Source organism: Burkholderia sp. PU8-34 (assembly GCF_053427725.1).
The window spans coordinates 56,779-150,223 of sequence record NZ_JBSAXC010000017.1 but is presented as its reverse complement, the minus strand read 5'-3'; the positions used below and the strand labels follow the sequence as shown (position 1 = coordinate 150,223).

Sequence of the window (93,445 nt, the reverse complement as noted above, 5' to 3'; positions counted from 1 at the left end):
GTTCCTCGGTTTGACGAAAGATCGGGGTCGGCGCCGGCCAGGCCGCCATTCGCCCGGCCGATTCGTTCACGCGTCGACGGCGCGAACGGCGGCCGGCGCTCAACCGAACAGCTTGTTTGCCGTCTTCGCGATCAATTCGCGCTGATAGCGTGCGCCGGCGAGTTCGATGACGCTCAGCTCGCGCTCGGCGTCGCAGCGCGCAACGCGACCCGGCCCGAACGCGCATCCAGACTGAAGGCGCCTGCGCCGAAGTAGGCGATCTGCAGAAGGCCGCCTGCCATCATTACGTTCTTCAGGAAGTGAATCATCTGGTTCTGGTCGGCGAAGTCGTGATGGAAGAACACGGCCGTGACCACACAGAACCCCGCCATCACCGACGCCACGCCCCGTGCGCGGTAGCCCGACATCAGCAGCAGGCCGCCGCCCGCCTCGATCAGCACCGACACGACGAACGCGAGCGGCGGCACCGGCAAGCCCACGGCCGAGATATGGGCAACCGTCGCGCCGTATGCACCCAGCTTGCTCAGTCCGCTCATGACGAACGGCGCGCCGATCAGAATGCGACCCAACAACGGAAGAAACCTGTAGCGATGCATGACAATCTCCTGAATGAAACAACTCGGGTGGACAAGAGAACATGCATTCAGCCGGCGTCCACCATCACCAGCTCGGAATCTTCAAAAGCGACGATCTCGGCCCCCGCCACGTCCGTGATCGCGACACCGTCCCGCGGCCCCATGCGTTCACCGTTCACTTCGATGCTTCCCGAAGCCACGACGAGGTAGGCGCGGCGCGCGGGCCCGAGCGTCTGGCGAATGCGCTCGCCCGCCTTCGGCGCGGCACACAGCAGCCGCGCATCGGCGCGGATCGGCAGCGCTTGCGCGTCGTCGGCGAAGCCGCTGGCGAGCACGACGAAGCCCCCGGATCGCTCGCCTTCCGGAAAAGGCTTCGTTTCCCACCTCGGTGCTTCGCCGCTCGTACGCGGCAGCAGCCAGATCTGGTAGACCTTGAGCGGCGTGTCGCCCACATTGAACTCGGCGTGACGGATGCCCGTGCCGGCGCTCATGACCTGCACTTCGCCCGCGCGGATCGTGCCTTCGGATCCCAGCGTGTCCCGATGTCCGAGCACGCCCTGGCGCACGTACGTGACGATCTCCATGTCGCGGTGCCCGTGCATCGGGAAGCCGCTGCCGACCGCAATCTCGTCGTCGTTCCAGACGATCAGCGGGCCCAGCGCGCCGTGCTCGGGATTGCCGTCGGCACTGACCACGAAGTGGTATTTGGCACGCAGCCAGCCGATGTCCGCTTCGTCCAGTGATTCCCAACGCCGATGAGTCAGCATGTGCGCATCCTTTTGGTGCTGCCCGCGAAGCGGGCCGTTGCCAGGCCGGCGCCCGATCGGGATCGGCCAGCAGCCACGCGTTGACAACATGCTAGATTCGCAACAATCGACTGCATAGATCCGCAATCACAAAGTAACATTGCCGTTGGCAGAACGATTGCGTTCGACGGAACCACGCAGATGAACCCGATCACCGATCTCAACGACCTTCGTCTCTTCGCGGAAGTGGTCGAGCATGGAAGCTTCACGGCAGCCGCGCGGAGCCTCGGCGTGCAGACGTCGAAGCTCAGCCGGCGCATTCGCGCGCTGGAAGAGGAGCTTGGGGTCCGCCTGCTCAACCGCACGAGCCGAAGCCTGTCGCTGACGGAAACCGGGCGGCGGTTCCACGAACATTGCGTCGCGGTCGTCGCGGAATCGAAGGCCGCCAAGGACATCGTCGACCAGACGCGGTCCCAGCCGCAGGGCACCGTGCGAATCAGTTGCCCCGTCGCTTTGCTGAGCTCCGGCGTGTCCGCGATCATTTCGCGATACCTCGCGGCCAATCCTCAGGTCCATGTGGTGGTCGACGCGACCAACCGCCGCGTGGATGTGGTCGAGGAAGGCCTGGACTTTGCGATCCGGGTCAGGCTTCCGCCGCTGGAAAGCACCGATCTCGCGGTCCGGAACCTCGGCTTGTCGGTCCAGGTTCTGGTCGCAAGCCCGGAATTGGCGGCGCGCCATCCGGCCCCCACGTCGATCGAATCCCTGAAGGCATGGCCCACGCTGTCGATGGCCAGCGACAGCGGGAAGTTCGTCTGGCACCTGATCGACGCCGGCGAGCCGGTCACGCCCTGGGTGCATCAGCCGCGCCTGGCGACGGACGACCTGGCCAGCCTCCGGGATGCGGCGCTACGCGGGATCGGCGTGGCGAAGCTGCCCCGGGAACTGGTGGCCGACGACATTCAGGCAGGCCGGCTGCTGCACCTGCTGCCCGGTGTGTCGGCAACGCCAGGGCTCGTGCACGCGATCTTCCCGTCACGCCGGGGCATGGTTCCCGCCGTCCGTCACCTGCTCGATGCGCTCGCCGCGGGCTTCGAAGCGCTGAACGGCGCGTAGCGACACGCGGCCGATCCGGGCGTCGTCAGCCCGCCCATGTGTGCGGCTTCTGCATGCGCACCGGGATTTCGCGAACAGGTTCCGGCCGCGGTCACGATCCGATTCCGATGCGCTCCCGACGGTGTGCCCGACGCACGCTGCCCCGCTCATTGTTATACGCGGCAGAACACTGAGTTGGACGCCGCAGCATTTATGGCGCTTCGCCCCCAGCCTACACTGCTTCGCACGACCGGCACAAAGTCGCGTCATCCGAAACGTGGAGTAACGATCATGAAGCCCCTGGTCCGCGCGATTGCCGTAGCCCTGACTGTCTCTGCTCCCCTCGCTGCCCAGGCGCAATCGGCTCAGCCGTTGACGCGCGCGCAGGTCCATGACGAAGTGGTCGCACTCAAGAAGGCGGGCTTCCAGCCGAGCGACTGGTTCTATCCCGCGAGCATTCTCGCGGCCGAAGCGAAGGTGGCCCAACAGAAAGACGCATCGCAAGGCGACGGATCCGGCTATGGCGGCGCACGCGGCGCCACGTCGGAATCGGGGCAGTAACCCCGCATTTTCCTGGGTCGATCCCGACAGCATCTTCATTCGCGAAGGGTCGCTGCGGACTTCCGCCGGCGTGACGCGCCGGCATCGATCTCGCGCTTGCGCTCGTCGACGAGGATTTCGGCACCGCCGTGTCGCTCGACGTCGCACGCGACCTGGTGGTCTACCTGTCGTCCGGCGCCGTCAGCGCGGTGCGATACTCGCCTTCGCGTAGGATTCGCGCTCGATGTCGAGCATTTCCGCACAAAGCTGCAAATGGGTTCCCGAACGCGCCTTGCAGTGCGCATTCAGTACGGCCAGCACCTGCTCGGCCAGATCGCGCTTGACGTCGACGGAGCGGCCGCTCAGCAGCGCCAGCTTCGCGTGCACGAACGCGCGCGGCGCCGACGACGTGCCGACGACGAATTCGTCGAAACGAAGCGCGCGGCTCTTGATGTCGAGTTCGTCGAAATGGCCGGAAACCACGAGCGCTTCGTTGAGCGCGGTCAGCGTCGCCGTTGCATCGAACCCGTCGAGGTTGCCGGAATATTCAAGCGTCAGATGTGGCATGGTGTCGGAAGCGTAGTCAAAGTCGGAGGGATGCCGATCCGATTGCGCCGGACCGGCTCGATGAACAGCGCGAATGGTAACGCCCGCTGCGAGTCGGCGCACGCCGCGTTGATTCGAGCATTTCGGTGTCGATTATCGAAATGAGAAAATTCGATGGATTTGATGAGACGAATCGAAGCATTTCTCCATTCATTTCCATTCGAAAGAATGTGAAAATCGATATACGGGCACACCCCGTGTCCGGTATTTTCTGTGCCATTCTTAAGCCACCCTTGGTGGCTTCTTTTTTGGCCGATCGCTGAACGATCCACCGGCCGTCGCGCACGCCGTACCCGTGATCGTCAGCCGCAAGTGTCCGGCGACGGCGCCAGCGGCACCGCATGGCGCGCAAAGTGGCCATGCAGGCGCGACAGGTCGTGCGCGGCCGTCGCGCGCTTCCCGTGTCCCGTCCTGATCTCGCGCGCCGTCACCCCGAAGCGCTGACGCATCGCGTGCACGAACCGGTCGCTGCTCGGAAAGCCGTGGCGCAGCGCGATCTCCTTGATCGACAGCCCTTTCGACCGGGGATCGACGAGCGTCCGATACGCAAGGTCGAGACGTCGCTCGCGGATGAAACGGGCGACACCGCCGTCCGCCTCGAATACGCGGTACAGATGCGCGCGCGAGATGCGGAAGTGCGCGATCAGCGAGTCGGGGCCGAGATCGCGATCCGTCAGATGATGGGCAATGTACTGCACGATCCGCCTGCGCAGCGCGGCGCCCTGCGTCACGACATGCTTGCCGGCCGCGTGCGGCGCGTCCAGCAGCCCGGCGGCGAGCAGCGTGACCATCGCGTCCTGCACTGCGATGGCTTGCGTCGGCGACACCTGCGCTGCCACCCGGTGCAGGCCCACGAGAAAGTCGGCAAGCAGGGGCGTGATCCCGTTGTTCGCTTTAAGCACCGCGCCGTGCAGGTTCCGTCCGCCGGCCGCTCGCTCGGGCTCGTCGCGCGGCACGACGACCGCGACGGTTGCGCCCGCGTCCACCCGGCTGCTCATCGGCTGGCCGAGATCGATGACGTAGATGTCGCCCGCGTCCGCCCGTGCATCGACGCCGTTGAAATTGCCGGCGTGCACACCCGATTGCACGAGCTGAACGACGTATTGATCGAGACCGCTGTGCTCGATCGTCCGGCCATCGCGCCGGTATTGCTGCGCATTGAAAGACGCACGCCACAGCAGCATGTCGCCGAGCATCCGCGACACGAGCGTGCCGGCCAAGCGCGCGTCACTGTGCTCCGCGACCGGCGTCGTCTCGGCGATGAGCCGGGTGACCTCGCGCCAGTATGCGTCCCGCAACGCGGGCTCGATCCGCTCGGTCGAAAGAAAGATTTCCCCGGAAGCCATGGTCTCCTCGCATTGATCCTTGCGAATGTCGTTGTGGTGGATCGCGACGGACGATATGGCACGCTCGTCGGGCAGAGATCCACGGTCGGGCGCAGCAAGTGCGGCACCGCGTGCCGTTGCCGGCGGATGAGACGGGACCGGCGGCTCCCGCGACCGCGGTGCGGAGGATTGCAGCGGTTGTCGATGTGCAGGACCCGCGACCTGCCGCGGAATCGTGCTGCCGCCCCGGAGTTGAACGGCCTTCATGCAACGTGTGCGGATGCTGCGCGCCCAGGAGGACACGCAGCATCCGCGCGCCACGCACTCAGTGAAAGTGCGTCGTCACCAGCCGGCCGGCATCAGAACTGATAGCCTGCGCCGACGACCGCGCCGAAGTCCGAACGGCTGTTGCCCGTGACGGACGCCTTGACGACCCACTTGTCGTTTTGCGTCACGTACGAGTAACCCGCCGCGAAGCCTTGCTGACCGTGGTAGTTCGACGTGGCTGCCGACACCATCGAGCGCCCCGGTGCAGTCGGTTGCGGAAGACCGGCAACCGCCATCGCCGACGCGACGCCACCGAACATGTCCTTCTTCACGGTGTTCAGGTCGTTGTACATCTGACCGACGCGCTGATCGGTGTAGCCGCGCGATGCTGCCGACGCGGCCGCGACGTTGTCGTTCAACTGCTGCACGTTCACCGCATCGGTCGGCGCCGTACCTGCCGCGACGTTCGTGACCTGACGTTCGCTGCCCTTCGCGCCGACCGAGAACGAATTGTCACGATCCGCGACCGAGCCTTGACCGACCGCCACCGCATTCTTGCCGGTTGCGGTTGCCGTCGTCCCGAACGACCCTGCGTCCGCACGTGCGATCCAGGTCGTATTCGCATCGGTCGCCGCCGCCTTGATGTTCTGGTTGGTCCTGACGTCCTTGAGCGCGTTGTCGAGCTGACCGACGTTCACTGCGTCGTTGTTGTTGACGCCCGCCGCGACGCCCGTCAGCACGCGATCCGCGCCCGAGTTACCGGCGAAGTTGACCGACGTGCCGCCGGTTCCTGCACCGACCGTGATCTGGCCGTTCGGGTCCTGCTGCTGAACCAGGCCGGCCTTGCCGTTCGTCACGTTGGTCACGTTCTCCTGCAGGTTCGTGATGTCGGTCGTGTTCTTCGCGACCTGTTGATTGGTCGCGTAGAGTTGCGAGCCGTTCACCGCGTCCGTGCTGGTCGCGTTGAGCGTACCGGCCTGCACGTTCGTGATCTTCGTGCCACCCGCACCGCCGCCGAGCGTGATGATGCTCTTCGAGCTGTCGTCGTACGTGACAGCCATCGCACCGATCTGGTTGATGCTCGACTGCACGCTCTTCAACTGCTTCACGTTCACCGCATCGGTATCGTCCACGCCGGCCGCGACGTTCTTCAGCACGACAGGCGACGCAGCGTTGCCGCCGACGAGCGAGACGGAATTCAGCCGGTTGCCGCTTGCGTCCACGTCGTATTTCACGACGTTTTTCACGGCCTCTCCGGTCTGGCTCGACACGTTCGTGATCTGCTGTTCGAGGTCGGTTTTTACGCCGAACAGCTGGCCGCCGTTCACCGCGTCCTTGCTGCCAGCCGCGATGCTGCCGTCCGCCACGTTGGTGATGGTCGTCGCCACGCCGCCGCGTGCCGCGTTGTAGGCGCCAATGGCCGGATCGAATTGCAGCGCGTCTTTCTGCAGCCCCCAAATCGCCGTCGTGTTGTTGGTGATGTTCGTTTCCGCGTTGCCGATGCGCGTTTCGTGGTTTTCGATCGTCGTCGTGTTGCCCGCCACGCGGCCGTCGAGATTGCCGAGCGCGTCACCGACGTTGTGGTACGTGTCGCCGTCAACGTTGTACGTCGGTGCATTGATCGAGCCGTTCGAGTTCGCCGATGCACCTCCGCCGAGCGCAGCCGCGACGCCGTCGGTTGCATACCGCAGTTGCGAGCCGTTCACCGCGTCGGTGCTGCCGGCGTACACGCCGCCTTCCGCGACGTTCGTCACGCGCACCGGAATGCCGCCGTTGCCGGCGCCGAGCGACACCTGACGCTTGCTCGCGTCGTCGTACTTCACCGCGAGCGAATCGAGTGCGCCGACACCGGTCTGCACCGCCGCGTTCAGCTGATCGACGTTGACCGCGTCGGTGCCTTTCTCACCTTGCGCGACATTGCCGATCCGCTGCGGTGCACCGCTGCCGTGGCTCGCGTCATACGTGCCGAGCGTCGCATTCCATTGCAGCGCGTCCTGCTTGAGCGTCGAAATGGAGGTGGTGTTCGTCGTCACGCGCTGATCGATCGACGTGATCGTGTCGCCTTGGGTGGTGATCTGCTGTTGCAGATTGCCGGTTGACTTGGTCAGCTGGCCGACGTTGACGGCGTCGTTGTTCGCGACGCCATCCGCGACATTCGACAGCTTCACCGGGCCCGCTGCACCGCCCGCGAGCGTCACCGAATTCTGGCGATTGCCGTTCGCGTCCGTGTCGTACACGACTGCGTTCTTCGTCGCACCCCCGATCTGTGTGTTGATCTGATCCTGCACGTTCTTCAGCTGTGCGCCGTTGATCGCGTCCGTGCTCGTCGCCGAAACGTCGCCGGCCGCGACATTCGTGATCTTCTGTGCCGAACCGCTGCCGTGCGACGCATCATATGCGCCGGCCGATGCAGACCATTGCAGCGCATCCTGCTTCAGCGCGTCGATGTTCGTCGTATTCTGCGTGACCTGGCCACCGATCTGCGTGATCGATTCGCCCTGCGTCGCAACGGTCTGGTTGGTTGCGTACAGTTGCGAGCCGTTCACCGCATCCGTGCTCGTCGCCGACAGCTCCGCCGCCTTCACGTTCGTCACCTTCGTGCCGCTCGGGCCTGCGAGCGTCACGGTCTCGAACCCTTCCGCGCCGTCGTATTTCACGTTGCGCTTGTCCGCCGCCTGCAGATTCGATACGTCCGTCTGCGTGCCCGCCAGGCTCGTGCTCAGGTTCGTCACGTTCTGGTTCGTCGTGCCCAGCGACGTGCTCAGGTTCGTCACATCACCTTGCAGGTTAGTGATGTTCGTCACGGCCGACGACAGCGACGTCTGGATCGGCGAGATCGCACCGTTCAGCTGGCCGACGTTGACGGCGTCGTTGTTCGCGACGCCATCCGCGACATTCGACAGCTTCACCGGCGCATGGTCCGCTCCGCCGAGCGTGACGCTCGTGTGATCGTCCGTGTCGTACTGCACGGCGTTCTTCGTGGCTGCGCCAATCTGGTTGTTGATCGTCGTGCTGAGCGTGCTGATCTGCGTATTGATGTTGTTCGTCACGCTCGTGCTGAGCGACGACAGCCCGCCGTTCAGTTGGCCGACGTTCACCGCGTCCGTGTCAGCCACACCCGCCTTGACGTTCCCGATCGTCGTGCCGCCGTTGCCGTCGAGCGAAATCGCGGTGTGCGTGCCGTCCGTGTATTTCACGTTCAGCTGGTCGGCCGCTTGCAGGTTCGTGATGTTGGTCGCGGCCGTCGACAGCGAATTATTGATGTTCGTGATCTGCCCGCCGACCGTCGTGCTCAGGTTCGTCACGCGGGAATCGACGTTGCTGATGCTCGTCGTCAGGCCGTCGTTGACCGACTTCAACTGCGAAATGTTGACGGCATCCGTCGCGTCCACACCCGCCGCGACGTTCTTCAGTTGACGCTCCTTGCCGATCGCCCCGAACGAAACGGCGCCGCCGACCGGCGCGGCCGTGCCGCCGAACACCGGGGTGCTCGTGTTGTTCGCCGCGCCGACGCTGCCCGAACCGATCGCGATCTGGTTGTCGCCGTTCGTTTGAGCGCCTGCGCCGATCGCGACGGATTGCGTGCCGCCCGCGCGCGTCTGCGTGACTGCGTCGTACGATGCGCCGTTCGACACGCCGTCGCTCGTCGTCGGATTCGCACCGCCGATCGCGACGGAGCGATCGCCCTGCGCGAGTGCCGAATGACCGAGCGCGATCGAGCTCTTCCCGTGCGCGTCGGCGACGTTGCCGAGCGCCATCGAATAGTCGCCGACCGCGGCCGACTGACGCCCGATCGCGAGTGCCGTGTTACCTTGCGCGAGTGCGACCGTACCGATTGCCGTTGCCGAATTTGCGAGCGCCTGCGCACCTACGCCGATCGCGGTCGCACCACCGCCGCCGCTGCTGGTGTCCTTGCTGTTCGCGTTGGCCCGATCGCCGATCGCGATACCACCGCTGCCGGCTTGCGCGTTATTGCCGGCGACATATTTCGCCGTGCTCACCGCGACATACTGGCCGCTCTTCGTTGCAACGCAAAGCGGGTTCGTGCCGTCGATGCACTGCCCATTGAGCGCGTTGTCCGGATTGCCGCGGTCGACGAAATTGCTCTGCGCATGAACGCCCGCTGCACCCATGATGCCGATGCCAGCGAACATCGCCGTCACGAGCATCGAAATCTGCTTCTTCTCCATACAGTGCTTCCCCTTTTTCACGTTGCGTTGCATTGATCTACAATCAGTACTGCGAATTTTTGTGAACTCTTGAAAATCACGGCAACGCTTGCTGATCGATTGGCACCGGAAAATTCGCCCGAATTCAGGGCGCAACGGGGCATCCGCGTCGATGCGGACGATCGCTCACTCTCGGTTTGATTGCCGTGTTATCGGTACCGCTCGCGCGGCCTTACGGATTCACGTTCGAGGGTGTCGCCAGGCGAATGACGGATCGCTGGCGACGCCGGTGGCACACGTGGCTATTTCCCCGGACTATTGGGACGCTTGAGGTTGTTCGCACGCTGGATTGATTCGAGATCCGGCGCGACTGCAGTTGCGTCGACGACCTGCGCCATCCCGATGACTTTCGGTCGAGCGCCGAATACGGACAGGATTTTCCGCGGCATTTTGATGCTTTCCCTTAGCAAATTGGTCTCTGTTCTCGCGTGCGCGGCCTGCGGGCTTTCTGGTGTTCGAAAGCGTCCCGCTTGATTAAAGCCGGCCCTGCTTTATCGGCGATTCGATCCCGGAATAATATCGGCCCCGGATCGTCGCCATCATTCGATGCGACTGACAGCTGTCAATCATTTCCGGAATCCGTACTACTCCTGGATTAACCCGAAATCGATTCACCCTTCGCTTTCAAATTGCAAGGCGATTATATCCATCAATTTTGAGATGGGAAATTCAAAAACCGTAAAACAACCGCCAATTATTTGTCAAACAAGGTCAATTTTTAAATAACTTATATTATTTTTTTGAAAAACCTTTTATTAAACAAATAATCACAAGGAGACGCAATCTGCGTCCATTCGTCTTGTCTCATTTGATGCTTCGAAATGTCTCATTTCGCGATTCTGGCGCGATCATGATTTGGCGGATCCGACCAAGTCGCGAGCGATGGCGTTCCGCGTCAGGACACTGTGCGCCGCATGCAATCGGTTCGATTCCGTTTGGTTCGCAATCTGATTTCGATCGTCGGGTCCTGCCGGCGACGCGCGCAATGGCGACTGGAACATTCGTCGCGCGGCTGCGTTCGAATGCACCTGTTTCTGCAAGCGCACGGGTATGCCGGTACACAGCACGCGTTGTGCTGCGTCGTCATTCGAGACCGCCGACGGAGACGGTCGCCTCTTGAAGCAGGGTGTTACCGGGCGACACCCTCGCTGGCGACGCCCGCGGCCGCGCGCCTGAGTCGCGCCATGTGGGACGCAGCGACGTACTCGCCGTCGCGCAGTGCGAAATCGGGCGACTCGCCCTCGATCCGGAAGCCGTGCTTCTCGTACAGCGAGATCGCCGCGCGGTTGTCTGAAAACACGGTAAGCTCGATCCGCGTGATGCCGAGCCAGTTCTCCGCCAGATCGATCGCCGCGGCGAGCAGCCGGTTGCCGATGCCGCGCCCGTGATGCGATGCCTTTACCATCATGCCGAACCCCGCGACGTGGCGCCGCCGCGGGTTCCGTTCCGGGTCGAGCCCGAGATGGCCGACTACCTCGCCGTCGATCTCCGCGACGAGGCTGAATCCCCGTTCCCGCACGCCTTCGATGCGTTGCGCCCATTTTTCGAACGACGGGAACGGCTGCTGCAACGTGTTCGTATAAACCGCGGGGTGCGCGGCGATCTGGCGGATCGCGTCGATATCTTTCGTCTCGCTGTGTCGAATCGTGATGTCGGCCATGATGGTCTCGGGTAGAGGCCGCACGCGCTCGTCCGCGATCGGACGTTGCTTGCCGTGCCGGTGAATACCCTGAGCTTAGCGGATTTCACCTATTCGTCATATGATCGCCATTCGTCCGAAGGGTCGCTGGTACCCCCCTCTTTTCGCACCGCACGAAAATGCTCCGTGTTCGGCGCGTGTTCGCGTTAAACTCCGACAAGCTGTTTTCGCAAAAACGGTATTTCCGCCATGACGGCGCCAACGATACGAGGATAGGTTCGATGCGCACTACCGGCTCATCCGGGGCAATGACCCTGCTCACCGAACATGACCCGACCGACGGTCGCGAACTGCGCTCGTTGCGGCTCGAGGCAACCCGCGACGGCAAGAGCGTGCTGCTGATCGAGATCGACGAACGCAAGCCCGGCATTCATCGCGAGGTCCGCTACGAAATCACGCCTGCCGAGCTGATCGCGGCGATCCGTTCGCACGGCGCCGAGCTGCCCGGCGAGAACCACGGCGCCGCGTCGCTCGCACGCAACTCCTCGTGACCCCCACGACCGGTGAGCCGCGCCCGATTCGCGGGCTCACCGAATCAATCGTTTCACGCATCCGCTCCCGTTTTACGCCCCCTTTCCCTCCGCTGTCTTGAAAATGGCCGATAATCGGCCCATCTACGTACTTTCCGTGCGCCTCCCTCTTTTCGGCAGCCGCCATGCTCCGTGACCTCGTCGCCCAATACGGGCCGCTACTCGTGTTCGCCAACGTGCTCGCCGCGGCGATCGGCCTGCCCGTTCCGGCGATGCCGACGCTCGTGCTGTTCGGCGCGATGGCCGCGCTGAATCCGGGGATGATCGGTTCGCAGCTCGTGACGGTGGTGGCGCTGTCGGTGCTCGGCGCGCTGATCGGCGACACCGTGTGGTACATCGCCGGACGCCGCTACGGCGGCACGACGCTGAAGACGATCTGCCGGCTGTCGCTGTCGCGCGACAGCTGCGTGAAGAAAACCGAGCGCTTCTTCGGCCGCTACGGCGTGCGCGTGCTCGCGGTCGCGCGGTTCATCCCGGGGCTGTCGCTCGTGTCCGTGCCGATGGCCGGCGCGCTCGGCACGCGCTACCGCACGTTCGCCGGCTACGACGCGCTCGGCGCGGCACTGTGGACGATCGTCGGGCTGGCCGCCGGGCTCGTGTTCTACCGGCAGATCGACTGGCTGTTCGCCGGCGCGAGCCGGCTCGGCCGCGCGGTGCTGCTGGTGATCGTCGCGCTGCTGGCCATCTACGCGGCCGTGCGCTGGATGCGTCGCCGCGCGCTGATCCGCCAGCTCGCGAACGCACGGATCGGCGTCGACGAGCTCGAAGCGCTGCTGCGCGACCCGACCGCGCCCGTCGTCCTCGACGTGCGCTCCGCCGAACACCGCAAGCTCGATCCGTTCGCGATTCCCGGCGCGCAGTTCGCCGACGAGCGCCAGATCGGCGACATCGTCTCGCGCTACCCGCTCACGCAGAAGTTCGTCGTCTACTGCTCGTGCCCGAACGAGGTGTCGGCCGCACTGATGGCCAAGCGCCTGCTCGATGCGGGCTTCACCGACGCACTCGCGCTGCGCGGCGGCCTCGATGCATGGCGCGACACCGGCCGCGAACTGACGTCGCTCGCAGACGACGCGCGTGCCGCGAACGATGATTCCGTCTCCGGCCTGCACAAGCCGGCTTAGGGTCTTCCTGTATGTAAACGCAAACAGCGGGCCCGCATCCCTGCGTTGCCCGCTGTGCGACACGCGCGCCGCCGTCGCGGCGCGCGTTCCCTTCCGTTTCCTGCCGCGCGCCGATCAGAACGCCTTGATCGGCACGTTCACGACGAGACGATATTCGCGGTTCGTCGCATCCGAGGAGTGCGCGGAGCCGTTGTGCCACATCGCGATGAACGTAACCTTCGTATCCTTCAGCTTGCCGCTCTGGAACGTGTACGACGGGATGAAGCCGAACTCGTGGTGACGGCCCTGCACCGGCGCGCCATTGCTCCAGTAGATGCTCGACTTCGACGGATCGGCCGCCGCGCCCGCGCTCGCGTCCGCGCCCCAGCCCGTCACGCCCCACAGCATCGCCTTGAAGCCCGGCAGGCCCGCTTCCTTGCCGTAGAACGTATAGCGCAGCTGCAGCGACTTTTCGTGCGGCGCGTTGTAGTCGACGTCCATCGAGTTGACGAGGAAGATGCCGTTCGTCTCGGTCAGGTAGTCGAAGAACTGGTCGCCGAGGATCTGCTGGTAGCCGAGCAGCAGTTCATGCGGGCCGTGCTGCGCGGACACCGCCAGGCTGTACGCGTTGTTGTCGATCTTGCCCTGGCGCGCGTCACCCGTGTCGTGCGTCGAATAGACGTTCGCGAAACCCGTCCACTTGACCGACTTCGTGTCGCCGATGCTCTGCTTCACCGACGCGTAGTACTGGTGCCACACGTCGTCCGCCTGGTTCGCGTACAGCGCGAGCTCGCCGTTCGGCGAATAGTCCCACGTGCCGCCGACGTAGGTCAGGCGGTCGATGCGCGTGCCGCCATACTGCGACGTCAGGTTGGTCAGGTTCGTGTGGCCGCGCGCGTCGGTCTTCGTGAAGCTGCCCGCCTCGAGCATCACGTTCTTGAACTCGTTGCTGACGATCGTCGCGCCGAGGAACGTCGGCGGCAGCGCACGGTTGTCGTGCTGCTCCATGAACGGGTTGTCGACGGCCTGCAGACCGTACTTGACCACCGTGTTCGAGATGCGCGCCTTCACGTCGTAGATGCCCGGGTACGCCCACGCGAGCTGATCGCCGCCGCCGCCGCCCTTCGCGATGTGCACCATGCTGCCCGCGCCCTTGCCGCCGTCGAGCTTCAGCGCCGCATATAGCGATGCGTCGAAGCCGATGCCGATCAGGCCGGTCGTATAGCCCGACTCGAAGTTCGCCATCGCGCCCTGCACCCACGCGTGGCGATGCGGCCCGCCCTTGCTGTCGAGCACGTCCGCGTAGTTGCGGAACAGGAAGTTCAGGTGGCTGTCGGCAATGAAGCCCTTCGACTGCGATTGCGCCGACGGTTCGTCGGGCGGCGTGACAGCCTGGTTGGCTTCCGCGTTGATGATTGCGTTCGGCGTCGATGCCTGTGCAACCGTCGTGCCCGCGGCGGGCGCCGGGGCCGCCTGCGCGACCACCAGCGGCGCCGATGCCGGCACCGCGTCATCGGCGCGAGCCGCGCCCGTCAGCGACACGCCGGCCAGGGCCGGCAGTCCCCACGCGAGCAGCATCTTCGCTGCCGTCGCGATTGTCTTCTCTTTTGTCATCGTGAATCTCTTATTGTGTTGATGTCGTTCGCCGGTCGCGATCCGCTTCCGGCTCCACCCCGGCCGCCCGGTTAAGGACGTGCCTGTACCCGCGGCGCGAAGGTCGTTCGCGCCGCACTTACCCTGTTGACCTGCCTGGTTATGCCTGTTGCGTCACGCCGTGCCCGCGCGGATGCAGGCGACGCGCGCCGCCGAGCCGCGCCGCACTTCGGGCAGCGGCACGTCGGCCGCGCACGCGTCGATCGCGTCCGGGCAGCGCGTGCGGAACGCGCAGCCCGACGGCGGATTCAGCGGCGACGGCATCTCGCCCGCCAGCAGCATCGGCCGCCGCGCGCGTTCGCGCGCGGGCTCCGGCGTCGGCGCCGCATCGAGCAGCGCCCGCGTGTACGGGTGCTGCGGCACGCCGTACACGTCTTGCCGCGCGCCGAACTCCATCACGCGGCCGAGATACATCACCAGCACGCGCTGGCTGATCGCCTTCACCACCGCGAGATCGTGCGCGACGAACAGATAGGACAACGACAGTTCGCGCTGCAGATCGCGCAGCAGGTTGACGATCTGCGCCTGGATCGACACGTCGAGCGCCGATACCGGTTCGTCGCAGATCACGAGCTTCGGCTCGCCGATCAGCGCACGCGCGATGCCGACACGCTGGCACTGTCCGCCGGAGAACTCGTGCGGATAGCGCAGCAGGTGATGCGAGTTCAGCCCGACCCGTTCGAGCATCGCGATCACGCGGCGGCGCACCTCGGTGCGGCCGAGGCCCGGCTGGTGCGTGACGAGCGGTTCGGCGACGATGTGCTCGATCGTCATCCGCGGATCGAGCGACGCGAGCGGATCCTGGAAGATCATCTGCACTTCGCGGCGCATCGCAGTGCCGCCCAGATGGTTCGGCGCAACAGTCTCGCCGCGCCAGCGCACGGTGCCGGCCGTCATCGGCACGAGGCCGATCAACGCGCGCGCGAGCGTCGACTTGCCGCAGCCCGATTCGCCGACGAGCCCGACGGTTTCGCCGCGCTTCACGTCGAACGACACGCCGTCCACTGCACGCAGCGTGCCCTTCGGCGACCACGGATAGCCGCCGAGCGGCACGCGGAAATGCACTTTCAGGTCCTGCACGGACAGCAGTGCGTCCGCCGATCCGCCCTGCCCTTGATCGATGACGCTCATCGCAGTCCTCCCGTCAGTTCCGCCACCGGCCGGTGGCACGCACGCACCGCGCCGGCCGCGCTGTACGCTTCGAGCGCAGGACGCGTGTCGGCGCAGTGGTCCTTTGCATACGCGCAGCGCTTCGCGAACGCGCAGCCGGCCGGCGCCGTGCCCGGCATCGGCGGGTTGCCCGGAATCGCGACGAGCGGCGCGTCGTCGGCGTCGGTCAGGCGCGGCAGCGCATTCAGCAGGCCGATCGTGTACGGATGCGACGGCGCCGCGAAGATCGATTCGGCCGGCGCGTATTCGACGGTGCGGCCCGAGTACATCACCATCACGTCGTCCGCGAGGCCGGCGACGACGCCCATGTCGTGCGTGATCAGCACGATCGCGGTGCCGCGCTCGCGGTTCAGTTCGCGCAGCAGGTCGATGATCTGCGCCTGCACGGTCACGTCGAGCGCGGTGGTCGGCTCGTCGGCGATCAGGATTTCCGGTTCGGACAACAGCGCCATCGCGATCATTACGCGCTGCCGCATGCCGCCGGAGAACTCGTGCGGATACATGCGGATGCGGCGTGCCGCGTCCGGAATGCGCACCGACTCCAGCGCCTCGATCGCGCGCTGCTTCGCTTCCTTGCGCGACAGCTTGCGATGCAGCTGCAGCGTTTCGGTCATTTGCCGCTCGATCGTCAGGAACGGATTGAGCGACGTCATCGGGTCCTGGAAGATCATCGCGATCCGGTCGCCGCGCACCTTGTTCAGCGCGCGCGTGTCCATCGCGAGCAGGTTCTCGCCGCGATAGCGCGCGGCGCCGCTCGTCGTGCCGTTGCCGGCGAGCAGGCCGAGCAGCGCCATCACGGTCTGGCTCTTGCCCGAGCCCGATTCACCGACGATGCCGAGCGTCTTGCCCGCTTCGAGGGTGAACGACACGCCGCTGACGGCGTCGATCGGCGGCGCGTCCTTGCGCGTGAAGCGGACGCCGAGGTTGTCGACTTCGAGTAGTGCGGCCATTTCAACGATCCTTCGGGTCGAGCGCATCCCGCAGGCCGTCGCCGACGAAATTCACGCAGTAGAGCGTCACGCACAGCATGACGGCCGGGCACAGCAGCAGCCACGGCATCGATTCCAGTTTCTGCGCGCCGTCCTGGATCAGCACGCCCCAGCTCGTCATCGGCTCCTGCACGCCGAGGCCGAGGAACGACAGCACCGATTCGGTGAGCACGATGCCCGGCACCGAGACGGTCGCGTACACGACAACCACGCCGAGCAGGTTCGGCACGATGTGGCGCAGCACGATCGACGCCGGCGACACGCCGATCGCGCGCGCCGCGTCGACGAACTCGCGATTGCGCAGCGACAGCGTCTGGCCGCGCACGACACGCGCCATGTCGATCCACGAGAACGCGCTGATCGTCAGCACGACGAGCATGAACGAGCGGCCGAACAGCGTCATCATCAGGATGGCGATCAGCAGGTACGGAATCGCGTACATCATGTCGACGACGCGCATCATCACCGCGTCGGTGCGGCCGCCCGCGAAGCCCGCGGTCGCGCCCCACGCGACGCCGAACAGGCCCGATACGAGCGTGCCGAGCAGGCCGACCTCGATCGACACGCGCCCGCCGATCAGCGTGCGCACGAGCAGGTCGCGGCCGAGCTCGTCGGTGCCGAACCAGTGCTGGTTCGCCCAGGTCGGCGCCAGGCTGATCGCCGCCCAGTCGCTCGCGGCCGGATCGGCCGCAAGCAGCCACGGGCCGACGAAGCACGCGAGCGTGATCAGCGCGAGCAGCACAAGGCTGAACACGGCGGCGCGGTTGTGAAGAAAGCGGGCGAGCGCCAGCGCGAGCGGCGAGCGCGAGCGCGGCGGTGTGTCGGCCTGCACGGGCAGGCTGACGACAGGAGTAGTCGGAGTCATCGCAGCGCCTCGCTCAATAACGGATGCGCGGGTCGAGCCATGCGTACGCGAGGTCGACCAGCAGGTTGAACAGCACCGCGCAGACGGTCGTCAGCACGACGAGGCCGAGCACCAGCGTGTAGTCACGGTTGATCGCGCCGTTCACGACGAGCTGCCCGAGCCCCGGCAGCGCGAACACCGATTCGGTGACGACGGCCGCCGTGATCGACGAGATGCAGACCGTGCCGAACAGCGACACGACCGGCATCAGCGCGGGCTTCAGTGCGTGGCGCAGCACGATCGTCGCGCCGGGCAGGCCCTTCGCGCGCGCGGTGCGGATGTAGTTGCTCGACAGCGTCTCGATCATCGAGCCGCGCATCACGCGCGCGAGCAGCGACATGTTGATGAACGTCAGCAGCACGATCGGCAGCAGCCGGTATTCCCAGCCGCCGTCGCCCCAGCCGCCCGCAGGCAGCCAGCCGTTGCCGGCCGACGTCTTCAGCAGGATCGCGAAGATCCACACGAGCACCGGGCCGAGCACGAACGGCGGCACGACGTTGCCGACGTTGCCGATCAGCATCACGACACGGTCGATGAAGCTGTCGCGGCGCACTGCCGCGACGGTGCCGAGCAGCACGCCGAAGCCGATCGAGATCGGGATCGACACGCCGCCCACGCCGAGACTTACCGGCAGCGCCTTCCTCACGAGGTCGTTCACGGACCAGTCGACGTAGCGGAACGACGGACCGAGGTCGCCGTGCAGCAGTGCGTCGAGATACAGCAGGTACTGCTTCCACAGCGGCTGGTCGAGGTGGTACTTCGCGTTCAGGTTCGCGAGCGTCGCGGCGGACAGCTGCTTTTCCGTATCGAACGGACCGCCGGGCGTGAAGTGCAGCAGCAGGTAGCAGACGGTGACGACCGCGAGGATCGTCGGCACCGCCCACAACGTGCGTCTCAGTGCGTAGGCCAGCATGATCGCTCCGCTCAGTGCTTGATCACGTACATGTCCTGCGACGCACGCATGTCGATCACGTTCTTCAGCGAATAGCCGCCGACGTACGGCTTCACGAGGCGGTCGGCCGAGTACTGGAACAGCGGGACCATCGGCGTGTCGTCCATCGCGAGGTCGTGCGCCTGCGTGAGCAGTGACGCGCGCGCCTTGTCGTCGAGCTTCTGGTTGCCTTCGTCGACGAGCGTGTCGGCCTTCTGGTTGCAGTACCCGACCGTGTTCTGCGCGCTGCCGCAGCGCAGCAGGTCGAAGAACGTCATCGCGTCGTTGTAGTCGGCGAACCAGCCGTCGCGCGCGATCTGCACCTTGCCGTCATGCCGCTCCTTCATCAGCACCTTGAACTCGACGTTCTCGAGCTTCGTGTTGACGCCGAGCTTCGTGCGCCATTCGGACGCCGTGAACAGCGCGACCTTCTTGTGCAGGTCGTTGGTGTTGTACGTCAGCGTGAACGACAGCGGCTTCGCATCCGAGTAGCCGGCCTGCTTCAGCAGGTTCTTCGCGTAGTCGACGCGCTTGGCCATCGGCCACGACGCCCATTCCGGCGTGTACGACTGCACGCCCTTCGTGCCGTTCGGCATCAGCCCGTACATCGGCTTCTCGCCGGCCTGCGTGAGCTTCGACGTCAGCACTTCGCGATCGAGCACCATCGACAGCGCCTGGCGCACGCGCTTGTCCTTCAGCTGCGGATCGTTGTTGTTCAGGTAGTAGTAGTAGGTCGCGAGCTGCAGGCCCGGACGCAGCTCGCCGCCGAACTGCTTGCTGACCTGCTGGAAGATCCCGGACGGAATCGAGTAGCTGTAGTCGATCTGGCCGGCCTGGTACATGCGCATCGCGGTCTCGTCGCTCTCGATCGGCAGGTACGTGACCTTGTTGATCACGACCTTCGGCGCGTTCCAGTACTTCGCGTCCTTCGTGATCACGATGCGGTTGTTCGGCTGCCAGTCGACGAGCTGGTACGGGCCGTTGCTGACGATGTTCCCCGGGCGCGTCCATGCGTCGCCGAGCTTCGTCACCGTGTCCTTGTTCACCGGCGCGAGCGGCACCATCGCGGTCAGCTCGGGGAAGAACGCGACCGGCACGTCGGTCGTCACCTCGAGCGTGTACGGGTCGATCGCGCGCACGCCGAGCGTCGACGGCGCGGCCTTGCCGGCGATGATGTCCCTCGAATTCTTCACGAACTCGACGAGGATCGTGTACTTCGAGCCCGTCTTCGGATCGACGAGGCGCTGCCACGAATAGACGAAATCGGCCGCGGTGACCGGCTGGCCGTTGCTCCACTTCGCGTCGTGGCGCAGCTTGAAGACCCACGTCGTCGGCGTCTTGCGCTCCCACGACTGCGCGACGCCCGGCACGACCTGGCCGGCCGCATCGATGCGCGCGAGCCCTTCGAACAGGTCGAGGCCGATCGTGTTGCCGGTCCACGACTCGATGTGAGCGGGATCGAGCGACTCGACTTCGGCGGGCACCTGACGCGTCAGGTCCTGTTGCGCGGCGAGCGCGACGTTCGACGGAACGGTAACGGCGTGCGCGGCGGACGTCGTCAGGGCGAGCGCGGCCAGCACGGCCGACATGGCATGCGAGGTTTTCATCGTGGCAGTCTTTTGAAGGTTTATTCGGTGCGCGGATGGCGGCGGATGCCGCAAATTACGCGTGGAACGCTGACGGGTGCAGCGATTGAGGAGGCTCGTGAATTTCGTATGTCATCTTAGTATTCCTTACGTTCCTTTCGACAGATACCCCATCGCCGGAACGAAGGAATACCTGTGCGTTAGAACAGCCTCGGCGTACCCACCCAGACCACCACCGACTCGATCTTCGCGGTGTTGGCCCAGCTGTGCGGGACCGTCGACTGATAGTGCGCGCTGTCACCGGCATGCAGGACGAACGTCTTGCCCTCCAGCGTCAACGACACTTCTCCTTCCATCACATACAGGAACTCCTCTCCCGCATGTGTCGTCACCTCCGACCGCTTCTGTCCCGGCGGCATCCGCACGAGGATCGCCTCGAGCTGACGCCCTTCCGACACGTTCGTCATCCGCGCGAACAGGTTGGCCGAATCGGCGAACCCGAAGAAGCGCAGCTGATCGCCGCGGCACACCGAACGCTCCTCGCTCGGCGTGTCGACGAAGTACTGCACCGTCACACCGAGTGCGTGCGCGATGCCCGCAAGCGACGTCAGCGACGGCGATGCGAGCCCGCGCTCGACTTGTGACAGAAACGGCTTCGAAATACCCGCGACCGTTGCCGTTTCATCCAGCGTGCGCTTCAGTCGTTGGCGCAACGCGCGAATCTTGCTGCCCAGTGCGGCGGCAGCGTCGGCAGACCGCGTGTTTTCAGTGGGAGGAACCATAGCAGGCCGAAAAGTGGTCGTCAAAAAATGTTTGATGGAAAATAACTAAGTTAGATCGATATAGCTTAGTCTTCGGGTTCTTGCACGTCTGCGGTGTTGTGCGCGATCCGCAAAACACCTTCCGGCCCCGGCCGGGAAACGCGCTATCTTGCCAGACTCGCCGCCTCCACAGGCAAGCTGCAAGCGGCTCTCCGGGAATCCTCGGAGGCGCCGGAGTCAAGCTTACAAAGACATGATGAGACGAATGTTCCTGAAAGCTCCCGCCATATCGGGAATTACCCGGTGTGGCGCGGACCTGACGCGCTGCGTCAGCAAACGTTACAAGTCGCGCGCCGGCCGAGGCCTCGCGCCGCCCGTCACGGGAGGCGTCTGACGCCGGCACAGGCCAGCCAGCCCGACCTTGCCGCCGCCTTCGCGCAGCCCACCCGGCCGACGCGCGCAGGTACCCAGATTGACCCCCGGCAGCGCGCGATCCGCGCCGCCCGCTTGAACCCAGCTTGACCGAGATTGATGATGCATTCTTCTTCACCTGTTTCCCAAACCCGATCGTTTACGACGGTCTTCCTCATCGAGATGTGGGAGCGCTTCGGCTACTACGGCATGGCAGCGCTGCTCGTCCTCTTCATGGTCGACAAGCTCGGCTTCACCGATAGCCATGCGAACCTGACCTGGGGCGCGTTCACCGCGCTCGTCTATGCGTCGCCGTCGATCGGCGGCTGGATCGGCGACAAGGTGCTCGGCGCGCGCCGCACGATGATCATCGGCGCCGCCGTGCTATGCGCCGGCTACCTGATGCTCGCGATGCCGAACGAGCAGCTCGGCTACCTGTATGCATCGCTCGGCGTGGTCGTGGTCGGCAACGGCCTGTTCAAGGCGAACGCCGCGAACCTCGTGCGAAGGATCTACGAAGGCGACGACGCGCGCATCGACAGCGCGTTTACGATCTATTACATGGCGGTCAACATCGGCTCGACCGTGTCGATGCTCGCGACGCCGTGGATCAAGGATCACTGGGGCTGGCACACCGCGTTCGCCGTCTGCTGCGCGGGCATGCTGCTCGGCATCCTCAACTTCGTGCTGATGCACCGCACGCTCGCGCACATCGGCTCGCAGCCGGATGACCAGCCGATCCAGTGGCGCCGTCTCGGCGCGGTGGTCGCGGGTGGCGTCGCACTCGCGTTCGTGACGATGTACGTGCTCGAGCACAAGCAGCTCGCGGTCGCGAGCGTGTGGACGGCGGCGGCGGCGATCCTCGCGATCTTCGCCTACATGATCGTGAAGTCGGAGCGCTCGGAGCGCGCGGGCCTGATCGCAGCGCTCGTGCTGATCGGCCAGGTGATCCTGTTCTTCATCTTCTACGTGCAGATGTCGACGTCGCTGACGCTGTTCGCGCTGCGCAACGTCGACCCGCGCTTCATCCTGTTCGGCACGACGATGTTCTCGTGGAGCGCCGCGCAGTTCCAGGCGCTGAACCCGATTTCGATCATGCTGCTGAGCCCCGTGCTCGTGATGATCTACAACGCGTTCTCGAAGCGCGGCCACAACATCCCGGTCGCAGTGAAGTACGCGCTCGGCTTCGGCGCGGTCGCCGCCGGCTACCTTGTGTTCACGATCAGCGGCCGCTACGCGGTCGACGGACGCGTGTCGTCGTGGTTCATGGTGTGGGGCTACGCGCTGTACTCGCTCGGCGAGCTGCTGGTGAGCGGCCTCGGCCTCGCGATGATCGCCCGCTACGTGCCGGCGCGCATGAGCGGCTTCATGATGGGCGCGTACTTCGTCGCGACGGGCGTGTCGCAGTATCTCGGCAGCGTGGTCGCGAACTTCGCGCAGATGCCGTCGCACGACCTGCCCGCCACCGAATCGCTGCCGCTCTACCTGTCGCTGTTCGAGAAGCTCGGCTGGCTCGCGGCGCTCGGCATGGTGATCGCGCTGCTGCTGCTGCCGCTGATGAACCGCCTGTCGCGCCAGCACCAGCGCTGCGTGGAAGAGCGCCGCGAAGAAGCGGCGCCGGCGCCGGCCATCGCCGCGGCTCAGTGAAATCCCTTGGCGCGCTGCGTGCGCGCCACATTCTCCTGCCGATCGCGCGCCCCCGTCCTACACTGCTCTCAGGGAGCGCTTCCGACGAGACGCGCGGCAGGCAGGAGAAAGTCATGAAAAGCAAAACGACGCGGATCTTGCGGATGCTGTCGGATATCCGGCGTGCGCAGCGCTGCACCGCGCTGCGTGCCGCGAAGGCCGCCGCCGAGGCGGATGCGGTGCTCGCCGAACGGAACGACGACGCAACGGCCGACGAGCGCAGCGAAGCGGACACCGACGACGCAACGCCCGCGCCCCGCTCCCGTATCGGCTCACCTCACTAAGGCCTGTTCACGCTGATAACGGGCTTGCGAAGCGTGCGCCAGGCAAGCGCGACGTCACCTGCGCCGCTCACGCGGCCGCCCTGCGCCACCGCGCCCACCACACTCCCGAACTCGCAAGCGCCATCGTCAGGCCGAGCGCGCATGCATCGGCGGCCACTCCGTAGCCGACGGCGTGCGGCAGGCAAGCGCCGTGCAAAAGCGGATGCAGCAGCGAATCGAGGATCAGCGAGATCGCAGCCCCCGCGACGAAGCACGGCAACCCGCGCTGCCCGACCGCGACGACCGGGCGCACGGCCTGCGCGATCCGCGCGATCCAGCCGTAGCGCACGCAATCCGCCATCAGCCATGCAATCGCCGCGAAGCTGACGACGCGCGCGAATGCGAGATCGCGCTTGAGCAAGCCTTCGGGCAGCGGCAAGCCCGAGAACAGCTTGTAGCTCGCGCAGGCCAGCACGATCGCACATGCGACGCCCGTCGCCGCGGCGCGCCAGCGGCCGAGCGCGACGCGCCGGTAGACGGGCTGGCAGCGCGCGAGCACGCCGGCCACGAACATCAGCTGCCATGCGAACGGGTTGAAGTTCCAGTGGAACGTATCGGTATCCAGCAGTTCCGGGCCGAGCCAGCCGGCGGCGAGCCACGACGCGACGCTCAGCGCGACGAGCAGCCACGGCTGGCGGCGCGCGCACGGCACGATCGCCGGCGCCGCCAGCGCGAACAGCACGTACATCGGCAGCACCGACGCGAGATACGGCTGGCGCTGGAACGTCAGCAGTTCGGCGAGCCCCGTGAGCGGCGACGCGAGCATCACGCTGACGTCGTCGAGCGCGAGGTTCGGCGCATCGATTCCGTAATGGTCGAGCACCGCGGACACGACGAGCATCAGCGTCGACGTCGCGAGAAACGCGCGATAGATCTGCATCGCGCGGCGCATGAACCGCCGCTGCGCGGCGCGCGCGCCGTGCCGCTCGGCGATCGCGCCATACGCGCTCGCGGTCGCGAAGCCGCCGAGGAACACGAACACCTCGGCCGCGTCGCACAGCGCGAACGCGTGCAGCGTCACGCGCGACAGCAGGCTGGCGCCGATGTGATCGACGACGATCATCAGCAGCACGATCCCGCGAAAGAAATCGACTTCGATCAGGCGGCCGCTGCGCGGCGGATGAATCGCGGCGGAGAGCGTGCTCACGGACATGATCGCGCCTGCGAAACGACGGTGCGGCAAGCGCCGGGGACCTTCAGGAAGGGAAGGCGCGCGAGGTCAGCGGCGATACACGTATGCCTGTATCGCGCCGACCCGGCTGGCCAGACACGGAGATGACCGTTCATCGGAAAGCTGCATACGAGAGAAAGACGGTCAGGTCAGTCTAATGGCCGGTCAGGACATACCCTAAGTAACAAAATGCAACCGAATCTTCTGTTCGGTTACATGGGTGCGAACCGCCATGCATCGCGCAAGCGAAGCTGGCGGCGCGGTCAGCGCACGGTCAGTTGGTGGTCAGTATTCGGTCTGTGTGGTCGGTGCGGTCGGTGCGGTCGGTGCACGAATGCCGCGCGATCGATGCGCCATTGGTGTGCGATCGCCGTGCTACCGGTGCGGCGCGTCTCCGACGTGCCGGCCGGCGCGTCACGCGCGGCGCACGGGCAGGCGGCGCATCAGCATCGCGCTGTGCCACGCGGTCAGCGCGACCGCGACCCAGATCGGCCCGTAGGTCGCGAGCTTCGCGACCGTCAGCGTCTCGCCGAGCAGCAGCAGCGACACCGCGATGAGCAGCACCGGCTCGACGTAGCCGAGGATGCCGAACAGCGCCATCGGCAGCATCCGGCTCGCCTTCAGGTAGCTCGCGAGCGCGAGCGTGCTGAGCGCGCCGAGCCCCGGCAGCAGCGCCGCCCACAGGACGGGATGGCTCGCGACGGGCGTCGCGCTCGATGCGACCATCGCGGCCGCGACCGGGCACAGCAGCGCCACCTCGAGTGCGAACGCGGCCAGCGAATCCGCGTTGATCCGGCGGCGCAGCACGAAATACGGCGGATAACCGAGCGCGACGACGAGCGTCGGCCACGCGAACGCGCGCGTCGCCCACACTTCGTGCGCGACGCCGAGCGCCGCGCAGGCAACCGCTGCCCATTGCAGCGGATCGAGCCGCTCGTGATAGTAGAAGCGGCCGACGAGCACCATCGTCAGCGGCAGCAGGAAGTAGCCGAGCGACACTTCGAGCATCCGCCCGTGCAGCGGCGCCCACAGGAACAGCCACAGCTGCAGGCCGAGCAGCGCGGCGCTCGCGGGCAGCGCGATCAGCAGACGCCAGTCGCGCACGGCACGGCCGGCGAGCGCGACGAGCGCCGGCCAGCGGCCGCGCAGCGCGATCAGCGCGAGCGCGCCCGGCGCGGTCCACAGCACCCGCCACGCGAAAATGTCGAGCCCCGTGAGCGGCTGCAGCAGCTTCGCGTACGCGGACATCAGCGCGAACAGCATCGATGCCGTCACCGACAGCGCGATGCCGCGCCCAGCCTCCGGATACCCCGTCATCGCGCGCTCACTGTTGCTGGAAGCGTTCGTAGCGCTTGTCGGAATGCCGTTCCTCGAAGGTCACCTCAGTCACGCGCGCGGCCGGCGGCCCGTGCCGCAGCCATGCGAGCATCCGGTCGATCTGCGGCCCGGGGCCCTGGATCATCGCTTCGACGGTACCGTCGTCGAGGTTCGCGACCCAGCCGCGCAGCTTCAGCGCGTGCGCCTCGCGAACCGTCGCGTGGCGGAAGCCGACGCCCTGCACGACGCCGCGCACCCGCACGTAGTAAGTCTCGATCCGTTCGTCCAGTTCGTCGCGGCTCATCGTCGTCGCCCTCCAGTTGCGCTCAAGCCCGGCATTGTAGTCGCGTCGGCTGCACCACGTCAGTGCCGGCCCGGCGGCGGCGGGCGCCGCGCGCCTGGGCCTGGCGGCCGCCCGAGCCGTCGCCGCGCGCGCCGACCACGTACAATCTCGCTCGACGCACAACCGCCGCGCCGCGCGCGGCCATGAGGACTTGCATGACTGATACATCCCGCGATCTCGTTCTGGTCACCGGCGCGTCCGGTTTCGTCGGCTCGGCCGTCGCGCGCATCGCGCAGCAGAAGGGTTACGCGGTGCGCGTGCTCGTGCGCCCGACCAGCCCGCGCACGAACGTCGCGGACCTCGACGCCGAGATCGTTACCGGCGACATGCGCGACGAGGCGTCGATGCGCACCGCGCTGCGCGGCGTGCGCTACCTGCTGCACGTCGCGGCCGACTACCGGCTGTGGGCACCCGACCCACTCGAGATCGAGCGCGCGAACCTCGAAGGCGCGGTCGCGACGATGCGTGCGGCGCGCGCCGAAGGCGTCGAGCGGATCGTGTACACCAGCAGCGTCGCGACGCTGAAGGTCACGAGCGCCGGCAACGCCGCCGACGAGAATGCGCCGCTCACGCCCGAGCAGGCGATCGGCGTCTACAAGCGCAGCAAGGTTCTCGCGGAGCGCGCGGTCGAGCGGATGATCGCCGAAGAAGGGCTGCCCGCGGTGATCGTCAACCCGTCGACGCCGATCGGCCCGCGCGACGTGAAGCCGACGCCGACCGGCCGCATCATCGTCGAGGCCGCGCTCGGCAAGATGCCCGCGTTCGTCGACACGGGGCTGAACCTCGTGCACGTCGACGACGTCGCGAACGGCCACTTCCTCGCGCTCGAGCATGGCCGCATCGGCGAGCGCTACATCCTCGGCGGCGAGAACCTGCCGCTGCAGCAGATGCTGGCCGACATCGCGCAGATGACGGGCCGCAAGGCGCCGACGCTCGCGCTGCCGCGCTGGCCGCTCTACCCGATCGCGGTCGGCGCGGAGGCGGTCGCGAAGTTCACGAAGAAAGAGCCGTTCGTCACCGTGGATGCGCTGCGGATGTCGAAGAACAAGATGTATTTCACGTCCGCGAAGGCCGAGCGCGAACTCGGCTACCGTGCACGGCCATACCGCGACGGGCTGCGCGACGCGCTCGACTGGTTCCGCTCGGCCGGCTACCTGAAGTGATCCGGTGTGCGCGGGGCTTCGCGCTCCGCGCATGTCGCCTGCGCGTTTCGCCCGTGCAATTCGCCCGTGCAATTCGCCGGTGCATTTCGCCGGTGCATTTCGCCGGTGCATTTCGCCGGTGCATTTCGCCGGTGCATTTCGCCGGTGCATTTCGCCCGGGCAATTCGCCTGCGCATCTCGCCTGGACGTCGCACCGGCGCAACGCGCGCGTGCCATGCAGCGTGTTGCGTGACGCGTCGCGTGCGCCGCACCTGGCACGTCAATTCCCCCGCTTCTCAAGCCCGACACCAAGCCCAGCGCCCGCAAAAACACGCGCGCCGGCGCCTGTGCCTGCACTTTGTTACACGTCGCGCGCGGACCGGCATCGGCGCAACGGGTAAAATCGCGGGTCTTACGTAGAGATCTCACGCATGAACCTGAACGATCAGATCGATGCGCTCGTTGCCGGCGTCGATCAGCTCCTCCACGATCACCGCGCCGCCCAGCAGGCGGCACGCAGCGCGGACGCCTTCGCGCGCGCAGCCGCCGCTGAAGCCGAAGCGGCCGCCCAACGTCACGCCGCGGCCGAAACCGAAGCGCAGGCTGCCGCACAGCGCCATGCGCAAGCCGCCGCCGACGCCGAAGCCGCGCTGCAGCGCCACACCGAGGCGGCAGCCGAAGCGCAAGCCGCCGCACAGCGCCATGCCGACGCAACCGCTCAGGCCGACGCCGCCGTGCAACGCCACACGGAAGCGACCGTGCTGACCGAAGCGCTCGCGCAACGCCACGCGGACGCCGAAGCCGCATCGCAGCGCCATGCGGCCGCGATCGCCGAAGCCGAGGCCGCCGCACAACGTCACGACGCCGCAGCGACCGAAGCGGAAGCCGCTGCGCAGCGCCATGCTGCCGCCACCGCGGAAGCCGAGGCCGCCGCGCAACGTCACGCGGCGGCTGTCGCCGAAGCCGAAGCCGCTTCGCAGCGCCACGCCGAAGCGATCGCGCAGGCCGAAGCCGCCGCGCAGCGCCACGCCGACGCGACCGCGCAGGCCGAAGCCATCACGCAGCGTCACGCCGAAGCGATCGCAGAAGCGGAAGCCGCCGCGCACCGCCATGCCGATGCGACCGCGCAAGCCGAAGCCATCACGCAGCGCCACACCGAAGCGATCGCGCAAGCGGAAGCCGCCGCGCAGCGCCATGCAGAAGCCACCGCTCAGGCCGAAGCCGTCGTGCAGCGCCACACCGAGGCGATCGCAGAAGCGGAAGCCGCCGCGCAGCGCCACGAAAAGGCCATCGCCGACGCCGAAGCGCTGGTCGAAGCCGTCGTCAAGGAAGCCGTGGCGGCGAAAGCGATGGATACGGCGGACACGGCCGAGGACGTCGAAGCAGTAGTGGCGCCGCACGTGGCGGAAGCAGCGGAAGCGGTTGCGGCGGAAGCAGCGGAAGCAGCGGTTGCGGCGGTTGCGGCGGAAGCGGTAGGGGAAGCGACTGCCGCAGATGCGTCTGCGCGCGACGCAGCCGAAGCCCGAACCGAAGCGGAAGCCGAAACCGCAGTTGCGACGGAACCCGCCCCCGCCGACGCCGCAGTCGCTGCCGTGGCCGACACGTCCGTCGCGCCTGCGGACAAATCGACGCTGCATGTCGCGCGCCCGTCCCAGAACGAACTGACGCTGACCATCAACGGCGAATCGATCACGCTGCATCCGGAGCAACTGAGCCAGCTGATCGAGGAGCTCGCGCACGTGCGCGCATCGATGCAGCCGGAGCAACCGTCGGGCATCCCGGCAGGCTGGCGCTTCGTGTCGACGAAGAATCCGATGATGGCGGTGCAGAAGCAGTCGAACGGCGACCGCCTGCTGGTCGCGCGCCACACCGGCTACGGCTGGGTGCCGTTCACGTTCTCGCCGGATGTGGTCGTGCAGATGTACATGATGCTTACCCAGCGGTAAGCGGACGCCGCCGGCCGCAGGAGGGCCTCAGAAGCCCCGTTGGCGCGGGCGGCGTTGTGAAGGGCGGCCATGCGGCCGCCCTTTTTCGCATCGGGCCTGCCCGCGCCGCGGACCGGCTGCGGACAAGCCCAGCGCGCTCAGCGCTCCACCGGCGCCTGCACGCGCGCCTTCCACTGGCCGCCCTTGCCGCGCCAGTAGCGCCACGCGGACGCGAAGGTCGCGCCGACGTAGAACGCCGCGACGAGCGGCAGCGCAGGCGCCCACCACGGCGAGCGCCGGTAGTAGCGCAGCATTGGCGCATACGCGGTGCACATCGACGCCCACGCGAGCCACGCCGGCCACGCGCGCGCGCCGTACGCGAGCGCCGCGACGGGCGGCAGCAGGTAGATGATCGCCATCCCGAGCAACGTGCCGGCCAGCAGCCATGGCGAATAGTGGAGCTGCGTGAACGCGGTGCGCGCGATCATGTTCCAGATGTCGCGCCAGCTGTCGTACGGGCGCAGCGACACGCTGCGGTCAGCGAGATCGAGGCGGATCGGATGGCGGCCGCTGCCGCGGTGCTTGATCTGCGCGGCGAGGCTGCAGTCGTCGATCAGCGCGCCGCGGATCGACTCGATGCCGCCCGCTTCCTCGAGCGCCGTGCGCTTCACGAGCATGCAGCCGCCGGCGGCGCCCGCCGTCTTGTTGCGCGGATCGTTGATCCACGAGAACGGGTAGAGCTTCGCGAAGAAGAACACGAACGCCGGGATCAGCGCCTTTTCCCAGAACGAATCGCAGCGCAGCCGCACCATCAGCGACACGAGATCGCGATGCTCGGCCTGCGCGCGCGTGACGAGCTGGGCGACGGCGTCGGACGGATGGCCGATGTCGGCATCCGTCAGCAGCAGGTAGTCGGCCGGCAGGCCGAGCGTGCCCACCGCGGCGATCCCTTGCGACTGCGCCCAGACCTTGCCCGACCAGCCGGCCGGCAGCGGTTTCGCAGCGAGCACCGTCAGCCGGTCCGCGCGATTGATCGCGAGCGCCGCCGCGCGGGCCGCGTTGGCGGTGCCGTCGTCGCTGTGGTCGTCGACAATGATCAGATGAAAGTCGCCCGGATAGTCCTGCTCGAGCAGCGACGTCGCCGCGCGGGCGATCACGTCGGCTTCGTTGCGGGCCGGCACGACCGCGACGACGGCCGGCCAGCCGGCCTCGGCGGCGGCGCCGCGCGCGTCGGGCGGCAACGGCCGCGCCGGCTGCGCGCGCCAGAACCCGCCGCGCGCGACGAGCAGGACGATCCAGATCAACAGCGACAGGCAGGACAGCAGGAACACGATCGGCAGCATCATCGGCGTGCCTCCCGCCGTGCGCCGGCCGCCGCGCCGGCTGACGCCGCAATCGGGGTCGGGTTTGAAACACCGGCAAGGGCGCCGGCGGCCGGCCGCGGGCGCGGCACGGCGGGGCAATACGCGTAGGAAGCGACGGTCATCGACAGGCCTTCAAATGTGCTCGACGTCGGGCCCCCGGGGGGGAAGCCCGCGAAACCGCGTAGTTTACTGGGTTCCGGGCGCGCGGGCGCCGACGCGAGCCGTCCCGAGATTGCAACGAGAAGAAACACCACCGAAGCAAGGACGGGCCGATAGAGTTAAAATGCGCGATTAATTCGGGGTGCCGGTTCGTTCCTGCATTCATAACATTAGTCGGGACGATCGAAGCAGCTGGCTTGCCGGCGCTCTCGAACCCCGCGTCTGTCGTCGGAGTTCGCTTGCCTATGCGAGTCATCCTTGCCCAGCCCCGCGGTTTTTGTGCGGGGGTTGTCCGCGCGATCGAGATCGTCGATCGCGCGCTGCAACAGCACGGTGCGCCGGTTTATGTGCGCCATGAAATCGTCCATAACCGGCACGTCGTCGAAAATCTGCGTAATAAAGGGGCACGATTCGTTGAGGAACTCGACGAGGTGCCGCACGGCGCTGTCGCGATCTTCAGCGCGCACGGTGTCGCCCAGACGGTCGAACACGATGCGGAAGCACGCGGGCTCGACGTGCTCGACGCGACCTGCCCGCTCGTCACGAAAGTGCACGTGCAAGGCCGCCAGTACGTCGCGGCGGGCCGCCGGCTGATCCTGATCGGCCATGCGGGCCATCCGGAAGTCGAAGGCACGATCGGCCAGATTCCGGGCGAGGTGGTGCTCGTCCAGAGCGAGGCCGAGGTCGACACGCTGACGCTGCCGGTCGACACGCCGGTCGCGTACGTCACTCAGACGACGCTGTCGGTCGACGACACGCGCGGCATCATCGAGGCACTGCAACGCCGCTTCACCGACATCGTCGGGCCGGACACGCGCGACATCTGCTACGCGACGCAGAACCGCCAGGCGGCGGTGCGCGAGCTGAGCGCGCAGGTCGACGTGCTGCTCGTGGTCGGTGCGACCAACAGCTCGAACTCGAACCGCCTGCGCGAGATCGGCACCGAAAGCGGCGTGCCGAGCTATCTCGTCGCCGACGGCTCCGAAGTGAAGGCCGAATGGTTCGCGAACGCGCAGACGGTGGGGCTCACCGCCGGCGCGTCGGCACCCGAAGAGATGGTCGAGGATGTGATCGGCGCGCTGCGCGCGCTGGGGCCCGTCGAGGTCACGACGATGGCGGGCCGTGAAGAAAAAGTCGAATTCAAGCTGCCGGCGAAGCTCACGCAAGCTATCGCCCGCGAAGTTTAAGGAGGACATCTCTTGTCTATTCCGCTGCTCCAGCAAGTCCGCGTCGGCGCATACATCATGCGCCAACACCTGTCCGGCAACAAACGGTATCCGCTCGCGCTGATGCTCGAGCCGCTGTTCCGCTGCAACCTCGCATGCAACGGCTGCGGCAAGATCGATTATCCGGATCCGATCCTGAACCAGCGCCTGTCGGTCGAAGAGTGCCTGCAGGCCGTCGACGAGTGCGGCGCGCCCATCGTGTCGATCGCCGGCGGCGAGCCGCTGCTCCACAAGGAGATGCCGGAAATCGTCAAGGGCATCATGAAGCGCAAGAAGTTCGTGTACCTGTGCACGAACGCGCTGCTGATGGAAAAGAAGATGGACGACTACCAGCCGAACCCGTACTTCGTCTGGTCGGTCCACCTCGACGGCGACAAGGACATGCACGATCATTCCGTGTCGCAGGAAGGCGTGTACGACAAGGCGGTCGCGGCGATCAAGGAAGCGAAGCGCCGCGGCTTCCGCGTGAACATCAACTGCACGCTGTTCAACGATGCGATCCCTGAACGCGTCGCGAAGTTCTTCGATACGCTGAAGCCGATCGGCGTCGACGGCATCACCGTGTCGCCGGGCTATGCGTACGAGCGCGCGCCGGACCAGCAGCACTTCCTGAACCGCGACAAGACGAAGAACCTGTTCCGCGAAATCCTGAAGCGCGGCGAAGGCGGCAAGCGCTGGTCGTTCAGCCAGTCGTCGCTGTTCCTCGACTTCCTGGCCGGCAACCAGACCTACAAGTGCACGCCGTGGGGCAACCCGGCGCGTACGGTGTTCGGCTGGCAGAAGCCGTGCTATCTGGTCGGCGAAGGTTACGTGAAGACCTTCAAGGAACTGATGGAAGACACGAACTGGGACAACTACGGCGTCGGCAACTACGAGAAGTGCGCGGACTGCATGGTCCACTGCGGCTTCGAGGCGACCGCCGTGCTGGACACGATCGCGCATCCGCTGAAGGCGTTCGCCGTGAGCCGGAAGGGTATCAAGACCGACGGCGCATTCGCGCCGGACATTCCGATCGACAAGCAGCGTCCGGCCGAGTACGTGTTCTCGCGCCACGTAGAGATCAAGCTCGAGGAAATCCAGCGCGCCGGCAAGGGCAAGCTGCAGAAGCCGGCTAAGCCGGCAGCGGCGGCGTAAGCAGGCGCGCGATGCGCACGGCGGTCAGCGCCGCGCGCATCGACCCCGGCCAATCGGCCGCACGAAAGGGTGCAACGGAATCGTTCCGTCGCACCCTTTTCTTTTTCCGAGCTTTTCCGGACGCCATGCCATGACGCGTGACGGCCGAATGCATCGAGCACGCGCTCCGCTTCGAGACAAGCTCGATGCTCGCGTGGTGCGATCGAACTCAGAAAACGTGCAATCGACGGCTGATTCGCATCGTCGGATCACGCTGAACGATGTCGCAAATGTCGTCACGTTCTGACGCGCGACAAGCGATACCTGTTCGCACACGATTGGCGGCACGACGTGCCCGACACGGACGCGCGATAATGGCGCATCGGCCGCCACGCACGGCGGCTGCACGTCCTCATCCATCCATTCGAGCAAGTCCATGTCTGTCATCGACACCCCCCCCATCGACAACTGGCACGCGCACGTCTACTTCGACGCCGCGAGCCGCGACGCGGCCTGGGCCTTTCGTCAGATCGTCGACGAACGGTTCGGCGCGATCGTCGAACTCGGCCGTTTTCACGAGCGCCTGGTCGGGCCGCATCCGGCGTGGTCGTATCAGATCGCGTTCGACGCGGCACGCTTTGCCGAGATCGTGCCGTGGCTCGTGCTGAACCACGGCGCGCTCGACATCTTCCTGCATCCGAATACCGGCGACGACCTGCGCGACCATCGCGATTCGGCGGTGTGGATCGGGAAGTCGCATACGTTGAACCTGGCGGCGCTGGCCGGATAACACTCGCCGCATCGCGCGGCTGACACTGCGCCATTCGAAGCGCACAGCCGGACGCTCGTGGTCACCGATGCGGTCGGCCGCGCCGCGACATCCACGTTTCCGTTTGCGGTGAAACTTCCGCAGGCATCACGTCGCTATAGTGGATTTTCATTCCCGGTCACAGCACAGGCACGCCCGATGAAAATCCAGTCAGACGCCAACATCCACCACATCTACGAGCAATGGCACGCCACCGTCGTCGCGCGCGACCTCGACGGGCTGATGTCTCTGTACGCGGACCACGCCGTGCTCGAAACGCCGCTGGTCGTCGTCACGATGCCCGACCACGGCAGCGGCGTGCTCCGCGGCAAACCGGCCATCCGCGACTTTTTCGACGCGGGACTGCGGAAGCTGCCGAACAGCCTCGGGCGCTGGTACCGGACGGGCATCTTCTTCTCGAACGGCCGGCAACTGACGTGGGAGTATCCGCGCGAAACGCCGGATGGCGACCAGGTCGATCTCGTCGAGGTCATGGACATCGACGATGGAATGATCGTCCATCATCGGGTCTATTGGGGATGGGTCGGTTTCCAGTCGCTGCTGGCTGCTGCGCGGAAGCAGGACCCGCGATGACGGGCGCCGGATCGAACCGCGCGCTCGACGGCCGTGTCGCCGGGCGGCAGTGGATCGTGAACGCGTGCACATTGACGGTCGCGAGCCTGCTGACGACCGGCGGCACGCATCACGCATCACGGGCAAGCATCACGTGTCGCACGACGCCTGTCACGCGACATACAGCGCCACGCTGACGAACTGACACAGGCTGCCCGCCAGAACGAACAGGTGCCAGATGCCATGCCCGTGACGGATGCGCTCGTCGTTGATGAAGAAGTAAATGCCGGCGCTGTAGATGACGCCCCCCGCCACGAGCCACGCGGTTCCGACGGGCGGCAACGCATGAATCAACGGACGGACGGCAACGAGCGCCAGCCAGCCCATCAGCACATACAGCACCATCGAAACGATGCGTGTGCGCCGCCCGAGGGTGAGTTCCTGCACGATGCCGAACGCGGCAAGCCCCCAGCTCACGCCGAACAGCGACCAGCCCCAGGGCCCGCGCAGCGTGACGAGTGTGAATGGCGTATAGCTGCCGGCAATCAGCAGGTAGATCGCCGAATGGTCGCATTTCTGCAGAATCGCTTTCAGACGCGGTTTGCGCACGCTGTGGTAAAGCGTCGAGATCGCATAGAGCACGCAGAGCATCGCGCCGTAAACGCTGAAACTCACCACCTTGTAAGCGTCGCCCGCGAGCGCGCCCATCGTCACCAGTGTTGCCAGCCCCGCCACCGACAGCACCGCGCCGACGAGATGGGTAATGCTGTTGAAACGCTCACCGACATGCACGACGCCATCCTCCTGCGCGGGTTCTTCGGGGGAAATAACTCATATGATACTCAGCATGGAACGATGCCGGGTTGAGGGCAGATCAAGCTCGACGCCGTGACGACGAAGCGACGCGCGAGCCCCACCCGCCGGAAAAAGAAAAAGCGCCGTGACGCACGTCACGACGCTCTTTCGTTCATCGCCGAACCGCCTTGCCGGTTCAGCTCAGCAGCACTTCCCTGCTCCCGACCCGTACCTTGCATTCTGACGTTCGCGGAAAAACTCCTCGTACGTCATCGGTTCGCGGTCCGGATGCGTGGCGCGCATGTGCGCGACGTAGGTATCGTAGTCGGGCAGGCCGACCATCAGCCGCAACGCCTGCCCGAGGTAGCGTCCTGCGCTGCGCAGGTCGCTGCCGAGATCGCTGAACATCGCGGCCTCCCGTCAGCGTCCGCTGCCGAGCGCCTGCGCTGCCGGCAACGCTTCGTACGGCGTCTCGCGCACGGTCGGCTTCGACTCGCGGCGCGCGCGCAGGATCGCGAGCACGCCGTACACGGCGATGCTCACCACGACCAGGATGAACAGCCCGGCGAGCGCTGCGTCGATGTAGTCGTTGACGATGATCCGCTTCATCTGCGCGATCGACTTCGCCGGCGCGAGCACCTTGCCTTCGTCCACCGCGGCCTGCAGCTTCGCGGCATGCGCGAGGAAGCTCACCTTCGGGTTCGCGTCGAACACCTTCTGCCAGCCGGCCGTCAGCGTGCAGATCAGCAGCCACACGGTCGGCACGAGCGTGACCCACGCATAGCGCTCGCGCTTCATCTTGAACAGCACGACCGTGCCGAGCACCAGCGCGATCGCCGCGAGCATCTGGTTCGAGATGCCGAACAGCGGCCACAGCGTATTGATGCCGCCGAGCGGATCGACCACGCCCTGATACAGGAAGTAGCCCCACGCCGCGACGCACAGCGCCGTCGCGATCAGGTTGGCCGGCAGCGACTCGGTGCGCTTCAACGCCGGGTGGAACGTGCCGAGCAGGTCCTGCAGCATGAAGCGGCCCGCGCGCGTGCCCGCGTCGACGGCCGTCAGGATGAACAGCGCTTCGAACAGGATCGCGAAGTGATACCAGAACGCCATCATCGCTTCGCCGCCGATCACCTGGTGCAGGATGTGCGCCATGCCGACCGCCAGCGTCGGCGCGCCGCCCGCGCGCGCGATGATCGTCGTCTCGCCGACGGCCTTCGCGGTTTGCGTGAGCATGTCCGGCGTCAGCACGAAGCCCCATTGCGTGACGGTGTTCGCGACCGCTTCCGGCGTCGAGCCGAGCACGGCGGCCGGCGCATTCATCGCGAAGTAGATGCCCGGCTCGATCACGCACGCGGCGACGAGCGCCATGATCGCGACGAACGATTCCATCAGCATTGCGCCATAACCGATGAAGCGCGCGTTGGTTTCGTTGTCGAGCAGCTTCGGCGTCGTGCCCGACGAGATCAGCGCGTGGAAGCCCGACACCGCGCCGCACGCGATCGTGATGAACAGGAACGGGAACAGGTTGCCCGACCACACGGGACCCGTGCCGTCGACGAACTTCGTCAGCGCCGGCATCTTCAGTTCCGGCGCGACGATCAGGATGCCGATCGCGAGACCGGCGATCGTGCCGATCTTCAGGAACGTCGACAGGTAGTCGCGCGGCGCGAGCAGCAGCCACACCGGCAGCACCGATGCGACGAAGCCGTAGCCGATCAGGATCCACGTGAGCTGCGTGCCGTTGAACGTGAACCATGCGGCGAGCGTCGGCGACGCGCTGACGTTCTGCCCGAACGCGATCGCCGCCATCAGCCCGACGAAGCCGATGATCGACACTTCGCCGATGCGGCCCGGACGGATGTAGCGCGTGTAGACGCCCATGAACAGCGCGATCGGAATCGTCGCGGCGACGGTGAACGTGCCCCACGGCGAGTTGGTCAGCGCTTTCACGACGATCAGCGCGAGCACCGCGAGGATGATCACCATGATCAGGAACGCGCCGAACAGCGCGATCACGCCGGGCACCGTGCCAAGCTCCATCTTGACGAGATCGCCGAGCGAGCGGCCGTCGCGGCGCGTCGAGATGAACAGCACGATGAAGTCCTGCACCGCGCCGGCAAACACGACGCCGGCCAGGATCCACAGCATGCCGGGCGTGTAGCCCATCTGCGCGGCGAGCACCGGGCCGACGAGCGGCCCGGCGCCGGCGATCGCGGCGAAGTGGTGGCCGAACAGCACGTACTTGTTGGTCGGCACGTAGTCGAGGCCGTCGTTGTGCCGGACGGCCGGCGTCATCCGCAGCCCGTCGAGCTGCATGACCTTGCTGGCGATGAAGCGGCTGTAGAAGCGATACGCGATCAGATACACGCAGACTGCGGCGATCACGATCCAGAGGGCGCTGACGCGCTCGCCGTGCGCGAGTGCGATGGTGCCGAACGCGAACGCGCCCAATAGCGCGACCGCAATCCAGATCAGGGTGCTGGAAGCCCGATTCATGTTGTCTCCTGTCTACCGGGTGGGCGCGTCAGCGCTTGCTCCGGTCCCATACTGAGAGGTTTCGTTATCGACATCGCGCGCGGCTGGGCCGCCGCGCGCCCGTAGCGGCATTGCGCCGGGCACCGGCGTGCAACGGCCGGTGTGGTGGGTTCGTAGTATTCCGTGACCAGGGTCAGGCTTACAAGCGCATAACTACGTACGCGGGGCTACGTAGAACTACGTACGCTGTTCGCTGTTCGCTGTGCGCCGGTGGCCGGCGGTGGGCGGTGGGCGGTGGGCGGTGGGCGGTGGGCGGTGGGTGGTGGGTGGTGGGCGGTGGGCGGTGGGCGGTGGGCGGTGGGCGGTGGGCGGTGGGCGGTGGGCGGTGGGCGGTGGGCGGTGGGCGGTGGGCGGTGGGCGGTGGGCGGTGGGCGGCGGTCGGCGGTCGGCGGTCGATCGGGCGCCATCCGGCCAGCGTTTTGCGGGAATAGAACCTAGAATTGAGCAAGGCGCAGGCTTCCTGGTGCGGAACCTGCCCGTTCCCCCCTGTCCATCGACACCCGCGGCCATGAACCCTCACGTTGCGTGCTTCGTCCGCCCCGCGCTGGGCGCGCTTTGCGTCGGTGCGCTGGCGATGCTGTCCTCGTGCGGCGGCGACGCCTGCTTCGGCTTCGACAACTGCTTCAACAACAACAACAACGGGATGCAGTCCGTCACCGTGTCCGGCACGACGGCGACCGGCCGGGCACTCGCGAGCGCGACCGTCACCGCGAACTGCGCGCAAGGCCGGGGCTCGGCGCTGTCGGACGGCGGCGGGAACTACAGCATGACGTTCGACGCGACGCTCCCGTGCGTCCTCACCGTGACGTCCAGTGGCACGACGCTGCATTCGCTCGCGTACGCAGGCGGCACCTTCAATACAACGCCCGAAACCGAGCTGATAATCGTCTATCTCGCCGCGCAACTCGGCACGACGACCGCCGACCTGATCACCAATCTGCCCGGCGTTTCGCATTTCCAGCAGGTGCTGGAAAACCAGAGCGACGTACAGGGCGCGCAAGCGGCCGTCGTCACGACGCTCCAGCAGCACTATGCGGTGACGCTGACGGTGCCGGCGTTCCTGACGACGCCGTTCGTCGTCGGGCAACAGGGCGTCGACAGCGATCTCGGCGCGCTCGCGAAGGCAGGCGCGATCGACACGAACGGCATGCCCGATCCGGCCGCGGTGTCGCTGGTGTCGCAGGCTGGCGCGGCACACCCGCTGTGAGCCGGTGAGCTGCGCAAGACCTGACCGTCGGCGCGTTCGATCGCCGGCACGCGTCGATGCCGATCGTGCGATTTCATCCGATCCGTTCGATGGCCGGCAACGGGATCATTCAACGCGGCACGCATCCCGTGCGTGCAATGTTGCACTGCGATCGCCCCACCGCGCGCACATGCGCGACGTTCGGCATTCGATCGGGACCGCACGCAGGATGCCGGCGCCGTCATCGGAGACGGCTCTATACGCCCGGTGCATTGCGCACCGGGCCGTGCGCATCACGCGCGGGTCAATGCTTTTCGTCGGTCTGCTTAGGCTTCGGCGGCGACGGCACCTTCGCGTACTGGAACGCCGGCGTTGCCTTCAGCGCGTCCTTCGTCGCGCCCGGCAGGTAGATGTTGCCGTTGCGCACGTCGAGCGACGCGATCGGCACCGCGACGTCATGGGCGGCGACGCCCAGGAAGCCGCCGGCCGACACGATCGCCGCCGAGATCGAGCCGTCCGGCGCGACGATCAGGTCGCGGATCGTGCCGACCTTCTGGTTCTGGTCGTTGTACACGGCCTTGCCGAGCACGCTCTTCTTCACGCTCCAGCCTTCGAGCAGCGCCTGCGATTGTTCGACGGTGACGCTGAGCGGCTGGGCGCCCGCGATCTGTGCATGCGCGCTGATGCTCGATACGAGAACGGCGGCTGCGACGATTGTCTTGGTGAAAGCCATGCTGATTGCACTCCGGTTGGGTTGTTGTTGGTGCCGGGAGCGAAGCGGCGCAGGTGCGGTGGCGAATCGGTGAGCACCCCGCGCTTCGTCGATGCAGCGGCGGCCGGCCGCGCCGCCGCTGTGTGTGCGCGTGACGGGCCCGGATGGACACGTCGGTCCGCGCAACACGGGTGTCATGGTAGCGCCAGTCGAGAAGGGCTGCCATCAGGCTGCATGGCGCGGTGGCGTGCCGAACCGAATGAAGATCAACGTCGGCGTCGATATGCCTTGCGACTTCGCGCGAGCCGCCTCACGCGTTCCGCGAATAAACCCGCCGATGCCTGACCGCCTCGGCCAGCACATCGAGCACCGGCTCCGTTTGCGTCCAGCTCAGGCATGCATCGGTAATCGACACGCCATACTTCAACGGCACACCGGGCTTCAGATCCTGCCGCCCCGCCTCGAGATTGCTCTCGACCATCACGCCGACGACCCGGTGCTCGCCCTGCGACAACTGCTGCGCGAGATCCTGCGCAACATCGATCTGGCGCTCATGCGACTTGTTCGAGTTCGCATGCGAGCAATCGACCATCACCTGTTCGCGCAACCCGGCCTTGCGCAACACCGCGCAGCTCGCCTCGACGTGCTCCGCGTCGTAATTCGGGCCGTTCTTGCCGCCGCGCAGGATCACGTGCGCGTCGTCGTTGCCGCGCGTCTCGAAGATCGCGGCCATCCCCATCTTCGTCATTCCCATGAATGCATGGCTCGCGCGCGCCGCAACGATCGCGTCCGATGCGACTTGCACGCCGCCGTCGGTGCCATTCTTGAACCCGATCGGGCAGCTCAGCCCCGACGCGAGCTGCCGGTGGCTCTGGCTCTCGGTCGTGCGCGCGCCGATCGCGCCCCACGCGATCAGGTCCGCGATGTATTGCGGGCTCAACAGGTCGAGAAACTCGGTCGCGGCGGGCAGCCCGAGCGCATTGACGTCGAGCAGCAACTGCCGCGCTGCGCGCAGGCCTTCGTTAATGCGGAAGCTGCCGTCGAGCCGCGGATCGTTGATGTAGCCCTTCCACCCGACCGTCGTGCGCGGCTTCTCGAAGTAGACGCGCATCGTGATCAGCAGGTCGTCCTTCAGCGCATCGGCGGCAACCTTCAGCCGGTGCGCATAGTCGATCGCCTGGTCGTGATCGTGGATCGAGCACGGGCCGACGACGATCAGCAGGCGGTCGTCGCGGCCGTGCAGGATGTCGCCGATCGCGCGGCGGGTGTTCTCGACGAGCGTCTGCGTCGCGGCCGGCACCGGCAGCTCGTCCTGCAGCAGCGCCGGCGAAATCAGCGGCCGGACGGCGCCGATGCGGACGTCGTCGATGCGCGTGGTGTCCTGCGTCGCGTCGGCAACGCCTACCTCGCGATCGTGTGAAGGATTGTCGAGGTTCTGCATGATGATCTCCGGGGGACTTCGGGTATGGGGTTACGCTGGATTATGGCACTCGCCCGTCGCGACTTCGCTCAGGACGACTCCCCCGACGATTCGACGTCGATCCCGAGTTCGGTAGCCATCCTCTGAACGAGCGCGTTGAGCCGCGCAACCTCGTCCGCGAGGCGCTTCTGCTCGGCCTTCAGCGCTTCGAATTCCGACGGCGGCACGGAATCCGCGCCGCCCTCGTCCTGCCCCGCGAAGTCGCTGGCGCTCACTTCGCCGCACATCAGGTGCATCCAGCGATTCTCTCGCGCGCCCGGCGCGCGCGACAGCCGGACGACGAGCGGCGGCTCGCGCGTCGCGAGCTCCTCCAGGAACGCCTCGACCGACGAGATGTCCGCGAAGCCGTGCAGGCGTGCGGTGTTCAAACGCAGCTCGGCGGCCGTTTGCGGGCCGCGCAGCAGCAGGATCGTCAGCAGCGCGATCGCCTGGCTCGGCACGCCGAGCACGCGGTTCATGTTGTGCTCGAAGCGCGGCACGCGGCTGCTGCTGCCTTCCATCACGATGCTCAGGTGCTTCAACGAATCGAGCGCAGTCGTCACCTCGGCTTCGGTGACGTTCATCACCGGCGAGCGTGCGGTTTTCTGGTTGCAGCCCGAGGTCAGTGCGTTCAGCGACAGCGGGTACGTATCGGGCACCGTGTGCTGTTTCTCGACCAGCACGCCGAGGATGCGCGCCTCGAGCGGCGTCAGTTCACGGAGGGGGCGTGGCGTAGGCGTGGCAGGCGTGGTGTTCATGAGTCGGGTGGTGTCGCGGCGTGCAGCAGGTGAAGGGGATGCGGATCGCGACCCGCCGGCGCTGCCGGGCGGGTCGATCGATATGATAGCCGGTGCCGCAACCGAGGAGATCGGGACACGTCGACGCACGGTCGTGCGCGAAACGGTATTCCCCTGAGCGATTCGATATCGACGTCCGGGTCTTGCCGCCGGGTCTTGCCGCCGGGTCTCGCCGCCGGGTCTCGCCGCTGGGTCTTGCCGCCGGGTCTTGCCGCCGGGTCTCGCCACATATCGCACACGATACTCCGACGACCCGCGCGTTCGCAGACGAACCGGCGACATCCGACCGGCAAGCGGCAGCGCACGCGTGTCCGCGACCGCTCGGCACCCACCCGGATCGGGCCGGTGAAGGCATTTGCGCAACGCGACCGCCGGCGCTACGATACCGCTTCATTCGCGCTGTTGCGGCGCGTCGCGGCAACCGCTTCCAGCAAGCCGGCTGCTGCGATCGATCCTCCCCGACGCCCCCGCGCGTCGCCAGGCGAACCGGGAGCGACGACCACCCGGCGTCGCCCTCGCGCAGCCCGACACGCATCCACATCGTCGTTCAACGCCCGTCCGTTTTCCCGTCGCCATGGTCAACACGCCTTCCTCTTCCCTGAACGTCCGCGCAATCGTTACCGGCCATACGCGCGGCCTCGGCGCCGCGCTCGCCGAGCTGCTGCTGCAGCGAGGCGTCGCCGTGCTCGGCATGTCACGCAGCCGTCATCCGTCGCTCGGCGCGCAGGGCGGCGAGCGCTTCGCCGAAGTCGAACTCGATCTGTCGGACCCCGCGCGCGTCGAAGCGTGGCTGGCCGGCGACGCGCTGCGCAATTTCGTCGACGGCGCATCGACCGTGCTGCTGTTCAACAACGCCGGCACCGTCGAGCCGATCGGTCCGCTCGACATGCAGGACCCGGCAGCGATCGCGCGTGCCGTCAGCCTGAACGTCGCGACGCCGCTGATGCTGTCGGCCGCGCTTGCGAAGGCCGCGCCCGATGCTGACGACCGCCGCATCCTGCACGTGTCGAGCGGCGCGGCGCGCAACGCGTACGCAGGCTGGAGCATCTACTGCGCGACCAAGGCCGCGCTCGACCATCACGCGCGCGCGGTCGCGCTGGATGCGATGCGCGGGCTGCGCATCTGCAGCGTCGCGCCGGGTGTCGTCGATACGGGCATGCAGGCGACGATCCGTTCGACCAGCACTGACAATTTCCCATCGCGCGAGAAGTTCGACCAGCTGAAGGCGAGCGGCGCGCTGGCGACGCCGGAGGCAGCCGCGCGACAGCTGATCGACTACGCGCTCTCAGATGCGTTCGGAACAGTGCCGACCGCGGACGTGCGGGAACTGCCTGCGGGTTGAACCGGGATAAAATCTCCCGATCACATTCCCCCGAAGGATCTCCCGATGGTCAAGAAGACCACCGCGCCATTCCAGCAGATCAAGACGCGCGTTCGCCAGAAAATCGAATCCGGCGACTGGCACCCGGGGGACCGCATTCCGTCCGAACTCGATCTCGCCGCGCAGTTCGGCGTCGCGCGTATGACGGTGAACCGCGCGCTGCGCGAACTGACCGACGAAGGCGCGCTGAAGCGCATCGCGGGCGTCGGCACGTTCGTCGCCGAGGACAAGCCGCAATCGAACCTGCTGATGATCGCGCACATCCGCGACGAGATTCGCGCGCGCGGCCACGAATACCGCTGCCGCGTGCTCAGCCGGTCGCGCGAGCCCGCGTCGTTCGACGTCGCGGCCGCGTTCGGCCTGCCGGTCAACACGCCGGTCTTTCACGTGATTTGCGTGCACGAGGAAAACGGCCGGCCGATCCAGCTCGAGGATCGCTACGTGAATCCCGAGGCCGCGCCCGGCTTCATCGACCAGGACTTCCAGACCGAGCCGCCGTCGGAATACCTGTACAACAATGTGTCGCACTACGAACTGGAGATCGAGCACGTCGTCGACGCATCTCTGCCGTCGAGCGAACAGGCGAGGCTGCTCGACATGCGCGCCGACGAGCCGTGCCTGACGCTCACGCGCCGCACCTGGACGAACGGCCTGCCCGTCACGTTCGTGCACTTCCTGCATCCGGGCAACCGTTACCGGCTCGGTTCGCGGTTCAAGCCGGGCGCCGGACACCGGCAGGCGTGACCCACTTCCGCGCGCCGTCGAATCGGTTCATACCGATCCGCACGTAAACCACGACGACGGCGCCTGTTCCGCACCGGAACAGGCGCCGCGACACGCACGCGGCGTGCCGTACGTTCAGATCGCCGCGACCTGCCCTGCGTCCTTCGACCACACGACCGGGAACAGCGGATGCGCGAGCGGCGCGCCGTCCGGCAGTTCGTCGGCGAGGCCGGGGAAGTCCGGCGACGTCTTCCAGCGCCGCGGCGCATGGCGGATATCGTCGCCGACGAAGCGGATCGAGAACGCGCGCCGGCGGTTCTGCGTGCCACCCGACGCATGCAGCGTCAGCATCTGGAAGCACACCATGTCGCCCGGCTCCAGCGCCCAGTGCCGGATCGGAAACGCGGCGCGGTCCGCTTCGATGTCCGGCAGGTCGGCGAGGCTGCCTTCCGGAAACCACTTCGCTTCCTTGTCCATGAACGTGCGCGGCATCAGCCACGGGCCGCGATGCGAGCCGGCGATGAATTCGAGCGTCGATTCGAGCGGCACCGGATCGACCGGAATCCACATGCTGACGTTGTCGTTGCCTTCGATGTTGTAGTACGGCTGGTCCTGGTGCCACGGCGTGCGCTGCCGCGTGCCGGGCTCCTTGACGAGCAGGTGGTCGTGATGGAGCCGCACCGTGTCGACGCCCATCAGCGCGGCCGCGACGGACGGCGCGGGCGAACGCACGATGAAGTCGCGGTATGCGTCGTTGTGCTGCCAGTTGCAGAAATCCTCGAAGAACCAGCCCGGATCGTCAGGCCGGCTCGCAACCTTCGAACGGGTGCTCGGGGTCGCGAGGTTCGCGTCGATGCCGGCCTTCAGCGCCGCGATCTCGTCCGGCGAGAAGATTCCCTTGATACATACCGCGCCTTCCGCGCGAAACGCGTCGATCAGCTCGGGCGTGACGGCCTTCGCGACGCGGTCTCGGATACTCATGGTCATGGCTTGCCTGTCGATGGGTTGAATCATGGAATCGTGGGATCACGTCATCACGGCTTCGCGCCGTAGATGTCGAAATCGAAATACTTCGCGGCGATCTTCTGATACGTGCCGTTCGCGCGGATCGCGGCGATCGCCGTGTTCAGGCGGTTCTTCATGTCGGCGTCGCCCTTGCGCAGCCCCATCGCGACGCCGTAGCCGGTGATGCGCACGTCCGTCACGTCGGGGCCCGCGAACGCGAAGCCCTTGCCGCGCGGCGTCTTGAGGAACGAATAGCCGGCCTGCGTCTTGTCCTGGAACGTCGCGTCGAGGCGGCCGTTGACGAGATCCTGGTACACCTGGTCCTGGTTCTGATACGACACGATCGTCACGCCCTTCGGCGCCCACTCGGCCTTCGCATACGCCTCCTGCGTCGTGCCCTGGTCGATGCCGATGCGCTTGCCCGCGAGCGACGCCACGGTCGGCAGCAGCTTCGAGCCGGCCGGCGCGACGAGCGCGCCCGGCGACGCGTACAGCTTGTTCGAGAAGTCGATCTGCTTGAGTCGCTCATCCGTTGCCGTCATCGCGGACATGATCACGTCGAACTTGCGCGCGCGCAGCGCCGGAATCATCCCGTCGAAGCCCTGCTCGACCCACACGCATTTCGCACGCAGCTGCTCGCAGATCGCATTGCGCAGGTCGATGTCGAAGCCGGCGAGCGAGCCGTCCGGCTGCTTCGCCTCGAACGGAGGGTACGTAGGGTCGATGCCCCAGCGGATCGTCGTCGTGTCCTGGGCGAACGAAACAAGCGGCGCGAACGCCAGCGCGGTGACGAGAAGCTTTGCAGTCCGGTTCATGGCATGTCCTTCAGGGTCTCGACGCGGCGGGCGGCCGCCCTGGCGTCCGGTGGGGAGCGCCGCGCGGAAGGCCCGCGCGGCACGCGAACAGCTTGTTTTTCGATGAAGCCGGGATGCAGTCTAGACCGCTCAATTTTTGAGCGCAAGCGGTGGGGGGAACGGGGTGAGCCGAGCGGGGTATTCGTACTGGAGAGCAGTGGGCGAATAACTGGCATCTCGCCATTTCGCGTGGAATTTCCCGAGATATCCGACAAATTCTCGGTGTTTACCCCGCGCGATGCGTGCACGCGACAACGCGCGTTTCTCCCGATACTCATTGCGGATGGATGTCTATACAGGTCAAACGCGAAGCAGTCTGCATCGCGGCCTGGCTCTGATTTTGATGGGCATCCTAGACAGCAATTGACCCAAAACCGCTCCGAGCATATTGCAGCGGCGTCTTGCCATTCATATCCGCGAGGTTCACATCCGCACGCGCAGACGAGCAATTGCACGACCCACACGCAGCATCCTCCCCGGCGAAACAACAATTGCCCGCCACGTCGGCGCATGTTAAAAGTCGCGGAACGTATCGGAAATTGAAATGCTCGAAACCGCAGAAGTGGAAAAATGAATAGACCCCTGTTCGACCTCGACCTGCTGCGGGCGATCGTGATGGTCGCCGATTGCGGCAGTTTCACGACGGCGTCCGCGCGGCTGCATTCGACGCAATCGACCGTCAGCCAGAAAGTGCGGCGCCTGGAGGAAATCGCGGGCCACCGGCTGCTCGATCGCGGCACGCGCGACGTGCGGCCGACCGACGCGGGCGTGACGGTGCTCAGCTATGCGCGACGGATGCTAGCGCTCAACGACGAGATGCTCGAGGCGCTGTCGGGCGCGACCGTTGCGGTAACGATCCGCCTCGGCGTGCCCGACGATTTCGCGGCGGGCCGCACGACGCACGCGCTCGCGGCGTTCAAGCGCGAGCATCCGCAGGTGAAGCTCGAGGTGACGTGCGGGCTGAGCCGCGACATCAGCGCCGCGTACGATCACGGCGATCTCGATCTCGTGCTGATCAAGCAGCGTCGCGACAGCCGCGAGGCAGTCGTGCGCTGGCCGGAGAAATTGAAATGGATCGACAGCGCGAAGCATCCGACGATCGATCTCGACCCGGTGCCGATCGTCGCGTTTCCGCCGCGCGGGCTGTATCGCGACGACATGATCAAGGCGATCGAGGAACGCGGCCGCCGCTGGCGGATCAGCTTTACGACGTCGAGCCTGAGCGGCATCCAGGCCGCGGTCGCCGACGGGCTCGGCATCAGCGTGCTGCCCGCGCGCGTGGTCACGGCCGAGCACGTCGTGCTGACGGCGAAGCAAGGGTTCGCGCCGATCGAGAACATGGACATCGCGATCCTGCACCGGCCGACCGCCGACCCGATGGTCAAGGCGCTGACGAAAGCGCTCGCTACGATGCTGGAGCGCGAGCGGCGGTAATCCGGGGCGTCGGCCCAAGCTGCGCGTATGCGGGATCACCGCGCGTATCAGGCTCACCGGGCAGGGGCCGGTACGCCGCAACGCATGCACGCCGGACAACCGCCCGCGTTGCGCACATGAGAATGCGAGCAATCGGGTGAGCAAGCGCGCTTCGAAGCAGCCCGCCCGCGTTCAGGCCAGCACGCCGCCGCGCGCGACGATCTTCCCCGACGACACCACGAGCTTGCGCACCGGCCGCGCGACGACCGCCTCGGCGGGCGTCAGCGCATCGACGAGCACGAGGTCCGCGCGGCTGCCCGGTTGCAGCCCGTAATCCGCGAACCCGCAGCCGCGCGCGCCGCTGTGCGTCACGCAGTCGAGCGCGAGTTCGAGCGCGTCGTCGCGGCGGAAGTCGTTGCGCATGCCGATCAGCATCGCGCGCTCGAGCATGTCGGGCGAACCGTACGGCGACCACGTATCGCGGATCCCGTCGTTGCCGCCGACAACCGTCACGCCCGCCGCGCGGCATGCGGCGAGCGGCGGCACCGCGACCGACGCCGGCGCGGTCGTGACGAGCGCGACGCCGAGTTCGGCCATCCGCGCGAGCAGCGCGTCGCGCGCGCGCTCGCCGATGTCGCCGAGGCAGAACCCGTGGCTGATCGTCACCTTCCCCTGCATCCCGAGCGCGGCCGTGCGCTGCAGGATCAGGTCGAGCGAGAACGCGCCCATCGTCGACGGTTCGTGCAGATGGATGTCGAGCCCGCGCCCGAAGCGGTCGGCGATCCCGAACAGCACGTCGACCGCCTCGGCCGGATCGCCTTCGATCGCGCACGGGTCGAGCCCGCCGAGCAGGTCGGCGCCCGCGCGCAGCGCGTCGGCGAGCAATGCGTCGGTGCCGGGCCGCTTGAGCACGCCCGATTGCGGAAACGCGACGATCTGGATCTCCATCTGCCCGCGCAACGTCTCGCGCGTGGCGAGCACGCCATGCAGATGGCGCAGCCCCGCGTCGGTGTCGATGTCGACGTGCGTGCGCAGCCGCGTCGTGCCGGCCGCGAGGAACGCGCGAGCGAGCGCGAGCGACTGCGCGCCGGCGTCATGGCCGTTCGCCGCGCGCCAGCGCCGCTCGTTCTCGATGCGGTCGACGAGGCGCGGGCCGACTTCGTTGCGGTACCACGGCATTCCCCAGTGCGTCTTGTCGAGGTGCGTGTGGCCTTCGACGAGACCGGGCAGCACGAGTGCGCCCGCGCCATCCTCTACCGCGCAGCCGGCCGGCAAGACGGTGTCGTCGAGCGCCGGGCCGACCCGCGCGATGCGCTCGCCGTCGATCAGGATGTCGAGCGCGTCGCCGGCGCCCGTGCGGAGGTTGCGGATCAGCAGGCTGGTCATGCGCGTATCCATTTGTCTGAACGATGGGTCCGAATGACAGGGCCGACACACGGCAGCGGCCGGCCCCGTTGCATCATCGCGCGAAACGCAGCGCCGGTGCGAGCGGCGCGCCCGCGTCGCTTACGCCGCGCCGCACGACCCAGCGTTCCGCCGGCACGCCCGCGACCGCCGCCGCCGCGTTCGGCGCGCGCACCGCGACGAAGGTCGCGTCGCAGCCGACCGCGAGCCCGTAGTTGTCCTTGCCAATCACGCGCGCGCCGGCATGCGTCGCCATGTCGAGCGCGATCGCGAGTTCGTCGTCGGTATAGAAGCCCGAGCGATAGCCGACCAGCATCGCGCGCTGCAGCATGTCGCCGTTGCCGTACGGCCACCACGCGTCGCGGATGTTGTCGTTGCCGGTGAACACGTGCACGCCGGCCGCGCGAAGTTGCCGCACCGGCGGAAACGCGCAGTCGCCCGGCGCGTTCGTCATGATCGCGACACCTGCTTCGGCGAGCGCCGCCGCCGTGCGTTCGATGTCGCCGGACGGCACTTCGCCGAGCGCATACGCATGGCTCACCGCGACGCGTCCGCCGAGCCCCGCCGCACGCGTACGCGCCGCGATCCGCAGCAGTTGCGCGATGCCGGTCTGTGCCGGCTCGTGCAGGTGGATGTCGAGCTTCGCGCCGCGCTTCTCGGCGATGCCGAACAGGATGTCGAGCTGCCCGTCCGCGTCACCGTCGAGCGTCATCGGGTCGATCCCGCCGACCACGTCCGCGCCTTCGCGCACGGCCGCGTCGAGGATCGCCGCGGTGCCCGGGCACGACACGACGCCGGCCTGCGGGAATGCGACCAGCTCGATGTCGACGATCCCGCGCCACTGCTCGCGCGCGGCCATCACCGCGTGCAGGTTCGCGAGGCCGGTCGTCGCGTCGACGTCGACGTGGCTGCGCATCGCGACGGTGCCGAACGCGGCCGCCTGCGCGATCAGCGCGTTCGCGCGCTCGACCATCGGCGGCGCGGCCGCGAGCAGCCGCTTCTCGACCGCGAGGCGATCGCGCAGCGTCGCGACGGGTTCGTGCGGCACCCAGCGATCGCCGACGAAGCTCTTGTCGAGATGGATGTGGCCGTCGACGAAGCCGGGCAGCACGACGCGTCCGTCGAGGTCGATCGTCTCGACGCCGGGCGCGGGCGCGCAATCGGCGCCAATCGCGACGAAGCGTCCGTCGCTGACGGCGAGGTTGACGGGTTGGCCATTCGGTGCGACGGCGTTGATGAAGAGGCGATCGGTCATGTCTGGGAATGTGAGGCGGTCGCAGCGCCACGCCGATGCGGACAGGAGGAGTAACGCAGGCGGCGCCGGGCGACCGTAAGTGAGGAATCCGGTCACGATATCGGACCCCGGTGGGCGGCACCAATTAAATGTCGCGATGCCGCGCATTCGATTTTGCGATGCGCGGCTGACACGTGGAGCCGCCCCCCGAAGATCCCCGTCGATCCCTGTCCCGCCGGCCGTGCAGCCCCCGATTTACGCGGCAACAGACTTTACACGTTGTTACCGGGCCGCTCCGGACGCGCGTTCGGCCATTCCTTATACTCACGCCCAGTTCGCCACCCATCCGTTGATCCCCTCGGCGAACACGTTGCCGATGCAGGAAACACCATGATGCGCATGCCCTCCACGAAGACCGTCCTGTTCGCCTCGCTCGTCGCCGTGGCGGCGCTCCCGCTGACCGCCTGCGTCGCGCCGGGCTATGCCCCGTACGGCGCACAGGGCTATCCGCAGCAGCAGTACGCGACGCCGGCCTATTCGCAGCCCGCGCAGCCTGCCTATGCGCAACCGGGTTACGTGCAGCAGCAGCCGGCGTACCAACAGCCTGCGTACCCGAACCAGGCGCCGTCGCCGTATGACTCGCAGTACGGCAACCAGCAGCAGTACGCCAGCCCGTACGGCACGCAATACGGCACGATCACGAACATCCAGCCGGTCAGCAGCTCCGTCGGCCCGTCGGGTGTCGCCGGCACCGTGGTCGGCGCGCTGATCGGCGGCGTGCTCGGCAACCAGGTCGGCCGCGGTCACGGCCGCGACGCGGCAACCGTGATCGGCGCGCTCGGCGGCGCGGTCGCGGGCAACCAGATCGGCCAGCAGATGGGCGCGTCGCAACCGCCGAGCAGCTACCGGATCGACGTGCAGGTCAGTGACGGCTCGATGCGCACGTTCAACGTGCCGGCGCCCGGCGACCTGCGGCCCGGCGATCGCGTGCAGATCAACGGCAGCCAGTTGTCGCGGTATTGATTGCCGTTCGTTGATTTCGCGCTGTTGATCGGCGCGACGTCACGCGCAGCGCCTGCCCAGCGGTACTGCGACGCATGATGCGGGTTGGGTGTGGCGGGCGACGCCGGGCCGCCCGATTACCCCGTTTCCCCACACCCTCCCTTCCCCTCCTACATCACACGCGCTCGGCCTCGAGCGCGATCCGCGTCGACTGCGCCGCCGCCTGCAGGCCGCGCGAGCGCAGGTAGATCGCCGACATCACGACGATCTGCGCGGCGCCGACCACCAGCGAGCCGCGCGTCGACGGGTCGACGCCCAGCATCACGAACACGAACGCGACGAACACCAGGCAGACCCACGACGTGACGCCCGCGCACGGCATGCGGAAATTCGACGTGATGCCGCGCGCGGCCATCACGCGCCGAAACCGCATGTGGGTCAGGATGATCATCGCCCAGATCACGACCACGTCGAACGACAGCAGCGACATCAGCCAGCCGAACACGCGCTCGGGAATCACGTAATTCATGAATACGCCGACCGACATGCACAGCACGGTCGCGCCCACTGCGCGCCGCGGCGAGCCGCCCGCGCTCAGCGCCGTGACCGACGCGGGCGCGAGGCCGTTTTCCGCGAGGCTCACGAGCATGCGCGCGCCGCTGAACACGACGCAGTTGAAGCTCGACAGCGCGGCCGTCACGACGACGAAGTTGACGACACCCGCCGCCTGCCGGAGCCCGAGCGACTCGAACGTCGTCACGAACGGGCTGCCATGCGTGCCGAGCTCGTTCCACGGATACAGCGCCATGATGATGAACAGCGCGCCGACATAGAAGATCAGGATCCGCCACAGCACCGAATTGATCGCGCGCGGAATCACCTTCTGCGGCTCGCGCGCCTCGCCCGCGGTAATGCCGATCATCTCGACGCCCGCGAACGAATACGCGACAATCGGCAGCGCGCTCACGAGCCCGAGCACGCCATGCGGGAACACGCCGCCGTGGCGCCACAGGTTCGACAGCCCGACCGGCACGCCGTGATGGCCGAGCCCCGTGAACACGATCAGCGCACCGCCCGCGATCATCAGCAGGATCGTCGCGACCTTGACGAGCGCGAACCAGAACTCCAGCTCGCCATACACCTTCACGTTGAACAGGTTGAAGCCGGCAATCGCGGCGATCGACGATACGACCCAGATCCACTGCGGCACTTCCGGAAGCCAGAACCCCATGTAGATGCCGACCGCGGTGGACTCCGCGACGCCGACGCCGACCATGAGCAGCCAGTAGGTCCAGCCGACCACGTAGCCGGCGAACGGCCCGAGGTATTCAAATGCGTATGCGCCGAACGAGCCGGCCACCGGCCGGTGCACGGCCATCTCGCCGAGCGCGCGCATGATCAGGAAGATCATCGCGCCGCCGATCAGGTACGCGACGAGCGCGCCGGGCCCGGTCGCCTTGATCGCGGACGCCGAGCCGAGGAACAGGCCGACGCCGATGGCCATGCCGAGGGCCATGAACGAGATCTGGCGCGAACTGAGGTCGCGCCGCATCGTGTGTTGTTGCATGTTGTCTCCAGTCATTGATCGTCACGGTCCGCCGGATGGGTCGGCCGCTGGACGGGCAGCCGGGATTGTGTCCGCGGCTCGCCCTGCTGCATTGCACGGCGCCAGGTTCAGCGGCCGTGCAAAAAACGCTCGACCCGGAACGGCGTCGGGTCGACGAACGTGGGCGTGCCCGTCATCAGGTCGGCGATCAGCCGGCCTGTCACGGGCCCGAGCGTGAAGCCGTGATGCGCATGGCCGAACGCGAACCACAGATCCTTGTGACGCGGGGCCGCGCCGATGACGGGCAGCATGTCCGGCGTGCACGGACGGCGGCCGAGCCACGGCGCGCCGTCGACGCGCGCGCCGAGTGGAAATAACGCGCGCGCCACCGGTTCGACGGCCGCGAGCTGCGTCGGCGTCGGCGGCGTGTCGCGGTAGCCGAGCTCGACGCCCGTCGTCAGGCGGATGCCGCGCGTCATCGGCGTGATCAGGAAGCCGCTGTCGGCGTCGAGCACCGGCTGGTTCAGCCGCGCGCCCGGCTGCGCCGCGTAGTGCATGTGATAGCCGCGCTTGACCGCGAGCGGCAGCCGGTAGCCGAGCCGCTCGCACAGCAGGTCCGACCAGGGCCCGAGCGCGACGACCGCCGCGTGCGCGTCGAGCGGGCCGTGCGCGGTATCGACGCGCCAGCCGTTTCCGGCCGTGAGCGTCAGCGCGTCGCCCGTCACGATGCGGCCGCCGAGCCGCTCGAAATGGCGCGCATACGCGGTGACGAGTCCGTTCGGATCACTGATCGAATTGGAGCCCGTGTAGCGCACCGCGCCGATCAGTGCGCGGCTCAGGAACGGCTCCGCGTCGCGCAGCGCGGCCGCGTCGAGCGTGTCGAACGTCACGCCGTATTCGGCACGCCAGCGCTCGGCATTGCGGGTTTCGGCGTCGCGCGTCGCGGCGCTGCGGAACACCTTCAGCCAGCCGCCTTCGCGCAGCAGCGCACGCGCGCCCGCCGCGTCGATCAGCGCGCGGTGCTCGGTCACGCAATGCTCGATGAGCGGTGCGTACGCGCGCGCGATCTCCGCGTGGCGCGCCGGATGCGAGTAGCGCCAGTAGCGGTACAGGAACGGCATGAGCTTCGGCAGCGCCGCGACGTGATAGCGGACGTCGGGCGAGCGGTTGCATGCGTACTTGAGCAGCGCGCCGAAGCCGCGCGGAAACGCGTACGGGTACACGCCTTCGCGCTGGATCAACCCGGCGTTGCCGAACGAGGTTTCGTTGCCGGGCGCCTTGCGGTCGACGAGCGCGACCGACAGGCCGCGCTGTTGCAGGTGAACGGCCACGGACACGCCGATCATGCCGCCGCCCAGGACGAGCGTATCGAACTTCATCAGGAGTCTCCTCGCCACGCGTGGCGCCGGTGTCAGGCGAGCGCGGTCACGACCTGGCTCATGCGCGTGCCGGTCTGCAGAAGCTTGATTTCACTCGACATGGATTGCACCTTCGTTAGGCTGGTGGAATGACCGGGAAAGGGTGTCGTCGTGCGGTCGGCTTGCCGCGGATTTCGTGCGGCCCGATGCTAGAGTTGCGATGACGCCCCACCGTCGGCGATTTCAACGAAAATTATCATATATGAGAAATTTCATTCTCGTATACGATAAAACCCGTATTCACGCGCGTGCGCATCGCGCCGAGTTTTCGCATGCCCAAATCCACCGCCCCCGTTGCACCGCCCTCCGACGCCGCGCCGCCGCAGCTCGACCACCAGACGGTCGGCGCGCGGCTGCGCGACGCGCGAAAGTCGCGCGGCCTGACGCTCGCGCAGCTTTCCGAGCGCTCCGGCATCGCGGTGTCGACGATCTCGAAGGCCGAGCGCGGCGACATCGCACTCACCTACGACAAGTTCGCGGCCCTCACGCACGCGCTCGCGCTCGACTTCGACACGATATTCGGCCGCCCGGCGCCCGCCGGCGCGATGACGCCGTCGTTCACGCCGGCTGGCCAGCAGATGGTGTACGACACGCCGAACTATGCGTACGGGATGCTCGCGAACGACCTGACCGGCAAGCGGATGGTGCCCGTGCGCGGACGCATTCATGCGCGCAGGCTGTCCGACTTTGCCGACTTCATCCGGCACAGCGGCGAGGAGTTCGTGTTCGTGTTGAGCGGCGAGCTGGAGCTGCGCTTCGAGAACGGCCAGGCGTTCCGGCTCGCGACCGGCGACAGCCTGTATTTCGACAGCTCGGTCGGGCACGTGTACCTGAGCCTCGGGGATACCGACGCGGAGGTGCTCGTGTGTTGTGTCGATGGCGACGTCCGGCGGCTGCGCGATACGATCTGACGCGCGCGGGCGGCGATCCGCGGCGCTTGGCCGGCGCCCGGGACGAGCCTGCATTGCCGGCGCCGGGAAGCACATCGCGTCTTTCGGCTCGAAGGTGCCGGACTGCAGACGGCGCTGCGCCACGCGTCGCGGCTCTGGCTTCAACCGATGCCTGTGCGGCAGGGTCGGGGCGACACTTGCATCGGCGTCGTCACCCCGCAGCGGTTTCAAATGCGGCAGCAGGCGCGGCCGATTCCGATTAGCATCGACATGCCGTACCGCGCAGCACGCGCAGCAAATTCCGACGTCCCGCCAAACCAACGATAAAGCACCCGATGATCACGATCCGCCTGCTCGATGCCGCCGACGCGGCGCTGTACCAGCCCCTGCGACTCCTTGCGGTCGACACGTCGCCGACCTCGTTCCTGCCGACACGCGACGAAGACGCCAGCCTGCCGATCGAAGAATGGGCCGCACGCCTGCGCCCCACGCACACGCAGGCCGTGTTCGGCGCCTTCGACGGCGACACGCTCGTCGGCATCACGGGCGTGCGCCGCGATGCGCGCGCGAAGGTCGCGCACAAGGCGACGATCTGGGGCGTGTTCGTCGATCCCGCGTATCGCGGGCGCGGCATCGCGCAGTCGTTGCTCGACAGGGCGACCGCACATGCCGCAGACGCGTGGCAATGCCGCCAGCTGATGCTGTGCGTGAACGAGGTCAACGGCACGGCGGAACGGCTGTATGCGTCGCAAGGCTTCGTCCGGTTCGGGACGGAACCGCGCTCGCTGTTTGTGGATGGCCGCTTCTACGATGAACACCACATGGTCAAGACGCTGGCGTAATGCGGTGAAGGGGGCCGGCGGGCGCACCTTCATGCGTCGCCAACCGACCTGAGCCCGTCTGCGATGTCACTGCGAGCTGCACCGATCGACAGCCGCGATCGCTCATCGACAACCACACCACGCGTCCGCGTGCACCGCCACACGCACACGGACGCATCCCGCCAAGTCACCTCATCCCCGCTGATCCGTGATCGTCGTGTTGATCGCCTGCCCGGCGATCACGACGTTCGACAGCACCATCCCGCTCACGTTGAACGCATAGACCGGCCCCGGCGACGTCACCGTCGGCGTATCTGACGCCACGGGCGTGCCGAAGTCGCAGTGGCTGATCGTCACGCCCGAGATCGGCTGGACCGCCGGCGCAGGCGGCGTGCCGTTGTAGTCGAACGCGACCGGCCCCTGCGCGACGATCGCCTGGAAGCACGACGCGGTCACGCCGTTCAGCGTCACGTTGCTCGCCTTCACGTCCGCAATCGTCACGTTCTGCACGACCGGCGGGCGCGTGCGCACCGCATCGTTCGCCGGCTGATAGTCGCAGTCGAACGTGACGATGCCGCCTTGCGCGGCCGACGGATTGCCGGCCGACGCGGTCACGACGCCGAGCGGCACGCTCGCGTTGATCGGGCCGCCCGCGAGCCGCGCGCTACCGTAGCCGCCGCCCTTCAGGTTCACGCCGTTCCGCAGCGTCACGCCTTTCACGTGGAAATCCTTCACGTAGCCGCCGCGGTTCATGTTGGTCTTCACGCGGATCGCGATGTTGAGCGGGTTGGTCTGCCAGTTCGCATTCAGCATCTGCAAGTTCGTCGCGTAGATCTGCTCGACGCCGCCGCCCATCTCGCTGCCGAGCGTGATGCCGCCGTGCCCGCTGTTCATCGTGCAGTTGCGGATCAGGTGCCGCTTTGCGGGGCCGTACCCGGTGTCGCGATCCTTGCCCGACTTGATCGCGATGCAGTCGTCGCCGGTGTTGAACGTGCAGTCCTCGCACAGCACGTCGACGCATGCGTCCGGATCGAAGCCGTCGTTGTTCGGGCCGATGCTGTTCATCGTCACGCCACGGATCACGACGTTGCGGCACGCGGCCGGATGGTGCTGCCAGAACGGCGTGTTCTGCGTCTGGTAGTGCTCCATCAGAACGTCCGTGCAGCCGATGAATTCGACCATGCACGGCCGCAGGTAGTGGCCGACACCGAAGATGCGCCGCTCGACCGGCACGCCGGCCTCGGACAGCGCGGGCAGGTAGTTCTGGTCCTGCTGCCACGGCGTGACGGGCGACGTGAGCAGCGCGTAGAGCGCGTCGGAGATCGCCGGTGCGACGATCCGCAGGTCGACGTTGTTCGGGTTCGGAAATGCCTGGCTCGGCACCGACGCGCTCGCGCCGTACGCGCCCGACGATCCCTTGCAGGTCCACCAGCAGACGCTGCCGTCGGCGCTGCCGGAAAACGGCGTCATCGCCTGGCCGTTCAGCACCGACGTCGGGCCTTCGCCGGTCAGCGCGATGTTCACCGCGTTGTGCGCGTAGACGGGCGCGCCGTAGTTCAGGCAATCGTTCGCCTGCCAGCGGCTGTAGTACAGGCGGCCGTTCGCGCCGCAGTCGACGGGGCCATCCTTCGCGTAGTCGGCCGGGTTCGGGCTGAAGTAGATCGTGCAGTTCGCGCCCAGGTGGAAGTTGACGTTGCTCTGTAGCACGATCGGCCCCGCGCAATACCAGTTGCCCGCCGGCACGACCACGCGCCCGCCGCCGTCGCGGCGGCACGCATCGATCGCCGCGAGAAACGCCGGGCGCGAATCGAATGCGCCGGACGCGGGCGTCAGTTCCGAGCCGGGGCTCGCCGGCGATTTCGCGATGTTCGTGTACGGCGAGGTTTGCGGAACTGTCGCACAGGTGCGCGCGCCGTAGTTCGTCACGTTGAAGTCGCGTACGCGGAACCCGAGCCGCGACACGTGCGCGAGCGACGCGGCGATGCGCGCCGCCGCACCGTGCTCGCCCCAGATCAGATCGACCGCCGACGCATTCGGCATGTTGCCTCCGGCAAAGGCCCGAGTGGCCGCGAGCGGTCCGCCGAGCACCGCGCCGCCGGCGAGTGCGCCGGTCCAGCCGGTGAATGCGCGGTGCGAAACGCGCTTCGACGACGGAAATCGAGCAGACGAAGACGAACGACGGCTGGTTGCGGCCATGGGCACTCCTCCAGTGTATTGGGCGATCGATGCGTCGGGTGGCGGATCGTTATTCATATGTCGTCGTACTACGCCGCGCAATCTAGACACTACGACCGCTCATCATGCGCCTGTCGTTTAACCTGTTTTTAAGGATTTTTATCGAAACACGTGAATGCACACTTACACAACAACCGTTCCTCGTAATATCAGTTATCGTATGTTTATGCGCAAAAACTTTGTCGGCAACGCAAACTCGGCGCGATTCATCCAGACGATGCTGCGCGACGACCCAATCGGGCGGGAAATCCCGCCGCGATCCGACGATGCGCTGCCGCGATTCGCACCGGCTGCCCCGCCCGCTTCGGTAAATCCTCCTCTGTTCACGCGCCGTCGCTTCGCGCTATCGTTTCCGTCACCTTCACAGCCCAGGAGTCCCACTTGTCTTCCCGCCACGGAGTCGACCTCACCCGCGCCCGCGCGCTGTTCGACCGCGAGCGCCGCGCGTTCACCGAAGCGATGCCGAAATCCCGCGCCTTGTCCGCGGAAGCGGCCGAGCATCTGCTCTTCGGCGTCCCGTTGCACTGGATGCAGGACTGGTCGACTCCGTTCTCGCTGTACGTGAAGGAAGCGCGCGGCGCGACCTTCACCGACGTCGACGGCCATCGCTACGTCGATTTCTGTCTCGGCGACACGGGCGCGATGTTCGGCCATGCGCCCGAGCCCGTCGCCCGCGCGCTCGCGGAACAGGCGACGCGCGGCTACACGACGATGCTGCCGAGCGAGGACGCAGTGTGGGTGTCGCGCGAACTCGCGCGCCGCTTCAAGCTCCCCTACTGGCAATTCGCGCTGAGCGCGAGCGACGCGAACCGCTTCGTGCTCCGCTGGGCGCGCGCCGCCACCGGCCGCAACACGATCGTCGTGTTCAACGGCTGCTATCACGGCACCGTCGACGACGTGTTCGTCGATCTCGTCGACGGCCGCCCCGTGCAGCGCGACAGCCTGCTCGGGCAGGCGTATGACCTGCTCGCGAACACGCGCGTCGTCGAATTCAACGATCTCGCGGCGCTCGAAGCGGCGCTGAAGGACGGCGACGTCGCGTGCGTGCTCGCGGAACCCGCGATGACGAACATCGGGATGGTGCTGCCCGATCCGGATTTCTGGCGCGAAGCGCGCGCGCTGACGCGCCGCTACGGCACGTTGCTCGTGATCGACGAGACGCACACGATCAGCAGCGGCCCGGGCGGCTATGCAGTCGCGCACGGGCTCGAGCCCGACGTGCTGGTGGTCGGCAAGCCGATCGCCGGCGGCGTGCCGTGCGCGGTCTACGGTTTCAGCGCGGAATTCGCGGAACGCGCGAAGCAGGCGAAGCTGAATGCGCCGCCCGGACACTCGGGCATCGGCACGACGCTCACCGCGAACATGCTTGCGATGCATGCAATGCGCGCAACGCTCGCCGACGTGATGACCGACGCCGCGTATGCGCACATGTTCGCGCTGGCCGCGCGGCTCGCGTCAGGTCTCGAACAGGCGATCGCGAAACACAGGTTGCCGTGGTGCGTGACGCGCATCGGCGCGCGCACCGAGTTTCAGTTCGCGCCGACGCCGCCGCGCAACGGCACGATCGCCGGCCAGCAGCTCGACAGCGAGCTCGAGCACATCGTGCACCTGTACCTGCTGAACCGCGGCGTGCTGATCACGCCATTCCACAACATGATGCTCGTGTGTCCGGACACGACCGACGCCGACGTCGACCGGCTGGTCGCGCAGTTCGATGCGTGTCTCGGGGAGCTGGCCTGATGTCGATGCGGTAAGGCCCGAGGAAAAGCGTCGCGCGGATCGAACGCTGCCGACGCGGCAAAGAAGTGACGACGAAGCGACGAGGTGCGGGCCTTCGTGTCCGCCCGGCGCCGCTTCGTCGCCGCTTCGTCGTTGCTTCGTCGTTGCTTCGTCGTCACTACGTCGCTCACTTCGGCACGTCCGTCGGGTCGACCTGCGTACCCGGAACGCCTTCGGTCCGCGCGCTCAACGCCAATTCGCGCTGCACGTCCGCGCGTCGTTCGCCGGATGGTTGAGCACGCGCGCCGTTGTCGAGCGCGGGAACGATATAGCCGTTCACCATCCGCCGGAACAGCTTCACGTTCTCCGCATCGCGCAGCCCGCCGTCGACGGGCAACACGCTCGTCATCACGATCACCGTGTTCCGCTTCGGCAGCACCGTGATGAACTGCCCCTTGAAGCCCATCGCGTCGTACTCCGGCTCATCCTGCACGATGTTGTTCACCCACCAGTAGTACCCGAAGTACGGCGACACCGCAGGCGTCGTCATCTGCTCGATCCAGCGTTGCGGCACGACCTGGCGCCCTTGCCAGCGGCCATGGTCCAGCACAAGCATGCCGATCTTCGCCATGTCGATCGCGCGCAGCCGCAGGCCCCAGCCGGCCGACACGAGGCCCGCACGGTCCGCGCGCTCCCACGCCGCGCGCTTCATGTCCAGCGGTTCGAACAGATGCGTCCGCGCGAACCGCTCGACAGGCTCGCCGGCGGCGGCGCTCAGCATCGCCGACGCGAGAATCGGGTTCACGTCGGTGTACTCGAACACGGTGCCTGGCGCGGCCTTCGGGGTGGCCGACGTGGCCAGCTTCAGGCGGTCCGGCGCCGTGTAATAGATCGGATCGTCCTTCGGCCGAAAGTCGTAATGCAATCCGCTCGACATCGACAGCACGTGCTTCAGCTCGATCCCGCGCTTGTCCGCGAGATCGGCGCGGAGGTCCGGACGCCACGCGGCGAGCGTGGCCGCGACCGGATCGTCGAGATGCGCGGCGCCGCGCTCGACCAGGATGCCCGCGACGAGCGACGTCACGGCCTTCGTCACCGAGTACAGCTCGTAGGTCGCGTCGCGCGACGCATTCGCGCCGTAACGCTCGAAGATCAGCTTGCCGTCCTTCACGACGAGCAGGCTGTACACGTCGAGCTTCTGCTCGCGGATCCATTGAGACAGCCGCACGAGATCGCGCGAATCGACGCCAACGTCTTCCGGCGCGGCGGCTTCGATGCCGGTCTCGTGAAGCGGCGGACGCACGTCGGCCTGCTGAGCCGCCGATAGCGCGGGAGCAAGCGCACTTCCGCCGATCATCAGCGATGCGAGACGAACGCGACGAACGAGACGCGCGAGCAATCGGCGCGGTGCCGACGATTCGGCAACGCGCGCGCGGCGACGGCCGAGCAATCGGGTAGTCATGGTCGCGGTTCTCATCAGATCCCGGGCGCGTCGTTGAAGGCGGCAGCGGTGCCGGGAATCCCTTGCGTCTGCCGGCTGCGCGCCAGCTCGTCGCGCAGCGCCTGGGTTGCCTCCGCGCGCTCGACGGGCGGCTGCGCCGGCGTCAGAGCGGGCAGGATGTACGCGTTGACCATGCGGCGATACAGGTTCAGATAGGTCGCATCCCGCAGCCCGCCGTCGGTCGGCAACAGGCTCGTCATTACGACGACCGCGTGCTGCTCGGGCAGCACCGTGATGAACTGCCCCTTGAAACCCATCGCGCCGAATTCCGGCTGGCCTTGCTCGACGACGTGCCGGATCCAGCAGTAGTAGCCGTAATCGGCCGCGGCCGGCGACGGCGTCGTCATCTGCCGGATCCATGCTTCGGGCACGATCTGCCGGCCTTTCCAGCGCCCGTTGTCGAGCAGCAGCATGCCGATCTTCGCCATGTCGACGGCCCGCAGGCGCAGCCCCCAGCCGCCCGCTACCGCGCCGGTCTGGTCGGCGCCGGTCCAGCGGTAATGCGACATGCCGAGCGGCTCGAACAGCGTGTCGCGCGCGAACGCGTCTTCGGGCGCGCGCGCGGCGGCCGACACGGCCGCGCCCACCAGCACGGGGTTCACGTCGATGTAGTCGAAATGCGCGCCGGGCGTCGTCGCCGCGCGGCTCGACACGGCGACGCGCAGGCGATCGGGCGCGCCGTAGTACAGCGGATCCGTCCCCTCGCGGGTCTGGTAGCTGAGCCCGCTCGACATCGACATCAGGTGACGCAGCGCAATGTCCTGCTTGTCCGCGAGGTCGCTCGCGAGATCAGGCCGCGCCGCTGCGATCAGCGGCGCAACCTTCGTCGACGGACCGAGCTTGCCTTCGCCGTCCAGGATCCCGACGAGCAGCGCCGTGACCGTCTTCGTCACCGAATACAGCTCGTAGTTGTTGTCGCGTGACAGCCCGGCGCCGTAGCGCTCGAACACGATCTTGCCGTCCTTCACGACGACGAGGCTGCGCACGTCCATCCGGTCGTGGCGCAGCCATTCCGACAGCCGCACGAGCGGCGCCGAATCGACGCCGACCGATTCGGGCACGACCGTCGGCAGGTCTTGCGGCGCGGCGCCGGCCGCGTGCGCCGCGCCGGCAGAACCGGCGGAACCCGCGACAACGGCAGCCGCCGCCGCGATCCGCCGCACAACGTGAGAAACGCTCATCCTTGCTCCTGATAGTCCGAGTGACGCCCCAGCGCGGCGCCGCGCATCAATCCAGGCACGGCTTGCCTGCCGGCAGGAACTGCCCGCGCCCCGGTTCGGCCGCGAGCAGCCGCCCGTCCTCGACGAGCAGCTCGCCGCGCGACAGGCAATGCCGCGGCCACCCCCTCACCTCGATCCCTTCATAAGGCGTGTAGTCGACCGCATGATGCAGCGACGCATTCGCGATCCGCACGCGCTTGTCCGGATCCCAGACGACGATGTCCGCATCGGCGCCGACCGCGATCGTCCCTTTCCGCGGATACAGCCCATACAGCTTCGCGGGCCGCAGCGACGTCAGTTCGACGAACTGATGCAGCGACAGCCGCCCTTCGCGCACGCCGTTGAACAGCAGCGGCAGGCGTGTTTCGAGCCCCGGAATCCCGTTCGGGATGTGATCGAACGTGGCCCGGTGCCCGCCCGGATGCTTGCCGCACGGATCGTCGTAATTGAACGGCGCGTGATCGGACGAGAACACCGAGAACACGCGCTGCTGCAGCGCCTTCCACACGGCCTGCTGGTTCGCCGGATCGCGCGGCGGCGGGCTGCATACGCACTTCGCGCCTTCGTAGTCGCCGTGGCCGAGATCGGCGGCGGTCAGGTACAGGTACTGCGGGCACGTTTCCGCGAGGATCGGCAGCCCGCGCGACTGCCCCCAGCGGATCTGCTCGATCGCCTCCGCACCCGACACGTGCACGATCAGGATCGGCACGTCGACGAGCTCCGCGAACGCGATCGCGCGATGCGTCGCTTCGCGCTCGACCACGGCCGGCCGCGCGTGCGCATGGAAATGCGGCGCGACGTGGCCGTCGCCGAGCAGCCGCTCGGTGAGCCAGCCGATGCAGTCCGAGTTCTCCGCATGCACCATCACGAGCGCGCCGTGCGCGCGCGCGACGCTCAGCACGTCGAGCATCTGGCGGTCGTTCAGCTTCAGGTCGTCGTAGGTCATGTAGACCTTGAACGACGTGTAGCCATTCGCGATCAGCCGCGGCAGCTCGTCCGCGAGCACCTGCGGCGTCGGATCGGCGACGATCAGGTGGAAGCCGTAGTCGACCACCGCGCGCCCTTCGGCACGCCGATGGTAATCGTCGACGGCCGCCTGCAGCGACTGCCCCTTCGCCTGCGCGGCGAACGGGATCACGGTCGTCGTGCCGCCGCAGACGGCCGAGCGCGTGCCGGAGAGGAAGTCGTCGGCCATCCGCAGCCCGTCGGGCATCGGCTGGTCGAGGTGGCAGTGCGCGTCGACGCCGCCCGGCATCACGAGCATCCCCGCCGCGTCGAGCTCGCGCGGCGCACGCGGCAACCCGTGCCCGAGCACGGCCACGCGCCCCGCGCGGATGCCGATGTCGCACGAGAACCGGTCCGCCGCCGTCACGACGTCCGCGTGACGGATCACGAAATCGAGGTCGTTCGACATGGCGCGCGCCTCAGACCACGTCGCTGAAGAGACGCCCCCAGCCCTTCACCTGCCGCGTGTCGTAGTCGGCGAGCTGCAGCGACTTCCACACGACGGTCGAGATCGTGTCGTAGATCGGAATGCCCGTTTCCTCCTCGAGCGCCGGCACCAGATGCGCGGCGTTCAGGTTCGTGCAGAAGATCGAGATCGCGCGTGGGCCGGCCTTCGCGACTTCGCGCACCATCCCGCCGATCTGGTCGCCCGTCACTTCGGAGAACGAGAAATTGACCTTCAGGTTCAGGTGGCGCTCGGCGATGCAGTTCAGCCCCGAGCGGCGATAGTTGTCGACGATCTTCGTCTGCACGTCGTCGAGATACGGCGTGACGAGGCCGAACTCGTGCGCGTCCGTCTTCTTCAGGATCTCGTTCAGCGCGAGCACCGACGTCGTCGCCGGAATGCCGGTCGCCTCGGTGATCCGGCGGCACAGCCGCTCGTCGGCCTCGAAGCCGAGCCAGCCCGACGACGTGCCGTTCCACGCGATCACGTCGACCTTCGCGTCGGCGAGCAGCTTCGCTGCCTCGATGATCTTGTGGTCGTCGAACTGGCCGAGCGCCTGGTCGGACAGCGAGATCTCGGTGACCGGGAAGCGCGCGAAGTGCGCGGATACGCCCGGCAGGCCGGCGACCATCGCGCTCGTCAGCGGTTCGAGCGACGTGTTCGAGGACGGGGTCAGCATGCCGAGAAGGGTGCGCTTTTTCATGGGTAGTCTCTCTTGCGGTAAAGGGGTCGGTCAGACGTCAGACGGGAAGCTTGTTTTCGTAGTCGATCGCGCTCGAGCACAGCAGCAGGCCGACGCCCGCAGCCGCGAAGAACATCAGCGCGAGGAAATAGGAGCCGGTGAACTGCACGATCGCGCCGACGATGATCGGCACGGTGATGCCGCCGATGTTGCCGCCGAGGTTCATGAAGCCGCCGAGGAAGCCGATCTTGTCGCGGGTGCCGAGCGACGACGGGATGCACCAGTACAGGCCGCACCAGCGCAGGAAGAACAGCGTCGACGACAGCAGCGCGACGACGACGGCCGCATCCTTCACGTACGCGACCGAGAAGATCGACACGGTGGCGATCACCGCGGCGATGCCGAACAGCGTGCGCATCACGACGTTCGGACGACCGCCCGCGGCCTTCCACTTGTCGGCGATCCAGCCGCCGAGCAGTTCGCCGACGAAGCCGCTGAAGAAGATGATGAAGCTCGAGCCGCCCATCGCCTTGATGTCGAAGCCGTGCACCTTGTGCAGGTAGTTCGGCATCCACGTGAGCAGGCCGTAGAACACGCTGTTGAAGCACATCCAGCCGAAGAACATGCACCACACCGAGCGGTACTTGAAGAAGTCGCTCGAGCGGCCCGACGCGCCCGGCGGCTCGGCCGCGAGATCGCGCGCATGCGACGCCTCGATGTATTCGGCTTCCTGCTCGTTGACGCCTGAATGCTCGCGCGGCGAGTTGCGGATGTAGGACCACGCGAGCACGCCCGCCAGCACGGTGCCGATGCCGGCCACCGCGAACGCGAGCCGCCACGAGCCGAGCAGCGCGATCAGGCCGGCGATCAGCACCGCGCCCAGCGCGGCCCCGAGCGGCGCGCCGCCGTCGAGCAGCGTTGCGCCGCGGCCGCGTTCGGTCTGCGTCATCCAGATCGCGTTGAGCTTGCCGCCGGCCGGATAGATCGGCGCTTCCGACGCGCCGAGGCCGAGCCGCGTGAGCAACAGGCCCGGCGCGCTCGTGCACAGCGCGGCGAGCGCCTGGAAGAAGCCCCAGAACACGGTCGCCGTCGCGATCACGATGCGCGGCTTGAAGCGGTCGGCCAGCATCCCGCCGGGGATCTGCATCACCGCATAGGTCCAGAAGAACGAGCTGAGGATCAGGCCCTCCATCGCCGGACCGATGTCGAATTCCTTCGAAATGAACGGCATTGCGACCGACAACGACGCGCGATCGACGTAGTTGATCGCAATGAGACTCAGCATGACGACGAATATCTTCCAGCGGACGGCGGATTTGCCGACCGCCAGGGTCGCAACACCGGAGGTTGAAGACATGGACGGACTCCACTGATGAACGAGGATGGTCAGGACGTCGCGCAACGTTGAACCGAGTATAGGATTAGAAATTTATAATTACACATGGTGTAAACGCTTGGTTTTATTGAATTTGTGTTTTCTATGTCGCTGTGCAGGGTAAGCCCCAGTATCGTGATAAGCTTGCACCCATCATGAGCCAGCCTCCCCGGAATCCCCTACTCCTGCGCACCCGCGGCATGGCCGCGGAGATCGCCGCGCGCCTGCGCGTGATGATCGACGAGGGCGAGCTGCCGCCCGGCGCGCGGATCGACGAAAAGGAACTGAGCCTCGCGTTCGATGTGTCGAAGACACCGCTGCGCGAGGCGCTGAAGGTGCTCGTCGCCGAAGGCGCGGTCACGCACCGCCAGTACATCGGCTATCGCGTCGCGCCGATCGATCTCGACGATCTCGCCGCAACCTTCGAGCTGCTGCATGGTCTCGAGGCGATGGCGGGCGAATTGCTGCAGCGTCGGATCGGCGCGGCGGCGCTCGCCGCGCTGCAGGCGAAGCATCGGCGCATGATCGAATGCCACGAGGCCGGCAAGCGCGTCGAGTATTTCCGGCTGAACCAGCAGATCCACCAGATGATCGTCGATGCGGCCGGCAATCCGGTGCTGTCGGGCATCTATGCGTCGCTGATGTCGAAGGTCCATCGCGCGCGCGGCGCAGCGAACACGGACACGCTGCGCTGGGCCGAGTCGCTCGGCGAGCACGACGCGATCATGCAGGCGCTCGCCGATCCCGCGCATGCGGAATTGCCGCAGATCCTGCGCGCCCATTCGGAAAACACCGCGCGTGAAGTGCTCGCCATTCTCGAGCGCACGCGCGGCACGAGTGCGCCGGACGAGCGGCAGTCGGCCGAGGTGTGACGCGGATCTTCGAACAGTGTCCGCAGGTGCAGCAGTGCTATTACGTGACGGGGGAATGGGACTTCGTGCTGATCCTGACGGTGCGGGACATGGATCAGTACAACGCGCTCACGCGGCAGTTGTTCTTCGCGACCAACAACGTGAAGCGGTTCAAGACACTGGTGAGCATGAGCCGGGTGAATGTCGGGCTGGGGGTGCCGGTCGAACCCGGTGCATGAGTGCGGCAAAGAAACAGCCGGCGCGTGACCGCATGCGCCGGCCGTTTCCCATCGACGGCTACGTCAGCGGCAACTGAAACTCGCTGCCGAATTCACGTCGCCCGACCCGTTGTAGCGCGCGACCTGCGGATACGGACACAGCGGGCGTGTGCGGCCCGCCCCCCACGACGCGGGCACCTCGGCATTCGGCACCGCGTTCGTCGCGTCGCGCGCGGCGGCCACGATCGCGGCGGGCGCCTGCCCCTGCTCGACCCACGCGACGAGCGGCGTCAGCATGTCGAACTGGTCGGCCGTCGGCCCGCCCGCACAGTGGTTCATCCCGGGCACCGGGTAGAAGCGCGCGAAGTCCGACGCGTCGCCGCCGTTCGCCTGCGCTACACGCGCGTACCAGTCGCGCGTGTCGTTGAACGAGAACACCGCGTCGCCCGTGCCGTGATAGACAAGCAGCTTCGCACCGCGCGCCTTCAGCGCGGACAGGTTCGTCTCGTCGGGCGGCGTCATGAACGACCACGCGGATTGCGTGTACATGCCGCTGGTCGCGAAGATCGCCGGCGCGTCGTTGTCCATGTCGAAGCCGAGCGCGAAACCGGGCAGGTTCGCGAGTGTCGCCGCCCCTTTCGGCGGAGTTGTGAACGCGAATGCCATCGCGGCCGGATCGAGCGTAACCGACGCCGACTGCTTCCACCCGGCCCAGTCGCGGCCGGCCATGCCGGGATCGTACGGAAAGCTCGCATAGAGCGCCGCGCCCGCGCTGTTGCGTGCACCCGCGAACACGTTTTCGAGCGCGGTCTTCTGCGCGGTCGTCAGGCATGTGCCGGTGCGGGTGCCGTTCGCGCAGGTCGGGATATCGGCATCGACGCTGAAGTGTGCCTGGCACGCGGCGACGTCCTGCACCATCCCGTCGGCCACGCCGTCGAGCGCATCGCATTTGTCGAGGATCTTCGCGGCGACGAACTGACGCTCCGCATCGGTGAACCCGCTGCGGATATCCGGCAGCCCGTTCGAGCCCGTCGCCGACGCGATCTTCGCGAACTGCTGCGCACTGTACATTTCGCCGATCGCCGCCTTCGGCAAGTGAAAGCCCGGATCGCCCGCGATGATGCCGTCGTAGTCGGCTGCGTTGCGCGCGGCCGTGACCATCGCGTGCCGGCCGCCGTTCGAGCAGCCGCCGAAATAGCTGCGATCGGGCGCCTTGCCATAGGCGAGCCGGATCACCTGCTTCGCCATCGGCGTTAGCGCGTCGACCGCCGCGTAGCCGTAATCGAGGCGCGCCTGCGGATCGAAGCCGAACAGCGGGTTCTGCGCGGCACTGTGCCCCGAATCCGAGCTGATCACCGCGAAGCCCTGGTTCAGCGCATCGGTTAGCGGCCCGCCGCCGCCGATCTCGCCGGTCGCCGTCACGACGTTGCCGTCGAAGCCGCCGTTCGCCTGGTAGAAGAAGCGGCCGTTCCACGCCTTCGGCAAGCGCATCTCGAAGCCGATCGCGTAGGTGTTGCCGTCCACCGCGCTCACGCGCTCGTTCATCTTCCCTGCGATCACGCAGTGCTCGGCGATCGGCTTGCCGGCCACCGTCAGCGCGCCGGCGGCCGCGGTCTTCACCGATGTAAACGACGTGTTCGCATACGCAAGCTTCGCGGCGAGTGTGTCGCAGGTCTGCGTCATCGCGGCCGGCATCGCGGCGCTCAGGTGCGTCGGCGCCGAGCTGACCGAATCGTCGCCGCCGCAGCCGGCGAGCATTGCCGCTGACAGCGGCGCAATGCAGAGGAATACGGATTTTCTGTTCACGATGTCTCCCGTTCGTCAGGCTGCCGGATCAGAACATGTGCTTGACGCCGACCATCGCGCCGAGCTGCCCCATTCCTTCGCCGGGCGTCGTGCCGGCACCGCCGCCGCTGACCGCGTAGCGCGCGTGTGCGCTGTTCCACAGATACGAACTCTGCGCGTAGACCGACGTGCGCTTCGACAGCAGGTAGGTCGCGCGCAGCGTCGCCATCGTCGCGCGCGTGTCGTGCGCGCTGTTGACGATCCGGTAGCCTTCGCCGTCGACGATGAAATCCGGCTTGACCGAGTACGACGCGCCGACGAAGAACAGATCCGAATGCGCGCCGGCCGCGGCCGGCGAACCGGTCGACACGCGCCGCCCGATCCATCCCGCGCCGAGCCGCGCGCCCGCCGCCTGCGCATACGCGCTCACATGCACGCGCGCGTCCTTGCCCGCGCTGCTCGTGAACGCGACCGGCGCAATGCCGTCGAAGAAATTCGCGGCCGCGCCCGTGCCGCCGCGCTGCTCCTCGTACGACGCGGCCGCGCCGAAATACGCGCTGTCGTACTTGAGCATCGCCGACCAGTTGCGGCATTCGACCGCGTGGCCCGGCACCTGCCCCGCGCACGTGCCCTGTCCCGGCGAATTGCCGGTGCCCGCACTGTCGCGGCCGAACGAATAGGCGGCGCCGAGCGTCACGCCGCGATACGTGCCGATGTAGGTCACCGCGTTGTCGGCGCGACCGTTCGGCACGTACGCATCGAACGAACCGAGCCCGTAGATATCCGGGCCGATGATGTCCGCGCCCTGCAGGGCGAGGTAGGTCATCGTGTACTGGCGGCCGAACGCGAGCGTGCCGAAGCCGCCCTTCAGCCCGACGAACGCCTGCCGGCCGAACAGCCGCCCGCCCTGGCCGAGATCGCCGCCGCGCACGTTGAAGCCGCTTTCGAGCGTGAACACAGCCTGGTAGCCGCCGCCGAGGTCCTCCGCGCCGCGCAGCCCCCAGCGCGACGGCATCTCGCCCGTCACGCCGGGCATCCGCACCACGTGGTCGCCGGCGGCGTTCGCGTGCGACACGAATTCAACGCCGGTGTCGATGATGCCGTACAGCGTCACGCTGGACTGCGCGTGCGCGCCGGTCGCGGCCAGCGTACATGCACCGGCCGCCAGCAATGCTTTGGTGTACTTCATGGTAAGTGTCTCCAGACCTGTGTCGATATCGCGCTCTGCCGGCGCTCGTGGTTGAAAGCAAAGAAACTCAGTCGTGTGCCTGCGGCCGCCGGATCAGCACCAGCGCCGCGACGGCCGCGACGAGCGTGACGGGGATGCTCGCGCCGATCACCACCGGCGCGCTGCGCCCGGCAGCCAGCAGCGTCGCGGCCGCTAGCGGGCCGACCACGGAGCCGAGCCGGCCAACGGCGACCGCAGAGCCGACGCCGGTACCGCGCATCGCGGTCGGGTAATACATCGCGGCGAGCGCATACAGCACCGACTGGCCGCCGACGACGAACATCCCGGCCGCGAATGCCGCGACGGACAGCCAGACGAGCCCCGGCGCGACCGCCAGCGCAGCAAGCGACAGCACGATCCCCGCATACATCCCGACGACGACCCGCGACGGCCGCATCCGGTCCATCGACGTGCCGATGCCGAGTACGCCGAGGCCGCTGCCGATGTTGAAGAAGATCTGCACGATCCCGGCCTGGCTGCGCGCGAGCCCCTTCGCCGCCATCAGCGACGGCAGCCAGTTCAGCAGGAAATACAGCACGATCAGCGTGCAGAAATAGCTGAGCCAGAGCGCGAGCGTGGTGCCCGTGCGCGCCCCGCCGAACAACGTGTGCGCGACACCTGGACGCGCGGAACCCGACGCGCTGACGTCGAGGAACGCACGCGATTCCGGCAGCAGCGCGAGCAACAGCGGAGCGAGCAGCAGCGGCCCGACGCCGCCGACGTAGAAGATGTGCCGCCATTCGGTGTCGCCGGCAAGCAGCACGCCGATCAGCGACGCGATCATGCCGCCGAACGGAATACCGCAGTACATCACGGCCACCGCGCTGCTGCGCGAGCGCGCGTCGACGGCTTCGGAAGACAGCGCGATCAGGTTCGGCATCGCACCGCCGAGACCGAGGCCGGTCAGCGCGCGCACGACGACCAGCATCGCGAAGCTCGACACCTGTGCGGTGGCGATCGACAGCAGCCCGAACAGGCAGACCGACGCGATCAGCACGCGCTTGCGGCCGATCCGATCGGCGAGCCAGCCGCCGAGCATCGCGCCCGGCAGCAGGCCGAACGTGCCCGCGCTGAACGCGAGCCCCATCTGCGATACGGTCAGCCCGAATTCATGGGCCATGCGCGGCGCGGCAACGCCGACCGACTGCAGGTCGAGCCCCTCGAGCAGCGCGATCGCGAAACACAAGCCGAGCGTCGTCGCGACGGCCGGCCTCTCGGCAACGTAGGTGTCCATTTCGTCTCCTAACCCGCGCGGCATGCCGACACGCATGTGCGCTGTATTTTTCATGATCGGATCACACATCAACTTATCAGGAAACCTGATTCAATGTCCGAAATAAAGTCCGCGTGGCTCGCTGGCCGCGTGGACCATCATTCCATCGAAGGACGGGACGATTTAATAACAGGTAACCTGATATTTCAAGTGCGACGAGCGCCGGTGTTAACCCGCAACGGACACGGGAACCGGCGCAACCGGGTCAGGCAGTAGCGGAGAGAAAGGCGCGAGTCAGTCGCGCAGGTTGCGCACGAACAGCTCCAGCGTGCGCTGGACCTGCGCGACGTCGTCGGCCGTCAGGCCGTCGCCGAGCATCCGGCGTTCGAGCGGCCGCAGCACGCGTTCGCATTCGCGCAGGAGCGCCGAGCCTTCGTCGGTCAGCCGCAGCAGGATCACGCGGCCGTGATTCGGATCGGCTTCGCGCGTGACGAAGCCGCGGCCCGCCATCGCGACCATCACCTCGTTCGCCGACTGCGGCGTGATGAACGACCGCACCGCAAGCTGCGCATTGGACTGCGCGCCGCGCGCCTCGAGCACCGACAGCGCCGTGTACTGCGCAAGCGTCACGCCGAGCGGCACGAGCGCATCGCTCATCTGGCGGCGCAGCAGCCGCTCGAGATTGCCGATCAGGTAGGTCAGCCGCTGCTGAGGGCGCGTGCGGGGCTTGTCTTCGGTGGCGCGGGCCGCGCGTTTCGCGCCGGCCGGCTTGACGGGTGTCGAACTCATGAAGGTGTCGGAATGAATGTCGCGGGCCATCTTACCTCACGCGCGGCGGGCTTCGTGACCGCAGGCGAACTGTATACAACCAAGCCTTCCAGATCCGGCAACAGTAGTCGTTTACCCGGCAATTCCGGCAATTTCTCTTGATCCTTGCGCATCGATGTATACAATAAAACTCAGGTACCCTGATATTAACGATCGCACCGCGCACGCGGCACGAGAGCTCACCCGACATCTCATGGCCCACATCGACGCACCATCACCTGACACGCACGCCGCCGCGTCCCGGTCGCAGACCGTCCGCACGCTGCTCGGCCTGCGCGAACTCATCGTCGGCGGCGAGCTGGGCCCCGGCGAGCGGATCTCCGAGCTGTGGGTCGTCGAGCGGCTCGGCGTATCACGCACACCGGTTCGCGCAGCGCTGATCCGGCTGCAGGAAGAAGGACTGATCGAACCGATCCCGACCGGCGGCTTCGCGGTGCGCGCGTTTTCCGCGCGCGAGATCGGCGACGCGATCGAATTGCGCGGCGCGCTCGAAGGGCTCGCCGCGCGGCTCGCGGCCGAGCGCGGCGTACCGCCGCCGACGCTGCGCGACCTGCACGCATGCGCCGATGAAATCGACGCGCTGCTCGCCGGCCCGCTGACCGACGACACGTTCTCCCGCTACGTCGATGCGAACGCGCGCTTTCACCGGCTGCTCGCGGGCGCGGCAGGCAGCGACGTCGTCGCGCGGCAGATCGACAAGGTCGCGACGCTGCCGTTCGCGTCCGCCAGCGCGTTCGTGGTCGTGCAGTCGCTCGATCCGCGCGCGCGCGAAACGCTCGTCGTCGCCCAGGCGCAACATCGCGCGGTGCTCGACGCAATCGAGCGGCGCCAGGGCGCGCGTGCGGAAGCGCTGATGCGCGAGCACGCGCAGATCGCCCACGGCAACCTGACGCGCGTGCTCGACAACCAGCGCGCGATCACGAAGCTCGCAGGCGGCAACCTGATCCGCCGCGACGCCGGCTGACCCGGCGCCCGGCCTGTTCATGCGCGGCGCCCGGCCCGTTCGGCGCCGCCTTTCCGACCCACAAACACGGCGTGCGAGCACGCCCTGGAGGAGACGCATGTTCCTGAAAAACGCGTGGTATGTCGCGTGCACGCCCGACGAATTCGCGGGCAAGCCGCTCGGCCGGCAGATTTGCGGCGAGCGCATGGTGTTCTTTCGCGATGCGGACGGCAAGGTCGCCGCGCTCGAGGATTTCTGCCCGCATCGCGGCGCGCCGCTGTCGCTAGGCACCGTCCGCGACGGCCTGCTCGTATGCGGCTATCACGGGCTGACGATGGGCGCGAACGGCAAATGCGCGAGCATGCCGTGCCAGCGCGTCGGCGGCATTCCCGCGATCCGCACCTATCCGGCTGTCGAGCGGTACGGCTTCGTGTGGGTGTGGCCCGGCGATCCGGAACGCGCCGACCCGGCGGCGATCCACCGGCTCGACTGGGCCGACGATCCGGGCTGGGCCTACGGCGGCGGCCTGTATCACATCGGCTGCGACTACCGGTTGATGATCGACAACCTGATGGACCTCACGCACGAAACCTACGTGCATGCGTCGAGCATCGGGCAGCCGGAAATCGAGGAGGCGCCGCCCGCGACGAAGGTGAACGGCGACACGGTCACGACCAGCCGCTTCATGGAAGGCATCGTGCCGCCGCCGTTCTGGGCGGCCGCGCTGCGCGGCAATGGCCTCGCCGACGACGTGCGCTGCGACCGCTGGCAGATCTGCCACTTCACGCCGCCGAGCCACGTGATGATCGAGGTCGGCGTCGCGCATGCGGGCAAAGGCGGTTACCACGCGGATCCACGCGACAAGGTATCGAGCATCGTCGTCGACTTCATCACGCCGGAGACGGAGACGTCGATCTGGTACTTCTGGGGGATGGCGCGCAGCTTCGCGGTCGACGACCGAGCGCTGACGGAAACCATCCGCGCCGGGCAAGGCAGGATCTTCGCCGAGGATCTCGACATGCTCGAAGCGCAGCAGCGCAACCTGCTGACCTGGCCCGACCGGCCGCTCCTCAAGCTCAACATCGACGCGGGCGGCGTGCAGTCGCGGCGCGTGCTCGACCGGCTGATCGACCAGGAGCGCGCCGCCGCGCTGTCGTGCTGACCGCGTGCCGCGCCGTCGCGCTGCGGCGGTGCGGTGCGCTCACTCCATCTTTCCCATGAAAGTCACACTCACCCGCAAGCTTCCCGCCGCGACCGACATCTGCGAGTTCGAACTGGTGTCGGCCGACGGCGCCGCGCTGCCGCCGTTCACGGCCGGCGCACACATCGACGTCCATGTCGGCGGCTTCGTCCGCCAGTACTCGCTGTGCAACAGCCCGTCCGAAGCGGGCGTCTACCGGATCGGCGTGCTGCGCGAGCCCGCGTCGCGCGGCGGCTCGCGCGCGATGCACGCGTGCGAGCCGGGCGCAACGCTCGACGTCAGCGCGCCGCGCAATCATTTCCCGCTCGACCCGGGTGCCGCGCACAGCGTGCTGCTGGCCGGCGGCATCGGCATCACGCCGTTGCTCAGCATGGCCGCTTACCTGGTCGAGACCGGCCAGTCGTTCGAACTGCATTACTGCGCGCGCGAGCGGGCGCGCGCCGCATTTCTCGACCGGCTCGACACACCGGCGCTTGAGGCCCGCACGCGGCTCTGGTTCGACGACGATCCGGCCGGCCGGCGCATCGATTTCGCGCAGGTGCTTGCGAACCCGGCGCCACGCACGCACCTGTACGTGTGCGGTCCCGGCGGGTTCATCGACGCCGCGCTCGCGGCGGCCGCGCAGGCCGGATGGAGCGCGGCGAACGTGCATCGAGAGTACTTCGGTGCGACCGGCGTAGGCGCGGCCGGCAAAGGTGCGGCCGGCTCAGGCGCGTCAGACCCGGCGCCCAATGACGGCGATCGCGCGTTCCAGGTGTCGCTCGCGCAGTCGGGATGCGTGGTCGATGTGCCGGCCGGCACGTCGATCGTCGAGGCGCTGCGCAGCAGCGGAATCGAGGTGCCCGTGTCGTGCGAACAGGGCGTGTGCGGCACCTGCCTCACGCGCGTGCTGTCCGGCACGCCCGATCATCGCGACGTGTACCTGACCGACGACGAACGCGCGGCCAATGACCAGATCCTGCCGTGCTGTTCGCGCGCGGTCACGCCGGTGCTGGTGCTCGATATCTGAACGAGAAGCTGCACGCAGCGCCGCCGCTTGAGGCAGCGCTGCGCACGCCCGGTAGTCCGCCTGTCTTGCGAGGACGCGGCAAGCCTGTTCCGGATGCGTTAGGACGCGTTCGGGCCGGGATGCACTGCGGATTCATGCACCGGCCGTCGCGTATTCCGAGGCAACCCGGCTTGATGCACGCCGCCAGGAACGTCGACCTGCACCTGAATCCGCAGGATGCCCGAATGGCTCCGGCTCAGCGAATTCTGAATGGACCGGCAGCGATACAGAAGCGGCCCGGACGTATCGATCGCGACGCTAGCACGCAATAGCGTGATGCGATCCAGCCGGCAACGGCGCCCGGCACCCGGCTTCGACAAGCGCGAGCCGATGCGCAAACGCCGCGAGCGGATAGTCGAAGAAATACGCGCCGAGCTCACGCTTGTCCGCATAGAACGGATCGTCGTGCGGCGCGTCGGCGGCAATCCGCAGCGTGCGCGCCCACGCGAACGCGAGCAGCAGCCAGCCGACCAGCGCGAGATAGTCGTCGGCGACGCGGTACGGCAATTCGGGATCGTCGGCGCTCGCGCGCATCACGTCGGCCGTCGTGCGCTCGAGGTCCGCGCATAGCGCGCCGACCCGCGCGCCGGCCGATGCCGTCCGCGCGTCGGCGCTGCGGCCGCAATGCGCCGCCTCCGCACGCACGTGATCGAGCAGCGCGCGCAGGCCCTCGCCCCGATCCGCGAGCACCTTGCGCGTCAGCAGGTCGATTGCCTGGATCTCGTTCGTGCCTTCGTACAGCATCGACACGCGGCTATCGCGCACCGTCTGCTCGATCCCGTATTCGTGGATATAGCCGTAGCCGCCGAACACTTGCAGCGCGTTCGACGCGGCCGCAAAGCCGTTCGCGGTGAAGAACGCCTTCGCGACCGGCGTCAGCAGCGACACGAGCCGCGACGCCGCGTGCCGCGCGGCCGCATCGGGATCGTGCGCGGCGACATCGAGCCCGTGCCCGATCCAGTAGCCGATCGCGCGCTCGGCCTCGACGATCGCCCGCGCGTCGAGCAGGTTGCGCCGGATCGCGGGGTGCAGCGCAATCGGCGCCGCCGCGCCGTCCGCGTGCGCGCCACCGGCCGCGCGCCCCTGCTCGCGCTCGCGCGCATACGCCGAAGCGGCCTGCGACGCGCTTTCCGCATGCCCGACGCCCTGCATCGCGACCTGCAGCCGCGCCGCGTTCATCATCACGAACATCGACGCGAGCCCGCGATGCGGTTCGCCGACGAGCCAGCCGGCCGCCGCGTCGAAGCGCATCGTGCACGTGGGGCTCGCCTTCAGCCCCATCTTCTTCTCGATGCCGTCGCACCACACGCCGTTGCGCACGCGCCCGGCAGGACCGTCGTGCCACTTCGGCACGACGAACAGCGACAGGCCCTTCGTGCCCGGCGGTGCGTCGGGCAGCCGCGCGAGCACGAGATGCACGATGTTGTCGGTCAGGTCATGCTCGCCGCCCGTGATGAACAGCTTGCTGCCGCTGAGCCGGTAGCCGTCGATGGCCGGATCGGGCACCGCCTGCGTGCGCAGCAGGCCGAGGTCGCTGCCGGCCTGCGGCTCGGTCACGCACATCGTCGTCAGCCATTCGCCGCTCGCGATCTTCGGCAGCACGTCGCGCGCGAGCCGCTCGGAGCCATGCGCGCGCAGGCACGCGACCGCGCCGTGCGTGAGGCCCGGCGACATCAGCCACGCGTGGTTGGCTGCCGCAAGCATCTCCTGCAGCGCGACGTCGAGCAGATGCGGCAGGCCCTGCCCGCCGCAGTCCGGATCGAGCGCGAGCGTCGGCCAGCCGGCATCGACGTAGTCGCGATACGCATCGCGAAACCCGTCCGGCAGCGTCACGCCGCCGCCGTCGAACCGGCAGCCCTGCAGGTCGCCGCTCGCGTTGAGCGGCGCGAGCCGCCCGGCTACGAAGCGCGCAGCCTCGTCGAGCACCTGCTGCGCGGTCGGCGCGTCGAGGTCCGCCCATTCGGGCACGCGGCGCCACAACGCCGGCGCGTCGAGCCATTCGTCGATCACGAAACGCATGTCGCGCAGCGGCGCGCGATAGAAGGCACTCATCGTGCCCCCTCAAGCGCGACGCGCCGCATCGGCGAAGATCACGCCGGAATCGGCCGCATCCGCCGCATACATTTCGTCGACCCGCGCCGCGCGCTGCGCAAGCACCGCACGCTGGTTGATCGAGCCTTTGTCGGTGATCTCGCCGAGATCCAGCGAAGGCGGCTCGTCGAGCACGCAGAGCCGCGTGACCAGCGTCGCGCTGCCGGTCGCGTCGCGGTTCACGCGCGCGAGCAGATCCGCGAAGAACGCGCGCACGGCCGGCGCGCGCAGCACGGCTCGCGCATCGGCGTCCGGCCCCGCGCCGGCGAGGCGCCGGCAATCGTCGACACGCGGGAAGATCATCGCGCCGACATCGTCGCGGTTCATTCCCGTGACGACCACGTCCTGCACGTACGGCGCGCCGTTCGAGATGATCCGCGCGCGCATCGGCCCGACGCTCACGAACGTGCCCGACGACAGCTTGAAATCCTCGGCGATCCGCCCGTCGAACATCAGGCCGACGTCCGGGCGCGCGGGATCGGCGAAGCGCACCGCGTCGCCGCTGCGGTAATAGCCTTCGTCGTCGAACACGTCGCGCGCGTCCGCGCCGCTCGCGCGCCAGTAGCCGGCCATCACGTTCGGCCCGCGAAAGCGCGCTTCGAGCTTGCCGTCCACCGGCACGAGCCGCACCTCGCAGCCGGGCGCGGGCAGCCCGATGTAGCCGGCCCCCGACATCGGCCCCGTCGTGAACAGGCACGATGGCGCGGTCTCGGTCATCCCGAGCCCCGCCATGATGCGGATGCGCTCGCCGCAGTGCGCGAGCGTCACGCGTTCGAGCCGGTCCCACGCGGCCTGCGACAGCCCCGCGCCCGCGAAGAAGTACAGCTTCACGCGCGAGAAGAACGTCGCGCGCAGCGCCGCGTCCGCTTCGAGCGCGGCGGCGAGCTCCTCCCAGCCCTTCGGCACGTTGAAATACAGCGTCGGCGCGATCTCGCGCAGGTTGCGCAGCGTCTCGTCGAACTTGCCGGGCACCGGCTTGCCGTCGTCGATGTACAGCGTGCCGCCGTTGTACAGCGCGATGCCGACGTTGTGGCTGCCGCCGAACGTGTGATTCCACGGCAGCCAGTCGACCAGCACCGGCGGCTCGACGCCGAACTGCGGAAACGTCTCGAGCAGCATCTGCTGGTTGCTGCACAGCATCCGGTGCGTGGTCGGCACCGCTTTCGGCAGGCGCGTCGAGCCGGACGTGAACAGGAACTTCGCGATCGTTTCGCCGGTGAGCGCGTCATGCGCAGCGTCGACGCTGCCGGGCACCGTATCGAGCAGCGACGCGAAGCGCGTGACACCGCGCATCGCGTCCGGCGCCGACACGACCACACGCTCGACGTCGGCCGGCACGGCCGCGTCGAGCGCGGCCGCGAACGCATGGCCGTCGGCTGCGAACACGAGGCCCGGCGTCAGCAGCGCCAGCGCGTGGCGCAGCTTGCCGAAATCGCTCGATACGAGCGAATACGCGGGCGACAGCGGCGCATACGGAATGCCGGCCCACATCGCGCCGAACGCGAGCTGCAGATGTTCGAGGTCGTTGCCGGACAGGATCGCGACCGGCCGCTCGGCCGACAGCCCGCGATCGAGCAGCGCCTGGCCGATCGCGCGCGCGCGTTCGAGCATCTGCGCGTAGCTGATGCCGATCCACGCGCCGTCGGGCCCGCGCCGCGCGACCAGCCAGCGGTCCGGGTGCGCGCGCGCGCCGCTGACGAGCCGGTCGGTCAGCCGCCGCGGGTAGTCGCCGAGCGGCACCGCCGCACGCATGTACCAGCCGTCGCCACGCGGCTCGATGTGCGGCGGCGGCGCGCCGATCGCGACGGGCCGGTAACCGTCAAGCGCCGGCTGGGCGGCGGCGCCTGCGCGAAGTTGGGTCGGATCCGCATCCAAGGTCTGTCTCCATCCAGTCAGGGCCGCCGGACGCGTTCGTGCGCGTCCGGCGAGTGCTGCGTTGTGTTGTTGTGGCTTCGTGTCGTATCGGCCGCGCCGAACGTTCAGATCGGATAGTGGCGCGGCGCCGTCTGCACGGTGATCCAGCGCAGGTCCGTGAACTCGGCGATCGACGCCTTGCTGCCGAAGCGGCCATAGCCGCTCGCCTTCACGCCGCCGAACGGCATCTGCGCCTCGTCGTGCACGGTCGGGCCGTTGATGTGGCAGATGCCCGACTCGATCCGCTTCGCGAGGTTCATCGCGCGCGCGATGTCGCGGCTGAACACGGCCGCCGACAGCCCGTATTCGCTGTCGTTCGCGGCTGCGAGCGCATCGTCGTCGCCGTCGACGCGCTGCACGGTCACCACCGGCCCGAACGATTCATCGGCGTAGAGCTTCATGTCGCGCGTGACGCCGTCGACGATCGTCGGCTGCATCACCGCGCCGTCGATGTCGCAGCCGAGCGGCAGCACGGCGCCCAGCGCGCGCGCGTCGCCGACGAGCGCCGCGATCCGCTGCGCGGCGGCCGCACTCTCGAGCGTGCCGAGCACGACACCCGGCGCGGCCGGATCGCCGGCCTTCAGCGTACGCGCTTTCGCGACGAGCTTGTCGACGAACGCATCCGCCACCCGGCGATCGACGATCACGCGCTCGGTCGACATGCAGATCTGGCCCTGGTTGAAGAACGCGCCGAACGCGACCGCATCGACCGCCGCGTCGAGATCGGCGTCGTCGAGCACGAGCACGGGCGCCTTGCCGCCGAGCTCGAGCAGCGCGGGCTTCAGGTGGCGCGCCGACAGCTCGGCGACGATCCGCCCGACGCGCGTCGAGCCCGTGAAGTTCACGCGCCGCACAGCTGGGTTCGCGATCAGCCGCTCGACAAGCGCCGGCGCATCCTCGGGCGCATGCGTGATCACGTTGACGACGCCGTCGCCAAGCCCCGCGTCGTGCAGCACGCTGCCGATCAGCGCGTGCACGCCCGGGCAGCCTTCGGACGCCTTCAGCACGACCGTGTTGCCGCACGCGAGCGGCATCGCGAGCGCGCGCGTCGCGAGGATCACCGGCGCATTCCACGGCGCGATGCCGAGCACGACGCCGCACGGCTGACGCACGGCCATCGCGAGACTGCCCGGCACGTCGGACGGAATCACCGCGCCGTCGATCTGCGTCGTCATCGCGGCGGCCTCGCGCAGCATGTTCGCGGCGAGCATCACGTTGAAGCCGTACCAGTTCGCCATCGCGCCCGTCTCGGCGCGGCCGATCTCGATGAATTCGCCGGCGCGCGCGTCCATGCGGTCCGCGGCGGCCAGCAGCCGCCGGCGGCGCTCGGTGGGCGCGAGCGCGGCCCACGCGGGGAACGCACGCGCGGCCGCCGCGACCGCCGCATCGGCGTCGGCCGGCGTCGCCGCCGCCGCGCGCGACGCGACCCGCCCCGTCGCCGGATCGATCCGGTCGAACGTCCTGCCGTCCGACGCGCCGCGCGACACACCGCCGATCAACAAACTCACTTCGTGCAATTCGTGCATTTCGCTGTCTCTCCGCTCAAGTCGGGTTGCGTGCGCCGTGCCCTGTCAGCGCTTGTACGCCTGCAGGCCCGGCTTGATGCTCTTGTCGTCGAGGAACTGCTTGAGCCCCTGCTCGCGGCCGCCTTCCGGATCGCGATGGTTCGCCTGGTCGAGCTTTGCGTACAGGTAGTCCTCGTTCTGCTCCCACGTGAGTTCACGGCAGCGCTTGAAGCCGTGCTTCGCGTTGCGGATCACGACCGGGTTCTTGTCGAGCAGCTTCGCGGCAAGCGCGACGACCTCGTCGCGCAGTTGCGCGCGCGGCACGCTCTTGTTGACGAGCCCCATCTGCGCGGCCTGCTGGCCCGTGAACGTGTCGCCCGTCATGATGTAGTACAGCGCCTGACGGTGGCCGACCGTGTCCGCCATCGCCTTGCTGACGAGGTTGCCGGGCGGGATGCCCCAGTTGATTTCCGACAGGCCGAACACGGCTTCGTCGGCCGCGATCGCGAGATCGCACGCGACGAGCGGCGAGAAGCCGCCGCCGAAGCACCAGCCGTTGACCATCGCGATCGTCGGCTTCGCGTACATGCGCAGCAGCTGCCACTGCCAGCGGCTTGCATCGCGGCGGATCTTCTCCTGCAGGATTTCCGGGCCCGCGTCGATTTCGCGGAAGTATTCCTTCAGGTCCATGCCGGCCGTCCAAGCGTCGCCTTCGCCGCTCAGCACCAGCACCTGTGCTTCCGGATCGAGCTCGATCGCTTCCAGCACGTCGATCATCTCCGAATTCAGCGTCGGGCTCATCGCGTTGCGCTTCTCCGGACGGTTCAGCGTCACCCATGCGATCCCGCCCTCGACCGCCACCTTGACGGTTTTCCAGCGCCCTTCGTAGCTCATCTTTTCTCTCCAATGACAGTGCCGCCCTGCGCGACTCGCCACCAATTTACTATCAGGTAACCTGATATGTAAAGTAGAATGGCAGCGGCTCGGGACAAACCCCTAAGCGGGCGGGAACCCGCCATTGCATGGGGGTTTGTGCCGCGCCCTGTATGACACGAGGAGACATCTATGGATATCCGCAACCTGATTGCGATCGACACGCACGTGCATGCCGAGGTGTCGTGCTGCCAGCCGCCCGACCTGTTCGCGAAGGCATTCGACGACGCGGCCGACAAGTATTTCGGCACCGTGCTGAAGCAGGGCCGCCGGCCGACGATTCCCGAAACGATCGCGTATTACCGCGAGCGCCGGATCGGCTTCGTGATGTTTACCGTCGACTGCGAGGCGAACATCGGCCGGCGGCGCATTCCGAACGAGGAGATCGCGGATTTCGCGCGCGACAACAGCGACATCATGATCGCGTTCGCGAGCATCGATCCGCACAAGGGCCGCTACGGCGCGCGCGAGGCGCGCCGGCTGATCGAGGAACACGGCGTGAAGGGCTTCAAGTTCCACCCGACGATGCAGGGGTGCTTTCCGAACGACCGGCTCGCGTATCCGATCTACGAGGTCATCGCCGAATACGGGCTGCCGGCCGTGTTTCACAGCGGCCACTCGGGGATGGGTTCGGGCATGCGCGGCGGCGGCGGGCTGCGTCTCAAGTATTCCGAACCGATTCATCTCGACGACGTCGCCGCGGATTTCCCAGACATGAAGATCGTGATCGCGCATCCGTCGTGGCCGTGGCAGGAGCAGGCGCTGTCGATCGCGCTGCACAAGCCGAACGTCTATATCGATCTGTCGGGCTGGTCGCCGAAGTATTTCTCGCCGGAACTCGTCAAGTATGCGAACACGCTGCTCAGGCACAAGGTGCTGTTCGCGTCGGATTTTCCGCTGATCCGGCCGGACCGGTGGCTCGAGGATTTTCAGCAGGCGGGCTTCAGGCCCGACGTGCATCCGTTGATCCTCAAGGACAACGCAGTCGCGTTGCTGGGGCTGGCGTCGGCGTAGACGCGTGATGCGTCGCCAAGACGCTCACCTCGCATGCTTCAACGAAAAGCGCGCGGCCGGCAAACCCGCGTAGCGCGTCTGCGCAACGAACACGCCGCCGGCGTGCGCTTCGTTCGCGAGCGCCGTGTCGTCCAGCCCGACGCGCGCGCTCGTCACGTACAGGCGCCCTGCGTCGTCGAGCGTCACGCAGCTCGGCTGCGCGGTCGGCACCGCGATGCGAGCGGTCTCCATACCGTCCGGCCCGTAGCGGACCACCCGACCCGCACCCCATTGCGCATTCCACAGGCCGCCGTCGCGGTCGACCGTCGAGCCGTCCGGTTCGCCGTCCGCATCCGTGAGCCGCGCAAACAACCGCACGTTGGCCACACTGCCGTCCTTGCCGTAGTCACAGACGAGAATCTCGCGCGCTGGTGAATCGCAGAAAGCCATCCGCGTTCCGTCCGGCGAAAACGCAATGCTGTTCGCAATGGCGGCCGGCGGCAGCGCAAGCCGATCGAGCGTCAGGTCCGGGTTCAGGCGGTAGAAGCCGCCGATCGCACGCGGCGCCGCGCCGCCGCCTTCGTCCTTCATCCCGAACACGAACGCGCCGTGCGGATCGCAGCGGCCGTCGTTGAGTCGCGTCGGCAGGTCGGGCTCGACGTCGACGATTCGCGTGAAAGTCTCCGTGCGGATGTCGAAGAACGCGAGATGGGTCGCGAGCCCGACCAGCAGCACGCCGGGTGCGTCAGTCAGCGCGAAGCACGCGAGGCGCTCGGGCATCGGCCAGCTCGCCGCGCCCGTGCCGTCCGCGCGGCATCGCCACAGCCGCGCGCCCTCGATGTCCGTCCAGTACAGCGTGCGCGTCGCATCGCACCACGTCGCGCCCTCGCCGAGCGTATTGCGGCAGTCCACGAGCAGTGCCGCGGACGATGCCTGATTCTCCTGTTGCATGCTGTCTCCAGAATCTCATCCTGTGTTCGTGCGCAGCGGCGCGATGCAGGGATCCGGGCCTTGCCGTCAGACCCGCATCGCGCGGCGCTGATTGCGACGATACTGGTCGAACAGCACGGCAAGCAACAGAATCCCGCCGCGTATCAGATATTGGTAGAACGTCGGCACGTTCAGCAGGCTCATCGCGTCCTGCACCGCGCCCATGATCAACACGCCGACGAGCACGCCGGAGATCGTCGCGACGCCGCCCGTCAGCGACACGCCGCCGAGCACGCAAGCGGAAATCACGCCGAGTTCGAGGCCGACCGACGTCTTCGGATCGCCGAGGCTCATCCGCGATGCGAGCATCACGCCCGCGAAGCCGGTCACGAGCCCCTGCAGCACGAACACGGTGATCTTGATGCGCATGACCGGCAGCCCCGCGAGCAGCGCGGCTTCGCCGTTGCCGCCGACGGCCAGCACGTTCTTGCCGAACACCGTCTTGCGCAGCAGGAAGCCGAACACGATGAAGCCGACGATGTTGCTCCAGATCGGATACGAGATGCCGAGGAACGAGCCGGCGCCGAGCTCGAAGAAGCGCTCCTCGGAGATCATCACCGCGTCGCCGTTCGACGTGATGAACGCGAGCCCGCGCACGACCTCCATCATCGCGAGCGTGACGATCAGCGAGTTGATCCGCCAGCGCGCGATCAGCACGCCGTTGACGAGCCCGACCGCGCCGCCCGCGAGCACGCCGGCCACCGTGCCGAGCATGACGCTGTGTGTCGCGGTGATCAGCGTCGACGCGACGACGCCGGAAAACGCGACGATCGACGCGACCGACAGGTCGACCTCGCCGAGCGCGAGCACGAACATCATCGTCACCGCGATCGAGCCGATCAGCGTGACCGACAGCAGCAGGCCCTGGATGTTGCGGGGCGTGAGGAAATCCGGCACGGTCAGCGACAACGCCGCGAACAGCACGACGAACACCATCACGATGCCGGAGCGGTTGATCAGGTCCCACACGCCGCCGCGCGGGCGTGCCCCAGTTGCGGGGGCATCGGGGGAAGAGGAAGTGCCTTGAGGTTGCATGGCTTGGCTCATGTCGTTACGTCGTTTCCGTTCCGGTTTGGCTTCGGTCCTGCTTCGGTCCTGCTTCGGTCCTGCTTCGGTCCTGCTTCGGTCCTGCTTCGGTCCTGCTTCAGTCCTGTTGCGATTGCGCTGCGGCGCGCGTTCGGCAGCCATTCGGCTGCGCGCTGGCGCCGCGTCGCACCTGCGTCGGCTTCGCGCAGCCGCGCCGCCGCGATTCGCACCGCTACCGCGGCAGCGCGAGCCTGATCAGCGCATCGGGGCTGGCCTGCGCCTTCGTCATGCCGCCCGCGATCCGCCCTTCCTTCATCACGATGATCCGGTCCGACACGCCGATCACCTCGGCGAGATCGCTCGACACGAGGATCACCGTGCGGCCCGCTTCCGCAAGTTCGTAGAACAGGTTGTAGATTTCCGCGCGCGCGCCGACGTCGATGCCGCGCGTCGGCTCGTCCATCAGGAACACGTCGATGCGCTCGGCCAGCCAGCGCGCCAGCACGACCTTCTGCTGGTTGCCGCCCGATAGCGCGCCGATCGGCGTGTCGCCGTCGCGGGTCTTGATCGCGAGCCGCTCGATGTAGCGCTGCGCGAGCGCGCGTTCCCGCCGCGGTGCGAGCAGCATGCGCGCGGGGCTGAAATGCCGGCGCGCGCTGAGGTTCAGGTTGTCGGCGACCGACGCGATCGCGACGATGCCTTCCTGCTTGCGATCTTCCGGGCACAGCGCGATGCCGGCGCGCACAGCATCGCGCGGGCTCGCGAACGCGACGCGTCGCCCGTTCAGCTCGACGTGGCCCGCGCTCGGGCGCGCCGCGCCGTACAGCAGCTTCATCAGCTCCGAGCGCCCCGCGCCGACCAGCCCGAAGAACCCGACGATCTCACCGCGGCGCGCGCTGAACGACACGGGCTCGGACAACCCGGGCCCCGCCAGCCCCTTCGCCTCGATCTGCACGTCGCCGGCCGCGCGCGGCCGGTAGCCGTACACGTCCGCAATCGGGCGGCCGACCATCGAGCCGATCAGCCGGTCGCGGTCGAGGCCGGCCACCGAGTCGAAGGTCTCGATGCGCCGGCCGTCGCGAAACACCGTCACGCGGTCGCACAGTTCATAGACCTCCTCCATCCGATGCGTGACGTAGATGATCGCGCGGCCGTCCGCGCGCAGTGCGCGGATGATCCGGAACAGCTGCGCAGTCTCGCGCGCGGACAGCGAGCTGGTCGGTTCGTCAAACGCGATCACGCGCGCGTCGCGCATCAGCGCCTTGCCGATCTCGATCATCTGGCGCTGTCCGATCGACAGGTGCTTGACCGGCGTGCCCGGGTCGATGCGCTCGCCGAGCCGCTCGAGCTCGCGCATCGCGCGCGCGGCCAGCGTGCGCTCGTCGACCACGCCAAGCCGGTTCGGCAGTTGCCCGAGCATCAGGTTTTCCGCGACCGTCAGCTCCGGTACGAGATGCAGCTCCTGGTAAATGATCGCGATGCCGGCCTCCAGCGCCGCGCGGGTCGACGCGAAACGCTGCATGACGCCGTTCAGCGTCAGCGTGCCGGCCTGCGGCTGGTTCACGCCGGACAGCACCTTCAGCAGCGTCGACTTCCCCGCGCCGTTCTCGCCCATCAGGCCGTGCACCTCGCCCGCGCGCACCGACAGCGACACCGCGTCGAGCGCGCGCACGCCCGGGAAGGTCACCGTGATGCCGTCGAGCGCCAGCAGCGGATCGCCCGCGCCGGCGGCGCCGGCGGCGTCGATTCGCGCGGGCGCCGCCGCGGCGCCCGCCTGCCCGTTCGTGATCGTGTCCGTCGTCATCGCGTCCTCGCCGGCCGTCGTCAGATGCCCAGCTCGGCGCGCACGGCCTGCCAGTTGCCGCGCGTCATCAGCTTGCCGCTCGTCTGCGTGTCGGCGGGCGGCGCCTTGCCGTTGCGGATCCAGTCGACGAGGTTCTGCGTGCTGTCCTTGCCGTGGTTCGTCGAGCTGACCGCGATCGTGCCGTAGAAGCCGGTCGGCTCCTTCTTCTGGAATTCGGCGAACGCCTCGCCCGCGCCGTTGATGCCGACGCCGATCACGTCGGCGGCCGGGATGTGCAGCTGTTCGGTCGCGCGCACCGCGCCGAGCACGGTTTCCTCGTTCAGCGCGAAGATCACCCACTTCTTCACGTTCGGATGGCGCGCGAGCACCGGCGCGGCCGCGCTGAAGCCGCCTTCGTCGTCGGTCGTCTTCTGCGGCGCGTCGAAGATGTTTTCGTTGCGGAACCCGTTCGCGAGCAGCGCCTGCGTCGCGCCGTCGGTGCGCAGCTTCGCGGTCGGCAGCTCGTAGTTGGTCACGCGCAGCGCGCCGACCTCCTCCGGCTTCCAGCCGCGCTTCTTCATCTCGTCGGCGATCGCCTGGCCAACCTGGTTGCCGATCTTGGTCGCCGACATCCCGAGATGCGGGACGTTCGCGAGCGGCTTGCCGGACGAATCGACGAGCTGGTCGTCGACCGTCACGAACTTCATGTTGTAGCGCTTCGCGCGCGCCGCGATCGCGGGCCCGAGCCGCACGTCCGGCGCGCAGATCACGAAGCCCTGCGCGCCCTGCGAGCCGAGGTTGTCGATCGCGGCGAGCGTCTTCTCGCCGTCGGGCGTGCCGATCTTCACGACCGAGAAGTCTTCCTTCTGGCCGAGCGCGGTAGCCGCTTTTTGCTCGTTGATGAACCAGGCCTGCTCGGGCATCTTCACGAGAAAGCCGATCTTCAGCGGCGCATCGGCGCGGGCGGCACCGTGCATGCCGAGCGAGGTGACGCACAGCGCCGCGAGCGCGGCACGCAGGGTCAGACGGCGGATCGTGCGGGTCATGCGGGTCATGTCGTGTCTCCTTGTTTCAGGTCGTTGACGACCGTGGTGTCGGTATGGGTGTGTCGTGCCCGTTGGCAGCGACGGGTGTTGCGGCGGTGCCGGGTCAGCGGCCGAACGCTTCCGTTTCGATGCGGCGGCCGAACAGGAACGCGTCGGCGACGAGCCGCAGCGGCCGCGCGTCGACGTCGCTTTCGCGCCGGGCGATCAGTTCGTGAAAACGCGCGTACAGCGCCGGATATTCGCGCTGCGGCGCCAGCGCGACCGGCTCGCCCGCGATCGACAGCTGCGCGCCGCCGTTGCTGATCGCGAGCACGCCGTCCGCGGTGTCGACCGCGATCTCCCACTGTTCGACCGGGCCGTGCCGCCAGTCGAATTCGGCGCGCACCGGCACGCCGCCGGTATCGACGCAGTCGAGCTCGGCTGCGATCGGCGTCTGCGCATCGCTCGGCACGAACAGGCGCGCGGAAGCCAGCACCAGCTCGCGCGGCAGGATCTGCGTGACGATCGACAGCGCGTTGATGCCCGGGTCGAACACGCCGAGGCCGCCGGGCTCCCAGATCCATTGCTGGCCCGGATGCCAGCGCCGCACGTCCTCTTTCCAGCGCACCTGGACCGCGCGGATCGCGCGCGTCGCGAGCCATGCGCGCGCCGGCTCGACCGCGCTCGCGTAACGCGAGTGCCAGGTTGCGAACAGCGTGCGGCCGCGCGCGTGCGCGAGCGCCTGCAGCGCGGCCACTTCGCCGAGCGTCGCCCCCGGCGGCTTCTCCAGCATCACGTGCTTGCCCGCTTCGAGCGCGGCGCGCGCCTGCGCGTAGCGCACCTGCGGCGGCGCGCACAGCGACACCGCGTCGAGATCCGGTTCGGCCGCAAGCAGCGCGTCGAGGTTCGGGTAGTTCCGCACGCCGGCAACTTCCGCGTGTCGGCTCGCGCACGCGGCCAGCGTGAAGCCCGGCTCGGCGGCGATCGCGGGCAGATGCTGGTCGCGGGCGATCTTGCCGATGCCGACGACGCCGAGCGTATAAGCGGTGTTCGGTGTGGTGTTCATCGTGTGCTCCTCGCGGCCGGCAGCGATGCGATTTTCATCAGGTGCGCCTCGTGGCCGGCGGTGATGCGGTATTCATCATGTGCTTCTCGCGGCCGGCAGCGATGCGATTTTCATCAGGTGCGCCTCGTGGCCGGCCGTGATGCGCTATTCATCATGTGCTTCTCATGACCGGCGGGTCAGCGCGCCCAGCGCAGCACGAGCGGGTCGAGCCGGCGCGCGATCGCCACCAGTTCGGCGCGCGTGTCCGGATGCAGCTCGGGCAACGGGTGACGCGGCCGCTCGCACGCGATCACGCCGCCCTCGCGCATCAGCGCCTTCGCGGCAAGCAAGCCCGCCTGACGGTTCTCGTGATTGATCAGCGGCAGCCACTGCGCGTAGCGCGCATAGGCGTCGTCGATGCGCCCTTCCTGATACGCGACGAGGATCGGCCGCAGCCCGTCCGGATACGCGCCGCCCGTCATCGCACCGGTCGCGCCGGCGTTCAGGTCGGCAAGCAGCGTGATCGCCTCCTCGCCGTCCCACGGCCCCTCGATCGCGTCGCCGCCGAGCCGGATCAGCTCGCGCAGCTTGTTCGCAGCGCCAGGCGTCTCGATCTTGAAGTACGCGACCTGCTCGATCTCCCGCGCCATCCGCGCGAGGAACGGCGCGGACAGCGCGGTGCCGCTCGCGGGCGCGTCCTGGATCATGATCGGGATGTCGAGCGCGTCCGACACGCGTGCATAGAAGTCGAAGATCTGCGGCTCGGGCACACGAAACGTCGCGCCGTGATACGGCGGCATCAGCATCACCATCGACGCGCCGAGGTCCTGCGCGCGGCGGCTGCGGGCCACACCGACGTCCGAGCTGTAGTGCGACGTCGTCACGATCACCGGCACGCGGCCGGCGACGTGCTCGAGGATCGTGCGGGTGAGCACGTCGCGCTCGTCGTCGGTGATCGCGAACTGCTCGGAGAAGTTCGCGAGGATGCACAGCCCGTCCGAGCCCGCGTCGATCATGAAATCGACCGCGCGTTTCTGGCTCGCGAGATCGAGTGCGCCGGTGTCGGTGAACGTCGTCGGCACGACGGGGAAAATGCCACGGTAGCGCGGCGGGCGGCTGGGTGTCATGGTCAGGTCCTGGTCGAGAACGTGCCGGGAGCGGGCCGGTACGTCCGTGTCAATGCGAATGGCTCGGCACCGCCGCGCCGCGCTGGCCGACCAGGAAATCGAGGTCGCAGCCTTCGTCGGCCTGCAGCACGTGATCGATGTACAGCCGCGCGTAGCCGCCCTTGCCGAGCTGCCCGGCCACGCCCGGCGCCGCGGTCGGATCGACGTCCGACAGCCGGCGCTGCAGTTCGTCATCCGTAATGTCGAGATGCAGCGTGCCGGCCTCGCAGTCGAGCTCGATCCAGTCGCCGTTGCGCACCGCCGCGAGCGGCCCGCCGGCAGCGGCTTCCGGCGCGACGTGCAGCACGACCGTGCCGTACGCGGTGCCGCTCATCCGCGCGTCCGAGATCCGCACCATGTCCTTCACACCCTGGCGCAGCAGCTTCGGCGGCAGGCCCATGTTGCCGACCTCGGCCATCCCCGGATAACCGCGCGGCCCGCAGTTCTTCAGCACCAGCACCGAATCGGCGTCGACGTCGAGCGCTTCGTCGTTGATCGCGGCCTTGTAGTGGTCGAAGTTCTCGAACACGACCGCACGGCCGCGATGCTTCAACAGCTCGGGGCTCGCCGCCGACGGCTTCAGCACCGCGCCGCGCGGCGCGAGATTGCCGCGCAGGATGCGGATGCCGCCGTCCGCGATCAGCGGCCGGTCGAGCGGGCGGATCACCTCGTCGTCGTAGTTCGGCGCGTCGCGCACGTTGTCCCACAGCGTCTTGCCGTTCACCGTCAGCGCGTCAGGATGTGCCAGCAGCCCGCCTTCGCCGAGCCGGCGCAGCACGGCCGGCAGGCCGCCTGCGTAATAGAACTCCTCCATCAGGAAGCGCCCCGACGGCATCAGGTCGACGATCGTCGGCGTGTCGCGGCCGATGCGCATCCAGTCCTCCAGTTCGAGCGGCACGCCGATGCGGCCCGCGATCGCCTTCAGGTGGATCACCGCATTGGTCGAGCCGCCGATCGCCGCGTTCGCGCGGATCGCGTTCTCGAACGCCGCGCGCGTGAGCACCTTCGACAGCGTGAGCCCTTCGAGCGCCATCTCGACGATGCGGATCCCCGACATGTGCGCGAGCACGTAGCGCCGCGCATCGACGGCCGGAATCGCCGCGTTGTGCGGCAGCGTGACGCCGAGTGCCTCCGCCAGGCAGGCCATCGTCGACGCGGTGCCCATCGTGTTGCAGGTGCCGGCCGAGCGCGACATGCCGGCTTCCGCGGACAGGAAGCGATGCAGGTCGATCTCGCCCGCCTTCAGCGATTCGTGCAGCTGCCACACGGCGGTGCCGGAGCCGATGTCCTTGCCGTCGAGCTTGCCGTTCAGCATCGGCCCGCCGGACACGACGATCGACGGCACGTCGCAGCTCGCCGCGCCCATCAGCAGCGCGGGCGTGGTCTTGTCGCAGCCGGCGAGCAGCACGACCGCGTCGATCGGGTTGCCGCGGATCGCCTCCTCGACGTCCATCGACGCGAGGTTGCGCGTCAGCATCGCGGACGGCCGCAGGTTCGATTCGCCGTTCGAGAACACCGGAAACTCGACCGGAAAGCCGCCGGCCTCGTAGATGCCGCGCTTCACGTGCTCCGCGAGCTTGCGGAAATGCGCATTGCACGGCGTCAGTTCGGACCATGTATTGCAGATGCCGACGATCGGCCGGCCGTCGAACTCGTGATCGGGGATGCCCTGGTTCTTCATCCAGCTCCGGTACATGAAGCCGTTCTTGTCCGTCGTGCCGAACCATTGGGCGGAGCGCAGCTTGGGCTTGGTTGCCGACATCGTCTGTCCTGTGTGAGACGGGGATATCGGCGCAGTCTAGAAAGAATTTTGATAACCTGCTAATGACGTTTTCAGCGCCTGCCATATCACTTTCGACATCGATATAAACCCGTACGATGCCTGACGCCAGCCCTTGGGGAATCCGCACCCGCCTGAAGACGCGCCAGTTGCTGCTGGTCGTCGCGCTCGCCGACGAAGGCAGCATCCATCGCGCGGCGGCCGCGCTGAACATGACGCAGCCGGCCGCGTCCAAGCTGCTGCGCGAGCTCGAGGACACGATCGGCGCGGTGCTGTTCGAGCGGCTGCCGCGCGGGATGCGGCCGACGCTGTACGGCGACGCGCTGATCCGCCATGCGCGCGCGGCGCTCGGCAGCCTCGACCAGGCCCGCGAGGAGCTCAGCGCGCTGAAGGCCGGGCACCTCGGGCATGTCTCGGTCGGCGCGATCACGTCGCCGGGCCTGCGGCTCGTGCCGCCGGCGGTCGCCGCCGTGAAGGACACGCATGCGGGCGTGCACGTGTCCGTCGAGATCGACACGAGCAACGTACTGCTCGAACGTCTCGCGCAGGACAAGCTCGACATCGTGCTCGGCCGGCTGTCGGCGGAACACGACAAGCTGCGCCTGCGCTACGAGCCGCTGACCGGCGAGCCGGTCGCCGCGGTCGTGCGGCCCGGACATCCGCTGCTGGGCTGCGCGCCGCTCGCGCTCGCCGACGTGCAGCGTGCCGCATGGGTCGTGCCGCCGGCCGGCAGCGTGCTGCGTCACCGCTTCGAGCTGATGTTCCAGCGCGCGAGCCTCGCGCCGCCGGCGAACGTCGTGGAAACCGCCGCGCTGCTGTTCATCACGCGCGTGCTGGAGCAGAGCGACATGATCGCGGTGCTCGCGGACGAGGTCGCACGGTATTACGCGGGGCACGGTATCGTCGCGCTGCTGCCGCTGGAGATGGATTGCCGGATGGACGATTTCGGGCTCATCACGCGGACGGACCGGCTGGTCTCACCGGCGGTGTCGGTGATGGTCGACGCGATCCGCGCGGCCGCGCGCGACGTTTACAGCGTGGCGATCTGATCCGGCGCGATGCGCCGGTCGCTTTCGTCTTCTGTCTGGCTTCTGCCTTCTACCGGCGATCCGGCAGCGTCGGCGGAGCGCGGATTCATGCCGAACGAATGTCGTTTACCCCGCCCCGCCGCTTGCCCCGCTGCTTTACCCGCTGCTTTACCCGCTGCTTTACCCGTTACGCGCCGGCCGGCACGCCGCCCGCGTCCCCCGTGCGCAGCCTCGCATCCACATGTCCGATGTTCTTCTCGTGCGACACGAGCATCAGCGACAGCGCGTGATGGATGTCGGGCTGTTCGAGCGTCGGCAGCAGCGCCTGCAGCTTGCGCACGACCCAGCGCTGGCCGCGATTCAGGAACGCCATCCGCTCGGCCAGATCGTCGATCGCCATCGCCTTTTCGTAGAACGCGCCGGTGGCCCGTGTCGGCGTCGCGTTCAGCGACCTGATCACGTCGACGAGCACCGCGCACCAGTGTGCCTCGTCGTGGCGGATGTCCGCCATCAGCTTGTGGAGTTCGGGGTCGTGAATCTCGGCCACCGTCTCGGACGCGACGCGCGCGCCGGCACGTTCCGCTTCCAGCAGTTCGTCGAGCACGGCGAGCAGCGCGGCGCGGCGTTCGGACGCCGGTTCGTCTGCCGGCTTGTGCACCGGTTCGTGCTCCACGGCCGCGCCCGTTTGCCTGCTCCGCGCCTCGTTCTCGAGGATCGCCGCCGCATCGCCGACGATACGGCGCAATACGTCGCCCGCGCTCGCGATTTCGCCGATCCGGCCGGCCCCCGTCCCCGCATACAGCGCCATCGCCTCGAAATCGCCCGTCATCGAACGCAGCGGCGAATCCGTGCTGAACAGATAGATCGGGCGGCCTTCTTCATCGCCGATCACGACCCGCTCATCGCCGAACGGATCGCCACGCTCGCCGCGCGTCACGCTCGACGGCAGCACGCGCACCGTCGCGCCGCGCGGCCAGTTGATGTGGAAGATGTCGGTCAGCAGCGTCTCGCCTTCGCGCGCGTCGACGATGCGTTGCTTGTGATACGCATGCGCGAACGATTCGTGCGTCGCGAGAAACGCGGTGCCCAACACCGCGCCCTGCGCGCCGAGCGCCATCGCAGCCGCGACGCCGGCGCCGTCGACGATCCCGCCCGCCGCGAGCACCGGCACGCGCGTCGCACCGATCACGTCGGGCAGCAGCGCGGCCAGCGGCCGGTCGCCGT

At 67.5% G+C, this 93,445-nt stretch carries 77 protein-coding genes and 2 pseudogenes (1 of these 79 cut by a window edge); 28 read left to right on the top strand and 51 right to left on the bottom strand.

Annotation, left to right across the window (positions count from 1 at the left end; genetic code table 11):
* Positions 1 to 173: 173 nt before the first annotated feature.
* Positions 174 to 596, bottom strand: a complete 423-nt coding sequence (locus tag ACV22Z_RS29735; RefSeq protein ID WP_448079821.1) for a DoxX family protein — start codon at positions 594 to 596, stop codon at positions 174 to 176.
* Between the two features lie 47 nt (positions 597 to 643).
* The gene (locus ACV22Z_RS29730; protein ID WP_448079830.1) at positions 644 to 1,342 is read right to left on the bottom strand and encodes a pirin family protein; all 699 of its coding nucleotides are present in this window, start codon (positions 1,340 to 1,342) and stop codon (positions 644 to 646) included.
* Positions 1,343 to 1,522: 180 nt separating this feature from the next.
* Between ACV22Z_RS29730 and ACV22Z_RS29725 the strand changes: the two genes are divergently transcribed.
* From ACV22Z_RS29725 to ACV22Z_RS29715, 3 genes and pseudogenes are all read left to right on the top strand, one after another.
* Positions 1,523 to 2,437: a LysR substrate-binding domain-containing protein gene (locus ACV22Z_RS29725; RefSeq protein ID WP_448079820.1), complete on the top strand. Its 915-nt coding sequence runs from the start codon at positions 1,523 to 1,525 to the stop codon at positions 2,435 to 2,437.
* Between the two features lie 270 nt (positions 2,438 to 2,707).
* A complete protein-coding gene (locus ACV22Z_RS29720) occupies positions 2,708 to 2,977 on the top strand; it encodes a DUF4148 domain-containing protein (protein WP_448079819.1) in 270 nt (89 codons plus the stop codon).
* A 16-nt stretch (positions 2,978 to 2,993) separates the two neighbouring features.
* Positions 2,994 to 3,144: pseudogene (locus ACV22Z_RS29715) on the top strand (GlxA family transcriptional regulator); the annotation flags it as partial.
* 13 nt (positions 3,145 to 3,157) lie between these two features.
* On the opposite strand, the gene ACV22Z_RS29710 reads toward ACV22Z_RS29715, so the two are convergent.
* From ACV22Z_RS29710 to ACV22Z_RS29695, 4 genes are all read right to left on the bottom strand, one after another.
* Positions 3,158 to 3,523: a 5-carboxymethyl-2-hydroxymuconate Delta-isomerase gene (locus tag ACV22Z_RS29710; protein ID WP_448079818.1), complete on the bottom strand. Its 366-nt coding sequence runs from the start codon at positions 3,521 to 3,523 to the stop codon at positions 3,158 to 3,160.
* Positions 3,524 to 3,864: 341 nt separating this feature from the next.
* Positions 3,865 to 4,908 carry a helix-turn-helix domain-containing protein gene (locus ACV22Z_RS29705; protein ID WP_448079817.1) on the bottom strand — a complete coding sequence of 348 codons (1,044 nt, stop codon included), beginning with the start codon at positions 4,906 to 4,908 and terminating at the stop codon, positions 3,865 to 3,867.
* Positions 4,909 to 5,246: 338 nt separating this feature from the next.
* Complete coding sequence (locus ACV22Z_RS29700; RefSeq protein WP_448079829.1) at positions 5,247 to 9,344, bottom strand: YadA family autotransporter adhesin; 4,098 nt, start codon at positions 9,342 to 9,344, stop codon at positions 5,247 to 5,249.
* Between the two features lie 1,168 nt (positions 9,345 to 10,512).
* Positions 10,513 to 11,043: a GNAT family N-acetyltransferase gene (locus ACV22Z_RS29695; protein ID WP_448079816.1), complete on the bottom strand. Its 531-nt coding sequence runs from the start codon at positions 11,041 to 11,043 to the stop codon at positions 10,513 to 10,515.
* Positions 11,044 to 11,303: 260 nt separating this feature from the next.
* Here ACV22Z_RS29695 and ACV22Z_RS29690 point away from each other — a divergent pair, with 260 nt between their 5' ends.
* On the top strand, positions 11,304 to 11,573 hold the full coding sequence (locus ACV22Z_RS29690) for a hypothetical protein (protein WP_448079815.1): 270 nt from the start codon (positions 11,304 to 11,306) through the stop codon (positions 11,571 to 11,573).
* A gap of 164 nt (positions 11,574 to 11,737) precedes the next feature.
* The gene (locus ACV22Z_RS29685; RefSeq protein ID WP_448079814.1) at positions 11,738 to 12,733 is read left to right on the top strand and encodes a DedA family protein/thiosulfate sulfurtransferase GlpE; all 996 of its coding nucleotides are present in this window, start codon (positions 11,738 to 11,740) and stop codon (positions 12,731 to 12,733) included.
* 114 nt (positions 12,734 to 12,847) lie between these two features.
* Here ACV22Z_RS29685 and ACV22Z_RS29680 read toward each other — a convergent pair whose 3' ends face one another.
* The 7 genes from ACV22Z_RS29680 to ACV22Z_RS29650 form a co-directional block, all read right to left on the bottom strand.
* On the bottom strand, positions 12,848 to 14,326 hold the full coding sequence (locus tag ACV22Z_RS29680; protein ID WP_448079813.1) for an OprD family porin: 1,479 nt from the start codon (positions 14,324 to 14,326) through the stop codon (positions 12,848 to 12,850).
* A 153-nt stretch (positions 14,327 to 14,479) separates the two neighbouring features.
* Positions 14,480 to 15,496, bottom strand: a complete 1,017-nt coding sequence (locus ACV22Z_RS29675) for an ABC transporter ATP-binding protein (protein WP_448079812.1) — start codon at positions 15,494 to 15,496, stop codon at positions 14,480 to 14,482.
* The gene (locus ACV22Z_RS29670) at positions 15,493 to 16,485 is read right to left on the bottom strand and encodes an ABC transporter ATP-binding protein (protein ID WP_448079811.1); all 993 of its coding nucleotides are present in this window, start codon (positions 16,483 to 16,485) and stop codon (positions 15,493 to 15,495) included. Before ACV22Z_RS29670 ends, ACV22Z_RS29675 begins: the two co-directional genes overlap by 4 nt.
* 1 nt (position 16,486) lies before the next feature.
* The gene (locus ACV22Z_RS29665) at positions 16,487 to 17,389 is read right to left on the bottom strand and encodes an ABC transporter permease (RefSeq protein ID WP_448079810.1); all 903 of its coding nucleotides are present in this window, start codon (positions 17,387 to 17,389) and stop codon (positions 16,487 to 16,489) included.
* A gap of 13 nt (positions 17,390 to 17,402) precedes the next feature.
* Positions 17,403 to 18,341 (bottom strand): ABC transporter permease subunit, encoded by a 939-nt coding sequence (locus ACV22Z_RS29660; RefSeq protein WP_448079809.1) that lies wholly within the window; start codon positions 18,339 to 18,341, stop codon positions 17,403 to 17,405.
* Between the two features lie 11 nt (positions 18,342 to 18,352).
* Positions 18,353 to 19,966: a peptide ABC transporter substrate-binding protein gene (locus tag ACV22Z_RS29655; protein WP_448079808.1), complete on the bottom strand. Its 1,614-nt coding sequence runs from the start codon at positions 19,964 to 19,966 to the stop codon at positions 18,353 to 18,355.
* Between the two features lie 179 nt (positions 19,967 to 20,145).
* Positions 20,146 to 20,727, bottom strand: a complete 582-nt coding sequence (locus tag ACV22Z_RS29650) for a cupin domain-containing protein (RefSeq protein WP_448079807.1) — start codon at positions 20,725 to 20,727, stop codon at positions 20,146 to 20,148.
* Between the two features lie 510 nt (positions 20,728 to 21,237).
* Between ACV22Z_RS29650 and ACV22Z_RS29645 the strand changes: the two genes are divergently transcribed.
* Both ACV22Z_RS29645 and ACV22Z_RS29640 read left to right on the top strand, forming a co-directional pair.
* Positions 21,238 to 22,764: a peptide MFS transporter gene (locus ACV22Z_RS29645; protein WP_448079806.1), complete on the top strand. Its 1,527-nt coding sequence runs from the start codon at positions 21,238 to 21,240 to the stop codon at positions 22,762 to 22,764.
* A gap of 113 nt (positions 22,765 to 22,877) precedes the next feature.
* A complete protein-coding gene (locus tag ACV22Z_RS29640) occupies positions 22,878 to 23,087 on the top strand; it encodes a hypothetical protein (protein ID WP_448079805.1) in 210 nt (69 codons plus the stop codon).
* A 67-nt stretch (positions 23,088 to 23,154) separates the two neighbouring features.
* Here the strand turns inward: ACV22Z_RS29640 and ACV22Z_RS29635 are convergent, their stop codons facing one another.
* The 3 genes from ACV22Z_RS29635 to ACV22Z_RS29625 form a co-directional block, all read right to left on the bottom strand.
* Entirely contained in the window at positions 23,155 to 24,279 is a 1,125-nt protein-coding gene (locus ACV22Z_RS29635) for an OpgC domain-containing protein (protein WP_448079804.1), read from the bottom strand.
* Between the two features lie 432 nt (positions 24,280 to 24,711).
* Positions 24,712 to 25,614, bottom strand: coding sequence for an EamA family transporter RarD (gene rarD / locus ACV22Z_RS29630; RefSeq protein WP_448079803.1), 903 nt, complete (start codon positions 25,612 to 25,614; stop codon positions 24,712 to 24,714).
* 7 nt (positions 25,615 to 25,621) lie between these two features.
* The gene (locus ACV22Z_RS29625) at positions 25,622 to 25,918 is read right to left on the bottom strand and encodes an acylphosphatase (RefSeq protein WP_448079802.1); all 297 of its coding nucleotides are present in this window, start codon (positions 25,916 to 25,918) and stop codon (positions 25,622 to 25,624) included.
* 194 nt (positions 25,919 to 26,112) lie between these two features.
* On the opposite strand from ACV22Z_RS29625, the gene hpnA reads away from it, so the two are divergent.
* Complete coding sequence (hpnA, locus tag ACV22Z_RS29620) at positions 26,113 to 27,120, top strand: hopanoid-associated sugar epimerase (protein ID WP_448079801.1); 1,008 nt, start codon at positions 26,113 to 26,115, stop codon at positions 27,118 to 27,120.
* Between the two features lie 410 nt (positions 27,121 to 27,530).
* Positions 27,531 to 29,045 carry a phage tail protein gene (locus ACV22Z_RS29615; protein WP_448079800.1) on the top strand — a complete coding sequence of 505 codons (1,515 nt, stop codon included), beginning with the start codon at positions 27,531 to 27,533 and terminating at the stop codon, positions 29,043 to 29,045.
* Between the two features lie 137 nt (positions 29,046 to 29,182).
* On the opposite strand, the gene ACV22Z_RS29610 is transcribed toward ACV22Z_RS29615, so the two are convergent.
* Positions 29,183 to 30,370 (bottom strand): glycosyltransferase, encoded by a 1,188-nt coding sequence (locus ACV22Z_RS29610; protein ID WP_448079799.1) that lies wholly within the window; start codon positions 30,368 to 30,370, stop codon positions 29,183 to 29,185.
* Between the two features lie 422 nt (positions 30,371 to 30,792).
* Here ACV22Z_RS29610 and ispH point away from each other — a divergent pair, with 422 nt between their 5' ends.
* The 4 genes from ispH (at position 30,793) to ACV22Z_RS29590 (ending at position 34,288) form a co-directional block, all read left to right on the top strand.
* Positions 30,793 to 31,734 (top strand): 4-hydroxy-3-methylbut-2-enyl diphosphate reductase, encoded by a 942-nt coding sequence (gene ispH / locus ACV22Z_RS29605; protein ID WP_448079798.1) that lies wholly within the window; start codon positions 30,793 to 30,795, stop codon positions 31,732 to 31,734.
* Positions 31,735 to 31,746: 12 nt separating this feature from the next.
* Positions 31,747 to 32,907 carry an adenosyl-hopene transferase HpnH gene (gene hpnH, locus ACV22Z_RS29600; protein WP_448079797.1) on the top strand — a complete coding sequence of 387 codons (1,161 nt, stop codon included), beginning with the start codon at positions 31,747 to 31,749 and terminating at the stop codon, positions 32,905 to 32,907.
* A gap of 415 nt (positions 32,908 to 33,322) precedes the next feature.
* Positions 33,323 to 33,676 carry a DOPA 4,5-dioxygenase family protein gene (locus ACV22Z_RS29595; protein ID WP_448079796.1) on the top strand — a complete coding sequence of 118 codons (354 nt, stop codon included), beginning with the start codon at positions 33,323 to 33,325 and terminating at the stop codon, positions 33,674 to 33,676.
* Positions 33,677 to 33,853: 177 nt separating this feature from the next.
* Positions 33,854 to 34,288: a nuclear transport factor 2 family protein gene (locus ACV22Z_RS29590; RefSeq protein ID WP_448079828.1), complete on the top strand. Its 435-nt coding sequence runs from the start codon at positions 33,854 to 33,856 to the stop codon at positions 34,286 to 34,288.
* Positions 34,289 to 34,438: 150 nt separating this feature from the next.
* Here the strand turns inward: ACV22Z_RS29590 and trhA are convergent, their stop codons facing one another.
* The 3 genes from trhA to ACV22Z_RS29575 form a co-directional block, all read right to left on the bottom strand.
* Positions 34,439 to 35,059, bottom strand: coding sequence for a PAQR family membrane homeostasis protein TrhA (trhA, locus tag ACV22Z_RS29585; RefSeq protein ID WP_448079795.1), 621 nt, complete (start codon positions 35,057 to 35,059; stop codon positions 34,439 to 34,441).
* Between the two features lie 204 nt (positions 35,060 to 35,263).
* Positions 35,264 to 35,470 (bottom strand): YbdD/YjiX family protein, encoded by a 207-nt coding sequence (locus tag ACV22Z_RS29580; RefSeq protein WP_011353713.1) that lies wholly within the window; start codon positions 35,468 to 35,470, stop codon positions 35,264 to 35,266.
* Positions 35,471 to 35,482: 12 nt separating this feature from the next.
* Positions 35,483 to 37,561 (bottom strand): carbon starvation CstA family protein, encoded by a 2,079-nt coding sequence (locus tag ACV22Z_RS29575; protein ID WP_448079794.1) that lies wholly within the window; start codon positions 37,559 to 37,561, stop codon positions 35,483 to 35,485.
* Between the two features lie 547 nt (positions 37,562 to 38,108).
* Here ACV22Z_RS29575 and ACV22Z_RS29570 point away from each other — a divergent pair.
* Positions 38,109 to 38,807 carry a hypothetical protein gene (locus ACV22Z_RS29570; protein WP_448079793.1) on the top strand — a complete coding sequence of 233 codons (699 nt, stop codon included), beginning with the start codon at positions 38,109 to 38,111 and terminating at the stop codon, positions 38,805 to 38,807.
* 283 nt (positions 38,808 to 39,090) lie between these two features.
* Here ACV22Z_RS29570 and ACV22Z_RS29565 read toward each other — a convergent pair whose 3' ends face one another.
* From ACV22Z_RS29565 to ACV22Z_RS29555, 3 genes are all read right to left on the bottom strand, one after another.
* Positions 39,091 to 39,519, bottom strand: a complete 429-nt coding sequence (locus ACV22Z_RS29565) for a PRC-barrel domain-containing protein (protein WP_448079792.1) — start codon at positions 39,517 to 39,519, stop codon at positions 39,091 to 39,093.
* 289 nt (positions 39,520 to 39,808) lie between these two features.
* Positions 39,809 to 40,939, bottom strand: coding sequence for a 3-deoxy-7-phosphoheptulonate synthase (locus tag ACV22Z_RS29560; protein WP_448079791.1), 1,131 nt, complete (start codon positions 40,937 to 40,939; stop codon positions 39,809 to 39,811).
* Between the two features lie 68 nt (positions 40,940 to 41,007).
* The gene (locus ACV22Z_RS29555; protein ID WP_448079790.1) at positions 41,008 to 41,715 is read right to left on the bottom strand and encodes a YceH family protein; all 708 of its coding nucleotides are present in this window, start codon (positions 41,713 to 41,715) and stop codon (positions 41,008 to 41,010) included.
* A gap of 613 nt (positions 41,716 to 42,328) precedes the next feature.
* On the opposite strand from ACV22Z_RS29555, the gene ACV22Z_RS29550 reads away from it, so the two are divergent.
* Together ACV22Z_RS29550 and hutC are read left to right on the top strand one after the other, a co-directional pair.
* A complete protein-coding gene (locus tag ACV22Z_RS29550) occupies positions 42,329 to 43,096 on the top strand; it encodes an SDR family oxidoreductase (protein ID WP_448079789.1) in 768 nt (255 codons plus the stop codon).
* A gap of 45 nt (positions 43,097 to 43,141) precedes the next feature.
* Positions 43,142 to 43,879 (top strand): histidine utilization repressor, encoded by a 738-nt coding sequence (gene hutC, locus ACV22Z_RS29545; RefSeq protein ID WP_448079788.1) that lies wholly within the window; start codon positions 43,142 to 43,144, stop codon positions 43,877 to 43,879.
* Between the two features lie 114 nt (positions 43,880 to 43,993).
* Here the strand turns inward: hutC and ACV22Z_RS29540 are convergent, their stop codons facing one another.
* Both ACV22Z_RS29540 and ACV22Z_RS29535 read right to left on the bottom strand, forming a co-directional pair.
* Positions 43,994 to 44,845: a phytanoyl-CoA dioxygenase family protein gene (locus ACV22Z_RS29540; protein WP_448079787.1), complete on the bottom strand. Its 852-nt coding sequence runs from the start codon at positions 44,843 to 44,845 to the stop codon at positions 43,994 to 43,996.
* Positions 44,846 to 44,892: 47 nt separating this feature from the next.
* Positions 44,893 to 45,678: an ABC transporter substrate-binding protein gene (locus ACV22Z_RS29535; RefSeq protein ID WP_448079786.1), complete on the bottom strand. Its 786-nt coding sequence runs from the start codon at positions 45,676 to 45,678 to the stop codon at positions 44,893 to 44,895.
* A gap of 609 nt (positions 45,679 to 46,287) precedes the next feature.
* On the opposite strand from ACV22Z_RS29535, the gene ACV22Z_RS29530 reads away from it, so the two are divergent.
* Positions 46,288 to 47,151: a LysR family transcriptional regulator gene (locus ACV22Z_RS29530; protein WP_448079785.1), complete on the top strand. Its 864-nt coding sequence runs from the start codon at positions 46,288 to 46,290 to the stop codon at positions 47,149 to 47,151.
* Positions 47,152 to 47,322: 171 nt separating this feature from the next.
* On the opposite strand, the gene ACV22Z_RS29525 is transcribed toward ACV22Z_RS29530, so the two are convergent.
* The gene (locus ACV22Z_RS29525; protein WP_448079784.1) at positions 47,323 to 48,516 is read right to left on the bottom strand and encodes an amidohydrolase family protein; all 1,194 of its coding nucleotides are present in this window, start codon (positions 48,514 to 48,516) and stop codon (positions 47,323 to 47,325) included.
* Between the two features lie 73 nt (positions 48,517 to 48,589).
* Positions 48,590 to 49,789, bottom strand: a complete 1,200-nt coding sequence (locus ACV22Z_RS29520) for an amidohydrolase family protein (protein ID WP_448079783.1) — start codon at positions 49,787 to 49,789, stop codon at positions 48,590 to 48,592.
* Positions 49,790 to 50,158: 369 nt separating this feature from the next.
* Between ACV22Z_RS29520 and ACV22Z_RS29515 the strand changes: the two genes are divergently transcribed.
* The gene (locus ACV22Z_RS29515) at positions 50,159 to 50,791 is read left to right on the top strand and encodes a glycine zipper 2TM domain-containing protein (RefSeq protein WP_448079782.1); all 633 of its coding nucleotides are present in this window, start codon (positions 50,159 to 50,161) and stop codon (positions 50,789 to 50,791) included.
* A 154-nt stretch (positions 50,792 to 50,945) separates the two neighbouring features.
* Here the strand turns inward: ACV22Z_RS29515 and ACV22Z_RS29510 are convergent, their stop codons facing one another.
* Together ACV22Z_RS29510 and ACV22Z_RS29505 are read right to left on the bottom strand one after the other, a co-directional pair.
* Complete coding sequence (locus ACV22Z_RS29510; protein WP_448079781.1) at positions 50,946 to 52,337, bottom strand: amino acid permease; 1,392 nt, start codon at positions 52,335 to 52,337, stop codon at positions 50,946 to 50,948.
* 107 nt (positions 52,338 to 52,444) lie between these two features.
* Complete coding sequence (locus ACV22Z_RS29505; RefSeq protein ID WP_448079780.1) at positions 52,445 to 53,695, bottom strand: NAD(P)/FAD-dependent oxidoreductase; 1,251 nt, start codon at positions 53,693 to 53,695, stop codon at positions 52,445 to 52,447.
* A 311-nt stretch (positions 53,696 to 54,006) separates the two neighbouring features.
* Here ACV22Z_RS29505 and ACV22Z_RS29500 point away from each other — a divergent pair, with 311 nt between their 5' ends.
* On the top strand, positions 54,007 to 54,645 hold the full coding sequence (locus ACV22Z_RS29500) for a helix-turn-helix domain-containing protein (RefSeq protein WP_448079779.1): 639 nt from the start codon (positions 54,007 to 54,009) through the stop codon (positions 54,643 to 54,645).
* A 314-nt stretch (positions 54,646 to 54,959) separates the two neighbouring features.
* Positions 54,960 to 55,466, top strand: a complete 507-nt coding sequence (locus ACV22Z_RS29495) for an N-acetyltransferase family protein (RefSeq protein ID WP_448079778.1) — start codon at positions 54,960 to 54,962, stop codon at positions 55,464 to 55,466.
* 171 nt (positions 55,467 to 55,637) lie between these two features.
* Here the strand turns inward: ACV22Z_RS29495 and ACV22Z_RS29490 are convergent, their stop codons facing one another.
* A complete protein-coding gene (locus ACV22Z_RS29490; protein ID WP_448079777.1) occupies positions 55,638 to 57,641 on the bottom strand; it encodes a glycoside hydrolase family 28 protein in 2,004 nt (667 codons plus the stop codon).
* Positions 57,642 to 58,061: 420 nt separating this feature from the next.
* Between ACV22Z_RS29490 and ACV22Z_RS29485 the strand changes: the two genes are divergently transcribed.
* Positions 58,062 to 59,420: an aspartate aminotransferase family protein gene (locus tag ACV22Z_RS29485; protein WP_448079776.1), complete on the top strand. Its 1,359-nt coding sequence runs from the start codon at positions 58,062 to 58,064 to the stop codon at positions 59,418 to 59,420.
* Positions 59,421 to 59,586: 166 nt separating this feature from the next.
* Here the strand turns inward: ACV22Z_RS29485 and ACV22Z_RS29480 are convergent, their stop codons facing one another.
* The 5 genes from ACV22Z_RS29480 to ACV22Z_RS29460 are packed head-to-tail and all read right to left on the bottom strand — an operon-like array spanning position 59,587 to position 65,609.
* A complete protein-coding gene (locus ACV22Z_RS29480) occupies positions 59,587 to 60,861 on the bottom strand; it encodes a serine hydrolase domain-containing protein (protein ID WP_448079775.1) in 1,275 nt (424 codons plus the stop codon).
* A 14-nt stretch (positions 60,862 to 60,875) separates the two neighbouring features.
* The gene (locus tag ACV22Z_RS29475; RefSeq protein WP_448079774.1) at positions 60,876 to 62,081 is read right to left on the bottom strand and encodes a serine hydrolase domain-containing protein; all 1,206 of its coding nucleotides are present in this window, start codon (positions 62,079 to 62,081) and stop codon (positions 60,876 to 60,878) included.
* Positions 62,082 to 62,127: 46 nt separating this feature from the next.
* Entirely contained in the window at positions 62,128 to 63,534 is a 1,407-nt protein-coding gene (gene hydA / locus ACV22Z_RS29470; protein WP_448079773.1) for a dihydropyrimidinase, read from the bottom strand.
* 10 nt (positions 63,535 to 63,544) lie between these two features.
* A complete protein-coding gene (locus ACV22Z_RS29465) occupies positions 63,545 to 64,273 on the bottom strand; it encodes a maleate cis-trans isomerase family protein (RefSeq protein WP_448079772.1) in 729 nt (242 codons plus the stop codon).
* Between the two features lie 37 nt (positions 64,274 to 64,310).
* On the bottom strand, positions 64,311 to 65,609 hold the full coding sequence (locus ACV22Z_RS29460; protein WP_448079771.1) for an MFS transporter: 1,299 nt from the start codon (positions 65,607 to 65,609) through the stop codon (positions 64,311 to 64,313).
* Positions 65,610 to 65,782: 173 nt separating this feature from the next.
* Here ACV22Z_RS29460 and ACV22Z_RS29455 point away from each other — a divergent pair, with 173 nt between their 5' ends.
* Both ACV22Z_RS29455 and ACV22Z_RS29450 read left to right on the top strand, forming a co-directional pair.
* Positions 65,783 to 66,499 (top strand): GntR family transcriptional regulator, encoded by a 717-nt coding sequence (locus ACV22Z_RS29455; protein WP_448079770.1) that lies wholly within the window; start codon positions 65,783 to 65,785, stop codon positions 66,497 to 66,499.
* A gap of 2 nt (positions 66,500 to 66,501) precedes the next feature.
* Positions 66,502 to 66,717, top strand: a pseudogene (locus ACV22Z_RS29450) (Lrp/AsnC ligand binding domain-containing protein); the annotation flags it as partial.
* Positions 66,718 to 66,780: 63 nt separating this feature from the next.
* On the opposite strand, the gene ACV22Z_RS29445 reads toward ACV22Z_RS29450, so the two are convergent.
* From ACV22Z_RS29445 to ACV22Z_RS29430, 4 genes are all read right to left on the bottom strand, one after another.
* Positions 66,781 to 68,502, bottom strand: coding sequence for a tannase/feruloyl esterase family alpha/beta hydrolase (locus ACV22Z_RS29445; protein WP_448079769.1), 1,722 nt, complete (start codon positions 68,500 to 68,502; stop codon positions 66,781 to 66,783).
* Positions 68,503 to 68,530: 28 nt separating this feature from the next.
* A complete protein-coding gene (locus tag ACV22Z_RS29440) occupies positions 68,531 to 69,670 on the bottom strand; it encodes a porin (protein WP_448079768.1) in 1,140 nt (379 codons plus the stop codon).
* A 67-nt stretch (positions 69,671 to 69,737) separates the two neighbouring features.
* Entirely contained in the window at positions 69,738 to 70,943 is a 1,206-nt protein-coding gene (gene mhpT, locus ACV22Z_RS29435; protein WP_448079767.1) for a 3-(3-hydroxy-phenyl)propionate transporter MhpT, read from the bottom strand.
* Between the two features lie 273 nt (positions 70,944 to 71,216).
* Positions 71,217 to 71,711, bottom strand: coding sequence for a MarR family winged helix-turn-helix transcriptional regulator (locus ACV22Z_RS29430; RefSeq protein ID WP_448079766.1), 495 nt, complete (start codon positions 71,709 to 71,711; stop codon positions 71,217 to 71,219).
* Positions 71,712 to 71,943: 232 nt separating this feature from the next.
* On the opposite strand from ACV22Z_RS29430, the gene ACV22Z_RS29425 reads away from it, so the two are divergent.
* The 3 genes from ACV22Z_RS29425 (at position 71,944) to ACV22Z_RS29415 (ending at position 74,903) form a co-directional block, all read left to right on the top strand.
* Complete coding sequence (locus ACV22Z_RS29425) at positions 71,944 to 72,714, top strand: GntR family transcriptional regulator (protein WP_448079765.1); 771 nt, start codon at positions 71,944 to 71,946, stop codon at positions 72,712 to 72,714.
* A gap of 97 nt (positions 72,715 to 72,811) precedes the next feature.
* Positions 72,812 to 73,855 (top strand): aromatic ring-hydroxylating dioxygenase subunit alpha, encoded by a 1,044-nt coding sequence (locus ACV22Z_RS29420; protein WP_448079764.1) that lies wholly within the window; start codon positions 72,812 to 72,814, stop codon positions 73,853 to 73,855.
* Positions 73,856 to 73,910: 55 nt separating this feature from the next.
* On the top strand, positions 73,911 to 74,903 hold the full coding sequence (locus tag ACV22Z_RS29415; protein ID WP_448079763.1) for a PDR/VanB family oxidoreductase: 993 nt from the start codon (positions 73,911 to 73,913) through the stop codon (positions 74,901 to 74,903).
* Between the two features lie 297 nt (positions 74,904 to 75,200).
* On the opposite strand, the gene ACV22Z_RS29410 is transcribed toward ACV22Z_RS29415, so the two are convergent.
* From ACV22Z_RS29410 to ACV22Z_RS29395, 4 genes are all read right to left on the bottom strand, one after another.
* A complete protein-coding gene (locus ACV22Z_RS29410; RefSeq protein ID WP_448079762.1) occupies positions 75,201 to 76,994 on the bottom strand; it encodes an acyl-CoA dehydrogenase family protein in 1,794 nt (597 codons plus the stop codon).
* A 9-nt stretch (positions 76,995 to 77,003) separates the two neighbouring features.
* Complete coding sequence (locus ACV22Z_RS29405; RefSeq protein ID WP_448079761.1) at positions 77,004 to 78,908, bottom strand: feruloyl-CoA synthase; 1,905 nt, start codon at positions 78,906 to 78,908, stop codon at positions 77,004 to 77,006.
* 104 nt (positions 78,909 to 79,012) lie between these two features.
* Complete coding sequence (locus tag ACV22Z_RS29400; protein WP_448079827.1) at positions 79,013 to 80,464, bottom strand: aldehyde dehydrogenase; 1,452 nt, start codon at positions 80,462 to 80,464, stop codon at positions 79,013 to 79,015.
* A 54-nt stretch (positions 80,465 to 80,518) separates the two neighbouring features.
* Positions 80,519 to 81,346: a p-hydroxycinnamoyl CoA hydratase/lyase gene (locus ACV22Z_RS29395; RefSeq protein WP_448079760.1), complete on the bottom strand. Its 828-nt coding sequence runs from the start codon at positions 81,344 to 81,346 to the stop codon at positions 80,519 to 80,521.
* Positions 81,347 to 81,517: 171 nt separating this feature from the next.
* Between ACV22Z_RS29395 and ACV22Z_RS29390 the strand changes: the two genes are divergently transcribed.
* A complete protein-coding gene (locus ACV22Z_RS29390; RefSeq protein ID WP_448079759.1) occupies positions 81,518 to 82,399 on the top strand; it encodes an amidohydrolase family protein in 882 nt (293 codons plus the stop codon).
* 24 nt (positions 82,400 to 82,423) lie between these two features.
* On the opposite strand, the gene ACV22Z_RS29385 is transcribed toward ACV22Z_RS29390, so the two are convergent.
* From ACV22Z_RS29385 to ACV22Z_RS29355, 7 genes are all read right to left on the bottom strand, one after another.
* Positions 82,424 to 83,329, bottom strand: coding sequence for an SMP-30/gluconolactonase/LRE family protein (locus ACV22Z_RS29385; protein ID WP_448079758.1), 906 nt, complete (start codon positions 83,327 to 83,329; stop codon positions 82,424 to 82,426).
* A gap of 66 nt (positions 83,330 to 83,395) precedes the next feature.
* Positions 83,396 to 84,415 carry an L-arabinose ABC transporter permease AraH gene (araH, locus tag ACV22Z_RS29380; RefSeq protein ID WP_448079757.1) on the bottom strand — a complete coding sequence of 340 codons (1,020 nt, stop codon included), beginning with the start codon at positions 84,413 to 84,415 and terminating at the stop codon, positions 83,396 to 83,398.
* Positions 84,416 to 84,626: 211 nt separating this feature from the next.
* A complete protein-coding gene (araG, locus tag ACV22Z_RS29375) occupies positions 84,627 to 86,198 on the bottom strand; it encodes an L-arabinose ABC transporter ATP-binding protein AraG (protein ID WP_448079756.1) in 1,572 nt (523 codons plus the stop codon).
* Positions 86,199 to 86,218: 20 nt separating this feature from the next.
* On the bottom strand, positions 86,219 to 87,223 hold the full coding sequence (locus ACV22Z_RS29370) for an arabinose ABC transporter substrate-binding protein (RefSeq protein WP_448079826.1): 1,005 nt from the start codon (positions 87,221 to 87,223) through the stop codon (positions 86,219 to 86,221).
* A 103-nt stretch (positions 87,224 to 87,326) separates the two neighbouring features.
* On the bottom strand, positions 87,327 to 88,268 hold the full coding sequence (locus ACV22Z_RS29365; protein ID WP_448079755.1) for a Gfo/Idh/MocA family protein: 942 nt from the start codon (positions 88,266 to 88,268) through the stop codon (positions 87,327 to 87,329).
* A gap of 176 nt (positions 88,269 to 88,444) precedes the next feature.
* On the bottom strand, positions 88,445 to 89,374 hold the full coding sequence (locus ACV22Z_RS29360) for a dihydrodipicolinate synthase family protein (RefSeq protein ID WP_448079754.1): 930 nt from the start codon (positions 89,372 to 89,374) through the stop codon (positions 88,445 to 88,447).
* Positions 89,375 to 89,423: 49 nt separating this feature from the next.
* Positions 89,424 to 91,175, bottom strand: coding sequence for an IlvD/Edd family dehydratase (locus tag ACV22Z_RS29355; RefSeq protein ID WP_448079753.1), 1,752 nt, complete (start codon positions 91,173 to 91,175; stop codon positions 89,424 to 89,426).
* 116 nt (positions 91,176 to 91,291) lie between these two features.
* Between ACV22Z_RS29355 and ACV22Z_RS29350 the strand changes: the two genes are divergently transcribed.
* Positions 91,292 to 92,242 (top strand): LysR substrate-binding domain-containing protein, encoded by a 951-nt coding sequence (locus ACV22Z_RS29350; RefSeq protein ID WP_448079752.1) that lies wholly within the window; start codon positions 91,292 to 91,294, stop codon positions 92,240 to 92,242.
* A 166-nt stretch (positions 92,243 to 92,408) separates the two neighbouring features.
* Here the strand turns inward: ACV22Z_RS29350 and ACV22Z_RS29345 are convergent, their stop codons facing one another.
* Positions 92,409 to 93,445, bottom strand: the 3' portion of a protein-coding gene (locus tag ACV22Z_RS29345; RefSeq protein ID WP_448079751.1) for a nitronate monooxygenase. It continues 496 nt past the right edge of the window; only the last 1,037 of its 1,533 coding nucleotides appear in the window; the start codon falls outside the window, past its right edge; its stop codon occupies positions 92,409 to 92,411.

Excerpts from the sequence above, each read along its gene's own strand:
- ACV22Z_RS29735 (WP_448079821.1), bottom strand. The coding sequence starts at position 596 with ATGCATCGCTACAGGTTTCTTCCGTTGTTGGGTCGCATTCTGATCGGC.
- ACV22Z_RS29730 (WP_448079830.1), bottom strand. The coding sequence starts at position 1,342 with ATGCTGACTCATCGGCGTTGGGAATCACTGGACGAAGCGGACATCGGC.
- ACV22Z_RS29725 (WP_448079820.1), top strand. The coding sequence starts at position 1,523 with ATGAACCCGATCACCGATCTCAACGACCTTCGTCTCTTCGCGGAAGTG.
- ACV22Z_RS29720 (WP_448079819.1), top strand. The coding sequence starts at position 2,708 with ATGAAGCCCCTGGTCCGCGCGATTGCCGTAGCCCTGACTGTCTCTGCT.
- ACV22Z_RS29710 (WP_448079818.1), bottom strand. The coding sequence starts at position 3,523 with ATGCCACATCTGACGCTTGAATATTCCGGCAACCTCGACGGGTTCGAT.
- ACV22Z_RS29705 (WP_448079817.1), bottom strand. The coding sequence starts at position 4,908 with ATGGCTTCCGGGGAAATCTTTCTTTCGACCGAGCGGATCGAGCCCGCG.
- ACV22Z_RS29700 (WP_448079829.1), bottom strand. The coding sequence starts at position 9,344 with ATGGAGAAGAAGCAGATTTCGATGCTCGTGACGGCGATGTTCGCTGGC.
- ACV22Z_RS29695 (WP_448079816.1), bottom strand. The coding sequence starts at position 11,043 with ATGGCCGACATCACGATTCGACACAGCGAGACGAAAGATATCGACGCG.
- ACV22Z_RS29690 (WP_448079815.1), top strand. The coding sequence starts at position 11,304 with ATGCGCACTACCGGCTCATCCGGGGCAATGACCCTGCTCACCGAACAT.
- ACV22Z_RS29685 (WP_448079814.1), top strand. The coding sequence starts at position 11,738 with ATGCTCCGTGACCTCGTCGCCCAATACGGGCCGCTACTCGTGTTCGCC.
- ACV22Z_RS29680 (WP_448079813.1), bottom strand. The coding sequence starts at position 14,326 with ATGACAAAAGAGAAGACAATCGCGACGGCAGCGAAGATGCTGCTCGCG.
- ACV22Z_RS29675 (WP_448079812.1), bottom strand. The coding sequence starts at position 15,496 with ATGAGCGTCATCGATCAAGGGCAGGGCGGATCGGCGGACGCACTGCTG.
- ACV22Z_RS29670 (WP_448079811.1), bottom strand. The coding sequence starts at position 16,485 with ATGGCCGCACTACTCGAAGTCGACAACCTCGGCGTCCGCTTCACGCGC.
- ACV22Z_RS29665 (WP_448079810.1), bottom strand. The coding sequence starts at position 17,389 with ATGACTCCGACTACTCCTGTCGTCAGCCTGCCCGTGCAGGCCGACACA.
- ACV22Z_RS29660 (WP_448079809.1), bottom strand. The coding sequence starts at position 18,341 with ATGCTGGCCTACGCACTGAGACGCACGTTGTGGGCGGTGCCGACGATC.
- ACV22Z_RS29655 (WP_448079808.1), bottom strand. The coding sequence starts at position 19,966 with ATGAAAACCTCGCATGCCATGTCGGCCGTGCTGGCCGCGCTCGCCCTG.
- ACV22Z_RS29650 (WP_448079807.1), bottom strand. The coding sequence starts at position 20,727 with ATGGTTCCTCCCACTGAAAACACGCGGTCTGCCGACGCTGCCGCCGCA.
- ACV22Z_RS29645 (WP_448079806.1), top strand. The coding sequence starts at position 21,238 with ATGATGCATTCTTCTTCACCTGTTTCCCAAACCCGATCGTTTACGACG.
- ACV22Z_RS29640 (WP_448079805.1), top strand. The coding sequence starts at position 22,878 with ATGAAAAGCAAAACGACGCGGATCTTGCGGATGCTGTCGGATATCCGG.
- ACV22Z_RS29635 (WP_448079804.1), bottom strand. The coding sequence starts at position 24,279 with ATGTCCGTGAGCACGCTCTCCGCCGCGATTCATCCGCCGCGCAGCGGC.
- rarD (WP_448079803.1), bottom strand. The coding sequence starts at position 25,614 with ATGACGGGGTATCCGGAGGCTGGGCGCGGCATCGCGCTGTCGGTGACG.
- ACV22Z_RS29625 (WP_448079802.1), bottom strand. The coding sequence starts at position 25,918 with ATGAGCCGCGACGAACTGGACGAACGGATCGAGACTTACTACGTGCGG.
- hpnA (WP_448079801.1), top strand. The coding sequence starts at position 26,113 with ATGACTGATACATCCCGCGATCTCGTTCTGGTCACCGGCGCGTCCGGT.
- ACV22Z_RS29615 (WP_448079800.1), top strand. The coding sequence starts at position 27,531 with ATGAACCTGAACGATCAGATCGATGCGCTCGTTGCCGGCGTCGATCAG.
- ACV22Z_RS29610 (WP_448079799.1), bottom strand. The coding sequence starts at position 30,370 with ATGATGCTGCCGATCGTGTTCCTGCTGTCCTGCCTGTCGCTGTTGATC.
- ispH (WP_448079798.1), top strand. The coding sequence starts at position 30,793 with ATGCGAGTCATCCTTGCCCAGCCCCGCGGTTTTTGTGCGGGGGTTGTC.
- ACV22Z_RS29595 (WP_448079796.1), top strand. The coding sequence starts at position 33,323 with ATGTCTGTCATCGACACCCCCCCCATCGACAACTGGCACGCGCACGTC.
- ACV22Z_RS29590 (WP_448079828.1), top strand. The coding sequence starts at position 33,854 with ATGAAAATCCAGTCAGACGCCAACATCCACCACATCTACGAGCAATGG.
- ACV22Z_RS29580 (WP_011353713.1), bottom strand. The coding sequence starts at position 35,470 with ATGTTCAGCGATCTCGGCAGCGACCTGCGCAGCGCAGGACGCTACCTC.
- ACV22Z_RS29575 (WP_448079794.1), bottom strand. The coding sequence starts at position 37,561 with ATGAATCGGGCTTCCAGCACCCTGATCTGGATTGCGGTCGCGCTATTG.
- ACV22Z_RS29570 (WP_448079793.1), top strand. The coding sequence starts at position 38,109 with ATGAACCCTCACGTTGCGTGCTTCGTCCGCCCCGCGCTGGGCGCGCTT.
- ACV22Z_RS29565 (WP_448079792.1), bottom strand. The coding sequence starts at position 39,519 with ATGGCTTTCACCAAGACAATCGTCGCAGCCGCCGTTCTCGTATCGAGC.
- ACV22Z_RS29560 (WP_448079791.1), bottom strand. The coding sequence starts at position 40,939 with ATGCAGAACCTCGACAATCCTTCACACGATCGCGAGGTAGGCGTTGCC.
- ACV22Z_RS29555 (WP_448079790.1), bottom strand. The coding sequence starts at position 41,715 with ATGAACACCACGCCTGCCACGCCTACGCCACGCCCCCTCCGTGAACTG.
- ACV22Z_RS29550 (WP_448079789.1), top strand. The coding sequence starts at position 42,329 with ATGGTCAACACGCCTTCCTCTTCCCTGAACGTCCGCGCAATCGTTACC.
- hutC (WP_448079788.1), top strand. The coding sequence starts at position 43,142 with ATGGTCAAGAAGACCACCGCGCCATTCCAGCAGATCAAGACGCGCGTT.
- ACV22Z_RS29540 (WP_448079787.1), bottom strand. The coding sequence starts at position 44,845 with ATGACCATGAGTATCCGAGACCGCGTCGCGAAGGCCGTCACGCCCGAG.
- ACV22Z_RS29535 (WP_448079786.1), bottom strand. The coding sequence starts at position 45,678 with ATGAACCGGACTGCAAAGCTTCTCGTCACCGCGCTGGCGTTCGCGCCG.
- ACV22Z_RS29530 (WP_448079785.1), top strand. The coding sequence starts at position 46,288 with ATGAATAGACCCCTGTTCGACCTCGACCTGCTGCGGGCGATCGTGATG.
- ACV22Z_RS29525 (WP_448079784.1), bottom strand. The coding sequence starts at position 48,516 with ATGACCAGCCTGCTGATCCGCAACCTCCGCACGGGCGCCGGCGACGCG.
- ACV22Z_RS29520 (WP_448079783.1), bottom strand. The coding sequence starts at position 49,789 with ATGACCGATCGCCTCTTCATCAACGCCGTCGCACCGAATGGCCAACCC.
- ACV22Z_RS29515 (WP_448079782.1), top strand. The coding sequence starts at position 50,159 with ATGATGCGCATGCCCTCCACGAAGACCGTCCTGTTCGCCTCGCTCGTC.
- ACV22Z_RS29510 (WP_448079781.1), bottom strand. The coding sequence starts at position 52,337 with ATGCAACAACACACGATGCGGCGCGACCTCAGTTCGCGCCAGATCTCG.
- ACV22Z_RS29505 (WP_448079780.1), bottom strand. The coding sequence starts at position 53,695 with ATGAAGTTCGATACGCTCGTCCTGGGCGGCGGCATGATCGGCGTGTCC.
- ACV22Z_RS29500 (WP_448079779.1), top strand. The coding sequence starts at position 54,007 with ATGCCCAAATCCACCGCCCCCGTTGCACCGCCCTCCGACGCCGCGCCG.
- ACV22Z_RS29495 (WP_448079778.1), top strand. The coding sequence starts at position 54,960 with ATGATCACGATCCGCCTGCTCGATGCCGCCGACGCGGCGCTGTACCAG.
- ACV22Z_RS29490 (WP_448079777.1), bottom strand. The coding sequence starts at position 57,641 with ATGGCCGCAACCAGCCGTCGTTCGTCTTCGTCTGCTCGATTTCCGTCG.
- ACV22Z_RS29480 (WP_448079775.1), bottom strand. The coding sequence starts at position 60,861 with ATGACTACCCGATTGCTCGGCCGTCGCCGCGCGCGCGTTGCCGAATCG.
- ACV22Z_RS29475 (WP_448079774.1), bottom strand. The coding sequence starts at position 62,081 with ATGAGCGTTTCTCACGTTGTGCGGCGGATCGCGGCGGCGGCTGCCGTT.
- hydA (WP_448079773.1), bottom strand. The coding sequence starts at position 63,534 with ATGTCGAACGACCTCGATTTCGTGATCCGTCACGCGGACGTCGTGACG.
- ACV22Z_RS29465 (WP_448079772.1), bottom strand. The coding sequence starts at position 64,273 with ATGAAAAAGCGCACCCTTCTCGGCATGCTGACCCCGTCCTCGAACACG.
- ACV22Z_RS29460 (WP_448079771.1), bottom strand. The coding sequence starts at position 65,609 with ATGTCTTCAACCTCCGGTGTTGCGACCCTGGCGGTCGGCAAATCCGCC.
- ACV22Z_RS29455 (WP_448079770.1), top strand. The coding sequence starts at position 65,783 with ATGAGCCAGCCTCCCCGGAATCCCCTACTCCTGCGCACCCGCGGCATG.
- ACV22Z_RS29440 (WP_448079768.1), bottom strand. The coding sequence starts at position 69,670 with ATGAAGTACACCAAAGCATTGCTGGCGGCCGGTGCATGTACGCTGGCC.
- mhpT (WP_448079767.1), bottom strand. The coding sequence starts at position 70,943 with ATGGACACCTACGTTGCCGAGAGGCCGGCCGTCGCGACGACGCTCGGC.
- ACV22Z_RS29430 (WP_448079766.1), bottom strand. The coding sequence starts at position 71,711 with ATGAGTTCGACACCCGTCAAGCCGGCCGGCGCGAAACGCGCGGCCCGC.
- ACV22Z_RS29425 (WP_448079765.1), top strand. The coding sequence starts at position 71,944 with ATGGCCCACATCGACGCACCATCACCTGACACGCACGCCGCCGCGTCC.
- ACV22Z_RS29420 (WP_448079764.1), top strand. The coding sequence starts at position 72,812 with ATGTTCCTGAAAAACGCGTGGTATGTCGCGTGCACGCCCGACGAATTC.
- ACV22Z_RS29415 (WP_448079763.1), top strand. The coding sequence starts at position 73,911 with ATGAAAGTCACACTCACCCGCAAGCTTCCCGCCGCGACCGACATCTGC.
- ACV22Z_RS29410 (WP_448079762.1), bottom strand. The coding sequence starts at position 76,994 with ATGAGTGCCTTCTATCGCGCGCCGCTGCGCGACATGCGTTTCGTGATC.
- ACV22Z_RS29395 (WP_448079760.1), bottom strand. The coding sequence starts at position 81,346 with ATGAGCTACGAAGGGCGCTGGAAAACCGTCAAGGTGGCGGTCGAGGGC.
- ACV22Z_RS29390 (WP_448079759.1), top strand. The coding sequence starts at position 81,518 with ATGGATATCCGCAACCTGATTGCGATCGACACGCACGTGCATGCCGAG.
- ACV22Z_RS29385 (WP_448079758.1), bottom strand. The coding sequence starts at position 83,329 with ATGCAACAGGAGAATCAGGCATCGTCCGCGGCACTGCTCGTGGACTGC.
- araH (WP_448079757.1), bottom strand. The coding sequence starts at position 84,415 with ATGAGCCAAGCCATGCAACCTCAAGGCACTTCCTCTTCCCCCGATGCC.
- araG (WP_448079756.1), bottom strand. The coding sequence starts at position 86,198 with ATGACGACGGACACGATCACGAACGGGCAGGCGGGCGCCGCGGCGGCG.
- ACV22Z_RS29370 (WP_448079826.1), bottom strand. The coding sequence starts at position 87,223 with ATGACCCGCACGATCCGCCGTCTGACCCTGCGTGCCGCGCTCGCGGCG.
- ACV22Z_RS29365 (WP_448079755.1), bottom strand. The coding sequence starts at position 88,268 with ATGAACACCACACCGAACACCGCTTATACGCTCGGCGTCGTCGGCATC.
- ACV22Z_RS29360 (WP_448079754.1), bottom strand. The coding sequence starts at position 89,374 with ATGACACCCAGCCGCCCGCCGCGCTACCGTGGCATTTTCCCCGTCGTG.
- ACV22Z_RS29355 (WP_448079753.1), bottom strand. The coding sequence starts at position 91,175 with ATGTCGGCAACCAAGCCCAAGCTGCGCTCCGCCCAATGGTTCGGCACG.
- ACV22Z_RS29350 (WP_448079752.1), top strand. The coding sequence starts at position 91,292 with ATGCCTGACGCCAGCCCTTGGGGAATCCGCACCCGCCTGAAGACGCGC.